General features: G+C 59.4%; 111 protein-coding genes and 6 pseudogenes (1 of these 117 only partly in view). 80 read left to right on the plus strand and 37 right to left on the minus strand.

Annotation, left to right across the window (positions count from 1 at the left end):
- The 6 genes from ABMC89_RS16150 to hutI all read right to left on the minus strand — a co-directional run.
- Positions 1-276: the 5' end (the start) of a GlxA family transcriptional regulator gene (locus tag ABMC89_RS16150; protein ID WP_181389498.1), read on the minus strand. The gene continues 762 nt to the left of window position 1, outside the view; only the first 276 of its 1,038 coding nucleotides appear in the window; it begins with the start codon at positions 274-276; its stop codon lies beyond the left edge, outside the window.
- An 81-nt stretch (positions 277-357) separates the two neighbouring features.
- On the minus strand, positions 358-1,398 hold the full coding sequence (locus tag ABMC89_RS16155) for an aromatic ring-hydroxylating dioxygenase subunit alpha (protein WP_108887216.1): 1,041 nt from the start codon (positions 1,396-1,398) through the stop codon (positions 358-360).
- Between the two features lie 3 nt (positions 1,399-1,401).
- Positions 1,402-3,072 (minus strand): urocanate hydratase, encoded by a 1,671-nt coding sequence (gene hutU, locus ABMC89_RS16160; RefSeq protein WP_108887217.1) that lies wholly within the window; start codon positions 3,070-3,072, stop codon positions 1,402-1,404.
- Positions 3,069-3,869, minus strand: a complete 801-nt coding sequence (gene hutG / locus ABMC89_RS16165) for an N-formylglutamate deformylase (protein ID WP_108887218.1) — start codon at positions 3,867-3,869, stop codon at positions 3,069-3,071. Before hutG ends, hutU begins: the two co-directional genes overlap by 4 nt.
- Positions 3,866-5,407, minus strand: coding sequence for a histidine ammonia-lyase (gene hutH / locus ABMC89_RS16170; protein WP_072704124.1), 1,542 nt, complete (start codon positions 5,405-5,407; stop codon positions 3,866-3,868). Before hutH ends, hutG begins: the two co-directional genes overlap by 4 nt.
- Positions 5,404-6,597 (minus strand): imidazolonepropionase, encoded by a 1,194-nt coding sequence (gene hutI / locus ABMC89_RS16175; protein ID WP_349569807.1) that lies wholly within the window; start codon positions 6,595-6,597, stop codon positions 5,404-5,406. The genes hutH and hutI overlap by 4 nt, the downstream gene beginning before the upstream one ends.
- Positions 6,598-6,672: 75 nt before the next feature.
- Here hutI and ABMC89_RS16180 point away from each other — a divergent pair, with 75 nt between their 5' ends.
- From ABMC89_RS16180 to ABMC89_RS16190, 3 genes are read left to right on the plus strand one after another with little or no spacing between them, the layout of a single operon-like run.
- Positions 6,673-8,043 carry a formimidoylglutamate deiminase gene (locus ABMC89_RS16180; RefSeq protein ID WP_093994248.1) on the plus strand — a complete coding sequence of 457 codons (1,371 nt, stop codon included), beginning with the start codon at positions 6,673-6,675 and terminating at the stop codon, positions 8,041-8,043.
- 29 nt (positions 8,044-8,072) lie between these two features.
- Positions 8,073-8,741, plus strand: a complete 669-nt coding sequence (gene hutC, locus ABMC89_RS16185; RefSeq protein WP_349569810.1) for a histidine utilization transcriptional repressor HutC — start codon at positions 8,073-8,075, stop codon at positions 8,739-8,741.
- Positions 8,742-8,782: 41 nt separating this feature from the next.
- Positions 8,783-11,788 (plus strand): aminotransferase class III-fold pyridoxal phosphate-dependent enzyme, encoded by a 3,006-nt coding sequence (locus ABMC89_RS16190; protein ID WP_349569812.1) that lies wholly within the window; start codon positions 8,783-8,785, stop codon positions 11,786-11,788.
- A 2-nt stretch (positions 11,789-11,790) separates the two neighbouring features.
- Here ABMC89_RS16190 and ABMC89_RS16195 read toward each other — a convergent pair whose 3' ends face one another.
- Entirely contained in the window at positions 11,791-12,663 is an 873-nt protein-coding gene (locus tag ABMC89_RS16195) for a LysR family transcriptional regulator (RefSeq protein ID WP_349569814.1), read from the minus strand.
- An 84-nt stretch (positions 12,664-12,747) separates the two neighbouring features.
- Between ABMC89_RS16195 and ABMC89_RS16200 the strand changes: the two genes are divergently transcribed.
- Both ABMC89_RS16200 and ABMC89_RS16205 read left to right on the plus strand, forming a co-directional pair.
- Positions 12,748-13,545, plus strand: coding sequence for a phytanoyl-CoA dioxygenase family protein (locus ABMC89_RS16200; RefSeq protein WP_349569816.1), 798 nt, complete (start codon positions 12,748-12,750; stop codon positions 13,543-13,545).
- A 24-nt stretch (positions 13,546-13,569) separates the two neighbouring features.
- On the plus strand, positions 13,570-14,805 hold the full coding sequence (locus ABMC89_RS16205) for an MFS transporter (RefSeq protein ID WP_093994246.1): 1,236 nt from the start codon (positions 13,570-13,572) through the stop codon (positions 14,803-14,805).
- On the opposite strand, the gene ABMC89_RS16210 is transcribed toward ABMC89_RS16205, so the two are convergent.
- From ABMC89_RS16210 to ABMC89_RS16225, 4 genes are all read right to left on the minus strand, one after another.
- Positions 14,802-15,845: a PLP-dependent cysteine synthase family protein gene (locus ABMC89_RS16210; protein WP_349569818.1), complete on the minus strand. Its 1,044-nt coding sequence runs from the start codon at positions 15,843-15,845 to the stop codon at positions 14,802-14,804. The genes ABMC89_RS16205 and ABMC89_RS16210 overlap by 4 nt on opposite strands.
- A gap of 211 nt (positions 15,846-16,056) precedes the next feature.
- A complete protein-coding gene (locus ABMC89_RS16215) occupies positions 16,057-16,590 on the minus strand; it encodes a TSUP family transporter (protein ID WP_349569820.1) in 534 nt (177 codons plus the stop codon).
- Between the two features lie 76 nt (positions 16,591-16,666).
- Positions 16,667-17,077 (minus strand): DUF6522 family protein, encoded by a 411-nt coding sequence (locus ABMC89_RS16220; RefSeq protein WP_349569822.1) that lies wholly within the window; start codon positions 17,075-17,077, stop codon positions 16,667-16,669.
- A gap of 9 nt (positions 17,078-17,086) precedes the next feature.
- The gene (locus ABMC89_RS16225; protein WP_108887225.1) at positions 17,087-17,500 is read right to left on the minus strand and encodes an RrF2 family transcriptional regulator; all 414 of its coding nucleotides are present in this window, start codon (positions 17,498-17,500) and stop codon (positions 17,087-17,089) included.
- Positions 17,501-17,639: 139 nt separating this feature from the next.
- On the opposite strand from ABMC89_RS16225, the gene ABMC89_RS16230 reads away from it, so the two are divergent.
- The 13 genes from ABMC89_RS16230 (at position 17,640) to ABMC89_RS16290 (ending at position 28,681) form a co-directional block, all read left to right on the plus strand.
- Positions 17,640-18,050, plus strand: coding sequence for a group III truncated hemoglobin (locus tag ABMC89_RS16230; RefSeq protein ID WP_108887226.1), 411 nt, complete (start codon positions 17,640-17,642; stop codon positions 18,048-18,050).
- A 15-nt stretch (positions 18,051-18,065) separates the two neighbouring features.
- Complete coding sequence (locus ABMC89_RS16235; RefSeq protein WP_093994242.1) at positions 18,066-18,539, plus strand: hemerythrin domain-containing protein; 474 nt, start codon at positions 18,066-18,068, stop codon at positions 18,537-18,539.
- Between the two features lie 94 nt (positions 18,540-18,633).
- Complete coding sequence (locus ABMC89_RS16240) at positions 18,634-19,248, plus strand: 5-formyltetrahydrofolate cyclo-ligase (RefSeq protein ID WP_349569824.1); 615 nt, start codon at positions 18,634-18,636, stop codon at positions 19,246-19,248.
- Positions 19,245-20,456, plus strand: coding sequence for an NnrS family protein (locus ABMC89_RS16245; RefSeq protein ID WP_349569826.1), 1,212 nt, complete (start codon positions 19,245-19,247; stop codon positions 20,454-20,456). Before ABMC89_RS16240 ends, ABMC89_RS16245 begins: the two co-directional genes overlap by 4 nt.
- Positions 20,457-20,460: 4 nt before the next feature.
- The gene (locus ABMC89_RS16250; protein ID WP_245820677.1) at positions 20,461-21,129 is read left to right on the plus strand and encodes an NnrU family protein; all 669 of its coding nucleotides are present in this window, start codon (positions 20,461-20,463) and stop codon (positions 21,127-21,129) included.
- Positions 21,130-21,201: 72 nt separating this feature from the next.
- A complete protein-coding gene (locus ABMC89_RS16255) occupies positions 21,202-21,645 on the plus strand; it encodes a CBS domain-containing protein (RefSeq protein ID WP_349569828.1) in 444 nt (147 codons plus the stop codon).
- A 145-nt stretch (positions 21,646-21,790) separates the two neighbouring features.
- A complete protein-coding gene (locus ABMC89_RS16260; protein WP_349569830.1) occupies positions 21,791-22,072 on the plus strand; it encodes a DUF6455 family protein in 282 nt (93 codons plus the stop codon).
- On the plus strand, positions 22,069-22,338 hold the full coding sequence (locus ABMC89_RS16265; protein WP_349569832.1) for a DUF6455 family protein: 270 nt from the start codon (positions 22,069-22,071) through the stop codon (positions 22,336-22,338). The genes ABMC89_RS16260 and ABMC89_RS16265 overlap by 4 nt, the downstream gene beginning before the upstream one ends.
- Before the next feature lie 228 nt (positions 22,339-22,566).
- A complete protein-coding gene (locus tag ABMC89_RS16270; RefSeq protein ID WP_349569834.1) occupies positions 22,567-24,201 on the plus strand; it encodes a TnsB C-terminal domain-containing protein in 1,635 nt (544 codons plus the stop codon).
- On the plus strand, positions 24,161-25,084 hold the full coding sequence (locus tag ABMC89_RS16275; protein ID WP_349569836.1) for a TniB family NTP-binding protein: 924 nt from the start codon (positions 24,161-24,163) through the stop codon (positions 25,082-25,084). Before ABMC89_RS16270 ends, ABMC89_RS16275 begins: the two co-directional genes overlap by 41 nt.
- Positions 25,081-25,872, plus strand: a complete 792-nt coding sequence (locus ABMC89_RS16280) for a TniQ family protein (RefSeq protein WP_349569838.1) — start codon at positions 25,081-25,083, stop codon at positions 25,870-25,872. Before ABMC89_RS16275 ends, ABMC89_RS16280 begins: the two co-directional genes overlap by 4 nt.
- Before the next feature lie 64 nt (positions 25,873-25,936).
- Positions 25,937-28,105 carry a heavy metal translocating P-type ATPase gene (locus ABMC89_RS16285; protein WP_349569840.1) on the plus strand — a complete coding sequence of 723 codons (2,169 nt, stop codon included), beginning with the start codon at positions 25,937-25,939 and terminating at the stop codon, positions 28,103-28,105.
- 63 nt (positions 28,106-28,168) lie between these two features.
- Positions 28,169-28,681 carry a L,D-transpeptidase family protein gene (locus ABMC89_RS16290; RefSeq protein ID WP_349569842.1) on the plus strand — a complete coding sequence of 171 codons (513 nt, stop codon included), beginning with the start codon at positions 28,169-28,171 and terminating at the stop codon, positions 28,679-28,681.
- On the opposite strand, the gene lnt is transcribed toward ABMC89_RS16290, so the two are convergent.
- From lnt to ABMC89_RS16340, 10 genes are read right to left on the minus strand one after another with little or no spacing between them, the layout of a single operon-like run.
- Positions 28,662-30,269, minus strand: a complete 1,608-nt coding sequence (gene lnt / locus ABMC89_RS16295; protein ID WP_349569844.1) for an apolipoprotein N-acyltransferase — start codon at positions 30,267-30,269, stop codon at positions 28,662-28,664. The two genes, ABMC89_RS16290 and lnt, sit on opposite strands and share 20 nt — an antisense overlap.
- A complete protein-coding gene (gene lspA / locus ABMC89_RS16300) occupies positions 30,236-30,694 on the minus strand; it encodes a signal peptidase II (protein ID WP_111734010.1) in 459 nt (152 codons plus the stop codon). The genes lnt and lspA overlap by 34 nt, the downstream gene beginning before the upstream one ends.
- Positions 30,695-30,722: 28 nt before the next feature.
- A complete protein-coding gene (locus ABMC89_RS16305) occupies positions 30,723-31,505 on the minus strand; it encodes a ZIP family metal transporter (protein ID WP_349569847.1) in 783 nt (260 codons plus the stop codon).
- Between the two features lie 12 nt (positions 31,506-31,517).
- A complete protein-coding gene (locus ABMC89_RS16310) occupies positions 31,518-31,973 on the minus strand; it encodes a DUF411 domain-containing protein (RefSeq protein WP_111734014.1) in 456 nt (151 codons plus the stop codon).
- A gap of 3 nt (positions 31,974-31,976) precedes the next feature.
- Complete coding sequence (locus ABMC89_RS16315) at positions 31,977-33,350, minus strand: peptidoglycan DD-metalloendopeptidase family protein (protein ID WP_349569849.1); 1,374 nt, start codon at positions 33,348-33,350, stop codon at positions 31,977-31,979.
- The gene (locus tag ABMC89_RS16320) at positions 33,347-33,973 is read right to left on the minus strand and encodes an SCO family protein (protein ID WP_111734018.1); all 627 of its coding nucleotides are present in this window, start codon (positions 33,971-33,973) and stop codon (positions 33,347-33,349) included. Before ABMC89_RS16320 ends, ABMC89_RS16315 begins: the two co-directional genes overlap by 4 nt.
- Positions 33,973-34,440 (minus strand): copper chaperone PCu(A)C, encoded by a 468-nt coding sequence (locus ABMC89_RS16325; RefSeq protein WP_349569851.1) that lies wholly within the window; start codon positions 34,438-34,440, stop codon positions 33,973-33,975. Before ABMC89_RS16325 ends, ABMC89_RS16320 begins: the two co-directional genes overlap by 1 nt.
- 23 nt (positions 34,441-34,463) lie before the next feature.
- A complete protein-coding gene (locus tag ABMC89_RS16330; RefSeq protein ID WP_349569853.1) occupies positions 34,464-35,123 on the minus strand; it encodes a DsbA family protein in 660 nt (219 codons plus the stop codon).
- The gene (locus ABMC89_RS16335; protein WP_349569855.1) at positions 35,120-35,542 is read right to left on the minus strand and encodes a disulfide bond formation protein B; all 423 of its coding nucleotides are present in this window, start codon (positions 35,540-35,542) and stop codon (positions 35,120-35,122) included. Before ABMC89_RS16335 ends, ABMC89_RS16330 begins: the two co-directional genes overlap by 4 nt.
- Positions 35,543-35,547: 5 nt before the next feature.
- Positions 35,548-36,114 (minus strand): SCO family protein, encoded by a 567-nt coding sequence (locus ABMC89_RS16340; protein ID WP_349569857.1) that lies wholly within the window; start codon positions 36,112-36,114, stop codon positions 35,548-35,550.
- A 207-nt stretch (positions 36,115-36,321) separates the two neighbouring features.
- Between ABMC89_RS16340 and ABMC89_RS16345 the strand changes: the two genes are divergently transcribed.
- The 15 genes from ABMC89_RS16345 to ABMC89_RS16415 all read left to right on the plus strand — a co-directional run bounded on the left by ABMC89_RS16345 (position 36,322) and on the right by ABMC89_RS16415 (position 46,351).
- Positions 36,322-36,750 carry a MerR family transcriptional regulator gene (locus ABMC89_RS16345; RefSeq protein WP_037954972.1) on the plus strand — a complete coding sequence of 143 codons (429 nt, stop codon included), beginning with the start codon at positions 36,322-36,324 and terminating at the stop codon, positions 36,748-36,750.
- Positions 36,751-36,853: 103 nt separating this feature from the next.
- Positions 36,854-37,432 (plus strand): cation efflux transmembrane domain-containing protein, encoded by a 579-nt coding sequence (locus tag ABMC89_RS16350; protein WP_037941752.1) that lies wholly within the window; start codon positions 36,854-36,856, stop codon positions 37,430-37,432.
- Positions 37,433-37,527: 95 nt separating this feature from the next.
- Complete coding sequence (locus ABMC89_RS16355; RefSeq protein ID WP_349569932.1) at positions 37,528-38,283, plus strand: transglutaminase-like domain-containing protein; 756 nt, start codon at positions 37,528-37,530, stop codon at positions 38,281-38,283.
- The gene (locus tag ABMC89_RS16360; protein ID WP_057796924.1) at positions 38,273-39,229 is read left to right on the plus strand and encodes a cation diffusion facilitator family transporter; all 957 of its coding nucleotides are present in this window, start codon (positions 38,273-38,275) and stop codon (positions 39,227-39,229) included. The genes ABMC89_RS16355 and ABMC89_RS16360 overlap by 11 nt, the downstream gene beginning before the upstream one ends.
- 740 nt (positions 39,230-39,969) lie before the next feature.
- A complete protein-coding gene (locus tag ABMC89_RS16365) occupies positions 39,970-41,316 on the plus strand; it encodes a multicopper oxidase family protein (RefSeq protein WP_349569859.1) in 1,347 nt (448 codons plus the stop codon).
- A 38-nt stretch (positions 41,317-41,354) separates the two neighbouring features.
- Entirely contained in the window at positions 41,355-41,810 is a 456-nt protein-coding gene (locus ABMC89_RS16370) for a DUF411 domain-containing protein (protein ID WP_040618661.1), read from the plus strand.
- A gap of 66 nt (positions 41,811-41,876) precedes the next feature.
- Positions 41,877-42,011 (plus strand): hypothetical protein, encoded by a 135-nt coding sequence (locus ABMC89_RS16375; protein ID WP_009503829.1) that lies wholly within the window; start codon positions 41,877-41,879, stop codon positions 42,009-42,011.
- Positions 42,012-42,213: 202 nt separating this feature from the next.
- Entirely contained in the window at positions 42,214-42,591 is a 378-nt protein-coding gene (locus tag ABMC89_RS16380; protein WP_237267629.1) for a c-type cytochrome, read from the plus strand.
- Positions 42,588-43,184: a DsbE family thiol:disulfide interchange protein gene (locus tag ABMC89_RS16385; protein ID WP_349569861.1), complete on the plus strand. Its 597-nt coding sequence runs from the start codon at positions 42,588-42,590 to the stop codon at positions 43,182-43,184. The genes ABMC89_RS16380 and ABMC89_RS16385 overlap by 4 nt, the downstream gene beginning before the upstream one ends.
- On the plus strand, positions 43,181-43,693 hold the full coding sequence (locus ABMC89_RS16390) for a TlpA family protein disulfide reductase (protein WP_349569863.1): 513 nt from the start codon (positions 43,181-43,183) through the stop codon (positions 43,691-43,693). Before ABMC89_RS16385 ends, ABMC89_RS16390 begins: the two co-directional genes overlap by 4 nt.
- Positions 43,694-43,775: 82 nt before the next feature.
- On the plus strand, positions 43,776-44,057 hold the full coding sequence (locus ABMC89_RS16395) for a hypothetical protein (protein ID WP_068286437.1): 282 nt from the start codon (positions 43,776-43,778) through the stop codon (positions 44,055-44,057).
- 40 nt (positions 44,058-44,097) lie between these two features.
- Entirely contained in the window at positions 44,098-44,370 is a 273-nt protein-coding gene (locus ABMC89_RS16400; RefSeq protein WP_071974092.1) for a hypothetical protein, read from the plus strand.
- Between the two features lie 60 nt (positions 44,371-44,430).
- Positions 44,431-45,126, plus strand: coding sequence for an SCO family protein (locus ABMC89_RS16405; protein WP_349569865.1), 696 nt, complete (start codon positions 44,431-44,433; stop codon positions 45,124-45,126).
- Positions 45,123-45,614, plus strand: a complete 492-nt coding sequence (locus ABMC89_RS16410) for a hypothetical protein (RefSeq protein ID WP_089963146.1) — start codon at positions 45,123-45,125, stop codon at positions 45,612-45,614. Before ABMC89_RS16405 ends, ABMC89_RS16410 begins: the two co-directional genes overlap by 4 nt.
- Positions 45,611-46,351: a cytochrome c biogenesis CcdA family protein gene (locus ABMC89_RS16415; protein ID WP_349569867.1), complete on the plus strand. Its 741-nt coding sequence runs from the start codon at positions 45,611-45,613 to the stop codon at positions 46,349-46,351. The genes ABMC89_RS16410 and ABMC89_RS16415 overlap by 4 nt, the downstream gene beginning before the upstream one ends.
- A gap of 103 nt (positions 46,352-46,454) precedes the next feature.
- Here ABMC89_RS16415 and ABMC89_RS16420 read toward each other — a convergent pair whose 3' ends face one another.
- From ABMC89_RS16420 to ABMC89_RS16435, 4 genes are all read right to left on the minus strand, one after another.
- A complete protein-coding gene (locus tag ABMC89_RS16420) occupies positions 46,455-47,219 on the minus strand; it encodes a MauE/DoxX family redox-associated membrane protein (protein ID WP_203212310.1) in 765 nt (254 codons plus the stop codon).
- Between the two features lie 22 nt (positions 47,220-47,241).
- The gene (locus ABMC89_RS16425) at positions 47,242-48,114 is read right to left on the minus strand and encodes a DUF305 domain-containing protein (RefSeq protein ID WP_111734048.1); all 873 of its coding nucleotides are present in this window, start codon (positions 48,112-48,114) and stop codon (positions 47,242-47,244) included.
- Between the two features lie 132 nt (positions 48,115-48,246).
- Positions 48,247-48,666 (minus strand): Cu(I)-responsive transcriptional regulator, encoded by a 420-nt coding sequence (gene cueR / locus ABMC89_RS16430; RefSeq protein ID WP_111734050.1) that lies wholly within the window; start codon positions 48,664-48,666, stop codon positions 48,247-48,249.
- Positions 48,667-48,684: 18 nt separating this feature from the next.
- Positions 48,685-51,192, minus strand: coding sequence for a heavy metal translocating P-type ATPase (locus tag ABMC89_RS16435; RefSeq protein WP_349569869.1), 2,508 nt, complete (start codon positions 51,190-51,192; stop codon positions 48,685-48,687).
- 140 nt (positions 51,193-51,332) lie between these two features.
- On the opposite strand from ABMC89_RS16435, the gene ABMC89_RS16440 reads away from it, so the two are divergent.
- From ABMC89_RS16440 to ABMC89_RS16480, 9 genes are all read left to right on the plus strand, one after another.
- Entirely contained in the window at positions 51,333-51,533 is a 201-nt protein-coding gene (locus tag ABMC89_RS16440; protein ID WP_009815466.1) for a heavy-metal-associated domain-containing protein, read from the plus strand.
- A gap of 198 nt (positions 51,534-51,731) precedes the next feature.
- A complete protein-coding gene (locus ABMC89_RS16445) occupies positions 51,732-52,154 on the plus strand; it encodes a hypothetical protein (protein WP_349569871.1) in 423 nt (140 codons plus the stop codon).
- A gap of 294 nt (positions 52,155-52,448) precedes the next feature.
- Entirely contained in the window at positions 52,449-53,912 is a 1,464-nt protein-coding gene (locus ABMC89_RS16450) for a TolC family protein (protein ID WP_349569873.1), read from the plus strand.
- An 11-nt stretch (positions 53,913-53,923) separates the two neighbouring features.
- A complete protein-coding gene (locus ABMC89_RS16455; protein ID WP_110476940.1) occupies positions 53,924-55,282 on the plus strand; it encodes a multicopper oxidase family protein in 1,359 nt (452 codons plus the stop codon).
- 46 nt (positions 55,283-55,328) lie between these two features.
- Positions 55,329-56,045 carry a copper-binding protein gene (locus ABMC89_RS16460; RefSeq protein ID WP_037941725.1) on the plus strand — a complete coding sequence of 239 codons (717 nt, stop codon included), beginning with the start codon at positions 55,329-55,331 and terminating at the stop codon, positions 56,043-56,045.
- Between the two features lie 86 nt (positions 56,046-56,131).
- Positions 56,132-56,662: a cupredoxin domain-containing protein gene (locus ABMC89_RS16465; protein WP_349569875.1), complete on the plus strand. Its 531-nt coding sequence runs from the start codon at positions 56,132-56,134 to the stop codon at positions 56,660-56,662.
- 8 nt (positions 56,663-56,670) lie between these two features.
- Complete coding sequence (locus ABMC89_RS16470) at positions 56,671-57,975, plus strand: ABC transporter transmembrane domain-containing protein (RefSeq protein ID WP_349569877.1); 1,305 nt, start codon at positions 56,671-56,673, stop codon at positions 57,973-57,975.
- Positions 57,972-58,430, plus strand: coding sequence for a c-type cytochrome (locus ABMC89_RS16475; RefSeq protein WP_349569879.1), 459 nt, complete (start codon positions 57,972-57,974; stop codon positions 58,428-58,430). The genes ABMC89_RS16470 and ABMC89_RS16475 overlap by 4 nt, the downstream gene beginning before the upstream one ends.
- Positions 58,431-58,458: 28 nt before the next feature.
- Positions 58,459-59,766: a sialidase family protein gene (locus tag ABMC89_RS16480; RefSeq protein WP_349569881.1), complete on the plus strand. Its 1,308-nt coding sequence runs from the start codon at positions 58,459-58,461 to the stop codon at positions 59,764-59,766.
- Between the two features lie 243 nt (positions 59,767-60,009).
- Here the strand turns inward: ABMC89_RS16480 and ABMC89_RS16485 are convergent.
- Positions 60,010-60,438: pseudogene (locus ABMC89_RS16485) on the minus strand (hypothetical protein); the annotation flags it as partial.
- A 142-nt stretch (positions 60,439-60,580) separates the two neighbouring features.
- Between ABMC89_RS16485 and ABMC89_RS19095 the strand changes: the two are divergent.
- Positions 60,581-61,354 (plus strand): annotated as a pseudogene (locus ABMC89_RS19095) (TnsB C-terminal domain-containing protein); the annotation flags it as partial.
- 82 nt (positions 61,355-61,436) lie between these two features.
- On the opposite strand, the gene ABMC89_RS16495 reads toward ABMC89_RS19095, so the two are convergent.
- The 3 genes from ABMC89_RS16495 to ABMC89_RS16505 form a co-directional block, all read right to left on the minus strand.
- Positions 61,437-62,795 (minus strand): ISKra4 family transposase, encoded by a 1,359-nt coding sequence (locus tag ABMC89_RS16495; RefSeq protein WP_349569883.1) that lies wholly within the window; start codon positions 62,793-62,795, stop codon positions 61,437-61,439.
- An 86-nt stretch (positions 62,796-62,881) separates the two neighbouring features.
- Positions 62,882-63,622 carry an alpha/beta hydrolase gene (locus tag ABMC89_RS16500; RefSeq protein ID WP_027260353.1) on the minus strand — a complete coding sequence of 247 codons (741 nt, stop codon included), beginning with the start codon at positions 63,620-63,622 and terminating at the stop codon, positions 62,882-62,884.
- Positions 63,623-63,708: 86 nt separating this feature from the next.
- Positions 63,709-64,620 (minus strand): LysR family transcriptional regulator, encoded by a 912-nt coding sequence (locus ABMC89_RS16505; RefSeq protein ID WP_349569885.1) that lies wholly within the window; start codon positions 64,618-64,620, stop codon positions 63,709-63,711.
- Positions 64,621-64,760: 140 nt separating this feature from the next.
- On the opposite strand from ABMC89_RS16505, the gene ABMC89_RS16510 reads away from it, so the two are divergent.
- The 5 genes from ABMC89_RS16510 to ABMC89_RS16530 all read left to right on the plus strand — a co-directional run bounded on the left by ABMC89_RS16510 (position 64,761) and on the right by ABMC89_RS16530 (position 70,006).
- Positions 64,761-65,273: a TRAP transporter small permease subunit gene (locus ABMC89_RS16510; RefSeq protein WP_074920686.1), complete on the plus strand. Its 513-nt coding sequence runs from the start codon at positions 64,761-64,763 to the stop codon at positions 65,271-65,273.
- Entirely contained in the window at positions 65,270-66,580 is a 1,311-nt protein-coding gene (locus tag ABMC89_RS16515; protein ID WP_027260355.1) for a TRAP transporter large permease, read from the plus strand. The genes ABMC89_RS16510 and ABMC89_RS16515 overlap by 4 nt, the downstream gene beginning before the upstream one ends.
- A 26-nt stretch (positions 66,581-66,606) precedes the next feature.
- Complete coding sequence (locus ABMC89_RS16520; protein ID WP_349569887.1) at positions 66,607-67,728, plus strand: C4-dicarboxylate TRAP transporter substrate-binding protein; 1,122 nt, start codon at positions 66,607-66,609, stop codon at positions 67,726-67,728.
- A gap of 60 nt (positions 67,729-67,788) precedes the next feature.
- Positions 67,789-69,492 carry an alpha/beta hydrolase family protein gene (locus ABMC89_RS16525; RefSeq protein WP_025054145.1) on the plus strand — a complete coding sequence of 568 codons (1,704 nt, stop codon included), beginning with the start codon at positions 67,789-67,791 and terminating at the stop codon, positions 69,490-69,492.
- A gap of 226 nt (positions 69,493-69,718) precedes the next feature.
- The gene (locus ABMC89_RS16530) at positions 69,719-70,006 is read left to right on the plus strand and encodes a hypothetical protein (protein ID WP_025054146.1); all 288 of its coding nucleotides are present in this window, start codon (positions 69,719-69,721) and stop codon (positions 70,004-70,006) included.
- 53 nt (positions 70,007-70,059) lie between these two features.
- On the opposite strand, the gene ABMC89_RS16535 is transcribed toward ABMC89_RS16530, so the two are convergent.
- On the minus strand, positions 70,060-71,241 hold the full coding sequence (locus tag ABMC89_RS16535) for an MFS transporter (RefSeq protein WP_349569890.1): 1,182 nt from the start codon (positions 71,239-71,241) through the stop codon (positions 70,060-70,062).
- 102 nt (positions 71,242-71,343) lie between these two features.
- Here ABMC89_RS16535 and ABMC89_RS16540 point away from each other — a divergent pair, with 102 nt between their 5' ends.
- From ABMC89_RS16540 to ABMC89_RS16585, 10 genes are all read left to right on the plus strand, one after another.
- Positions 71,344-71,673, plus strand: a complete 330-nt coding sequence (locus tag ABMC89_RS16540; RefSeq protein WP_349569892.1) for an ArsR/SmtB family transcription factor — start codon at positions 71,344-71,346, stop codon at positions 71,671-71,673.
- 186 nt (positions 71,674-71,859) lie between these two features.
- Positions 71,860-72,447 (plus strand): TetR/AcrR family transcriptional regulator, encoded by a 588-nt coding sequence (locus tag ABMC89_RS16545; RefSeq protein WP_025054149.1) that lies wholly within the window; start codon positions 71,860-71,862, stop codon positions 72,445-72,447.
- Between the two features lie 55 nt (positions 72,448-72,502).
- A complete protein-coding gene (locus ABMC89_RS16550) occupies positions 72,503-72,919 on the plus strand; it encodes an organic hydroperoxide resistance protein (protein ID WP_025054150.1) in 417 nt (138 codons plus the stop codon).
- 4 nt (positions 72,920-72,923) lie between these two features.
- Positions 72,924-74,081 carry an iron-containing alcohol dehydrogenase gene (locus ABMC89_RS16555; protein WP_025054151.1) on the plus strand — a complete coding sequence of 386 codons (1,158 nt, stop codon included), beginning with the start codon at positions 72,924-72,926 and terminating at the stop codon, positions 74,079-74,081.
- A 12-nt stretch (positions 74,082-74,093) separates the two neighbouring features.
- The gene (gene curA / locus ABMC89_RS16560; RefSeq protein WP_025054152.1) at positions 74,094-75,131 is read left to right on the plus strand and encodes an NADPH-dependent curcumin/dihydrocurcumin reductase; all 1,038 of its coding nucleotides are present in this window, start codon (positions 74,094-74,096) and stop codon (positions 75,129-75,131) included.
- A gap of 9 nt (positions 75,132-75,140) precedes the next feature.
- A complete protein-coding gene (locus tag ABMC89_RS16565; protein WP_027260360.1) occupies positions 75,141-75,818 on the plus strand; it encodes a type 1 glutamine amidotransferase domain-containing protein in 678 nt (225 codons plus the stop codon).
- A gap of 10 nt (positions 75,819-75,828) precedes the next feature.
- Complete coding sequence (locus tag ABMC89_RS16570) at positions 75,829-76,761, plus strand: glutathione S-transferase family protein (protein ID WP_349569894.1); 933 nt, start codon at positions 75,829-75,831, stop codon at positions 76,759-76,761.
- The gene (locus ABMC89_RS16575; protein ID WP_051372183.1) at positions 76,758-77,321 is read left to right on the plus strand and encodes a hypothetical protein; all 564 of its coding nucleotides are present in this window, start codon (positions 76,758-76,760) and stop codon (positions 77,319-77,321) included. Before ABMC89_RS16570 ends, ABMC89_RS16575 begins: the two co-directional genes overlap by 4 nt.
- Positions 77,322-77,337: 16 nt before the next feature.
- Entirely contained in the window at positions 77,338-78,324 is a 987-nt protein-coding gene (locus ABMC89_RS16580; RefSeq protein ID WP_349569896.1) for an aldo/keto reductase, read from the plus strand.
- A gap of 189 nt (positions 78,325-78,513) precedes the next feature.
- Complete coding sequence (locus ABMC89_RS16585) at positions 78,514-79,608, plus strand: alkene reductase (RefSeq protein ID WP_349569898.1); 1,095 nt, start codon at positions 78,514-78,516, stop codon at positions 79,606-79,608.
- 138 nt (positions 79,609-79,746) lie between these two features.
- On the opposite strand, the gene ABMC89_RS16590 is transcribed toward ABMC89_RS16585, so the two are convergent.
- Entirely contained in the window at positions 79,747-80,190 is a 444-nt protein-coding gene (locus tag ABMC89_RS16590) for a hypothetical protein (RefSeq protein ID WP_349569900.1), read from the minus strand.
- A gap of 143 nt (positions 80,191-80,333) precedes the next feature.
- Between ABMC89_RS16590 and ABMC89_RS16595 the strand changes: the two are divergent.
- From ABMC89_RS16595 to ABMC89_RS16605, 3 genes and pseudogenes are all read left to right on the plus strand, one after another.
- Positions 80,334-81,452 (plus strand): annotated as a pseudogene (locus ABMC89_RS16595) (IS3 family transposase); the annotation flags it as partial.
- A 288-nt stretch (positions 81,453-81,740) separates the two neighbouring features.
- Positions 81,741-82,220, plus strand: coding sequence for a thermonuclease family protein (locus ABMC89_RS16600; RefSeq protein ID WP_349569902.1), 480 nt, complete (start codon positions 81,741-81,743; stop codon positions 82,218-82,220).
- A 121-nt stretch (positions 82,221-82,341) separates the two neighbouring features.
- On the plus strand, positions 82,342-83,097 hold the full coding sequence (locus tag ABMC89_RS16605) for a hypothetical protein (RefSeq protein WP_349569904.1): 756 nt from the start codon (positions 82,342-82,344) through the stop codon (positions 83,095-83,097).
- Positions 83,098-83,200: 103 nt separating this feature from the next.
- Here ABMC89_RS16605 and ABMC89_RS16610 read toward each other — a convergent pair whose 3' ends face one another.
- From ABMC89_RS16610 to ABMC89_RS16620, 3 genes are all read right to left on the minus strand, one after another.
- A complete protein-coding gene (locus tag ABMC89_RS16610; protein ID WP_349569906.1) occupies positions 83,201-83,425 on the minus strand; it encodes a hypothetical protein in 225 nt (74 codons plus the stop codon).
- Positions 83,426-83,591: 166 nt separating this feature from the next.
- Positions 83,592-83,849 carry a helix-turn-helix domain-containing protein gene (locus tag ABMC89_RS16615; RefSeq protein ID WP_076535506.1) on the minus strand — a complete coding sequence of 86 codons (258 nt, stop codon included), beginning with the start codon at positions 83,847-83,849 and terminating at the stop codon, positions 83,592-83,594.
- A 124-nt stretch (positions 83,850-83,973) separates the two neighbouring features.
- Positions 83,974-84,225 (minus strand): hypothetical protein, encoded by a 252-nt coding sequence (locus ABMC89_RS16620; protein ID WP_133358606.1) that lies wholly within the window; start codon positions 84,223-84,225, stop codon positions 83,974-83,976.
- A gap of 210 nt (positions 84,226-84,435) precedes the next feature.
- On the opposite strand from ABMC89_RS16620, the gene ABMC89_RS16625 reads away from it, so the two are divergent.
- The 16 genes from ABMC89_RS16625 to ABMC89_RS16700 are packed head-to-tail and all read left to right on the plus strand — an operon-like array spanning position 84,436 to position 96,188.
- Positions 84,436-84,804 (plus strand): hypothetical protein, encoded by a 369-nt coding sequence (locus ABMC89_RS16625; protein ID WP_009503805.1) that lies wholly within the window; start codon positions 84,436-84,438, stop codon positions 84,802-84,804.
- Between the two features lie 43 nt (positions 84,805-84,847).
- On the plus strand, positions 84,848-85,468 hold the full coding sequence (locus ABMC89_RS16630) for a lytic transglycosylase domain-containing protein (RefSeq protein WP_349569908.1): 621 nt from the start codon (positions 84,848-84,850) through the stop codon (positions 85,466-85,468).
- A complete protein-coding gene (locus tag ABMC89_RS16635) occupies positions 85,465-85,758 on the plus strand; it encodes a TrbC/VirB2 family protein (protein ID WP_009808058.1) in 294 nt (97 codons plus the stop codon). Before ABMC89_RS16630 ends, ABMC89_RS16635 begins: the two co-directional genes overlap by 4 nt.
- Entirely contained in the window at positions 85,751-86,029 is a 279-nt protein-coding gene (locus tag ABMC89_RS16640; protein ID WP_009808059.1) for a VirB3 family type IV secretion system protein, read from the plus strand. Before ABMC89_RS16635 ends, ABMC89_RS16640 begins: the two co-directional genes overlap by 8 nt.
- Positions 86,019-88,394 carry a VirB4 family type IV secretion/conjugal transfer ATPase gene (locus tag ABMC89_RS16645; RefSeq protein WP_348484021.1) on the plus strand — a complete coding sequence of 792 codons (2,376 nt, stop codon included), beginning with the start codon at positions 86,019-86,021 and terminating at the stop codon, positions 88,392-88,394. Before ABMC89_RS16640 ends, ABMC89_RS16645 begins: the two co-directional genes overlap by 11 nt.
- Positions 88,391-88,558, plus strand: a complete 168-nt coding sequence (locus tag ABMC89_RS16650) for a hypothetical protein (protein WP_348484020.1) — start codon at positions 88,391-88,393, stop codon at positions 88,556-88,558. Before ABMC89_RS16645 ends, ABMC89_RS16650 begins: the two co-directional genes overlap by 4 nt.
- Positions 88,548-89,702, plus strand: coding sequence for a lytic transglycosylase domain-containing protein (locus tag ABMC89_RS16655; RefSeq protein ID WP_348484019.1), 1,155 nt, complete (start codon positions 88,548-88,550; stop codon positions 89,700-89,702). Before ABMC89_RS16650 ends, ABMC89_RS16655 begins: the two co-directional genes overlap by 11 nt.
- Positions 89,702-90,511 (plus strand): type IV secretion system protein, encoded by an 810-nt coding sequence (locus tag ABMC89_RS16660; protein ID WP_114293403.1) that lies wholly within the window; start codon positions 89,702-89,704, stop codon positions 90,509-90,511. Before ABMC89_RS16655 ends, ABMC89_RS16660 begins: the two co-directional genes overlap by 1 nt.
- Positions 90,512-90,527: 16 nt before the next feature.
- A complete protein-coding gene (locus tag ABMC89_RS16665) occupies positions 90,528-91,181 on the plus strand; it encodes a VirB8 family type IV secretion system protein (protein ID WP_076981280.1) in 654 nt (217 codons plus the stop codon).
- Positions 91,182-91,183: 2 nt separating this feature from the next.
- A complete protein-coding gene (locus ABMC89_RS16670; protein ID WP_349569912.1) occupies positions 91,184-91,879 on the plus strand; it encodes a TrbG/VirB9 family P-type conjugative transfer protein in 696 nt (231 codons plus the stop codon).
- Positions 91,876-93,255, plus strand: a complete 1,380-nt coding sequence (locus tag ABMC89_RS16675; protein WP_349569914.1) for a TraB/TrbI/VirB10 family type IV secretion system protein — start codon at positions 91,876-91,878, stop codon at positions 93,253-93,255. Before ABMC89_RS16670 ends, ABMC89_RS16675 begins: the two co-directional genes overlap by 4 nt.
- Before the next feature lie 4 nt (positions 93,256-93,259).
- Positions 93,260-94,246, plus strand: coding sequence for an ATPase, T2SS/T4P/T4SS family (locus ABMC89_RS16680; protein WP_090524994.1), 987 nt, complete (start codon positions 93,260-93,262; stop codon positions 94,244-94,246).
- Positions 94,243-94,437, plus strand: coding sequence for a DUF4177 domain-containing protein (locus ABMC89_RS16685; protein WP_012187154.1), 195 nt, complete (start codon positions 94,243-94,245; stop codon positions 94,435-94,437). Before ABMC89_RS16680 ends, ABMC89_RS16685 begins: the two co-directional genes overlap by 4 nt.
- Entirely contained in the window at positions 94,434-94,844 is a 411-nt protein-coding gene (locus tag ABMC89_RS16690; RefSeq protein WP_349569916.1) for a hypothetical protein, read from the plus strand. Before ABMC89_RS16685 ends, ABMC89_RS16690 begins: the two co-directional genes overlap by 4 nt.
- A 12-nt stretch (positions 94,845-94,856) precedes the next feature.
- The gene (locus tag ABMC89_RS16695) at positions 94,857-95,933 is read left to right on the plus strand and encodes a TrbL/VirB6 family protein (RefSeq protein ID WP_349569918.1); all 1,077 of its coding nucleotides are present in this window, start codon (positions 94,857-94,859) and stop codon (positions 95,931-95,933) included.
- Positions 95,934-95,972: 39 nt separating this feature from the next.
- The gene (locus tag ABMC89_RS16700) at positions 95,973-96,188 is read left to right on the plus strand and encodes a hypothetical protein (RefSeq protein WP_349569920.1); all 216 of its coding nucleotides are present in this window, start codon (positions 95,973-95,975) and stop codon (positions 96,186-96,188) included.
- Positions 96,189-96,511: 323 nt separating this feature from the next.
- On the opposite strand, the gene ABMC89_RS16705 is transcribed toward ABMC89_RS16700, so the two are convergent.
- Positions 96,512-97,483 (minus strand): MBL fold metallo-hydrolase, encoded by a 972-nt coding sequence (locus tag ABMC89_RS16705; protein WP_349569922.1) that lies wholly within the window; start codon positions 97,481-97,483, stop codon positions 96,512-96,514.
- A gap of 290 nt (positions 97,484-97,773) precedes the next feature.
- Between ABMC89_RS16705 and ABMC89_RS16710 the strand changes: the two are divergent.
- Positions 97,774-98,022: pseudogene (locus ABMC89_RS16710) on the plus strand (integrase); the annotation flags it as partial.
- An 18-nt stretch (positions 98,023-98,040) separates the two neighbouring features.
- Here ABMC89_RS16710 and ABMC89_RS16715 read toward each other — a convergent pair.
- Positions 98,041-99,182, minus strand: a protein-coding gene (locus ABMC89_RS16715; protein ID WP_439655672.1) for an IS3 family transposase whose coding sequence is annotated in 2 segments (ribosomal slippage) — positions 98,041-98,942 and positions 98,942-99,182 — 1,143 coding nt in all. Because the reading frame shifts where the segments join, the coding sequence is not laid out codon by codon here.
- A gap of 60 nt (positions 99,183-99,242) precedes the next feature.
- On the opposite strand from ABMC89_RS16715, the pseudogene ABMC89_RS16720 reads away from it, so the two are divergent.
- Positions 99,243-99,593: pseudogene (locus ABMC89_RS16720) on the plus strand (tyrosine-type recombinase/integrase); the annotation flags it as partial.
- A 173-nt stretch (positions 99,594-99,766) separates the two neighbouring features.
- Here the strand turns inward: ABMC89_RS16720 and ABMC89_RS16725 are convergent.
- Complete coding sequence (locus ABMC89_RS16725) at positions 99,767-101,623, minus strand: PAS domain-containing sensor histidine kinase (RefSeq protein ID WP_349569926.1); 1,857 nt, start codon at positions 101,621-101,623, stop codon at positions 99,767-99,769.
- Positions 101,624-102,388: 765 nt separating this feature from the next.
- On the opposite strand from ABMC89_RS16725, the pseudogene ABMC89_RS16730 reads away from it, so the two are divergent.
- Positions 102,389-102,700: pseudogene (locus ABMC89_RS16730) on the plus strand (hypothetical protein); the annotation flags it as partial.

Here is a 102,700-nt window from a genome sequence, read left to right on the forward strand (position 1 = left end):
ATCCAGGCTGCCATGGACGCTTACATCCATCCCGGAAGATGACGTGATGGCCTGACCATTCTCGGAAAAAACGGTCCATCGATAGAGTGGCTTTTGCGCAAGCTGATTGGCGATACGCAGTGGATCAAGGGCAGCACTGAAGGCCAGCAGCGTGAAACGCGGCAAGAGCAAGAACCCCAGATCCAAAGGTACTTTGAAGTCTTCCACAGGGAAGAAAAACGCACCTTCCGGGACTACTTCAGGTCCGAGGCCAAGATCAGGGTCATTTTGGTTCACCACAACGGCAATGCTAATGGCCCGAGCGGCCTTGTCCAAGCCGACATCGAGAATTTGGGGTGGACCCAGTGGCACATACCGCTATTCGGCCATTTGCCGGTCGACTTGTCGTTCTTCGTTGATCATGGCCTGCAACTGGCGGCGGAAGCGCAATTGCCCGCCGTCAATGGGCAGATCAATATGTGGCGAGGTCTTGTTGCTCATGCCCTTTTGCACTTCGTTCAGCACGTCCCTGTCCTCTTCGAAAGCGTGCTGAACGTCTTCGGACATCATCCTGGAAAGCTCGTCGTCATCGGGCCTGATGTTGCGCAATTGGAACCAGTAATAGCGCGTCCGCCCCTCATCTGTGGGGGTCATGAAATTGTAGCTGTCCATGATGAAGGTGTTTTCGTGCAACGAACCGTCCGGCCCTCCGGTGCCGGCGGGGGTGAACACCGCCTTGATGAGCGCATGGGACGGATAGCGCACTTCGTAATGCTGAAGGCGGTCGCAGTTGCCCTCGAACTCCACCACTTTTCTGTAAAATGGCGCGGGTTCGTGATCCATCATCCAGCGGTGCACGATCACGCCATTTTCGGTTTTGGTGATCCGCAGCGGCGTGTCCTTGGTGGCGTCCGCGGCAAAGCTGCTTTGGTGCACCCATGCCACGTGGGTCGGATCCAGCAGGTTGTCGCACATCAGCAGATAGTTGCAGTCCAGTTCCATCGCGGCACCGCGATTGATGCCCCAGGCCGGGTTGTCGTAATTCTCGATCTCGAAGATGTCGGCCGGATCGGCCAGCGCGGGGTTACCCATCCAGATCCAGACCAGCCCGTATTTTTCGTGCAACGGATAGGCGTGCACCTTGGCATTGGACGGGATTCCGCCGGATCCGGGCGCCCAGACGCATTGGCCGACGCAGTTGAATGTCAGGCCGTGGTAGCCGCATTCGACAGTATCGCCTTTGATGCGCCCTTTGGACAGGGGCAGCTTGCGGTGGGGGCAGGCGTCTTCGAGGGCGACAAGCGCGCCAACCTCGCTGCGGAACACGCAGATTTTCTCGCCAAGCACCATGATCTGTTGCAAGTCGCGGGTTATATCATGATCCCAGGCGGCGACGTACCAGGCGTTTTTCAGGAACATGTGTTATCTCCCCAGAATGCCGGGCAAGTTCAGCCCTTTTTCGCGCGCGCAGTCCAGCGCGATGTCATAGCCCGCGTCGGCGTGGCGCATGACGCCGGTGGCCGGATCATTCCACAGGACATTGGCGATCCGGCGATCCGCGTCTTCGGTGCCATCACAGCAGATCACCATGCCGGAGTGTTGCGAGAACCCCATGCCGACGCCGCCGCCGTGGTGCAGCGACACCCATGTCGCGCCGCCTGCGACGTTCAGCATCGCATTCAGGAGTGGCCAGTCTGAAACCGCGTCAGAGCCGTCTTTCATCGCCTCGGTTTCGCGGTTGGGCGAAGCCACCGACCCACTGTCCAGGTGATCGCGGCCAATGACCACAGGTGCCGACAACTCGCCATTGCGCACCATCTCGTTGAAAGCAAGGCCGAGCTTGTCGCGCAGGCCCAGACCGACCCAGCAGATGCGGGCGGGCAGGCCCTGAAACGCGATCCGCTCGCGCGCCATATCGAGCCAGTTGTGCAGATGCGGGTCGTCGATCAGTTCCTTGACCTTGGCATCGGTCTTGTAGATGTCCTCGGGATCACCCGACAGCGCGCACCAGCGGAACGGCCCGACGCCGCGGCAAAACAGCGGGCGGATATAGGCGGGCACGAAGCCGGGGAAGGCAAAGGCGTTCTCAAGCCCTTCCTCCTGCGCGACCTGACGGATGTTGTTGCCATAGTCCAGCGTCGGCACGCCTGCGTTCCAGAAATCGACCATCGCCGCGACCTGGATCTTCATCGAGGCGCGCGCGGCAGCCTCGACAGCCTTGGGATCGCTTTCCTGCTTTTCGCGCCACTCCGCAACGCTCCAGCCTTGGGGCAGGTAGCCGTGGACCGGATCGTGGGCCGAGGTCTGGTCGGTGACCATATCCGGCCTGACGCCGCGCTTGACCAGTTCGGGGAAAACATCGGCGGCGTTGCCGATCAGAGCCACGGACTTGGCTTCACCCGCCGCAGTCCAGCGCTCAATCATCGCAAGCGCTTCGTCCAGATCGTGCGTTTTCTCATCCACATAGCGCGTGCGAAGACGGAAATCGGCGCGGGTCTCGTCGCATTCGACAGCCAGACAGCATGCACCCGCCATCACCGCGGCCAGCGGCTGCGCGCCGCCCATGCCGCCAAGACCCCCAGTTAAGATCCACCGACCTTTCAGGTTGCCTTCATAATGCTGGCGGCCCGCTTCCATGAAGGTTTCATAGGTGCCCTGCACGATGCCCTGCGTGCCGATGTAGATCCACGACCCGGCGGTCATCTGGCCGTACATCGCCAGGCCCTTTTTATCCAACTCGTTGAAATGATCCCAGGTGGCCCAATGCGGCACTAGATTGGAGTTGGCGATCAACACGCGCGGCGCATCCTTGTGCGTGTTGAACACGCCTACGGGTTTGCCCGATTGCACCAGCAGCGTTTGTGTATCGTCCAGATCCTTGAGCGCCGCGACGATGGCGTCAAAGTCTTCCCAGGTGCGCGCGGCACGGCCGATGCCGCCGTAAACGACCAGCTCGTGCGGGTTTTCAGCTACATCGGGATGCAGGTTGTTCATCAGCATCCGCATGGGTGCCTCGGTGAGCCAGCTTTTGGCGGTGATCTCGGGGCCGGTCGGGGGGTATATGTCGCGCAGGTTGTGGCGGGGGTTGGTCATGATGTGCCTCCTAGGGTCGGGGCCAGATCGGCCAGAGTGGTCAGGATTTCGGCCAGATGCGGGCGCAGCTTTGCCGCTTTGGTTTCGTCATAGGCCCAGGGTGCGGCTTCGTCTTGCAGGTAGGTGGACTGTGCCAGTTCTATCTGGATTGCATGGACGCCCTGTGCGGGCTGGCCATAATGCCGCGTGGTCCAGCCGCCCTTGAACCGGCCATTGGACGTGCTGGAATAGTCAGCGGCCCTTTCGCAGATCTGACGTGCGGATTGCTCAACGGCTGGCGCACAGGTGCGCCCCTGGTTCGTGCCGATGTTGAAATCCGGCAAGGTGCCTTCAAACAGGAACGGAATGCGCGACCGGATCGAGTGGCAATCATACAGGATCGCGCAGCCGTGCAAGGCATGCACGCGCTTCAGCTCGGCTTCCAGCGCCGCGTGATAGGGCGCGTGAAAAGCCGCGCGGCGGGTGTCGATATCCGTCGCCGTGGGCGGTTCGGCCCAGATCGCCGCACCGTCGAAATCGGTGAGCGGGACCAGGCTTGTCGTGTTCTGGCCGGGATAAAGGCTTTCCCCCTGCGGATCACGATTGGCGTCGATCACGTAGCGATGGAAATTGGCGGTAACGGTCGTCGCGTCGGGCAGCAAGCCCGCATAGAGCCGGTCGATATGCCAATCTGTATCCGCCAGCTTGCGGCCATTTTCGTTCAACGTCGCCATGATGGCGTCAGGAACGAAGGTGCCTGTGTGCGGCAGGCCCAGAACGACAGGGCCGCTGCCCTGGGTAACGGAAACCGGATTCATGCCGCGTACCCTCTGACAAAGGCAGGCAGGTCCACAGACGCGGCCAACGCACCGTTTTCCACCAGAGCAGCGGCCGCCTCAAGTGAGGGCGCCATGTAGCGGTCTTCGGCAAGGCTGGGCACGGCCTCGCGCAAGGTTGCCATCGCCACCTGAAGCGGTGCGCTGGTTTGCAGGGGCGCGCGGAATTCGATGCCCTGCGCACCGCACATCGCCTCCACCCCGAGGATCACGTTCAGGTTCGCGTTCATCCGCAACAGGCGGCGCGCGGCATGGGCTGCCATGCTCACGTGATCTTCCTGGTTGGCAGAGGTGGGCGTACTGTCGGTGGTGCAGGGGTTCGCCAGATGCTTGTTTTCGCTCATCAATGCGGCAGTCGTCACCTCGGCGATCATCAGGCCGGAGTTGAGGCCGGGATCAGGCGTCAGGAAGGGCGGCAGATCAAAGCTGAGCGTTGGATCCACCATCAAAGCCACGCGCCGCTGTGCAATCGCGCCAATCTCGGAAATGGCGACAGCGATCTGATCAGCGGCAAAACCAACGGGCTCCGCGTGGAAATTCCCACCCGAGACGATCAGATCGTCCTCGACCAGAACCAACGGATTGTCGGTGACAGCGTTGGCCTCAACCTCAAGCGTGCGCGCCGCGAAATGCAGCAGGTCCATCGCGGCGCCCGTCACCTGTGGCTGGCAGCGGATGCAATAAGGGTCTTGCACGCGGGTGTCGCCGTCCTGGTGGCTTTCGCGGATTTCCGAGCCCTCCATCAGCGCGCGTTGGGCGCGGGCCACAGCGATCTGGCCGGCATGGCCGCGCAGGGTGTGGATGGCATCCTGCAAAGGCGCGGTGGAGCCCATGATCGCGTCGGTGGACAGCGCACAGGTCAGCACGCTGGTCGCGGCATTACGCCAGGCGCCCCACAGACCCACCAGCGCGCAAGCGGTCGAGAATTGCGTGCCGTTGATCAGGGCCAGCCCCTCTTTGGGACCCAGAACAATGGGCGTGATCCCCGCCTTGGCCAGCGCCTCACCGGCCGGCATGCGGGTGCCGTCATAGGTGGCTTCACCCTCTCCGATCATCGCTGCGGCCATATGGGCGAGCGGGGCCAGATCGCCGGACGCGCCAACCGACCCCTGGCTGGGAATCACCGGCGTGACGCCGCGCGCAAGCATGTCTTGAAGGATCTCGACTGTGGTCATGGCAACGCCAGAGGCACCGCGCCCCAGCGACAACAGCTTGAGCACCATCATCAGTCGCGTCGTGGGTTCGTCCAATGGCTCTCCCACACCGCAGCAGTGGGACAGGATCAGGTTGCGCTGCAGAGTGGCCACGTCTTTTGCCGCGATCTTGACGCTGGCCAGTTTGCCAAACCCAGTGTTGACGCCGTAAACCGCCGCGTCACCGTTGGCGGCCTTTGTCACCAGTTTCTGCGCAGCGGCGATGCCGGCATGGCAGGCAGGGTCTAGCGCGACAGCATGGCCTTTGGCCCAGATGTCCTGCAACTGGGCCAGGGTTGCGGCACCCGGCGTAAGCGTGATTGTCATAGCGATCCCCTGAAGATGCGTTGGTGAAGCGGGTTGAACCCAATGCGGTAGGCAAGTTCTGCCGGGTGGGTCACGTCCCAGACACACAGATCGGCCTGCGCCCCTGCGGTGATGCGCCCGCGATCGGCCATGCCCAAAGCCGCCGCCGCATGGGCGGTCATACCCAGCAAGGCCTCAAGCGGTGTCATGCGAAACAGCGTGCAGGCCATGTTCATCGCCAGCAGGGGCGAGGTCAGCGGGGATGAGCCGGGGTTGCAATCGGTGGCCAGCGCCATCGGCACGCCGTGATTGCGAAAGGACTGGATCGGCGGGCTTTGGGTTTCGCGCAGGGTGTAGAACGCGCCGGGCAGCACGACAGCCACCGTGCCAGACGCCGCCAGGGCTTGCGCATCCGCATCGGTGGCATATTCCACATGATCCGCGCTGAGCGCGCCGTATTCTGCGGCAAGCTGCGTGCCGCCGATGTTTGACAACTGCTCGGCATGCAGCTTGACCGGCAGCCCCAATTCCACGGCGACGTCAAAGACGCGGGCGATCTGGCCTGTGTCAAAGGCGATGCCCTCGCAAAACCCATCCACCGCATCGACCAGCCCTTCGGCATGGGCGGCGCGCAGGGTGGGAATGCAGATCTCGTCGATATAGGCGTCGGGCCTGCCCTTGTATTCGGGCGGCACAGCATGGGCACCAAGAAAGCTGGTGCGCACTTCGACAGGCCGCGCCTGCGCGATCTGACGGGCCACGCGCAGCATCTTCAACTCGGTGTCCTGATTCAGACCGTAGCCGGACTTCACCTCGATCAGGGTGATGCCTTCCGCGATCAGAGCGTCCACGAGGGTCAGCGCATCGGCCAAGAGCGCGTCCTCGGAGGCCGCGCGGGTTGCCGACACGGTGGATACGATCCCGCCGCCTGCGCGGGCCACCTCTTCATAACTGGCTCCGTTCAGGCGCAGCTCAAACTCCGCCGCCCGGTTGCCACCAAAGACAACATGCGTGTGACAGTCGATCAGCGCGGGCGTGACAAGCCGTCCGCCCAGATCATGCGTTTGCGCGTCGGCATAGGCTGCGGGACGCTCTGCCGCCCGACCGACCCAGGCAATGCGGGCATTCGCAAGGGCAATCGCGCCGTCTTCGATCAGACCGTAGGTCTGGTTGTCTTTCAGTGTCGCGATCGTGGCATTCGTCAGGAGCATGGCCGACTCACTTGCAAATTACGGTGCTTAATGTCTTTATGTGCGTACATAATAATCTGTCAAGCGGAGTGTGCCATGCAGATGATCTGGGCTGAAACGGCCTTGTTGCCGACCGGCTGGGCGAACAAAGTGCTTGTCGAGATTGACGGGCAGGGCCGGATCGGCGGCGTGCAACGCGGGGCCTCTGCGCCGGATCAGGCCACGCAGGTTCCGCTGCTGCTGCCCGCGCCGGTCAACGTGCACAGCCATGCGTTTCAACGCGCCATGGCGGGCCTGACAGAACGCCGTGGCCCTGATCCAAGCGACAGCTTCTGGACCTGGCGGCAGCTCATGTTCCGCTTTCTGGACCGTCTGACGCCCGAGCATATCGAGACGATCACCGCCTTTGTGCAGATGGAAATGCTTGAAGCGGGCTACGGCGCGTCGGTCGAATTCCACTATCTGCATCACCAGCCCGGTGGCGTTGCCTATGACGATATCGCGGAAACATCCGCCCGTGTCGTCGCGGCGTCGGATCGCACCGGCATGGGGCTGTGCCTGCTGCCTGTGCACTATCAGTTCGGCGGCTGTGATCAACGCGGGCTGAGCGCGGGGCAAATCCGGTTCGGCAATACGTTCGAACAGTTTCAAACGCTTCATGACGCGGCAGCGGCCCACATCAAACAAGCATCCGCCGACAGCGCCATCGGTGTCGCCCCGCATTCCCTGCGCGCGGTCGGGATCGAGGATCTCAAGGGCTACAACACCGCCTTTCCCGATGGACCCATTCACATGCACCTTGCCGAACAACGCGCAGAGGTTGCTGAAGTTGAGGCGCATTGGGGCGCGCGGCCGGTGGCCTGGGCGCTCGATAACATGCAGTTGGATGGGCGCTGGTGCCTGATCCATTGCACCCAAATGACACCGGACGAGACCATCGCGCTGGCCCGTTCCGGTGCCGTCGCCGGTCTGTGTCCGATCACTGAAAGCAGTCTGGGGGACGGGATCTTTGACGCGGTGCGCTGGCTGGACAATGGCGGGGCTTTTGCCATCGGGTCAGACAGCAACATCCGCATTTCGCTAAGCGAGGAATTGCGCACGCTGGATTACTCGCAACGCCTGCGCGACGGCACGCGCGCAGCACTGGCGACGCCGGACAAATCGACCGGTCGGCGAATGTTCGACGGGATGCTGCAAGGCGGCGCACAGGCCTCTGGCCGAAAGACCGGGCGCATCGAGGCGGGATGCTGGGCCGATATGCTGGCGCTGGATACACTCTCTGAACATATGTGGGGCAGGCAGCTCGACACCGCGCTGGACGCCTGGATTTTCGCAGGCGACGATCGCCTGGTGACGGATGTTTGGTCCGCTGGCCGCCATATGGTAAAGCACGGCCGGCATGTGCAGCGCACCAGTATTGTCGCTGCCTATAAACGCACGATTGACGCATTGAGAGACGCCTTGTGAACTCGCCCACGTTTCGGAACTGGCAAAGCGTGCAGGACGAAGTCCTGCGCCGCATTCATACCCGCGAATGGCCGCCCGGCGCCCTGATCCCCAACGAAGCCGATCTGGCGATCGAGTTTGGCTGCGCCCGGTCCACGGTGAACCGTGCCTTGCGATCCTTGGCTGAAAGCGGTTGGCTTGACCGCAAACGCAAGGCGGGTACTCGGGTTGCCGCGCAACCGGTTGCCAAGGCAACGCTTGATATCGCGGTGATCCGGCATGAGGTCGAGGAACACGGCGCGACCTACGGCTATCAATTGATTTCACGCAGCGTTGCCGTGCCGCCGGCCCCTGTCAGCGGGACGATGAAAACCAGAGCGCAAGACAAGCTGCTGAATCTGCGCGCGCTGCATCTGGCCGATGACGCGGCCTATGCTGTCGAAGACAGGTGGATCAATACAAGCGTGGTCCCCGACGCTGCGGCGGAACCGTTCGATGTGCTCAGCGCCAACGAATGGTTGATGCAACACGCGCCCTACACGCACGGGGATATCGCCTTTTCCGCCGTGCAGGCCGACCAGCAGGATTCGGAGGTGCTTGGGATCGCCCCCCACAGCGCCTTGTTTGCCATTGACCGGGTGACTTGGGACAATGCGGTATCCGTCACAAAGGTCAGGCTGCTTTTTGCGCCCGGCTACAAACTGCGCACGCAAATCTAGGTGGCCCGCGTTTCGGCTTTTCCAGAACCAAGGACATTTCCATGCGGCACATCCAGCATTGGCAGACGGCCCTGGCACAGCATTGGGGCATCACTGCGGAGCTGAGCCCGCTTGACGGTGAGTATGATCTGAATTTTCTGGCGAAAGCCGATGATGACAGCGGGTACATCCTCAAGGTCATGCGCACGGGATGCGAAGCGTGGCTGGTGGATATGCAGGTCAGCGCCTTCGAGCACATCACCGCGAAACGACCTGACCTGCCGTGTCCGGTGGTTGTACGGGCCGCCGGGGGCGCATCGGTTGTGACTTTGAAGGACGAGACATGCGCGGAACGCCTAGCCTGGGTTCTGCGCCAACTGCCAGGGCGCTGCTATGCCCATGTGGCGCCAAAAAGTCGGGCGCTGATCCACCAGATCGGGCAGGTGCTGGGCGGGACGGCCCTGGCGCTGGCAGATTTCGAGCATGCCGGTTTGGTGCGTGATTTCAAATGGGATCTGATGCGCGCCGGGTGGATCGCGGATCAAACGGGTTGCATCCCCGATCCGGCGCGGCGTCGGATCGTCGAGGGGATCCATGCCCGGTTCGCGGCGCTGAAGCCTGCGCTGGATGCCCTGCCGCATCAGGCGATCCACAACGACGCCAATGACTACAACATCCTGGTCGAGGGCACATGGAACGACGCGCGCCGCGTGTCCGGCCTGATTGATCTTGGCGATATGTGCGCCGCCCCGCGTGTGTGCGATTTGGCCATTGCTGCGGCCTACATCGTGCTGGATCATCCAAAGCCCGAAGCCGCGTTGGCGGCCTTTGTCGCGGGTTATCACGAGGCCAATCCGCTTGCGGCGCAAGAGGTGGACTTGATCTGGCCGCTGCTGCGGATGCGGCTGGCGGTCAGCGTTGTGAACTCCACCTTGATGGCCGCAGAGAACCCCGATGACCCCTATGTCACGATTTCGCAGGCGCCCGCGTGGCGGTTCCTGGAAGGCTGCGCGCTGCACGGCGGATTGCTCAGCGCAAGGCTGCGTGCTGCCTGCGGCCTGCCCGTGGTCGAAGGGGCGGACCGTGTGGCGACATGGCTTGACCGGGAACGCGGGCATTTCGCGCCCCTGATGGGGTGCGATCTGTCGCAGGCCCCATTGGGGTCCTTGTCCGTCGAGGAATCGGCCTGGCCGCAGAACCCGTTTCATATGCCCCTGGAAGAAGCCGCCCGCGTGGGCGAGGAATTCGAGGATCACGGGCGCATGTGGCTGGGCTACTATCACGAGCCACGCCTGATCTATGCCGAGCCTGCCTTTCGCAAGGGGCCATGGAAGGCCAGCGACCGCCGCACGGTGCATCTGGCCGTCGATGTGTTTGCACCCGCCGGGACGCCAATGTTCGCGCCTTTGCGGGGCGAAGTGTTCATCGCGGAGTATCGCGCGGGGCATCTGGATTACGGTGGGGTGATCATCCTGCGCCATGAAACGCCCGAGGGTGATCCGTTCTTCACGCTCTATGGGCACCTCGACCCAGAGTTTCTGGACCGCCTGCGCGTGGGTCAGGTGATCGAGAAAGGTGAGGAATTCTGCCGCCTTGGTGATCCAAGCATGAATGGCGGCTGGGCACCGCATGTGCATTTCCAGCTTGCGCTGACCACTGAAGGGATCGAGGCCGACTGGCCCGGTGTGGGCGATCCTGACGAGATGTATCTGTGGCGCGCGGTCTGTCCCAACCCGGCCGCCTTGCTGAACCTGCCCGACGACAAGCTTTGCTATGTCCCGACAGACAAGGCTGGGATCAGGCAGGGTCGTGAGGCGCATTTCGGCGGCAATCTCAGCCTGACCTATGATGACCCCGTGATGCTGGTGCGCGGCTGGCGGCACCATCTCTTTGACGAATGGGGCCGCCCCTATCTCGACGCCTACAATAATGTGCCGCATGTGGGCCACGCCCATCCGCGCATTCAGGCGGTGGCGGCGGATCAGCTCAGGCGGATCAATTCCAATACGCGTTATCTGCATCCCGCGCAGACCGCTTTTGCGGACAAGATCCTGTCCAAGATGCCCGGCCACTTGCAGGTCTGCTATTTCGTGAACTCGGGGTCTGAAGCGAACGAGTTGGCTCTGCGGCTAGCGCGGGCGCACACCGGTGCCAAAGGTATGGTCACGCCCGATCATGGCTATCACGGGAACACTACGGGTGCGGTCAATATTTCTGCTTACAAGTTCAACAAGCCAGGCGGTGTTGGCCAGGCCGATTGGGTGGAGCTGGTGGAAATCGCAGATGACTACCGCGGCTCGTTCCGCCGCAACGACCCTGAGCGCGCCCAGAAATTCGCAGACCTTGTCGATCCTGCGATCGCGTCCTTGCGGCAAAAAGGGCAGGGCGTCGCGGGGTTCATCGCCGAAACCTTCCCGTCGGTTGGCGGTCAGATCATTCCGCCCAAAGGCTATCTGTCGGCGGTCTATGCCAAGGTCCGCGCGGCGGGCGGCATCTGCATCGCGGACGAAGTGCAGACCGGGCTGGGGAGATTGGGTGAATACTATTTCGGCTTCGAACACCAAGAGGTGCTGCCGGACGTCGTCGTGCTGGGCAAACCAATTGGCAATGGGCATCCAATGGGAGTAGTCGTCACGACCAAGGCAATTGCGGAGAGCTTTGACAACGGGATCGAGTTTTTCTCGACCTTCGGAGGCTCAACCCTGTCCTGCCGGATCGGACGTGAGGTGCTGCAGATCGTGGACGATGAAGGCTTGCAGGAAAACGCCCGCGTGATCGGCGGCCAGTTGATGGCAGGTCTGAAAGCGCTGGAAGCGAAACATGATTGCGTGGGCGACGTGCGCGGCATGGGGCTGTTTCTGGGGGTGGAACTGATCCGGACCGATGGCTCTGAGGCCACAGAGATATGCGCCTACGTCAAGAACCGCATGCGCGATCACCGCATCCTCATCGGCAGTGAGGGGCCAAGGGACAATATCCTCAAGTTCCGCCCGCCGCTGACAATTGAGGCGGAGGATGCGGGGATGATCATCGCTGTTCTGGATCAGGTCCTTGGCGAATGTGCCTGACTTCACGGTGAAAGCACATCAAGTATGGCGCGGAAATCGGGGCTGTCTTCCCGCAGGCTTGACCAGATCAGGGAGATCTCTGTTTTCGCCTGTGGCGTGGCAATCGGCACGGTCACAAGGGGTTTGCCGTCATAGCTCAGATCACCGGGCGGGCGGGAATAGCTGATGCCGACACCCACACCATTGGCAGCCAGCGATCGCATCATCTCCAGCGATGCCACCTTTTGCTGGATCACCGGTGTCAGGTGCATCCGCGCGAACAGATCGCGCATGAATCCCTGCGACAGGTCCTCATTGAACAGGATCAGGGGTATGCCCTCGAGGTCGGACAGTTCCAGCTCATCCCGTCCGGTCAGGGGATGATCAATTTCGACAAAAGCCACAGGCGCAATATCGGTCAGCTTGCGGCGCATAAAATTCCCTTCGAACCCAACATCATAGGAAATCACGAAGTCCAACAGTCCTTCGGTCAAATCGCGCGCCAGATCCGCAAAACGCCCTTCGCGTCCCGAAAAGGACAATGCTGGAAAACGGTCCGCAAGTCGTTTGAGCGCGGGCGCCAGATACCACGGCGCGATGTCTGCAAAACAGCCAACGCCCCAAGTATGCGTAGCGTCGTGGCCCTGCTCAATCTCGGTTGCAAGCGTCAACAGGGACCGCGCCTGCGCAATGAGACGGTGCCCGAAAGGGGTGATCTCGATTGCTGACCCTTTTCCGCGCAGGAAGATCGCTCTCCCTAGGTGTTGTTCGACCCGAGTGATTGCGACCGAAAGCGATGGCTGCGACACATTCAGTTGCGCCGCTGCTTTGGTCAGACTGCCTTCGTCGGCAACGCCGACGATATATTCATACTGGCGCAGGGTAACGTTTAACATGACGCTATTATTAGTATGATAAAATATTATTAGAAGTTAAATCTTTTGTTGCGTATGCCTGCCCCGAATACGGAGGATCACAAGATGCACGCACTTCTTACCCAAGACCATGTCGATACCTTCCAGCGCGATGGCGTTGTGCTGATCAAGGGTCTGTTTGCCGATCATTTCGAGACGATCCGCGCCGGTATCGAACGCAACATGAAAGAACCCGGTCCCTATGCTGCCGAGAACCTCAAGGAAGGCGAGGGCGGCCGTTTCTTCGATGACTATTGCAACTGGACCCGCATTCCCGAATTTGAAGAGGTGATCCGCAACTCCGACGTAGGTGAAGTGGCCGCCGACCTGATGCAATCGAAGCGCGTTCAGGTGTTCCATGATCATGTGCTGGTCAAGGAGCCGGGCACGTCGAAGCCGACGCCCTGGCATCAGGACGGCCCATATTACTTCGTCGACGGAATGCAGAATGTCAGCTTCTGGTCGCCGATGGACACGGTCAGGGGCGCAAGCCTGCGCTGTGTCGCGGGCAGCCATGCCTGGGAAAAGCCCGTGTTGCCGACCCGTTGGCTCGCAGAGACCAGTTTTTACCCGAACGAGGATGACTACATGCCGGTGCCGGATCCCGATGCCGAAGGCATGGAAATCCGCGAATGGGAGATGGAGCCGGGTGATGCGGTGGCCTTCAACTATGGCACGCTGCATGGCGCGCGCGGCAACACCACAGAGTCCCGCCGCCGCGCATTTTCCTTGCGCCTCGTTGGGGATGATGCCCGCTATGTAGAGCGCCCCGGTCCGACCTCGCCGCCGTTTCTGGGCCATGGCATGACACCGGGGCAGATGCTGCGCGAAGATTGGTTTCCTGTGATCTACCAACGGACCTAACGACTTCTGAAAGGCCCCGTGCTCATGACACAGCCAGATCATAAATCGCCCGTGCTGGCGATTGTGACGATCCTGCTGTGTGCAGGCCTTTTGTTTGCGGGCAACGGGTTGTTCCAGACCCTGCTGCCCATTCGCGCGGGGCAGGAGGGCTATACCGCCGCGATGATCGGCGTAATGGGCACGGCCTATTTCGGCGGCTTTACCATCGGCTGTTTCGTTGGGCCAAGACTGATCAGCGCGGTTGGCCATGTGCGTGTATTCGCGGGGCTAACCGCGCTTTTGACAGCGACGTTTTTGGCCTTTCCGCTTTATGTTGACCCGTGGGTCTGGGGCGGCTTGCGCATCGTCAGCGGTATTTGCATCGCCGTGATCTATGTCGTCGTCGAGAGCTGGCTGAACGACGCGTCCTCAAACGCCAATCGCGGGCGGGTCTTGTCGGTTTACATTATCGTGACAAACATCGTCACGATGATTGGACAGTTGTTGGTGAACGCCTCTGATACAGCTGGTTCGACCCTGTTTCTGGTCGTTGCAATCCTGATTTGTCTTGCGATTGTGCCGATCAGCCTGACGCCCACGCCGGCTCCTACTCCAATTCCAGCGGCGCGGCTGGACCTTCGCAAGCTCTATGCGGTATCTCCGGTGGGTATTGTCGGCTGCTTCTCATCAGGCATGGCTGAAGGTGCGTTCTGGTCGCTGGGTCCGGTATTTGCGCAAGGGCGGGACATGATCACCAGCGACATCGCACTGCTGATGGCAGCTTTCGTGTTGGGCGGCACGCTGTCACAATGGCCACTTGGCTGGATTTCAGACAAGATTGATCGGCGAATTGTGATTGGGATAGTGTCTTGCGGCACCGTGCTTTCAGGATTGGCCATTGGCTTTGACGTGACCGCGCCCGGGGCACCGATACTGATGCTGGCAGTACTGCACGGCGCGCTCATGATCCCGATCTATGCCTTGTGCATATCCCATGCCAATGATGCCGTCCCCAACGCGCTGATGGTGGAGACCAGCGGCGGATTGATCCTCGCCTTTTCCGTTGGGGCCACAATTGGCCCTGTAGCGGCGTCCCTGTTCATGAGTGGCAATTCCGAAGGCGGGTTGTTTCTTTTTATCGGTCTGGTGTTGTTCCTGTTTGGCATCTTCGCGTTTTTCCGGCTCGCTGTGGACACGCGCCAGCGGATCAAGGACAAGGTACACTTCGCGGCAACACCGGCGGCATCACACACCGTATTCCCGCGAGAGGACCAGCTTTAGCTGTAGGTTTCTTCCAGAACAACGTCGAAATCCTGGTAGTCGCCAATGCAGTCACGCACCCACTCCGGGTTGTGATAGGTATCCAGATACCGATCTCCACTGTCACAGAGCAGGGTCACGATGGGGCCCTCTCGTTTTGCCTGTCGCATATCCTGCGCAATCTGCAACGCCCCCCAGAGGTTTGTCCCGGTCGACGGGCCGGTCTTGCGCCCGATCAGTTTTTCCAGCCACAGCATCGTCGCAATGCTGGCCGCATCGGGCACCCGGATCATCGCGTCAATGACGCCGGGCTGGAAGGAATGCTCAACCTTGGGCCGCCCGATCCCTTCGATACGACTGGATTTATCTGACCGCAGATTGCAATCACCGGTCATGTAACCATCATAGAAAACTGAGTTTTCAGGGTCCACGACTGTCAGCTGTGTATCATAGCCCTTGTAGCGGATATAGCGACCCAAGGTGGCCGAAGTGCCGCCTGTGCCCGCGCTCATCACCAGATGGGCCGGGACGGGGTGGGGTTCATACGCCATCTGCGTGAACACGCTTTCGGCGATGTTGTTGTTGCCGCGCCAATCGGTTGCCCGTTCGGCATAAGTGAACTGATCCATGAAGTAGCCGCCGATCTGCTCGGCCAAGGCGACGGAAGCGTCATGCATCTGCGGTGCGCTGTCCACGAAATGCGTCTGACCGCCATAGAACTCGATCAGACGGATCTTGCTGCGCGCGGTGCTTTTGGGCAGGACCGCAATGAAAGGAACCCCGATCATGCGGGCAAAGTAGGCCTCGGACACCGCTGTGCTGCCAGAGGACGCCTCAACCACGGTTGTGCCTTGCGTGATTTTGCCGTTGCACAGGGCGTACAAAAACAGCGATCGCGCCAGCCGGTGTTTCAGACTGCCGGTCGGATGGGTGCTTTCGTCCTTGAGGTAGATATCGACGCCTTCGAGCCGCGGGATCGGGAGTTTGAACAGATGCGTATCGGCCGAGTGGCGGGCATCCGCGTTGATCTTGTTGATTGCGTCCGTGATCCACTTGCTCATGTTATCATCCCGCGCTCTTCCTAGATTGATTTCAGCAAGAGCAATACGGCCCCGCCGGACGCAATGAAAAGCATCACAAAGCGCCCGATGTTGCGACTCATGTAGCCTCTATCCCGCTTTTCATTAGCATACCCCACGATCAAACCGGGCAGCATCAGCAGCGCAGGAAATGCCAGATGTAACGAAAAGACACCCGCGACACTCCGCGCGATCAGAGATGAGATTTAGGAAAACGTAAAGACCAACACCATTGTCGGCCGTGTCTTTTCAATTGGTTCGTTTTGATACAGGACGACCAGAGCCCCCCGGGAATGCCGGTGGCAGTCCCCATTACCCCAACGGCCACGCCACAGATTGCAAGATTGCCGGATGTCATCGCAAGTGCTTTTGCGAAGACAGTGATTGCAACAGCCACAAGGATCTTAAGGGCAAATACAATACCCAGAATGTCGCCCGGCAATAGCATGATGATTGCCGCACCAATCAATGTGCCCACAAAGATCGTCGGAAGCAGCAGTGTCACCTCTTTGCGCACCACGAAACTTCTGCCGTCGCCCAACATCAACAATGAAAGAAACAAGTTCACGAACAGCATCGGGCCTGGCACGCAATCAAAACTGATCAATGCAAGTAGCGGGGCGGCGATCATGCCAAACCCCATGCCGGTAGAGGTCTGGACAAGGGATGCAAAGACGACAAAACCGTTGGCGACCAAAAGAGATGGGAGCGACTGCGTCAGTTCCAATTCATCTCATCCCTTGTCGCGATTGCGCGGGCGGATTGACCGCTGGGAAGTGGGGCGGGTCACACCCGCTGCGCAATCAACTGAACGCCTTGGGCGGTTTTCTCAAGCGGTATCGAGCAATAGCCGAGCCCGAAAACTTTATCGGATGATCCTCACGGCGAAAGCCGGGCACGCCTGCCCCTCCGTCGCTTAGGCAGTGCGCCCGGGGGGTATCGAACAGCGTACGTTTCAGAACCTCACCCTGAGCGTCGACGGTTAAACGCAACGTCCGACCATTGTAAAAGAACGTGATACGCCAACGACCTGCGTCCTCCTCCACCCCGGTCTCACTACGGCTCGTGATCGTACCTTGTCGCATCAGGTCGGGCACGTCGGCGGGGGCCAAATCAAACGATGTGGCGATCAGTTCGGCCGGGACCAGAAAGCGGTTACCGTCAAAGGTAATCACGTCCGGCGTTGTGGTCGGCCTGGAACTTGATGTCGTCATTTGTCTGCCTCATATGCTCTGCGATTGGCGCAATGCGATGTCGGCGAGCGTGCTGCGGTCGAGCGATTCCAGAAAAGCGGTCTCGGCCACACGCAGCCGTGCTTTGAGACCGCAGGAGCCATCGAGCGTGCAGGCATTTCCGGTGGAGAAGCATTCGACCAAGGGCTGATCTTCCTCCAGCAGCTTGATCAACGCCCCGAGCGGGATATCACTTGCCGGTTTGGCAAGCCGTGCTCCGCCGCCTCCCCCACGCCGCGTTTCGACGACACCGGCTGCCGACAACCGCTGCATGATCTTGCTCAGGTGATTGCGGGACAGACCGAACTCATCGGCCATCTCAGCCGTGGAGTGGGCGCGGTCCGGCGCACCAGCCATGCGCATCAGCATGCGAAGGCCGTAATCCGTAAAAGATGTGAGACGCAAAGGGCTCTCCACTACATGAATAGGTATTTACAATACCCATTAGCAGGTCTACGTCTTGGTGCAACGGAAAAACCCTCAGGACGCCAGAATGGTCGGCATGCAATCAGAACAACCTCGCATTTCATCAGCACGACCCGAGATGACCCGCGCGATCATGGACAAGACCGGCCTCGATCAAGGGATGCTGACGGATTTGGTACATCGATTTTACGGCAAGGTTCGCGCAGACAGTGTTCTCGGACCGATCTTCGCAAGCCGCATCACCGACTGGGAGCCACATCTTGCGCGGATGATAGCCTTCTGGTCGTCCGTCGCGTTGATGACAGGGCAGTATCACGGTGCACCGGTGCCGGCGCATGCGCATCTGCCGGTAACACGGACGCATTTCGACCGTTGGCTGAGCCTGTTTCGCGAGACCGCCTATGAGACCTGCCCACCTGCCGGTGCCGCGCATGTGATGATCCGCGCCGAGCGGATTGCACACTCTTTGCACATGGCCGTGGAGGACACGGCTCGCGCCAACTCAAAAACCGTTCCAAACCTGCGCTGACGAAAGGATGCTGCAATGCCTGATGCAAGCCCGCCACAAGACCCTGCTGAGCTGACCCGGTACATCGAAACGCGCTATCATGAGCGGCACCGCGAACAGCTTCCCGTGCTTGCCCAGATGGCCGAACGGGTCGAAACGGTGCATTTCGGCGATGATGATGTGCCGGAGGGTTTGTCCGCCCTGCTGGAGCGGATGATCGGCGAGATGGAAGTGCATATGAAAAAAGAGGAACTGATCCTCTTCCCCGCCATCCGCAAGGGGGGGATGCCCGGCATCGAAAACCCGATTGCGGTCATGCGTGCTGATCACGACGATCACGCCACCGAAATTGCCGAGATTCGCCGTCTGACCGGCAATTTGACCTTGCCGGCGGGGGTCTGCGGCACCTGGACTGCGCTTTACACCGGGCTGGCGGGGTTCCTCGGCGACCTGGAGGAGCATATGCGCCTGGAAAACGATGTCTTGTTCCCACAGTTCGAGCCGGCTTGAGGGCGCTCGCGAAATGGGGATCACAGACACTGGAAGCCGTTTCGCCTCGCCGCCGTGCCTCGCGGGCGAGATCGCGCCAGACTATTTTGATCCGATGGCGGTGGATCCCGAACAGGCGCGGGACGTGGCGCGATGGCGAACGTCGGAACGTGCGCGACTGCGCGCCGAACGCCAAGCGCTCAGCGTCAGCGACCGTGCAGCCGTGGGAGCGGCGGTCTCCAGGCATCTGCGAGAGCTGCTGTTAACGCGCTTTGACGGCGCGCAGGGCAAGGTGATCTCGGCGTATTGGCCAATCAAGGGAGAGCCCGATCTGCGACCGCTGATGGCCGATCTGCACGCGGCACGTGTCACAATTGCTTTGCCATTGGTCGAACACAAAGCGGCGCCGCTTGTCTTTCGCCGCTGGACCCCCGACACAATCATGGTGCGGGGGGATTGGAACATTCCCGTCCCGCCGCCCGAGGCAGACGCACTGACACCCGACATAACGCTGGCACCATTGGTGGGCTGGGACAGCGCAGGCTTCCGACTTGGCTATGGGGGTGGCTATTTCGACAGAACGCTGGCCGCGCTGCGTCCGCGGCCTTTTACCATCGGTATCGGGTTTCACTCCGCCTGCCTGACAACGATTTTCCCACAGCCTCACGATATTCCCTTGGACGTCATCCTGACCCAAGAGGGCGCGCAAGTTTTGAGACAAACACCATGAGCAGCACAGCTGAGCAAATGCGCGCCTGGCGTGGCCCGGCACTGCTTACATTCGGCTTTCGCCCCTTTTTCCTCGGGGCTGGGGTCTGGGCCGTACTGATCATGGCGCTTTGGGTGCCAATGCTGTCTGGTGCTCTGACAGTGCCGACGGCCTTCGATCCGGTGTCATGGCATGCGCATGAATTCCTGTTCGGGTATCTCTCGGCCGTCGTTGCGGGGTTTCTGCTGACGGCGGTGCCGAACTGGACCGGTCGTCTGCCGATTGTTGGCTGGTCGTTGGGCGGGCTGGCTGCGCTTTGGGTGGCAGGGCGCGTTGCCGTAGGGCTGTCGCTGCTGCTGCCGCCTCTCGTGGTCGCCGTCGTCGACCTCGCGATGCCGGTCGCCCTTGGGTTTGTGATCGCGCGCGAGATTGTCGCGGGCAAGAATTGGAAGAACCTTATCGTTCTCGGCATGCTGGCCGCGTTCACGCTTGCCAATGCGCTGTTTCATTGGGAGGCCGCGACTGGCTCCTATGCCGCGCAAGGCTATGGCCTGCGCCTGGGGCTTGTCGCTGGCGTGATGATGATCGCCGTGATTGGCGGGCGGATTGTGCCGTCTTTCACGCGCAACTGGCTCGTCAAACGTGGTGACGGACAATTGCCGACACCGCCGATGCAGAAACTCGACAAGGGCGCCCTGCTGCTGCTTCTAGCGGCGCTTTTGATCTGGGTCGTCTTGCCGGTCCACTGGGTCGCGGGCTTCGCGCTTCTTCTGGCGGGGATTGCGCATGCCCTCCGTCTGGCGCGGTGGGCCGGGTATCGCACGGGACCCGAGCCGCTGGTTGCCGTTCTGCACGTCGCCTATGCCTTTGTGCCGCTGGGGGCACTCGCCATCGCCGCGGAAACTCTCCGGCCGGACCTCTTCGGGGCGGCAGCGGCACAGCATATTTGGATGGCCGGGGCGATCGGGCTGATGACGCTGGCCGTGATGACCCGTGCCACGCTGGGGCATACGGGCAAGCCGCTGACGGCCGGGATCGGAACGGTTGGTGTCTATCTTGCTTTGATTGTGGCGGTTCTGGCTCGGGTGGGTGCGGGGGTCTGGCCGTCCGAGGCGGACTGGCTGCACCTGATCGCGGGCCTTGGCTGGATCACGGGCTTCGGTGGGTTCGTCATGATTTATGGGCCTCTGCTGCTGCGATTACCGCCGGACAAGCGACCCGGAGACTAGGGAAGTGGGCTGGTTGGAATTTGCATTGGCTTGGGTGGGCTTCATGGTCACCCATTCGCTCCCCTTGCGCGCTCCCGTACGGCCGTGGTTGCAGGCCCGGTTGGGCCAACGCGGGTTCACGATTGCCTATTCTGTTTTGTCGCTGGCCGCGCTGGTGTGGCTGATCGGAGCCGCCGGGCGCGCGCCTGTCGTGCTGCTGTGGAACTGGACGCCGTGGCAGGCGCATGTTCCACTTGCTGCGATGCTGCTCGTCTGCGTGATCCTGGCGCTCGCCATCGGGCGGCCGAACCCGTTTTCCTTCGGCGGCGCGCATAACGACCGCTTTGATCCGACGCACGCTGGAATAGTTCGGATGACGCGGCACCCGATACTTCTGGCATTGTCGCTTTGGGCGTTGGCGCATATCGTGCCCAACGGCGATCTGGCGCATGTGCTCTTGTTCGGATTTTTCGCGATCTTCGCCGCGATCGGCGGGCGTCTTGTCGACCGGCGGCGGCAGCGTGACATGGGGGTGGCGTGGCACCGTCTGCATGCCGAGGTGACATCCAGCCTTGGGACTGCCAGACCGACCTCCTGGGGCGCGGCGATCGTCCGCGGGATCGCTGGCGTCGCGTTTTATGTCGGCTTGATCTGGGTGCATCCATGGTTGTTTGGTGTCAGCCCGCTGGGCTGAGAAAACCCATGATTGATTCCGATCAAGGCGCGCGCACCGAGATCGGCTACAGTATCTTGCAGCAGTTGATGCATGGAACCGCTTCCGATGAAAACGCTTCGGCAAATCCTGGACGAGAAGGGCACGGAGGTCTTCAGTGTGACGCCTGATGCCACCGTTCTTGATGCCATCCAGGCGATGGCCGATCATGACATCGGGGCGCTTGTTGTTCTGGATGGTGAGATGCTGGTCGGGATTATTACCGAGCAGCATTACGCACGAAGGGTTTTTCTGAAGGGCAAATCCTCTCCCAAAACCAAAGTCAGGGACATCATGACAACCCCGGTTGTCTGCGCCGATCCCGGCCAGTCAACCGATCAGGGTCTGGCTTTGATGACGGAAAAGAAGATACGTCATTTGCCGGTCATCCGTGAGAACCGGGTCATTGGCATTGTCTCGATCGGCGATCTGGTAAAAAGCAAGATCAGCGACCAGCGCTTCGTGATCGACCAACTGGAGCGATACATATCCGGGTAGCGAGCGCTTTTGTGGTGCCCGGATAACCGGTGACGCCGCGCGTCTCATTTTGAGCCGAATTGCGCCAGATCAAGGTATTCAGTGATTCTACGCATAAGGTGAGCATGTGCAACACAGGGGAGGTGTGTCTGCCATGACAACAAGCTTGTTCGAGACAACGATTGGTGCCTTCGAAGAACGCATGGCGCTCAGGCGGAAAATGCTCAACGTCACGGGTGTCACGCTCCCGAAACGGCGTATGCCGAAGGACGTGGAAGACAAAATTCGCGACACCATTATCAACTGCTACGAATGCAAGAGCGGCGACACCTGCGCAAGCTGGCTTGCGACAGCGGAGGATGGCGTGCCGCCGCCCGCGTTCTGTCCGAACCGGAACACGATCCTGCGTTTGAAGGCAGACGGCTACACAAAGGAACCGGGCGCATGACCATTCGTGAGGCACTTGGCAGCTTTTACGCGGTCCGCGAGGCGCGGTTGGGCCAGATGGGAGGTATGCTTGATATCACCGGCGCGATGACGGCCCTTGAACGCGGGCTGTGTGGGGACTCGGAGCTTCAGTCAGCCGTCATCAGATGTCTGAACTGTCGGAATGACGAGGCCTGCAAGGCTTGGTTGGCAAAGGCCGAGCACGGTGCTCCGCCACCGTCCTTCTGTCCGAACGCACAGCTGTTTGACGGGCTGAGACCGCGCTAAGTCACTTTACGCGCCGAGAACGTCCTCGATCCAGGTTTTGGCCGCCACGGCCCGCGGCAGGCCCAGCGTGCCGATCGCCAGTTGTCGCGTAGCCCCTAATTGTGAGATGAGAAATCCAACGAAATCAACGGCTGTCCTTTGCCCTTAAATATGAGATTTTGCCTTTAATTCCGATATTCTTGCCCTTAAACCTGAGACAGGGTTCACAGACATGTGCGGCAAATATCGATGGATGATGATGGCGAAGCCTCCGTTGCAGTTGGTGCTGAAGAGTCGCGCAGGGCCGCCGTGCTACGTCCGCTTGTTCAGGCATATCTCAATGGGGCTGGCAGTCTGGAGAGCGGCATCAATGACGCCGTTTGGGAGCTTGGTGTCAGCAGGGCGACGGTCTGGCGTTGGATAAAGCGGCTGGCGGAAGAGGGTGGGCGCACCAGCGCGCTGGCTCCGCGGAAACGGGGCCGTCCAGTCGGTACGGCCTTGATATCAAGCAAGGTCGAAGCGGTGATCGAAGAGCATCTTCGCCGTTATTTCTTGCGCCGGGAACGATCCAGCCTGTCGCGTGTTGTGACCGAAATCCGCAGCGCGTGCTGGCAGCAGGGCTTGCAACCGCCGACACGGCGGACGGTTCAGCGTCGTCTGGATGCGATGGATGCCCGCGAAGTTGCGAAGGCACGAGAGGGCGCAAAGGTTGCCCGCCAGAAATTTGCGCCAGTCACAGGTGAGAACAAGGCCAGTGTGCCACTGGAGATCGTCCAAATTGATCATACGCCGGCGGACATCATTCTTGTCGACAGCTTTGAACGCCAACCAATTGGGCGGCCTTGGGTCACGCTGGCGATCGACATCGCAACGCGGATGGTAACGGGATATTTCACCTCTCTCGAGGCACCTTCGCGTCTGTCAGTGGCGCTTTGCCTGACACAGGCGGTAGCCCCCAAGGCGGAACTTCTGGCGGAATTGGCGTGCAATATTCCTTGGCCCGCACAAGGCAAACCGCAGAGCATCCATGTCGACAATGGCCGCGATTTCCGGTCGCGGGCCTTTCGGTCGGCATGTGCGGAATGGGGGATCGATCTGATCTATCGGCCGCCGGGAAGTCCTCACTTCGGGGGTCACATCGAGCGGTTGATCGGGACAATGATGGGGGCCGTTCACCTGTTGCCGGGAACAACGCAATCCTCGATCGCGGCCAAGGGCGACTATGACGCCGAAGGCCAGGCCACGATGACCCTGAGCGAATTCGATCATTGGTTTGCTCTCGAAATCTGCCGTTACAACAACAGCATTCATTCAAGCCTTGGCTGTACGCCCGTTGCCAAATGGGAAGCGCTCTCAGAGCAAATGACGGGCGACATCCCCTTCGAGATGGAAGCCTTTCAGGTGAGTTTCCTGCCGAGCGAACTGCGCAATGTCAGGCGTGACGGCATCCATCTGTTCCAGATACGGTACTGGTCCGATGCCCTTGCAGGCCACATTGGACGCGGCGATGGAAAGGTGGTTGTTCGCTACGATCCTCGCGATATCTCAATGATCTGGGTTGAACTGGAAGATGGCCGATATGTTGAGGCGCGGTACAGAAACCTGGAAATTCCGCCCGTCTCGCTCTGGGAATATCGCGAAGCCATGAGGAAGGCTCGGGCCCTTGGCAAGTCCGGGTCCAACGAGCTGGTGCTGGCTGAGCTGATCCGAAAGCAACGCCAAATCGAGACTGAAAGCCGGGGCCTGACGAAGGCCGAACGCAGAACCCGTGAAAGAAAAGTGACATTGGAGGGCGCCAACTCAGCCGTCTCGTCAACCGAAGGGCTGCGCCCGATCGACACTGGTGATACATCGCGCCCATTGTTCAAGGTGGAGAGATGGTGAATTGAGGGCAAGGACAACTGAGGAAGACGGTCGGATCGCCCTCATTCAATCGGATATCTGGATCGGCTTTCCGCGGGCGGAACAGGTGTTGGACCGCTTGCAGGGTCTGATCGAAGCGCCACGGCAAACCCGTATGCCTGGGCTTCTTGTGCATGGTGCCTCCGGGATCGGCAAGACGATGATCGCCCGAAACCTGTCGCGCAAATACGCACCAGAATACGATCCGGCGTCAGGCATCACTCGCACACCGCTGCTGCTGTTGCAAGCGCCGCCCGCACCAGACGAACGGCGGTTCTACCTGCACATCTTGGCCGCCGTCGGCGCCCCGGCGACGGCACTGAGCGCCCGCGCTCAAAATGTGGCTTCCCTCGAAGTCCGCGTCATCGCGCTCCTGCGCGACCTTGGCCTTCGGATGATCATGATCGACGAGGTTCACAACCTCTTGGCCGGGACCCACCGCGAACAGCGCCGCTTTCTCAATGTTCTGCGGTATCTTAGCAATGAACTCGAGGTGTCGCTGGTCTGCCTCGGGGTCAGCGAGGCCGTTGATGCCATCCGTGGTGATATCCAGCTTGCCAGGCGGCTGGACGAACATCACCTGCCAAACTGGCGCGACGATGCCGAGTTCTCGGACATGATCCAGACACTCATCGCGGCAATGCCCCTCGAGAAGAAATCCAATCTGAAGGTCAAGTCACTCAAGCAGATACTTGCGCTGACCGGTGGGGTGACCTCGCGCATCTTCGCCCTGATCAAGGATCTTTCCATCGACGCCATTGTCACAGGTGATGAATGCATTACTGATGACGCGATCGCAAAATGGACGCCGGTTTGGTCGCGCCATGCGAACGCCTATCGGCGACTCGAGAAGTCCGGGGTGTGAAGCCGCACCCGCTGCCGAAAACTGTCGCGCCGCTGCCAGACGAGTTGTTGTCAGGTTGGTTATCTCGGCTGGCGGCGGCCAACTACTGCGATGACGCGGAACTGTTGGCTCATATCAAAATTGATACCGCGCATGGCACCGCCTTGGACTTCAGTGTCGACGCGGCCACGGCGGAGAGGATTGCCAACGCCGCACGAGTCGACCCAGATGTTGTGCGATCGTTGACCTTTCCGGCAATGACCCCACGAGAAGCCTCGCTGACGGCTCAGATGCCATTCCAGCATTGCGTGCAATGCTCCAGAGAGGGTCTTTCGCTCAGGCATTGGAGGCGGGCCTGGGCATTTGACTGCCAAGTTTGCGGGACGAGACTTGTGCAGACCCTTGGCAAACCCCGTGAGGAACAAATATCCGGAAAACTGATATTCCGAGCGCGCCGCGGGGCAGGGATGCTTGAGTGCGCCGCGCGATCGCGCCGCCCCAAGCAACTTCGGCGCGCAATGCGCGCAGTCACCTTTGCCATGTCACTCAAAACCTTCCGCGGGGATCCGTCGTTCGCTGTCCAGAACCCCAGATCGGAAGTTAGGCTGTTCTGCCTCGCCGCAATCGCCGCCGCTCGATCTCGGCCCTTGGCTAAGGCAGCCATCGTCAGCAAAAGCATCGACGACTATGCAAGGGTTGCTTTCTTGCGCGCCTTCGAGAAGGAGCCTCGATTGCTTGCCGCGGTTTATCACATCGCGCAAAGGCGCGCGAAAAGCGCCGGCCCCATGACAGCCGCATCTCACAATTAAGGGCAAAAATTGCCGCCAAACGCGCCCCGTCTCAGATTAAAGGGCAACGCGACACCTGAACAAGGTGGTCGGCCCGAAGATCGGCGGGGCCGAGCATCTCGCGTTCGACGTGATCAATGGGCGGATGACTATTCTCGACAGCGCCAAGAGTTTATCGGACGGCGAAATTGCAGAACTGGTCGCAAGCACCGGCATGACCGCCAAGCCCTGGGATGCCGAAAACGCGTCGGTCGACCAGGCGGCCCATCTTGCACGCCAGCGGCTGTTTACGGCGCTCAGTGGCGGCTTCTGGGCCGCGGGATTTCTGTGGCACATCATCGAGACCGGCATGGGGGCGGCACTCGGCCTCTTCGCAGGGCACGGCGAAGCGCCAATGCCACTGGTCGAGGCAGGGCTATTCGCGGTTGCGATCCTGTTCGGTGTCTGGCTCGTGGCACCCAAGGCATGGTCGTCCGCACGACGGCTGTCGCCCGACATGAACCTGCTGATGGTCGTCGCAGTCGCGGGTGCAATTGGCCTCGGCGAATTTTTCGAAGCGGCAACGGTCGCGTTCTTCTTCTCGCTCTCGCTTTATCTCGAAAGCTGGAGCGTCGGGCGTGCGAGGAATGCGGTTTCAGCTCTGCTCGACCTGGCGCCGCCGACGGCAAGAGTTCTTTATGATGACGGATCGGAAGCGGACGTTCCGGCTTCTGCGGTTGCTATCAACGCACGTTTCATCGTGCGCGGCGGAGACCGCATCCCATTGGATGGTGAGGTTGTCGACGGGGCAGGGGCCGTCGATCAGGCGCCAATCACCGGAGAGAGTGCGCTGGTCCCAAAGGAACGGGGCGACGAAGTCTATGCCGGTACGATCAACGGCGAAGGCACACTGACGGTGCGCGCCACGAAGGCCGCCTCGGACACCGTGTTGGCCAAGATCATCCGCATGGTCGGCGACGCCCATGCCCGCCGCGCGCCGGTGGAACAGTGGGTGGCGAAGTTCGCCCGCATCTACACGCCTATCGTCATGGCTCTCGCCGTTGCAATTGCCCTGCTGCCGCCGCTCATTTTCGGTGGGGCCTGGGATTATTGGTTCTACAATGCACTCGTGCTGCTGGTGATCGCCTGCCCGTGTGCTCTGGTCATCTCGACACCGGTCTCCATCGTCGCTGCACTCACCGCCTCAGCGCGGGCCGGGGTGCTGATCAAGGGAGGTGCATATGTTGAGGCACCGGGCAAGACCACTGCACTGGCCATGGACAAGACCGGCACGATCACCATGGGCGAGCCCGAGGTGGCGGCGGTGCATCCGCTGGGCAAAGCATCGGCGCAAGATCTGATGACCCTCGCCGCTGGGCTGGAGGCACGTTCCTCGCATCCCTTGGCGCGCGCCATTCTCGCGCGGGCAGAAGCCGACGGCATCAATGTGTCCGCCGCGGAAGATACCCGAACCGTTCCCGGTAGGGGACTTGAAGGACGCACAGACGGCCGGTCGATCTGGCTAGGGTCCGACCGGTTTGCCGAGGAGAAGGGTTTCGGCGACGCCATTCCGAAGGATTTGCGCGACCGCATCGAAGGGGCTGGCAGCACCCTTGTTGCCGTGGGCGACGACACCGGCGTGACCGGCATCCTGGAATTGCGCGACCGTATCCGCCCCGACGCCAAGGGCATCGTGGCACAGCTCCACGCGCAAGGCGTGAAGACCATCGTCATGTTGACGGGCGACAACGAGCGGACAGCGCGCGCCGTTGCAGCCGAGGTCGGCATCGACGAGGTCCGTGCCGAACTTCTGCCCGAAGACAAGGTGACTGCCATCGAAGAACTGGTCGAAACGCATGACATGGTGGCCATGATCGGCGACGGGGTGAACGACGCCCCCGCCATGGCGCGTGCGCATTACGCCATCGCGATGGGTGCTGTTGGTTCGGACGCGGCAATCGAGACGGCGGATATTGCCCTTATGACCGACGACCTCGGCAAGGTGCCTTGGCTGATCGGTCATTCGCGCCGGACAATGTCGATTATCCATCAGAACATCGGTATTTCCTTGGCGACCAAGGGCGTTTTCGTCGTCGCTACTGCGTTCGGAGTGGCATCGATGTGGGGCGCTATTGCAGCCGACGTAGGAGTGGCATTGCTGGTGGTGGCCAACGCCCTGCGCCTGCTTAACAGCCAAGTGGCCAAGGTGCCGCCGTCCGGCGGTGAACAGGTTGGTCCACAGATGGCAAAGGCCGCGCTGGCCCACGGACATTGATCACGCAGCATTTGCAAGGTAACGTAGTGTCCATATCAGACCTCACGAAAGAGGCATCGAGCAGTGAAAACCATCCGATTTCCCCGCCGCGCCGTCCTGTTGGGCGGGTTGGCAGCGTTCTTGTCCGGCTGTGCCAGCAAGTTCCGCAGCTATGGCGGACCCGAGGTGACCCGTGTTCGGCTCTACAAGGGGCAGCGCTCGCTTGTTCTGGACGGAGTTGATCGCGTATTGCAAACCTATCCGGTCGGACTGGGTTTCGCGCCCGAGGGTCACAAGCAATTCGAGGGAGACGGTCGGACCCCGGAGGGCACCTACATAGTAGATAAGCGCAACCCCGACAGCACCTACCATCTTTCGATTGGCATCTCTTATCCGAATGAGGCCGACATCGCTTTTGCCGAGGCGCAGGGCCGATCCCCCGGGGGCGACATCTTCATCCATGGTGGTCCACGACCCGGCATCGACCCAACGGACGTCCGCGACTGGACAGCTGGCTGCATCGCGGTCACAGATCGGCAGATCGAGGACATCTATGCAATGGTGAAGGACGGAACACCTATCCACATCTTTGCATGACGGTGTTTCTCATGCGGAGGTGGCGCGCCGTCGCATTGGTCGCCATTGCCCAGCTCCACGAAGCCAAGATGAGCGCCAGCAGCATCCAGTCCCCGAAGCTCGCGTAGAGTGTCGGCGGTCGCGCGGAGGGCAGGCTAGCGTCGATGATGCCCGTTTCGCTGGTATCGAGCCGCGCAACGATCTCTCCGCTCGTGTCGATGACCGCAGAGATGCCCGTATTCGCGGCTCGAATGACAGGAAGGCCTTCCTCTACGGCGCGCATACGTGCGGAAGCCAGATGCTGCTCAGGTCCGATGCTGGTGCCAAACCAGGCGTCGTTGGTTGCGTTGAAGATCCAGTCTGGCCTGAACAGGTCGTCGACCACATGGCTTGGGAAGATGATCTCATAGCAGATCGCCACGGCGACCAGCGGCACACCCGGAAGCGCAAGCGTTCGCGGGCCCGGTCCGGGCGTAAAATCGCCCAGACCCGCCGTGAGCCGCTCGATGGGCAACCAGCCACGGAATGGCACATATTCGCCGAAGGGTACGAGATGGTGTTTCGCGTATCCGGTCAGGATTCTGCCGGTCGCGCCAAAAGCCTGGACCGTGTTGAAATATCGGGTGCCATCCTCGCTCGGTACACGGTCCGGCACACCGGTGAGCAGCACCCTGCCCTCTGTGAGCGCAGCGGCAATGCGATCCCGTGCCTCCGTATCCTCATCGAGGAAACCCGAAAAGGCGGTTTCCGGCCAGAGAAGCACGTCGAAATCGCCGGGCAGGGTTGAAAGCTCAAGATAGCGCGCGAATGTCGCCTCGCGGTTCTCGGGCGCCCATTTCTCCTCTTGTGGAATGTTGCCCTGGACAATGCGCAGGTCGACAGTGGGTGGCTGTTGTGCATCCGACTGGAGGCGAAGCGTGCCGACAGCCCACATCGTCGCGATGCCGGCCAGCGCCACGAGCGAGATGCTCAATCGTTGCCGCCCGGACGCCATGACAACAGCGCCGGGGAGCAACGCGACGAACACGGTGAGAAAGCTTAGCCCATAGCTTCCGACCCAGGCGGCGGTCTGGCGAAGGGCGGCATAGTCCACAAGTGCGTAACCGGCCAGGTTCCAGGGAAACCCTGTCAGAACGTGACCACGCAACCACTCGGCCACGGTCCAAGAGGTCGCGAACAGGAGGCAGTTCAAGAGACTGCCCATGGCTCCGCGCCGCGCGATTTCGGCGAAGAGCACGGCGGCAATGGCCGGGAAAATCGCGAGACCTGCGGACAATCCCGCGACCGCCGGGATCGCCATCGTCCCAAACCGCTCGGCCTCGACGTAGAAACTTTCCGCGATCCACGAAATCCCGAAACCGAACTGGCCAAGACCAAACGCCCAGCCGACGAGGAAAGCGCGCCCGAAGGAGAGATCGCGAAGACCGACAAACAACGCGGAATAGGCAATGGGAACAAGCAAGAGAAGCGAGAAAGGCGGGAAAGTCAGAACGGTCAGCGCCCCGGCGACGAAACCAATCGTCATCCGCGAAAGAAAACGGTGGCGCAGAGCGATGCGGTTCAGAATTTCCGGCTTCACGACTTGATCGAACGCCGCGCGCTGATCCATGGCGCGGCGAGCAAGAGCCCCACGCCACTGACGACAAATACATCGGCCAAGTTGAAGGCAGGCCAATGTGTTGTGCCAATGTAGAAATCGAGAAAGTCTGTTACAGCCCGATACCGCACACGATCGATGACATTGCCCAGGGCTCCGCCAATGATCGCGCCATAGGCAAGTGTTTCGACCGCATTTTCGGCGCGAAACAGCATAACCCCTAGCCAAACACAGATGGCAAGAGCGAGAGCGATTAGGCTCCACCACGGAGCGCCGCCCAGCATCCCGAAAGTCACGCCGTCATTACGATAAAAGACGAGGTTGAATCCCGGAAACACGGAAATCCCGACGCTTAAAGTGACGGCATTCGCAACGACAATGGCTTTGGTGATCTGATCGATCGCGAACGTAGCAAGCGCTGCAAATACGCCGATCATCGGAGATACTTTGTATGATGACATTGCCTCATCCCAACCAGACATCGAGAAACAGCATCAGAACGAGCCCGACAGCGAGACCGAGCGTTGCCCTGTTCTGATGGCCGCTGCGATGGGTTTCGGGGATGATTTCGTGGCTGATGACGTAGAGCATCGCTCCCGCGGCAAAGGCCAGACCCCATGGAAGCAGCGGTTCCGACAGTGTGATGATCCCGGCCCCGAGCAGGCCGCCAATCGGCTCGACCATGCCCGTCAGCGCCGCGATGCCCCAGGCGCGCAGCTTCGGATATCCCTCGCCCAGCAGAGATACAGCGACGGCCAATCCTTCGGGCGCATTCTGAAGCCCGATGCCGATGGCGAGCGGCAGACCGCCCCCCATACCTCCGGATCCGAAGCCGACCCCGACCGCGAGGCCTTCGGGGAAGTTGTGGATCGTGATCGCGATGATGAACAGCCAGACCCGCCGCAAAGACGCCGCTTCGGGCCCTTCGCGTCCCGTCTTGAAGTGCTCGTGCGGCAGCTTTTCGTTCATCAGCGCGACAGCCCCCATGCCCAGAAGGATCGAGACGCATACGATGGCCGCAGGCATCGCGCCGTTTTCGAACATTGGCTCTGCCGCATCCAATGCCGGGATGATCAGCGAAAAGAACGAGGCTGACAGCATGACACCGGCAGCGAAGCCGAGCGACAGATCGCGCGTGGCCCGGGACGGGATGCGCCCGAACAGCACGGGAGCTGCCCCGACTGCCGTAAGGGATCCGGCGGCGAGACTTCCGAGAAAGCCGAGCATTATCGGAGACAGATTTTCCATGGGCGAGCCAGATTATCCTTCGGCGTAGCTCGAAAAGACTTCCGTCGACCCGTCCTTGCGGATGAGGAAGACATCATAGGCCTCGCGGTCGTCTTCTGGCCCCATGCCGGGCGAGCCATAGGGCATCCCCGGAACGGCGAGGCCGACGGCGTCCGGGCGCTCCTCGAGAATGCGGCGGATGTCAGCGGCCGGGACATGGCCTTCGATCACGTAGCCATCAATGAGCGCGGTGTGGCAGGAGACCATGCGCTGCGGCACGCCGTTGTCGAGCTTGAAGCGAACCAGCGACCCACCGAACATGTTCTCGCCCGTCGGCGCAAACCCGTTTTCTTCGAGATGGTTCATCCAAGACAGGCAACAGCCGCAACCGTTCGTCTTGCGGACCTCGATCGCCGTTGCCTCTGCGAGGACCTGGGCCGCCGGGAACAGGGCGAGGGTGATTGCCAGAGCTTGGGTCATGCGTTTCATGGGTCAGAGCCTTTCGGTTGTCGTTTCGGCAATCTCGCTGCCGAGGTTTTGATTCAGAAGCGCGCGCGCCTCGGCCAGACGCGAGAGCGCGGCGGTATCATCCGCTTCGCTCTCGGCTGCTTCGGCGAGCCGGTCGTCAGAGAGGGGGTCAGTCGGGCGCCCATCCACAAGGACTTCGTAGTGCAGGTTCGGACCTGTCGCCGTACCAGTCGCGCCGACGCGGCCGATCACATCTCCCGCCGCAACGCGTTGGCCTTGTGCCAGGTCTTCCGGCACGGCGCTCAGATGCGCATAGCGCGTCATGGTGTCGGAGCCGTGGGCGATTTCGACCACTCGACCATAGCCGCCCCGCCAGCCGATGAAACTGACCCGCCCCGGTGCCGTCGATTGAACCGGTGTCCCGCGTGCCGCTGCGAAATCGACGCCGGTGTGCATCCGGACGTTGCCAAAGACCGGATGCGTGCGGCGTCCGAACACCGAGCTGAGGCGCGCACCCTCGACCGGCTGTGCGAAGACGCGCAGCACCTCGCCATCGACGTAGATCGTCGCCTGACCGCTGCCGTCGTCCGGCCATACGATCTCGTAAAGCGAACCGCCGATCTCCAGTGCGGCGAAGGCGAGTTCGGGCTGTCCGATCCTGTCCTCGCCGACCCGCGCCTCACGCCAGAGAAGCCTTAGTGTCTCGCCACCGGCCAACTCGCGGCGAAAATCCACGGTCCCACCCAGCATCTGCGCAAGGTCCACGGAAAAACGGGCGGGTATGCCGGCTTCGTCGAGTGCCGCGAAGATCGAGCTGTCGATCACGGCTTTGCCGGCAAGGGTTACGATCTCCGGATCCGGAGCCACGACCTGCGTAGACAACTGCTCGCCGAAAACCACCTCGATCCGCACTCCGTCCTCGACGGCGAGTGAGACGGTGCGGGGGCTGCCGTCCACGGTCGAAGCGACAGTGACCGAGTGCCCCGGCCGCAGCCGTCGCAGATCGTATTCCGCGCCAAGCGCGAGGGCAACTTCGGCTCTGTCAGGTGCCGCAAGTCCAGCTTCGGACAGCAAGAAATCGAGCGTCTCGCCAGGTGCAATGTCGCGCGACCACGTCGACAGCGGTGGCTCGATCGCCCTTACCGGCCTGTCGGCAAACGCGACCTGCAGAAGGGGTAGGGGGCCGAGGTCGGGTGCATCCTCTGCCCATGCCGTCGCGGGCAGCGTCACGAGGATTTCAACGTTTCTAGGGGCTTCAGGACCTTGGGGCATCCAGCTACCTGCCTTGGCAAGTTCCGGCGGCACGGGTTCTTTCGGCATGAAATCAGAGATGGCGATAGCCGCTCCCAAAACCGTCCCCGCAATTGCGACACCCGCCGCCAAAGTTCTGAGCCTCATGTCGCCCCCTCCATTTCTTCTGCCAGCGCGCGGCGAATTTTCGGCACCGCGAATTCTCTGGGTTCGTGATAGTCGATCATGGTGACGAACCGCCCAGAGGCTGCGAACAGGAAGACGCTCGCGGTGTGGTTCATCGTGTAATCGCCGCTTTCCGTCGGCACCCGCACGTAGGTGGCGCGGAAGCCGTCCGCGACGCGCGCGATCTGCTCCTCCGGTCCCGTCCAGCCACGTATCCCAGGATGGAAGTAGCCGACATATTCGGCCATCGCCTCTACAGTGTCGCGCTCGGGATCGACCGTGATGAAAACCACGTTCATTTCTTCGGCCTCGTCTCCCAGATCGTCGAGCCATCCCGAAATGTCCGAGAGCGTGGTCGGGCAGACATCGGGACAGTAGGTGAAGCCGAAGAACGCCATCGTCGGGCGACCGATCAGGGTTTCTGGCCCGACCGCGTTGCCCTCATGATCCGTCAGACGGAAATCCATCTCGGTCAGGGCCACAGGCCGCTGCCCGACAGGCTCGGCTCCACCGGGTCCATCGACCTGCCACCAACCGACGAAGAGCATCAGGGCGACCGCCCCGACACCAGCCGCGCCGTACCCCAGGATCGCCCGTCGCCGCATCAGTCCTCTGGCCCCCGCGCGGCGATTCCGAGGATCGGCACCTCGACCGTCACTTCGCCTCCGTCTTCGAAAAGCAGGGTCAGCGGAAAGGTGTCCCCTTCCGTCATCGGTTCTTGTAGCCGCATCAGCATTGCGTGCAGGCCCCCCGGCTCGAGCGCGACGCTCTCGCCCGGGGCGATCGCGATCTCCCCCGCCGGGCTCATGGAACTCACACCTTCGGCATTTGTCTTCGTCTCGTGAATTTCGGGCATCATCGCGAGCGGTGTTGTAAGGCCGATCAGCGTCACTGGCTCGTCGCCAGTGTTGCGGATCGTCATGTAAGCGGCCCCGGGACGGTTCATCCCGATGGAGGCGCGGGACCACGCGTTCTCGACGACAACATCCTCGGGTCCGGCCAGCGCGGGCGCTGAGAACCCTCCAAGGGTCAAAAGCGCCGCCAGTGTGCTGGTCAAAATATACTTTTTCATCGTTCTGATCCTGCCCTTTCCATTCAGCTTTGCGCGGCAGCGACTTCGGCAGCCACCAGACGACGCAATTCTGCCTCTCCGAATGGATCGAGCGGCATGCCGTTCACGAAGAATGTGGGCGTCTGGCGAATTCCCACGGTCTCGACGTCAGCACGATCCTGGTTCAGGATCGCCACGACATCGGGTGCCAGCATTTGCGTGCGCGCGGCCTCGGCATCGAGTCCGGCCGTGGCGGCGATCTGAAGGATCAGGCCAGGCGCCGGGGCACCGTGCGACGCCCATCTCGGCTGTTCCCGCAGAACGGCCTCGAGCACCGGCACGTAAACGTCCTGCATGCGCGCCGCCTCGAGCACGCGGATCGCTTCCTCGGATGCCTCGCCGTGGAAGGGCGTGTAGCGGATCACGACGCGGACAGCATCCCCATGCTCAGCCATGATGTCCTTCACGATGGGATGAAAGGCGCGACAGGCCTCGCAGGCCGGATCGAAGAATTCGACGATCGTGACGGGCGCCTCCGCAGGCCCGAGGATGGGCGAGTAGGGGCGGATCATCGCGTCCGCAAGTTCCGGCACAACGGGCGCCGCTTCGGCCACCGGGCCGGGGCGGGTCGCAATCCAGGTGGCTCCACCGAAACCGGCGACGCCGAGGGCGAGAACGGACAGGATCAGGCCGCGTCGGTTCATGTTCGTGTGTCCTTCAGTGAAAGGGCCGACAGCGCCCCGATCAGCGCGAAGGCGGCGAGCGCCATCAGCGGGATAGGGATGCCGAAGACCAGTTGGTTGTCATCGGTGCAAGAGGGGCCAGTGGCCGTGCAGGGCTGGATGCGTTCGGGAACAAGACCGACGTACAGCCCCATGTGCCAGAGGGCGATTGCGCCGCCGCCAAGCGCCAATGCGATGCCGTAACGCCCCACGCGGCCGTCCCGACACCAAAGGCCCAGCCCGAGGATAATGGCCAAGGGGAACATGAAGGCGCGCTGGAACCAGCACAGCACACAGGGCGTCTGCCCCAGCACCTCGCCGATAAAAAGCACGGCAAGTGAGGCAACGAGCGCGATGATCCACGCCAGCCCGAGGGCTGTTTCTCCGGACATACGGTTCATGTCGGTCAGATCCTCTCTTCCAGATCGGCGAGGATCTCTTCGGCGGAGGTGCCGTAGGGCCAGGAGTCGGCAAAGCCTGCCTCGGGGTCGAAGAGGAACAGATGCGACGTGTGGCCCATGGTGTACCCATCCGGCGCTGCGGCCTCTTCGACGCGCTCAAAGAAGATTGGAAATGTCTCGGACGTGGCGGCGATCTGTTCCGGCGTGCCCGTCCGCCCGATGATGCCCGCATCGAACAGCGGGACGTATTCGGCGAGTGCTGGGGGCGTGTCTCGTTCAGGGTCGATTGTTATGAAAATCGGCTGGACCTTGGCGGCATCGTCGCCCAGACCGTCCATCACCGCCGCGACCTCAGATAGGGTCGTCGGGCAGACGTCGGGGCAGTTGGTAAACCCGAAAAAAACCAGCATCCAGCGCCCCGCAAAGTCCTCCTCGGTTTGAACCATACCCTGGTGGTCCGTCAGTTCGAACTCAGCGAAAAAAGGCGGCTCGGCGTCGGTTCGGGCGCTATCGGCACGATAATCGGACCATAGCAAAAGCCATACGAAGGCAAGCGCTGCCACGCCTGCCAAAACCCAAAGAAACTTCTGTGCCGATCTAAGGGACAATCCTGTTCGCCTGTTTTTGATTCTTATTGCATGTGCGGATACATCCTCTAGCCGCTAGAGGTTCAAGAACGAAATCATGGTATAGCTTGAACTCACGCGTCTGTGAATCCGACACTTGTTTATTCCGACGGCAAAACCTACACAAACTGTATCTTTTTCATGGAGGCGAAAATGCTCACGATCGGTACTCTGTCAAAGAAGACTGGCACAAAAGTGCAGACCATCCGGTACTACGAACAGATCGGACTCATGCCCGAACCTGGCAGGACCGAAGGCGGACAGAGGCGCTACGACAATGCACAGCTCGATCGACTGTCCTTCATCCGCCACTCGCGGCAACTCGGTTTCTCGCTCGATGCGATCCGCGAGCTGCTCGACCTCAGCGACCATCCCAACCGGCCCTGCCACGAGGCCGATGCCATCGCGCGTCGCCAGCTCAAACAGGTGGAGCAGCGCATGGCGCGCCTGAAGGCGCTGCGCACGGAACTGAAACGCATGGTTCACGAATGCAGCGGCGGGCGGACGGGAGATTGCAAGGTGCTTGAGGTGTTGCGGGACCATTCGGAATGCTTGACCGAGCACGAGGAAATCGGGGTCTGAAGGAATTCAGCCAACATTCCGGCTGGAACGCAGATCAGCCGCAGAAGTTAATGTGTTGCACAACACAAGCTGGAACCACAAAATGGCCGCTAGACAAGATTCAATGGAGAGACGGACGCTTTGGATCGTTCTGGCGCTCAATATCGGTTTGGCCGTGGCGTTTTTCGCAACAGGCGCCTTCGGCGATTCAAGTGCTCTGATCGCCAACGGGCTCGATAACCTCTCCGACAGCTTCGTCTACGCGATCAGCCTTTTCGCTTTGTCCCGATCCGACAAATGGAAACGCGGGGCGGCGAACGTTTCCGGTGGGCTGCTGATCCTGTTCGCTGCAGGCATCCTCTACGATGCGTGGCGCCGCTACATCGGCGGGTCAGATCCGCTCGGGACGATCATGATCGCCATGGCCCTGATTGCGGCGGCCATCAACGCAGTCTGCGTCTGGCTGCTCGCTAAGCTCAAAGATCCGGACGTCAACATCCGCGCGGCCAACACCTTCAGTTACAACGATTTCGCCGCGAACCTCGGAATCGTCGTGGCTGGCGGCCTCGTCGCCTGGCTGGGAACCAACTGGCCGGACCTCGTCGTCGGCGTGATTGTCGCCGGGATCGCGGCCTGGGGAGGTATCGACATTCTGCGCGACGCACACGGCGAACACCACAAAGCAGTTCATACGGGCAAATAGTTGCGGGAGATTCTTTCTGAAAGAAAGGATTGAAGCTACAGTGACTATAGCAATTAGTCTTGTTCCAAGACGATTCGAGGAGCGACCCGTTGCAGATGACCGACCCCCTACTTGTACCCACCAAACTACTGGATTTTGATGCCGCGCCTCTTGCGCATCTAATTGAGAACCGCAGCTGGCGCGGCTTATCCGAATACGATCGGATCGGAGCTGCCTATGATTTCGTTCGGAATGAAATCGCGTTCGGATACAATCGAGCTGACGACATCCCCGCATCCGAAGTGCTTTCCGACGGCTACGGGCAGTGCAATACCAAAGGCACGCTCTTGATGGCGCTGCTGCGTGGTGTTGGCATTCGTTGCCGGTTGCATGGCTTCACGATCCACAAAGGCTTGCAGCGCGGTGTTGTCCCTGAGCTTGTGTATCCGCTTGCTCCGCAGGAAATTCTCCACTCATGGGTCGAGATCGAATTTCAAGGTGCCTGGATCAACCTTGAAGGCTTCATCCTGGATGACGCTTTCCTCAAAGTCCTGCAAACGTCTTTCTCGGACACGGACAGTCTCTGCGGTTATGGCGCGGGCACGGATTGCCTTGGCGCGCCTCCCGTCGCCTGGAACGGAGAAGATACCTACATTCAGAAAACCGGCATCGTGCAGGATTTCGGCGTGTTTGATACGCCGGACGCCTTCTATTTGTCCCATGAGCAATACTTTGGATGGCTGCGTGGTGCCCTTTACCGTCATATCATACGCCACTGGATGAATGCGCGCGTTCGTGGTTTCCGCAGCGACCGCCTCAAGACTGACCGACGCGCGACACACGCGCATGAGGAGCCTGCCAATGCCACATGACCACGGGCACGCGCATATCGATCCGGATTCTGGCGATCGGCGGGTTGCCATCGCGATCTGGGCGAACGGGCTTCTTACCGTTGCGCAAATCGTCGGGGGCATATTGTCGGGCAGCCTGGCACTGATCGCCGATGCGCTGCACAACTTTTCCGATATGGCCTCGCTTGTCATTGCCTTCGCCGCACGCAAGATCGCGCGCCGCCCAGCCGATGAGCGCATGACCTTCGGCTATGGTCGGGTCGAAATCGTCGCAGCCCTGGTTAACTACACCACCCTGATTTTGATCGGCTTCTACCTGATCTACGAAGGTGGCATGCGCATGATTGATCCACCCGAAGTCATGGGTTGGACCGTCGTCATTCTCGGTGGAATTGCGCTTGTGGTCGACACGCTGACCGCAATGCTGACCTATTCGATGCAGAAGGGCAGCGTGAACATCCGCGCGCTTTTCCTGCATAACCTGTCGGACGCGCTTGCTTCGGTCGCGGTTATCGTCGCTGGGTCGCTGATCATCCTTTACGACATGCGTTGGGTCGATCCTGCCATCACCATCGGCATCGCGATCTACATCCTGTATCTGTCTTTCACTGAAATAGGCGGCCCAATCCGAACCCTGATGCTCGGGAGCCCGCCGGACATCGACAACGAGGCCGTCGTCGAAGCGATGCGGAAAGTCGAAGGCGTCGCCGACGTCCACCACGTCCATCTCTGGCAAATGCAAGAGCACGAGGCTGCGCTCGACTGCCATGTCGTCGTGGCAGCCGAGGGGTGGTCGAAGATTGAAGAGATCAAGAGCGCGATCAAGAAGCGGCTGAAGGGAGAATTCGGCATCAGCCATTCCAGCCTCGAATTCGAGCACGAGGATCGCGCTCATCAAAACGCCGATCTCTATGGTCACGGTAATTCGAGAGATGGGGAGGAAACTCATACTCACGAAAAAAGCTGACCGAGCATGAGGACATCATTACCTCATTTGCGACGGCAAGTTGACATCGACCAACGTCAAGTGGACTGATGAACCTTTGCATGAGCAACTGGCTGCGAAGGGCAGTAACGAAGGTCTGAGGCGGATACACTACAGGGGTATCACGTCCAAGTTACAGAATGTCACTTGACCTCCCCTTGCTGGAAGGTTGTAGCAGTAACTGTATGACCTGCGTTTTTCGCCTTGTTTTGATTCTCATGCTGACCTTCGGTGCAGTGACTGCGCCGGATATGTCGTCGGCCAGTATGTCAATCACGGCTATGGCGCAGATGGAACCCACCGAAAGCGCGGATGGCCGTTGCGGCGGGTGCGATCCCACCGGATTTGCTGAGGGCACTGCCTGTGAAGGTGGGTGTCCTGTTCCTTGCGGCTCCAGCGGTACTTCTGGCCTCCTTGCCAAGATGCCGTCAGCGCGGCTCACGAGGCCTTTTGGTACTGCCGTCCGGGGTGCCGAACCTCTGATCTCACTCGGCACGAATCCGTCGCTTGATCCATTCCCTCCCAAACTGCCTGTCTGAACCTGAAACCGGCCTCGCCTGCTGCGAGGCCTGATTGTTGCCTTGGCCGAAGCTGGCTGAGTGCGACCCTTTCAGATCAAGGCAGTTGCGATGATTCTCCACAGACCGATTTCACGAAGGCACGTGCTTCGCACAGGTGCCGCATTCACAGCCCTATCCGCTCTATCACCTGCACGAATGGCAATGGCCGATCCAACTGGTGACCCATTCGTCCTACGCGCGGCATCCGGACAGGCCGCCCTGCGCCCGTCACCATACGGCCCGACTAATGTCTGGAGCTATAACGGGTCCGTCCCCGGTCCTGAAATCAGGGTCCGGCAGGGCGACCGATTGCTGGTTTTGGCTCAGAATGGGTTAGATGAAGGGACCACAATCCACTGGCATGGCATCCGCACGCCCAATGCGATGGACGGAGTGCCGTTCCTCACGCAGGACCCGATCCCGGTTAATGGCGATTTCCTGTACGAATTCGATGCACTGGATGCGGGCACGTTCTGGTATCACCCGCACCAGCGCAGTTCGGAACAGGTCGGACGTGGACTCTACGGGCCGCTGATCGTCGAGGAGGTGGACCCGATCCGCGTGGATCGTGACCTGACCTGGATGCTGGACGACTGGCGCATGACGCGGGCGGGGCAGTTGTCGGATGACTTCGGCAACCGCCATGACGCGATGCACGGCGGTCGTATTGGCAATTCCGTGACCATCAACGGTGAGATCCCCGAACGGATCTCGGTGCAATCCGGTGAGCGCATCCGCTTGCGGCTAATCAACGCGGCGAACGCGCGGATATTCGGGCTGGATTTTGGAGATTTTGAACCAGTCGTGGTCGCGCTGGACGGTCAAACCGTGACGCCCCATGCCCCTGACGGCGGGGTCGTGGTGATCGGCCCGGCGATGCGTGTCGATCTGGTAATCGACATGACCGGCAAACCCGGAGAGGCCGTCACGGTCACCGATGTCTTCTACGAAGGCCTCGAATACCGTCTGGTCGATCTCGTCTACGGGCCTGACAGGCTGCGGGACAGTGTGCCGGATTGGTCGATGGACCTGCCGCCCAACCCGCTGGCCGAACCGGACATGGCGTCGGCCGCGCGGCACCAGATCGTCTTCAATGGCGGAATGATGGGGCAGATGATGATGGGTGGCGACATGGGGTCGATGATGGATCAGATGCGCGAGGGCAACATGTGGTTCATCAACGGCGAAGCCGCGACGGGGCATATGATGGATCCCTTGCTCGTCCTGCCGCAGGGCACGTCGCACGTGTTCGAGATGGATAATCGCACCGCTTGGCACCATCCGATCCATTTTCATGGGCATTCGTTCCGTGTGATCGCGCGCAACGGGCAACCGACACAATATCGGGAGTGGCAGGACACCGTCCTGATGGCACCCGAAGAACGGGTCGAGATCGCCTTCGTGGCGGACAACCCCGGCGACTGGATGTTCCACTGCCACATCCTGGAACACCAGGCGGCGGGCATGATGGGCGTCATCCGCGTCGATCCCGGCACGACCAAAACCTGAAATCTCACAAACCAATGACCACAAAAAGGAACGAACCGATGGAAAAGATACTTGGATTTGCCAGCCTCGGCACAGCTGGAGTCGCCGCCGTCCTTGCGATGAGCCTGCATGCAGCCCCAGCCTCAGCGCAGGAGGCCACGCTCTACAAGAACCCGCAATGCGGATGCTGCGAAAGCTACGCGGATTATCTGCGCGAGAACGGTTTCACGGTGGAGGTGAAGCCGACCCACGATCTGGCGCAGATCAGCCGCGATGCGGGCATCCCGGATGACTTCCAAGGCTGCCATACAGGCTTTTTGGACGATTACGTCATCAGCGGCCACGTGCCGATTGATGTCGTCAACAGGCTGCTGGAAGAGCGCCCGGAAATTGCCGGCGTGACTCTTCCCGGCATGCCATTGGGGTCGCCGGGTATGGGCGGCGCGAAACAGGAGCCCTTCAAGATTTACACCGTCGAGGAAGGTGTGAGCCCGACCGTATATTCGGTCGAATGATCAATCGCGCGGTCTGGTGCGAACCCGTGCCAGACCGGTTTCAAGGGAAAACAAAGGATGGAATGCATGATGATGGACGGTGGAATGATGGGCGGCGGCATGATGATTGCGATGGGCCTCGTCTGGTTGCTGATCGTGGGTGTGCTGGTGCTCGCGGCGATCGCCTTGGTCAAATACATCCGCTCGGACAGCGGAAAATAGAAATGTGCCAGAATGCGGATTGAGGGTGCCAGCAGCGGCGATAGCCTGTTGTCGATGGGGTTGGTCTGGGCGCTTTGCGTCCTGCTTGTCCTGTCGTCGCTCGCGGCACTAATCGTCCTCTGTAGGTGGCTCGTAACAAGAAGGCGGAAACTTAGTGAAAAACACGATTAGGCTCTCGGCTGTCCTGCTCGCCACGACGGTTTTGCCCGTAGCGGCGCAGAGCGACGTGCTCATGGGCGAGCGCCTTTATCAAGAGAATTGTGCCAGTTGCCATGGGGCAAACCTGGAGGGGCAATCAGATTGGCGCACACGATTGCCGAACGGCAGGTTGCCTGCCCCGCCGCACGACGCCTCCGGCCATACCTGGCATCACCCCGACCGCGTATTGCTCGACATCGTGAAACGCGGACCGGCGGCGATTGTCGGGAACGGGTACGAAAGCGACATGCCCGGATATGAGGATGTGCTGACAGACGATGAGATCACGGCGATCATTGACTACATCAAGAGCACATGGCCTAACCGGATCCGCGCGTCGCAGGAAAGCCGATCCCTTGCCGATGAGCAGGCGCAGCCATGACGGAAGAGGTCGAGGGAAATGCCGACCCTGTGTCGCGACGCAGTATCTCCGGGTTCGTGCTGGTTCCGCTGATAGCTTTTGCCCTCATGGTCCTGTTCGGTTGGGGGCTTTTCAGGGGTGGCGACGACTTGCCGTCGGCACTTCTCGGCAAACCCGTGCCCGACTTCGCGCTGCCCCCGGTGCTCGGCCGAGAAGAAGGTCTTTCGACGCAGGACCTGATCGGACACGTGTCACTGGTGAACGTCTTCGCCTCGTGGTGTGTGCCCTGCCGTGCCGAACACCCGTTGTTCATGGAGTTGAGTGCAACCGGTGAGGTGCCGCTCTACGGAATCAACTACAAGGACCCGCCCGATCAGGCGCGCGCCTGGCTCGACGAGTTGGGTGATCCCTACGCGCGCATCGGGGCCGACATCAACGGACGCGCCGGTATCGAATGGAGCGTCTATGGCGTGCCCGAAACCTACGTCATCGCGCCCGACGGCACCATCGCCTACCGCCATGTTGGTCCGATCACACGAGCAATCCTGCAGGAAACGCTGCTGCCGATCGTCCGTGACCACAAAACCCAATCCGCCAAGGAGAAAACGCCATGAAAAATCTGAAACCGCCGCTGATCGCCTGGGCACTGTCCGTCGGCGCGGCTTTCGCGACACCGCAAGGGTTTGCACTTCACGACACCCCGCAGCCTGTCGCCAATGTGCGCTACGAGAAAGATGACGGCAGCCGCGGAGACATGGAAGATTTTCGCGGCAAAGTGATCCTCGTGAATGTCTGGGCAACCTGGTGCGTCCCCTGCCGCGAAGAGATGCCGACGCTCGATGCGCTTCAGGCGGAACTTGGCGGCGACGACTTCGAAGTGGTTGCCCTTTCCATCGACCGGGCCGGATCACAAATCGTTCGGCGTTTCTACGACGAGATCGGTGTCACCAATCTCAATATGTATGTCGACCAGACCATGCTTTCGATAACCGCGCTGCGCACCGTTGGCCTGCCGACGACGATCCTGATCGACGCGCAGGGGCGGGAGCTCGGGCGACTGGTCGGCCCGGCCGAATGGGATGATCCCGAGATGGTGTCCTTTTTGCGAAGCTTTATTGAATGAATCCCAGCAAAAGTCCACTGCTCACCCTTGACCTTCCAGTTACTGGAATGACTAGCTTTTAATCATCGAAAGGACTTTCCGGATGACCGAAATATCACCTTCCAACATTGCGGGTGCCGCCAACATCGAAAGCGCAGGAAATTGGCCCCGGTGGTTGACGCGCAGACGATTGCTGTTCGTCGGTGCGGCAACCGTGATGGGGGGCGGCATGGCCCTGAACTGGGGATGGCTCACCGCGATCGGGCTCGCGCCTGTTCTGGTCTCGCTGGCCCCCTGTGCCGCGATGTGCGGCCTGGGTCTGTGCATGAAGGGCGGGTCTGGAAAGGGATGCTCCAACTCGCCGGACGGGGCGTCTCCCGACTGAGTTCTTTCGATAACCACACGATCAACCCAAGGAGAAAACCATGAGAAAAACACTTACAACTTTCGTCGTTGCGACGGCCCTTACCGCAAGTGCATTTGCCGTCAGCGCCCAGGAACAGACCACGCCGGAAACGGGCGAAATGATGCAGAATGAGGGGGCCATGCAAGGCGGCATGATGGACGGCGACATGATGGGCATGATGAAGATGATGGCCGAAATGAAACCCATGATGGAAGCCTGCACCGAGATGATGGCGTCCATGACCGAGAATATGGACGGCGGCATGATGCCGTCGGAAAAGTCTGACGGCTAGATTTGCCCAAATGCCTGTCGGTCAACGGATCGGCAGGCATTTATTGTAAGGATACAAGAATTGACAGCACTGACACGGCGCGCCGCTTTAGCGATACTCGCGGCCACGATTTCGTCTCCGGCCTTCGCCAATCATCCGGGGGAAAACCTGGATGCGCGCATGTTCGAGATGGAGCCCTACTTCCAGGCCATCGATGCAGCGCAGGCTCCGAGTTTCGAATTGCAGGATCCCGAGGGGAATCCTGTGCGCCTGTCGGATTTCAGCGACAAGGTGATCATCCTGCACTTCATCTACGCCAATTGCCCGGATATCTGCCCGCTCCACTCCGAAAAGATCGCGGCCATACAGACTTCGATCAACGACGGGCCGATGAAGGAGCTTGTGCAGTTCATCTCGATCACCACCGATCCGGTGAATGACACGCCGGACGTGCTGCGCGATTACGTGGATCGGCATGGACTCGATCCGAGCAACTGGGTCATTTTGACCAAGCAGCCTGATCAATCTGATGACGCAACGCGCCTTCTGGCGCGGGAATATGGGCTGGAGTTCACGATGACCGCCGACAGCGACATGATGATGCACGGAGCGGTCACCCATGTCGTGGATATCGGCGGGCGGTTCGCTGCAAAATTTCATGGCATGGAATTCAAGAACGTGAACCTCATCCTCTATGTCAGCGAGTTGATCAACAACGCACAGCATCGACGCCGGGAGCCCAGCTGGTGGGACCGGCTGACAGGTGTGTCTCAATGAGTGTCTTTGCGACTGGCGTCAGGCTGTCCTCGACAGACGGAATTTCCCTGACAGCTCTGCGTCGGTATTTTTCGGTGATCATCCCGGCCAATCTGATCTGGGAGTTCGCGCATATGCCGCTCTACACGATATGGAACGAGGGCACCTGGGGTGAGATTGTCTTCGCAGCCGTCCATTGCACGGGTGGTGATATCCTGATCGCCATGAGCGCGCTGATGCTTGCCCTCATGCTGTCGGGCCGGGGCTGGCCCCTAGTCGCCTCCACGCGGCGGTCTGTGACCGTCCTGACGGTGGTGTTTGGACTGGGATACACGCTGTTCAGCGAATGGCTCAACATCGTGATCCGCGCGGCCTGGGCCTATTCGGACCTGATGCCGATCATTCCGGTCCTCGATGCGGGCCTGTCACCTGTTTTGCAATGGATCGTGGTCCCGCTGGTCGCGTTCTGGTGGGCCGTGTGGTCCTTCAACACTAAGCGAGAAACATGATGGATATTTCCGGCATCGGCATTTTCGCGGCCTTCCTTGCGGGTGCCATTTCGTTCCTGTCGCCTTGTGTACTGCCACTGGTGCCCGGCTACGTTTCGTACATTGCGGGGCAGCCGGACCTGCGTACGACGCGGTCGGTTGGTCTGCGGGCACGTGCCGGGGCGCTCGGATTGAGTGCCTGCTTCGTGCTGGGCTTTTCGACGGTCTTCGTCGCCCTCGGGGCCGGGGCCAGCGCGCTCGGGTCGCTGCTGCTGACATGGCGCACTGAGCTGAATTATTTCGGTGGCGGGATCATCATTCTGTTCGGACTGTTCATGGTGGGTATCTTTCGTCTGGATGCGTTCTCGCGCGATACCCGTTTCAATCTCGACATTCCCGGCGGTCGCCCGTTTGGGGCCTACGTGCTGGGACTGGCCTTCGCCTTTGGCTGGACACCTTGCATCGGACCGATCCTCGGCGCGATCCTGACACTCAGTTCGACCTCCGGCGGCATGTCGGACGGCATCTGGCTGCTGTCGATCTATTCCGCTGGTCTGGGGGTGCCTTTCATGCTGGCTGCGCTGTTCACCGACGCCATCGCCGCGCGGGTAAGGCAGATCGGCAAGGCCGGTCGCTGGCTCTACAAGGGCGCGGGTGTTGCCATGATCATCATGGGAGTTGCCATCATGACCGGGCAACTGTCACGGTTTGCATATTGGCTGCTGGGGACGTTTCCCTTTCTCGCGACAATCGGCTGACGAACTTCGAACCAGCTCTTGGCGCGATGGCTGGTAAGTGGGGATCATCTCCACCAGTCAAAAAGGTCGTACACGCCGCGCCTCTGTAGAGGTCGCGGGGCCGTCAACCGATCAGGTAGACCCGGATCGGCATCCAGATACCCATGACCATCATCATCAGGTTCTCGGTGAGCGAGACGAACCCTAGTGGCACGTTGCTGTCTCCCCCGACGCAGGCGCATTTCAACTCGCGCCTTTCGATGTACACGGCCTTGAAGACCGAAACCGCGCCGACGGTGCCGATGAACAAGGCCACGGGTGCCGACAGCCAGGTGAGCGCCCCGGCGACCATGAGGATACCGGCGAAGGCCTCTCCGAAGGGATAGAGATAGCCGTAGCGCACCCAGCGGCGCGCCAGCAGGTCGTAATTCAGGAACATGGTCGAAAAGCTCTCGACATCCTGAAGCTTCTGCACTGCAAGCAAGCACATCGAGATCGAGACGAACCATTCCAGCGCGCGCAGGCTGAGGATGGTTCCAAAGCTGTACCATGACAGGCCGAGCGCCATCAGAAACGCGACGGCAAAGATCGCGATCACCGGCCGATAGGAGGTGTCCGAGCGCTCACTTTCCGGCGCGTCGAGGCCGAAATGGACCCGCAGATCGTCGTAGCCGCCAATCCGCTTGTCGCCGATCCAGGTCTGCGGCGTGGTCTCGACCCCGTGCTTTTCCATGAAGGCATCGGTTTCCTCACGTGTCGTCAGGTGATGATCCTCGACCTCGTACCCTTCCCGTTCGAGCAGGTCTTTGGACTTGAGACCATAAGGGCAAAGATGATCCTGCATGACCATCCGGTAGAGTTGGGCTGATTTCGATGCGTCTTTCGGCATGGTGTTTCCTCCAGTTTCTGGTTCAGGCACCGCAACCGTAATATCCGCGATACCCTGCACGCAGACCGGACCCAAGTTCGAGAACGAGATCGGCGTCCTGCATTTCGCCACTATTTGCGTCCAATGTGCCGGTTCCGCTCGGCGCGCTCAACGCCACTGTCATGCCTTCCGTGCCCCAAGTGCTTCCGGCGTCACCAGCCTCCAGCCGCACCAGATCGCCGCTGATCTTGGCGAGAGCTACACTCCCACCGTCGATGCGGCCCACCGCAAGCGCAGGCCTGCTTGTGGTGGTGTAGGTGAAAGTGCACGCCGCGCCGCCGGGAAACATCTGCGCAATGTCCTCCGTAGTAAGAAATTCGAGGTCGAGAATGGCGACTTCCGGGGTTGATAGCGCCTCGTCAAGGCTCATGATCTGCGTCGGTCCGCTTTCTGACTGTGCCGGACTGTCACCGTTGGCGTCGATATCGTTCACCAGATAACGCATCTCGGCGATTTCCTTGTCCTGCGCATAGATGATCTCATCCGCCAGCTTGCGCACGCGCGGGTCCGAGATGTCGGCGCGGCTGGAGGTCATGATCGCGATCGAGTGGTGCGGGATCATTGCCCGCATGTAGCTGGTGTCGCCCACCGTCACTTGGCTGCGGACCAGCCAAAGCGAGGCGGCAAAGACCACAGCGGCACCGATGAAGATGGCTGCGTTAGCCGTCTTGCTGGAATACATCGACAGCATGAAGCCCAGCATGATGATTGCCATGGTGGCACCCATCAGGAGAGCCATGTAGGCCCGCGTTTCCGACCAGAACACATGCGTCCAGAGGTAGGTATTGAGATACATCAGACCGAACATGACGACGGTAGATGTGGCGATCATCGCGAAAAAGCGGCCATATGACATGAAGTTGTCCTCTCTCGAAATCGTGAAGTCTAGAGGTGGAACAACTTTCCCGCGCTGGAATGTTCCGAAATAGCTGCAGCCAGTCGCACCTTATGGGTGGCGCGGCCCGCTGGGGGACAGATCGAAGCCCGCTTAATCCGCTGCCCTTGCGGTCCGGGTCTTACCCTCTTCCATCGCCAGATCTGCGAGAATCGGGCAATCAGGCCTGTGATCGCCAGCGCAGGCATCGACAAGGTGCGACAACGTCGCGCGCATCTCGGTCAGTTCTGCGATTTTCCGGTCGATCCGGTCGAGGTGTTCCTCGGCGATCTGCTTGACCTCCGCGCTGGCGCGGTCGGTATCGGCATAGAGTTTCAGCAGGCTCCGGCAGTCCTCGATGGTGAAGCCAAGCGCACGCGCTCGCCCAAGAAACGCCAGCTTGTGGACGTCGCTCTGCCGAAAGCTGCGATAACCGTTCGCGCTGCGCAGCGGCTCGACCAGCCCGATGTCCTCGTAGTAGCGGATGGTCTTCGCAGGAAGGCCGGACAGGTCGGCCACGTCTCCGATATTCATGATCGTTTTCTCCTTGTTTCATTCTGCCGGGAGGGGGGACATGCGGGGGGCAGTCGCGGCCTTCGCCGCGTCGTCCATCGCCGGGTGGACACGGCGCAGGCGCAGCGCGTTCGTCAGTACGAAGACCGAGCTGAGCGCCATTGCCCCAGCCGCCAGCACCGGCGACAGCAGCAGGCCCGACACCGGGTAGAGCAGCCCCGCCGCCACCGGAATGAGGGCTACGTTATAGCCGAAGGCCCAGAACAGGTTCTGGCGGATGTTGCGCATCGTACGCCGCGACACTTCCAGCGCGTTGACCACGCCGCGCAAATCGCCCGACATCAGCACCACGTCGGCCGATTCGATGGCGACGTCGGTGCCGGTGCCGATGGCGATGCCCACGTCCGCATGGGCAAGCGCGGGCGCATCGTTGATGCCGTCGCCGACAAAGGCGATTTGCTGGCCCGTGCCGCGCAGATCGTCCAATGCCGCGACCTTGCCATCCGGCAGCACACCCGCGATCACATGGTCGATGCCGGTCTCGCGCGCCATGGCTTCTGCCGTCTCGCGCTTGTCGCCGGTGATCATGGTGACTTTCAGGCCAAGATCGTGCAGCGCCCGGATGGCGGCCGCGCTGGATGGCTTCACCGGATCTGCCACGGCGATGACGGCGGCAACGCGTCCGTCGATGGCGGCGTAAAGCGCGGTGCGGCCCCGCTCGGCCAGGCGGCGCTCTTCGTCGACCAACGCGCCGATGTCCAGCCTTTCGCGAGCCATCAAACGGTCGGCGCCCACCAGTACGTCCCGGCCCGCGACTTCTGCCCGGACACCGTGGCCAGTGATGGACTTGAATTTCTGCGCGTCGTGCCGGGCAACGCCCTCGGCCTTCGCCGCCCGCAGGATGGCCTCGGCGAGGGGGTGTTCCGACCGCGCCTCGACCGCCGCGACCAGAGCCAGCACCTCGGCCCGTTCAAAGCCGTCGGCCAGCACCAGATCGGTCAGTTCGGGGCGTCCTTCGGTCACCGTGCCGGTCTTGTCCAGCGCGACCACATCGACGGTCGAAAGCTGTTGCAGGGCGTCGCCCTTGCGGAACAGCACACCCATTTCGGCGGCACGGCCGGTGCCGACCATGATCGACGTCGGCGTGGCCAGCCCCATCGCGCAGGGGCAGGCGATGATCAACACCGATACTCCGGCGACCAGCGCAAAGGACAAGGCGGGCGACGGTCCGACCAGCAGCCAGATCATCACCGTCAGCAGCGCCAGCGCCATGACAGCGGGCACAAACCACAGGGTGATCCGATCCACCAGACCCTGGATCGGCAACTTGGCACCCTGCGCCTCTTCGACCATACGGATGATTTGCGCCAGCGTCGTATCCGCTCCCACGCGTGTCGCACGGAACTGGAAGGCACCGGAACCGTTGACGGTCCCGCCGGTGACGGGATCGCCCAACGACTTGGCCACAGGCACCGGCTCGCCGGTGATCATGCTCTCATCGACGCGGGCGCTGCCTTCGGTCACTTCACCGTCCACGGCAATCCGCTCTCCGGGGCGCACGAGCAGGATGTCGCCCGCGGCGATGCGCTCGATGGCCACGTCCTCAGGCTCTCCGTCCACCAGCACGCGGGCGGTCTTGGCCTGAAGGCCCAGCAGCTTCTGGATCGCTGCGCCGGTGCGGCCCTTGGCGCGCGCCTCCAGCCACCGGCCCAGCAGGATTAGCACGACGATGACTGCCGCCGCCTCGAAATAGACGGCACGCGACCCTTCGGGCAGCAGCGCGGGCGCGAATAGCGCCACGAGAGAATAGAGATAGGCGGCAGAAGTGCCGACCGCGACAAGGCTGTTCATGTCCGGCGCACGCTTGAGCAGGGCTGGAAACCCGCGCGTGTAGAAGCTGCGCCCCGGCCAGAGCAGAACCACCGTGGTCAGGACGAACTGGATCAGCCAGCTTGCCCGATGGCCGATCGTGTCGCCGATCAGACCATGCATGCCGGGGATCAGGTGCGCGCCCATTTCCAGCAGAAACACAGGCAGGGCGAGGGCCGCCGCCAGCGCGGTCCTGCGAGCCAGCGTCCGCGCCTCTTCATCCTTGCGGGCACTCGTGTCTTCCGGCGCGCTGTCCGGCGGCAAGGTCGCGGGATAGCCTGCGTCACCCGCCGCCTTCAGCAGGTCCGCAACCGCAACCGAGCCTTCGAGATACGTTACCGTCGCAGTTTCCGATGCCAGATTGACGTTCACGTCCAGCACGCCCGGCACCGCCGCCAGCGCCTTGTCCACCCGCCCAACGCAGGACGCACAAGACATGGAGGCCACGTTCAGGCGAGTGCTCTGCTTACGGGCCGGATAGCCAATCTCTTCCAGCTTCTCGACGATGTCCGAGATGCGCTCCGGCCCGTCGATCTGCGCCTGGGCCGTCTCGCTGGCGAGGTTGACGCGAACGTCGCTGACACCCGGCAGGCCGGAAAGCCCACGCTCCACCCGCCCGACGCAAGAGGCGCAGGACATGTTTTGAAGGGAAATTCGGACGTTGTGCGGACCGGACATGGAAATCTCCTGATTCTGATCCTCCCTCACATAAGGGTTCCATTCACTGGAAGGTCAACAGGTGCATCGAGGAATTTTTTCGGGCATTGACCTTCCCATAGGGGAACGCCCTAGATAGCAGCAGCAAGAAGGAGATCGTGATGATCAGGTTCAGCGTGCCGGACATGAACTGCGGACATTGCACCGCGTCGATAGAGAAGGCCATTGTGACGATAGACCCACACGCGACTGTCACCTGTGACCTGACTGCGCGTTCCGTCGAGGTAGATAGCGCATTGGATGAAAGCGCTCTGAAGGCAGCGATTCACGATGCGGGCTACGGATCGCAAAGACTGAGTTAGTCCCGGCACTTCCAGTCATTACTGAAGTACTCACTACCATTTTCGCGTCTTCTGTCTGACTGGTGAACGTTGCTATGTATCTATTGCGCAACAGTTTTGAGCGCTCGCAGCGAGAATTCGCCTGCCTCGCTAGATTGTGCCAAACCTTCCCGCACTGTAAGCGTTGACTAATTTGTCAAAACGTCCAAGTTGCCGTTTATGAGAATGCGTGTCGCCACTTCGGTATGGGTGAAATTCCTCACTTGCTTCGCTTTTGCGTTGGCATTGGTTCTGTCTCCACCTTCTGCGGCACACGCGGCCTCGGGAATGCATGATGGTCAGCATTCTGGATCGATCAGCTCCCTTCTCAGCGAACCGACAGTTGGTCAGGGAACTGATATCCACGCCGACCACATGAAACACACGGCGACAGTTGACGTGGATGACATATCCTCCGACATGGGTGAAACAGAGCATCAATCAACTCAGTGTTGTAACGGAATATGCATTTCTGTCGTCATTCCAGACGCAGACTTGGTATTCCCGGATCCTATTGCTGCGAAAGAATATATGATCCTGAGCGGTCAGACGCATTCCGTCGAAACATCAGGGTTTCTGCGGCCCCCTCGATTCCTGATCTGAAACGGCGCCCAATCCGGGTGTGAGCCTTGCGCAGACTCTGCGTGAGACATCGTTCATCAATCAGGATACCTTCATGAAAATTCATCTACTTATGGGGGCTTCGGCCCTCGGGCTTGGCGCATGCGCCTATGAGCCTACCCCTTTGCCCTCCATTGCGACACAACAGGCTGTCGTCAACGCGACCGTTTCGTCTCCGATCAGCTATCAAGATCCATTGGCTGGCTACACCTATCGTGGTCCGACCGGCCCCCGTGATTGGCGGTCTGTCAATCAAGAGCAGACGGAGGGCAACTGATGCGGGTATCTAAGATTCCGCTGGTTCTTGGCTTTCCACTTTTCTTGGGTGCCTGCGCTACCGCAGTACCGGGAAGCTACACCGAACCGAAGGCCGGTTTTGCCAATGTGGCTAGCCAGATCACGCCAGCGATCGGCAAACGGACCGTGTTTGCGGAAACGCAGGCCGAAAACGAAGCTCTCAAGAAACAGGTGCACAGCATGGTGCATCAGAAGACGATCTCGGCCGATACGGCGGTTCAGGTTGCGCTGCTGAACAATAAGGGTCTGCAAGCGTCTTACGCCAATGTTGGCCTCTCGGCCGCTGAGGCCTGGCAGCAATCGACGCCGGAAAACCCGATCGTCTCAATTGGCGTCCTGGGAATCGGTGCGCCTGAGCTCGGTGCCTACAGGGCGATCGAAGGGCTGATCCGGTCGAACGTCCTCGATGCCACCACGCGCAAACAGCGCATGGCCATTGCTGATGCAAGCTTCCGGCAGGCTCAGCTCAATGCCGTGAACGACACACTTGCACTGGCCAATCAGACGCGAAAGGCATGGGTCGATGCAGTCGCCGCCTTCGAGGCAGTGAGCTATCTGCGGCGCGCGAAAGCGACCTCTGACGCCAGCTCGGAACTGGCTATGCGGTTGGGCGAGACCGGCGCACTCAACAAAGCTGGGCAGGCCCGCGAACAGGCATTCAATGCCGAACTGGCGGGGCAACTTGCACAGGCACGATTGAACGCCACTCGGTCCAAGGAGGCTTTGACCAGGTTGATGGGTCTCTGGGGCACCGAAGTCGATTACTATGTGCCAGATGCCCTTCCTGCACTGCCGCGTTCTGTCGGCCGTGTGACCGACATCGAGGCCAAGGCGCTCCGAAACCGGGTGGATCTGCGTGTTGCCAAACTTGGCCTGGAAGCGCAGGCCAAGGCGTTTGGGCTGACCGATCAGACCCGCATTGTCAGCGATCTTGAGTTCATTGCTGGGTTCGAGGCGGAGCGGGAGATTGAGGACGGAGAAACGGAAACCGTGACCACCCCTCAGGTGGAAGTGGAGTTCGCGATCCCGATCTACGACACCGGCAAGGCCCGGATGCGCAAGGCGGAATTGTCTTATCTTCAAGCGGCCAACGTGCTCGCTGAGAAGGCCGTGAACGTCCGGTCCGAAGCGCGCGGTGCTGAGACTTCCTATCATGCCGCCTATAAAATCGCGCGCCACTACCGCGACGTTCTGGTGCCGCTACGCACGACCGTCGAAGAAGAGGGTTTGCTGTCTTACAACGGCATGATCACCAACACTTTCGAGCTGCTGACTGATGTGCGCGAGAAACTTGGCGCATCCCTGGAAGCGGCAAACGCAAAACGCGAGTTCTACATGGCACAGGCCGATCTGACCGCTGCGATCTATGGCGGCGGCGAAGGCGGTGGTGGTGCTGGTGGAGAAGGCGCAACGCTTGCCGCCGGTGGCGGCGCAGGACACTGAAAGGAACTGACATGTTGAACAGACGTCAATTACTCGGAGCCGGCGCCGCAGGTGCAACGCTGGTCTCTTCAAAAGCCTGGGGTCAAACCCTGAACATGGGCCTGCCCGAAGCCGCGCAGATGGACAGTGCGGCAACGGCGATTACGGCGCGTCCATCGTCAGGGCCGGACTACACACCTGTGGTCACGCTGAACGGGTGGACCCTGCCGCACCGGATGAACAATGGGGTCAAGGAATTTCACCTCGTGGCCGAACCGGTAGAGCGCGAACTTGCAGACGGCATGATCGCGCATTTGTGGGGTTACAACGGCCAGTCCACCGGTCCAACGATCGAAGCAGTCGAAGGTGACCGGGTCCGCATCTACGTCACCAACAAGCTGCCGGAAGGCACCACGGTGCACTGGCACGGGCTCATCCTGCCCTCGGGCATGGATGGGGTCTCCGGGTTGAGTCATCCCAGCATCCCGCCAGGAAAAACGTTTGTCTACGAATTCGACTTGGTGAAGTCCGGCACGTTCATGTACCACCCCCATGGCGACGAAATGACCCAGATGGCGATGGGGATGATGGGCATGTTCGTGGTCCATCCCAAGGATCCCACCTTCATGCCGGTGGATCGCGATTTTCTGATCATGCTGAATGCCTTTGACATCGATCCCGGCACATACGTGCCGCGCATCATGACGATGACGGACTTCAACCTGTGGACGTGGAACAGTCGGATCTTCCCCGACATCGATCCGCTGGTCGTGAACAAGGGCGACAAGGTGCGAGTACGCGTCGGCAACCTCACGATGACAAACCACCCGATCCACATGCATGGCTATGACTTCAAGGTCACCTGCACGGATGGTGGCTGGGTGCCGCCAGAAGCGCAATGGCCGGAGGTCAGCATCGACATCCCCGTGGGCGCGATGCGCGCCTATGAGTTCGTCGCAGACCATCTGGGTGACTGGGCGATTCACTGCCACAAGTCGCACCACACCATGAATGCCATGGGTCACGATGTGCCGACGTTCATCGGGGTCAACAAGAAGCCGCTGACCCAGAAGATCCGTCAGTTCCAGCCGGAATACATGCCCATGGGCATGTCCGGCATGGGGGACATGGCGAAAATGGAAATGCCGCTGCCTGACAACACGATCCCGATGATGACGGGTTGGGGGCCCTACGGCCCCATCGAGATGGGCGGCATGTTTTCGGTCGTAAAGGTGCGGGACGGCATCGACGCGGACGATTACTCCGATCCCGGCTGGTACGAAAATCCTCCGGGCGAGATGGCCTACGAATGGACCGGCGAATTGCCCGAGTTTGCCTCGAACAACAGTCCCAAGACCATTCTCACACCAAAACCAAACTCGAAGGGCTGAACGGCCCTTCGTCAACTCCAACCAAACCAACTTACAGGACAATGAAATGAGAAATCTTCTTTTGACGACAAGCTTCGCGTTGGTGCTTTCGGCACCAGCATTTGCCGCAGGCACACATGATGGCGGGCACGGTGAGACCAAGCCGGCCGCAATGATGATCGGTATGCCGGGTGAAGCCGCCAATGTGGACCGCACAATTGATGTCACTCTGCTCGAAAACGACGAAGGCGAAATGCTGATCGAGAGCGAAGAGATGACCATCAAGGAGGGTGAAACCATCCGCTTCAACATCACAAACAAGGGTGAGCTGGAGCATGAATTCGTCCTTGATACAGTCGAGCGCAACGCCGAGCACAAGATCGAAATGGCCAAGATGGATATGGAACACGACGACCCGAACCGAATCCGTCTCGATGCGGGCGCTTCGGGTGAGGTCGTCTGGACGTTCGCGAATGCTGGTACGTTCGAAGCGGCGTGCCTGATTCCGGGTCACTACGAATCCGGAATGCACCGTGCGGTCTCAGTGGGGGACCAGATGGCTCAGGCTGACGTGGAATATACGAGCGGGACCATCAAGAAGATCGACGCCAAGGCCGGCAAGGTCACAATCATCCATGGCCCTCTGGTCAACCTCGATATGCCCGCGATGACGATGGTATTCCGCGCGGACGAAGCGATGATGGCCAAGATGGCGGAAGGTCAGGACATCGAGTTCGTCGCCGACCGGGTCAAGGGCAAGCTTACTGTCACGCAGATGAAGTGAAGATAGACATTGGGGCCGAGGCGAACACGCCCGGCCCCAACGCTTTGAGGCAATAAAATCAAGCGCTACGGAGGTAGCCGAGCATTATGAAATTCCTGATAGTCTGCACCACCGCCCTTATGCTCGTCTTTCCGGCTTTCTCAGTGAACGCTTCCAGTGGCAAAGGCCAGCAACCTCATGCGCGGGCCTTTGAATTGCCTGGCCATGATGCGATCGGGAAGCCCGGTGTCGGTTCCTCATTCGACCGGACGATCGAAATATCCATCAGGGAGACAGAAAGCGGATACATGCTTTTCGAGCCGGACGCGATCCAGATTGAAAAGGGATCGGTCGTTCGGTTTTTGATCGGCAATACGGGCGCTCTGGATCACGAGTTCTTTCTCGGCTCCTTTGACGAAATTGCGAAACATCAGCAGTGGATGCGCGAACACCCCGATATGCAACATGATCGCGCCAACTCGGTTTTGATCCCAAGTGGACAAAATGCCGAGCTGATCTGGGAGTTCTCCGATATGACAAACCTGGAGTTCGTGTGCTTGATACCCGGCCACCGGGAAGCGGGCATGTGGGGCGTCATCATCGTGCACGATCACCTTGCGCCGAAATCCAAGGGTTAGAGTTTTTGATGTCACTCCTGGACAGGTATCACGTGCTTGTACACAACGTATCTGCCGCGTTCGGGTACGACTACAGCGATGCGACGCCAGACTGGGTTCACCCGTTCATTCATCTGATACTGGTCTTGGCACCCGCGCTGCTGATCACTGTCGGCTCATATCTTGCTATTCGCGGCATTCTCAAGCTTTGGAAGCGCCGTCACACCCCTACGTTCCACCCCGAACCCATACGGGGGCTTGAAGGCAGTCTTTTCAGCACGGTCCTGCGCTATTCCAGAAGGCAGCAGGAATTGATGATTGTAGTCAGCCTCATCGCGATGCCTATTCTATATTTGACCCTCGAACTGCCAAAGCAGATCGTAAACAACGCTTTGGATTCTGATCGTTTCCCCGTTGGTGTTTTGGGGCGAGACGTCGATCAGGTCGTTTTCCTAATGCTTCTCTGTGGTCTCTACCTTTTGGCGATCATCCTGAATGGGCTAAACAAATATGGCCTTAACGTGTTCAAGGGATATGTAGCTGAGCGTTTTCTGCGGCGCTTCCGGCTGCTGGTCTATCGGCAATGGCGCAGCGATCTCGACTCCCGAAACCAGAGCGAAATCGTCCCTATTCTCGCACAGGAAGTTGAGCCCATAGGTGGCTTCGCGGCAGATGTCCTCACGCTGCCAATCCTACAAGGTGGTACATTGTTGACGATCCTGTTTTTCATGTTCGTTCAGGACCCTGTGTTGGGTGCCGCCGCACTGACGGTGCTGCCAATCCAGCTCGTGCTGCTGCCCAAGCTACAGCGGCGTGTCAACGCCCTTTCACGTACAAGAATCAAGGAAGTCCGACAGCTCGGCAGACAGCTTAGCGAACAGTTGCATGAACGGCAGGTCAATCCGACCGGACTGCTACCGGCCGGAGCGAGTTTTAGAGAGCTTGAGCACGTCCGCAGGAAGATTTTCCGCCTGAAGTTCTTCATCAAGGCCCTCAACAATTTTCTAACCGCGCTGACCCCATTCCTGTTCTACTCATTGGGAGGATATTTCGTCATCGAAGGGCGTATTACACTCGGTGCCCTGGTGGCCGTCCTAGCCGCACACAAAGACTTCTCGGCACCGCTGAAAGAACTCTTCAATTACTATCAGACGCTGGAAGACACGCGGATCCGGTACCACGAAATCACGACCTTTTTCAACAAATCGATCCAGCAATCCGCAATTGTTCAAGCAGACAACACCATGCCGCAGGAGGTCAGTCAATTCGAGCAAGCCCCAGTGAGATGCCCGGCTTCGTCTCTAAAAAGGCAGGGGGACATCGCAACATCATGAAAGAGTTTGATAGTATGAAATGGGCAGCGATATTTTTCGCTCTGGTCGCCGTCGCTGCAGCAGTATGGTTCATTGTGCAACCGAGCCACACTCGGACGGGCGTCCAGAGGGAGGAGGGCATCGCGCTTTCCGCGGGTGCTCTCGCTACTGTCAAGCTACCAAACAGTTTCACAGAGCAGGAGCAAATCGGCGCAAGCGCTTATGATGCGGTCTGTTCCGCTTGCCACGGTCGAAACGCGCAGGGTCAAGATGGCGTCGCTCCTCCGCTTGTTCACAAGATCTACGAACCCAGCCACCACGGCGACATGGCGTTTGTCCTCGCAGCGCAGAATGGAGTTCGGGCGCACCACTGGGAATTTGGCAACATGCCAGCGGTTGAAGGCGTGACGCGCTCAGACATCCTTGCTATCGTGGCGTACATTCGAGGTTTGCAGCGGGCCAACGGAATTGACTAAGCATTTTCGTCGGTCAAAAGAATGGGAGTTGGCGCACGGTCAATCAGCATTTGGTTTGCCACAGAAAAGCAATAACGGTGGGAAAATTCTGCTCATGAGTAAATGTTCTGCTGCATCGACTCTGATCCTTGGTGCATTGCTCGCTTCGTCCACCGCATCATACGCGGAGGAAACCGGATTATTCAGATTGACCGACCGCGGATCACCGGTTGGCATCAATGCGCGCGAACCATCACTCGCACCCTTGTCGGATGGCAGGGTTTTACTGAGCTGGACCGAAGAAAGCGGAACCGAAGCGGAAGTTCGCATGGCCATCCTTGATGGCAAAGAGTGGTCGGATGCTCGGACAATCCATAAATCGTCAGAGACTTACATCAACTGGGCCGACTTCCCTTCGGTAGTGGCTCTTGCTGAGGGTAGTCTGGCGGCGCAATGGCTAGAGTTGAATGGACCGGGCGATTACCAATACGACGTGAATATCGCCTTTTCCCTAGATGAAGGCAGAACCTGGACGGACCCGATTGTCCCTCACGATGACAGATCGCAACGCGAGCATGGTTTTGTTTCATTGATTCCCGACCAGTTTGGCGGATTGACGGCGCTGTGGCTGGATGGCCGGGGGTATGACAGTCAGACAGAAGGCGACAGCTTCGAAAATGCGATGCAGTTGCGCGCGCGGCAGATCAACTCTGACGGAACGATGCAGCCAGAAAGCCTGTTGGATGTGCGCACCTGTACCTGTTGCCAGACTTCTGCGGCGCGGACTGCATCAGGCGACATAGTGGCGGTCTATCGTGACAGAACCGCCGATGAAATCCGCGATATATCGGCTGTCCGGCAGGCCGATGGGGAGTGGACGGAGCCCGCCACGATCCATAACGACGGATGGGAGATCGCCGGATGCCCCGTTAATGGCCCGGCTATTGATGCGATGGACGATAAGGTTTCCGTCATCTGGTTCACAGCAGCCGAGAACGAGCCGAAGGTTCGTATCGCCTTTTCGGACGATAGCGGTGCGCAGTTCGACGAACCGCTCCGCATTGATCTCGGCGCGGCCGCAGGTCGGGTGGATGTCCTGCAAATGCCGGATGGAAGCGCATTGGCGCTCTGGATCGAATTTGTGGGAGGCGGTGAAGCGATCGTCATGTGCCACGTATCGCCAGATGCTGGATGTGCCGCGCCTCAGGCGCTACACATCAATCGAGGCGGCGGATCGGTCGGTTTTCCGAGGATGGCGCTTGGCGGAACCGGGGCGTTTGTGGCCTGGACGCAACCGACCAGCGGCGCGGACGGCAATACCACAATCCGCGTCGTTGAAGTCGCTGTGAGGCCATAGGTTTTGAGCTTCCTTTCGGTTTGACAGTTTCTTTGGTTCCTTTGCTCACAACCTACTTTGCAACCGAAAGTTCGACTGGGTGCGCCGTCGGTTTTCGTTTCGTGTAGAGGGTCGGAGACTCCCATATCACCTAGAGCGTCAACCTTCTTAGGCGGAGTGAACATACTAGTTTACATAAACTTCACTATCGGATCTTGGCATCTGTAGCGGGGCTTTCCCCGCTCTAAATCGTGACAAGTGAACCTACCTGGAAATTTCACCTGCCAACACCGCTCTTCCATGCACCGCCAAAGTTGCTGAAAACCTCTGGCATCCAAACCTGCGGATTACATCCAGTACGCGCGCTTCGTAGGCAGCGTGACCGATCAAACGACACAGGTCGGACGCGTGGAACTGGCGGTTCGCAGTCGGGGCGGCTTGCATCTGTCTCAGCAATTCGCGCTCTTTGGGGTCTGCTACCCGCTTCTGCGATGGTTTCACCTCGGGACGAGGCCGAGTCCCCGGCGAATTCCGCCATCGGCGCATGAAGCCAAGCAGGAAGCCGGCCGGCACCCTGCCGTTGCCTCGGGACCGATTGAAGGCGAGGAAGCGGTCCCAAATGACCTGGGTGTCGACGTTCCAGCAGGGCAACGTGGCCTTCGCTGCTTTGATGAGCTCTGCCCAACTGGTGTCGCGTAGCCCATAATTGTGAGATGAGAAATCCAACGAAATCAACGGCTGAGCTTTGCCCTTAAATTTGAAATTTTGCCTTTAATTCCGATATTTTTGTCCTTAAAGCCGAGACAGGGTTCACAGACATGCGCGGCAATTTTCGATGGATGATGATGGCGAAGACTCCGTTGCAGTTGGTGCTGAAGAGTCGCGCAGGGCCGCCGTGCTGCGTCCGCTTGTTCAGGCATATCTCAATGGGACCGGCAGTCTGGAAAGTGGCATCAATGACGCCGTTTGGGAGCTTGGTGTCAGCAGGGCGACGGTCTGGCGTTGGATAAAGCGGCTGGCTGAAGAGGGTGGGCGCACCAGCGCGCTGGCTCCGCGAAAACGGGGCCGTCCGACCGGTACGACCTTGATATCCGGCAAGGTTGAAGCGGTGCTCGAAGAGCATCTTCGCCGGTATTTCTTGCGCCGGGAGCGTTCGAGCCTCTCGCGCGTCGTGACTGCGATCCGCAGCGCGTGCTGGCAGCAGGGCTTGCAACCGCCGACACGGCGGACGGTTCAGCGTCGTCTGGATGCAATGGATGCCCGCGAAGTTGCAAAGGCACGAGAGGGGGCAAAGGCTGCCCGCCAGAAATTTGCGGCCGTCACAGGCGAGAACAAGGCCAGTCAAACACTGGAGGTCGTGCAAATCGACCATACACCTGCCGACATCATTCTTGTCGACAGTTTTGAGCGCCAACCAATTGGCCGGCCGTGGGTCACGCTGGCGATCGACATCGCAACGCGGATGGTAACTGGATACTACACCTCTCTGGAGGCCCCTTCGCGTCTGTCAGTGGCGCTTTGCCTGACACAAGCGGTTGCCCCCAAGGCGGAAATTCTGGCAGAATTGGAGTGCAATATTCCTTGGCCCGCACAGGGCAAACCGCACAGCATCCACGTCGACAATGGCCGCGATTTCCGGTCGCGGGCCTTTCGGTCGGCATGTGCGGAGGGGAGTGGGCAAAACTTGGGGGTTATGCGGCTGCTCTTTGGTACGCACCAGTTAGACGGCCGTCGAGAACGGCGGCACGCACAACGGCCACGCGGTGGGCTCCCTTGGGCGACCATCTCATTCGGCGACGTTTTCCCATGCGGGTGTTGCCGATGTCGTCTACGCAGCCCTCGGCCCGGGATGAAGAGATCGGAAGCCCCGCACGTTGCCGCCGACCATAGTCGGTCAGATTGTCCATGTTGTTCGCAAGGTAGGAATAGAGATCCCGGCACCGGGCTTGCACCCGCCGGACGGCTTCAGTTGCCACGCGGTCATCTGTACCCAGCCGGGCGCAATCGACCATCAACCATTGCAGACTGGTCGTGGCAGTCAGGACTTTTCCATGCCACAGGTACCATCGCAGCGCTTCGGCCGGACGTTTGAACAGCACTGGAATGCCGGAAAAGCCCCTGACCTGCAGCAGGCCCTTCACCGCGTTCTCGATGTGCTGAATACGCATCGAAATGTGCCACCAGTCGAGGATGTGGCGGACCTTTCCACCGACTGCGCCGCGCACGAGGTTTGGCAGGGCGGGTTCCCCGTCCGAGATCACCGTGACGGTTTTTCCGCGATCCCAACCGAGAGCCCTCAAGTCCTGGCGAAGCTGGCTGGCAGGTGACAGCACCGCCTGTTGAACAAGGCCAAAGCGGCGGCACTTGTCGTGGCTTTCGATCTTGCCCACCACAACATCGAGGTGTCGTTTCTGGTATTCCGGTCTGCATCGGATATGCGCACCGTCCAGGAAAACCGTCAGCGCAGGCGCCTCTTCGGCGGCTGAAGGAACCAGCGGCTCAGTCTGCTCGCTGTCGCAGATCTCCCGGGCAACTTTACCCAGTCGATTGCGCACCGATGTGTTCACCTGCTTCGCGCAAGGCAGAAAGGTTTCCAGGATACGCGCCGCTTCCCGGAAGGAATGACGCGCCCCAAGTTCGGCTTGAAGGCGTCGCAGTTCCGGGGTCGATCGATCCGGAAAAAAGTGCGCGAGAGGCGAAAGCGGTCCGCCCAACACAACATCGGATTTTGCATTGCAGGCACAGCGGCGAATGCGCGGCACCTTGACCTCGAACCTGCCGAAGAGCGTGTCGAGCACCCGAGACCGATAATCATGTATGGCCCGGACCCCGTCGCAGTCGGGACAGATCCTGCTTGCTTGAGAAATCTCCTCGATCTGGTCGAGCAGGATCGCTTTCTGCAACTGCCCGAGGATCGTCTTTGCATCTTCGAGCAACAACCCGAACCCCTCAGGCTGCGTGGGTCGAAACGTGCGGGACAAACGGCCAAGATGATGCCTCTTTGTGGTTCCGTTCTCAAGGGTCGTCTCGACAATAATCCGCACTTCCATGGTAGTTCCCTTCTCAATGAACCACCAACATACACAGACACCCCCAAGTTTTGCCCACTCCCGATTTAAGGGCAACGCGACAAGAGCTATTCTGCGGTCAGAAAATTTGTAAGTTCCTGTACAATCAAGTCTCGATCATTATCCAGAGTAGCCACGTGATAAGAATTTTCGAGCCAGCAAAAGGTGATGGAACGAGAGGCAACTGCGCCTTCGATCCGTTTGCCGTTCTTAGAACTGACGACATGATCCGTACGCGATTGTAGGATCAACAAAGGTTTGTCGAGCAGTGGCAACATTTGCCCTGTTGCAGTCACCAAAACATACCGTTCTTGGGCAACGGAATTTGGTATGCGATCATAGCAGATCTCTTTGTTGTCAAGGTTCTTAATGTCCGAACCGATGCCAGGATGATAATCCTCCGCGCAGCCTTCAAAAAACGCTTTCATTTGTTGCGGTGAATAGAGGCCCGTTGACCCGTTGATTGTGGCAACTCGATCAACTAGATCACCGCGCCGGATCGACAGGTTCAACGCAATCGTCCCGCCTAACGACAACCCTGCGATGCAAACGGTAGTACACCGTGCGCTTAGCGCCTCCAGCGCGTCCTCTGCAGAATTCAACCAATCGCGAAAACCAGTTTGGGCAAAATCCTCTGGCGTCGTCCCATGCCCGGCAAGCAAGGGGGCCATCACCGTGGCACCGGAAAGCGCGTGCAATCGGTGGCCCACATAGCGCACACTTTGCGGCGTGCTGGTAAAGCCATGCAGCAACAAGACACCGCAACGGGATCCTTCAAGAAGAAAAGGCGCGGTGCTGTCGTTTTCCATATGGCTTTCAATCCTGTCATTCGTCCGTTTCGTTCGAAATCAAGTTTTGCAGGCCGAAAAACAAATAGAGATATACGATCAGCCGATCACGGTTGGCGATCAGTCACACTTGCCTGCGATGCATATTGCGCGCGAAACATACGCAATAGGGACGTATCTGCCGCAGCGCTCCAGGCGATCGCAATCGAAAGCTCGGCATCAAGCTCCTCAAGCGGCATAATCCGCAGTGCACGAGGCATCGCCGACTCTGCTGTGATCGGATGGAAGGTATATCCACGCCCGTCCGCGACGCGTTGCAGGATCACGTGAATATCCCATGCCTCGTCCTCGACGATCGGCGTGAAGCCCGATTGTTCAAATGCGTCATCCAACAGCGCGCGATACGCCCGCCAATTCTCGCGGACACCCATGATAAACGGTGCAGCGCGCAGCGCGTCCAACGTCATGTCAGCAGCGTCATGCGGCGCGACCAAGCCGATGGGCGAGGTCCAGACAACACGCTGCGAAATGCCCGGATCACGCACCGTGTCATGCGCCATCAAAAAACCCAAATCAATCGCACCAGTTTTGATGTTGCGCATCATGGTGTCGGTCGACATGACGTGCATTTCCACTTGAACGCCTGGATAAAGTGCCTGAAACGCTTCGAGCCCATCTGACAACTGAGTGGACGTGGCCAAGGCCGAATAGCCGATAATGATATGGCCCCTATCGCCCACCCCATTTCGCCGCGACGCGCGAATGGTGCGTTCAAACTGGGCCACGGTCTGACGCGCATCGTCTAGAAACCGCTTCCCGTTTTCACTGATCTCAACGGTTTTGGTGCCTCGAACAAAGATCTCAAACCCCATGTCTTCTTCGGTATCGCGCACGGTTTTCGAAATAGCTGGCTGGGCGATGTTGAGCATTTCAGCTGCGGCACGAAAGCCCCCCGCATCCGCAACAGCGAGCGCATAGCGCAAATGCCGGATCCCAAGGCTTGATGGTTTGTTCTGCATGAAATGCCCTCTCTGGCTGAGACTGATAACGAAATGCGATCAACCGATCAAGCAATGGTATTTGCCTGTAGCTGCTGGACTAGAAAAGAAAGGAGCCGGAGGCATGCGCATGCAATTTGCGTGGCATGAAGGGGGGAAAGATGGAAACGGCATTTCGACGCTTGACGCAAACGCTGATGTACCTAGGCGGCGCGGGTCTGCTTTTTATGATGCTGCATGTGACGCTGGATGTCGTATTAAAGGTCGCGTTCAATGCCCCCATCCAGGGCACGGTCGAGATTTCATCCTATTACTACATGGTTGGTATCGTCATGCTTCCCATGGCGCTTGTCGAATTAGAGGATGACCAAATCAGCGTTGATTTGTTGTTCAACCTCTTCCCGGCACCGCTTCAGAAAGTTTGTCTGCTGCTTACGCTGATGGCGACAGCCGCCGTTCTGGCTGTGATTGCATGGCGCACAGGGCAGGACGCCATCCGCGCCTTTCGTGTGGGCGAAGTGGTGATGGGCAGTCGAGAGATCATCGTCTGGCCCGCCCGTTGTATGCTGCCCCTTGGTTTCACGCTGGCTGCGATAGCCGCTTTACTGCGCGTGATCATGGTAATTCAGGGAAAAACCGTGACGCGAAACACCACTGACGAGGCCGCGGGATGAGTGCACTTATGATTGGTTGGGCCGGTGTTGCCGCCCTGTTCGCGCTGCTTTCGATCCGCACGCCGATTGGTGTGGCACTGATGATTGTCTCAATTATTGGCATCACCGTAATGACAAATCTGACGGCGGCTTTTGGTATTATCAGCGCGTTGCCCTTCAGCTTTATCGGGGATTGGTCGCTGACGGCCATTCCGATGTTTCTCTTGATGGGCTTTATCGCAGCCAGTACCGGCCTGACGGCAGGTGCCTTTGATTTGTTGCGGATGCTGCTGGCGCGGGTACCAGGTGGCTTGGCCTCGGCCAGTGTCGGGGCATGCGGTCTTTTCGCTGCTGCCTCGGGCTCGAGCATTGCCACGACCGCTGCCATGTCGCGCATCGCTGTGCCCGAAATGCTGCGGGCAAACTATCACCCTTCATTGGCTACAGGAGTGGTGGCCGCATCCGGCACATTGGGCTCACTCATCCCGCCGTCCATCCTTATGGTGCTCTACGGGATTTTTACTGAGCAATCTATAGGCCAGCTTTTCATTGCAGGACTGATCCCAGGTGTTGTTTCCGCGCTTGTTTATATGGGTATGATCACGGTGCGCTGCACGCTGAAACCGTCGCTCGCACCGCCGGTTAAAAACCCCTTCGCATGGCCACAATTTTGGACGCTTTTGCTATCCGTCTGGCCATTCCCAGTGCTGATCTTTGGCGTATTGGGTGGCATATTTGGCGGCTTTTTTACTCCAACCGAAGCGGGCAGCGTCGGGGCGTTTTTGGCCCTTTCCATTGCTGCGTTCCGCCGCAGCCTGACGCGCCAAGCCCTGGGCACGGCCATCCGCCAAACAGTGATCGCCACGTCGTCGATCTTCTTTCTGTCGATCGGTGCCATCATGTTCACCCGTTTTATGGGCCTGTCGGGCGTGCCGCGGGCACTGGCTGACGGCATGCTGGCGGTGTCGGACAACCAAATCATCATCATCGTGATGATCGCGGTGCTGTTTGTCATCCTTGGCATGGTGATCGATTCAATCGGTCTGATGCTGCTAACCCTGCCCGTCCTGCTGCCGGTACTGGAAGCGGCGGATGTAAACCTGATTTGGTTCGGCATCATCACCATCAAACTGCTAGAGATCGGTCTGGTCACGCCACCCGTGGGTTTGAATCTTTATGTCCTGCACGGCGCGCTGGCCGGGCGGGTAAAGCTTAAGGACATCATGTCCGGCACAACATGGTTCATCGCCATGGATCTATTGACCCTAATTCTGCTGATCGCTTTTCCCGCGATCAGCCTGTTCCTGCCGTCATTCATGACCAACTGACAAAATTTCAACTGGAGGAGACGACCATGAAAATATTTAAAACTCTCAGCGCGACGTTGCTTGGGCTGGCCATTGCCGCGCCTGCGGCAGCCGAAGAGTATAACGCAAACCATTTCTTCGCCGAGCGGCATTCGATGGTGCGCGGCCCCTATGTGGACTTTGCCAAACGTGTGGCCGAACGCACTAATGGCGAGGTGACGTTCCGTGTGTTTTCCGCAGGCTCCTTGCTGCCGCCGGCTTCGTCCTTGCAGGGGGTGCGTGACGGTGTGGCACAGGTCAGCTATCATGCTGGCACCTACACCCCGGCCGAGCTGCCGATTGCCAATCTGATCGGTAACATGGCGTTCTACAACACCGATCCGATGGTCATGGCCTTTGCCTCGACCGAATTCGGACTGACATACCCCGCCGCCCTCGCAGAATGGGCTGACAATGGCGTTGTGTTTGGCGGTGGCTATTCGACATCGCAGTATTTCATGATGTGCAACACAGACGTCGAAACCCTAGCAGATGTTGAGGGCAAGCGGATGCGCATGGCCGGTGGCGCTTGGTCCCGCTTTGCCGAATTTGTCGGTGCCGTTCCGGTTTCGATCCCGTCAAGCGAAATGTACACCGGGCTTGACACAGGCTCGCTGGATTGCGCGGTTGCGGCTGCGGATGCCCTCGACAGCTTTAGCCTCAAGGATGTCGTCACCTCGATGAATACTCTCGCCATCGGCAACTACTACGCAGGGTTTGAATGGGGCTATAACGCAGGGTTTTGGCAGGGGCTGACCGCCGAACAGCGCCGCGTTCTGTTCGATGAAATGGCTTATGAGCTGGCGCAGCACCGCGTCGCCTTTGACGCCGATGTTGCCACAGCCGTCGCTTCGGCCAAGGACGCCGGCATGACTGTTCTGGACCCTGACGCGGCCTTGCAGCAAGCGTTGGCTGATTTCGTTGTCGCCGACGAAACCGCGCTGATCGAAAACGCAACATCGCGCGGTGTGGAAAACCCGGATCAAGTTCTGACAGCTTTCAAAGGGATCATCGACCGCTGGGAAGCGCTGCTGAAAGATGTTGACCGTACCGACACGGAGGCACTCGCTGCATTGGCGCGCAGCGAAATCTATGACCGGCTTGATGCTGATACCTACGGCGTCAACTGATCACTAATTCAGGGGGGCCATCGGCCCCCCTTTTTAATTAACGGAAGGGAGAGACAGAACATGAAAACGAACTGGCGAATATTCGCTTTGGGTCTGGTGTTGGTATTTGTCGGATCTATTGCGGCTCACTTGGTGCAAACAACAAACGGTGTCACCATTAAAGATGTCCGCTTTATCGGTGCCAATGGCAATCTGCAAAGCGGGCTACTTTACGTGCCTGAAGGCGTCACGGCCCAAACAAAAGCGCCGGCCATTCTGGCGGTTCATGGCTATATCAACACCCGCGAGGTTCAATCCGGCTTTGCCATTGAATATTCGCGGCGCGGCTATGTGGTTCTGTCTATTGACCAAACGGGTCATGGCTACTCCGAGGGGGCCGCTTTTTCAGCCGGTTTCGGCGGGCCCGCAGCGCTGCAATATCTGCGCGGTCTCGATATTGTTGATGTTGATAACATCGGCATGGAAGGCCACTCAATGGGCGGCTGGACAGTATTGGCAGCGGCAGCCACCTATCCCGATGATTACAAATCTATCGTACTGGAAGGGTCCAGCGTCGGCGCGCCATTTGCAGCTGAAGGTACCGCAGACTGGCCACGCAACGTGTCGGTCGTGTTTTCTGCATACGACGAATTTTCAAGCCTCATGTGGGGCGTGGATAAGGCCGATGATGTAGAGCAAAGCCCAAAATTGATGGCGTTTTTCAGTTCTGAAACGCCTGTAGAAGAAGGCAAAATTTATGGCGACATAGCAGCAGGCAACGCGCGCATCCTGTGGCAACCACCTGTCACACACCCCGGTGATCACCTATCGCGAGCGGCTATTGGCCATTCGGTGGATTGGTTTGCGCAAACGCTGGACGGCGCGCGCCCGCTGCCTGCCGACAACCAAATCTGGTTTTACAAGGAATTTGCCACATTAATCGGCTTGGTAGGCTTCGTAGTGCTGATCATGGGCACGTTGAACGGGCTACTGTCCCTGCCCTGGTTGCGCGATCTGCAAGCCACACCCGTGGCTGCGGCGCATACCACGCGCGGTCCAAAGTGGTGGGGAATATTTTTGTTTAGCGCGCTGTTCCCGGTGGCGAACTATTATCCGCTCTTCACCCTTGCTGAGTCGTTGTTTCCCGCCTCGGCATTGCTCCCTCAGACCATCACGTCACAGGTTGCGTTTTGGGCCGTCATCAACGGTGCCGTCGCAGGGCTTGTCGGGCTCGTGATCCGCACGCAGCCGGTCGTCTTCCCGATCAACATCGCCCGGTCACTGGTGTTGGCGGGGGCTGCGGTATTTGTGGCCTACCTTTCGGCTGTAATTGTCGATTTCTTCCTAAAGGTTGATTTTCGCTTCTGGTTCGTTGGTGTCAAATTGCTGACCGCTGAACGATTTGCGACTGCGCTGGTCTATCTCGTGCCCTTTACGATCTACTTCGTTCTGGCAATGCGCGCTTTGCATGGGGGGCTGTCTGTTGCGGGGCAAAGCCTGCGCGCAACCTACACCTTGAATGCGCTGGCGCTGATGGGTGGGTTTCTGGTGTTCTTGATCATGCAATACGCCGCGTTGTTTTCCAACGGCATACTGCTGACACCATCCGAGCCACTGAACACCATCGTCATGTTTCAGTTTGTGCCACTGCTGCTAACCGCGGCGATCATTAGCACGTTCCTCTACCAAAGAACCGCAAGCTATTTGCCCGGCGCCTTCGCAAACGCGCTGCTGGTCACATGGTTCGTGGTGGCGGGGCAAGCGACACAATACGCTGCTGGATAACGACTGGGGAGCCCGTCGCACAAGCTTTGCCGCGCGACGGGCTCAAATAATGTGCCTCAAGGCTATCGCCAGTATTTGTTCTCTGGCCAGTTCCGATGGCATGCCTCACTAGGTTCCTTGCACCAATCAGAGGCGCCTAGAAAAAGAGATTGAGATTCTTGGGAAAGACGCAGATCATTTTGACAATAATACGCAACTCTCTGCAACACCTGCAAGGAACTCGTTAATGGAATACTGGAATATTACTATCAAAGCGCCAACGGGAGAATTTGATGCGACACTGAAATTGGGGAATGACGGTGGTGTTCCGGTTGGAGAGATGGCTGGCAAAAATGGCAAAGGTCCAATGCAAGATTTGGAAATTAGCGCAGCAGCCATTGCGTGGTCCACAAAGATTGAGCTTCCGATGCCGATGAAGTTGAAGTTTTTGGGAGCGCGCGACGGCGACACCATGTCTGGGACGGTCAAATTCGGTCTATTTGCTTCCGGGACATTTAACGCGTCTAGAGCCTGAATCACCCGCTGCATTCGGTAATGCAGCCAATGTGTTGAGGCTAGATTGGGTCCTTAGTCGGTTCGACCAAATTTGCGCATCAGCCCTGCGAGAGAGGCCAGAGAGGCGATCAGACTGCCGTAACAGATCACAACGACTTTCAGCCCGAATACCGGCACCAAAAGTCCGGCAATTACCACTGGCAAGCCGAATGCCAAGTAACTGATACAGAATAGCGCAGCGAAAGTTTCTCCTCTGACATCCTCCGGTACCAGTGGAATAATCGAGCGGATGAAACCGTAAAAGCAGGTGCCGAAACCCGCCCCCACAACGGCGAGCGCAATAAGGTAGAGCACTAGATTTTCGTAATGAATGCCAAACAAAGTGGCAAAGGTTCCCATTGATAGCGCTGCGGCGCCAAACAACGTGACCTCACGAGCAGAGTAGTTGCGCGCAATGAAACAAGCCAGCACACCAACCCCGGCCAGCAATGCGACCACGAAGCCCTGGACAATCACATTTTGAATACCAAAAACCTGTGAGATGATGAGTGCGCCAAGCGACAGATACAGCCCCCCTGTGGCCCAGCCCGCGAATAGCGTCGGAGCGCCACGCCAGAACGTGCCCCTGACTTCGATCGGGAGGCCAACGCGAGGCTTCAGCGCCTGCAACAAGCCTTCATGCCGTGGCGATGTTTCGGGCAAGCCCCATGTGGCCAGCGCCAACACCAGGCTGGCCATTGCAATCCCAGTGAATATATCAAATTTTGGCTCGGTAAGGTGCTCCATCGCGAAGCCGGATACCAAGGCCCCCAGGGCCAGCCCGACGAGGGGGATGACTGAATTACAGATCGCCGCGATGCCCTTGAATTCAGGGGGTTCAAAATCCGTAATCGCAGCCGACAGCGTAGACAAAAGAAGGCCGCATGCTACGCCCTGTACTACACGAGCCAACAACAACGCAGGCACAGAACCTGACAGCTCGAATCCGGCGGCGGAAACAGCGAGTAGCACGAACCCTATCGACAGAATAGGGCGCCGCCCGACATGATCCGAGACTGATCCGGCCACTAACAGTGTCGCAAGAAGGGCAATTGCGTAAATTGCGAATATCTCCGACACGACCAAAGACGAAAAACCAAGTTGCTGCTGCAGTAGCGGATAAAAGGGGGACGGCGCGCTCACGCTCGCCATCATCAGAGCGCTTCCAGTAAGCACGATTGCGAAACCAGCGCGCTCTCTAGCCTTGGGTGACATCACAATCGTAGTCATTTTGGAATGCAGTCCTTCATAAGGGTTCGAAGTTTATCGAACCTTTCTCTAGTTTCTTCCTGCGGAAGGTTCAAGTATATTCGAACCATGAGTATCTTACCCGACACTGTCAGCCCCGATCTTGCGCACCCGCAGGAACAGGAGCTGCAACTGACGCAAGTCTTGTTCGCACTCAGCGATCCGGGCCGGTTGGACATCGTGCGTCAGCTCCGCGACGGCCCGGTCGAAATGGCAAACTGCAATTTAATGGATCCGGAAGTGGCGAAATCCACCAAGTCGCACCTGTTCAAAGTGTTGCGCGAAGCAGGTGTGATCCGGAATATCCCCAAGGGGCGGGGTCGCCTGCTTTCACTGCGAAGAGATGCGCTTGACCGTCGCTTTCCTGGTTTGCTGGACGCCGTGCTGAACGCAAACTAAGGGCGTGCCGCATCGATTTGCGTATGCATTGCTTGTTTTTCTGGGCTGGATGTCAAAGCTGCTAACTGGTGTGCATGCTGGCTAGCGCCTTTCCCGCTCCGTTTCACAGCGCCGCTCACAGCCCTGTGATTAGAAAAAGCTACGCCACCCATAGACGACCGGTCTAATGAGACTATATCTGGGATCATGGAACAGAAAAACGACACCCGCTCACAGATATTGACCACAGGACGCCGCCTGACAGCCAAGCAGGGCTACACAGGTGTCGGCCTGAGTGCGCTCTTGAAAGAGGCCGGCGTTCCGAAGGGGTCGTTCTATCACTATTTCGCCTCCAAGGAAGCTTATGGCTGTGCGCTGTTGAATGATTTTATGACGGAGTATGGCACACGCCTGAACGCGTCGCTTGCGCATCCGGACATGGATTCACGGTCTCGGTTTCTGACCTATTTCGAAGAGTGGCGGAAAAAACAGATCAGCCCCAACCTCGAAGACCGGTGCTTGGTCGTCAAACTGTCCGCAGAGGTTGCTGACCTCTCGGAGAACATGAGCAATATCTTGCAGAAAAGTGTGTCCGAAATCGTCGCGCGCCTGACGGAGACCCTTGAACAGGGAACGAACGATGGCACGATCGCCGCGCTTGAAGACCCCCGCTCCACGGCAGAAATGATCTACCACATGTGGCTTGGAGCTAGCCTCGTCGCGAGCCTCTCGCACAGTGAAGCTCCGCTCAATTCCGCTATGAATGCCACAAAGGTGCTCGTTCCAGGACCATAACCCTAAAAATTTTGACACATCGATAGACGACCAGTCTATTCGCGAAAGGAAGCTCATGAAAATCTTCTACACAACCACTGCAACGGCAACCGGAGGACGCTCGGGCACCGCCGCGCTCAACGACGGCAGCTTTTCAGTCCAGATGGTCCGCCCGGACAGCCGCGAGGCGGGGGTGAACCCCGAGCAGTTGTTCGCGCTTGGCTATGCGGCCTGTTTTGATAGCGCGATGGAAATGACCGCAAAACAACTCAAACTGGATGCCAAAGTGGCATCAACGTCGGTTGAGGTGGGCATCGGCCAACGCCCCGAGGGCGGATACGGACTTGATCTCGACATTACCGCACATCTGCCGGGCATGACCCGCGAGGATGCTGAAAGACTTGTCGAAGCGACGCACCAGGTCTGCCCATACTCCAACGCCACACGCGGAAACGTTGACGTGCGCCTGCACATTGAAACTGAAGGAAACTGAGCCCATGAACAATTTTGACTTTCGCAATCCGACACATATCCTGTTTGGAAAGGGTCGTATCGCGGACCTGAAGGATCAGGTTCCGGCTGACGCAAAGGTGCTGATCCTTTATGGTGGAGGCAGCGCGGAGAAAACAGGCGTCCTTGGTCAGGTGCGTGCGGCACTTGCGGGCCGGACCTTGGTCGAATTTGGCGGTATTGAGCCCAATCCGCGCTTTGCCACTGCGCTGAAGGCTGTCGACGTGATTGGCCAAGAAGGGATCACCTTCCTGTTGGCTGTCGGCGGTGGCTCCGTTATTGACGCCACCAAATTTATCGCGGCGGCGGCCAAATATGATGGCGACGCCTGGGACATCCTGACATCTCGCGGGTCGGTCATCACGCAAGCGCTGCCCTTTGGCACCGTGTTGACCTTGCCCGCCACCGGTTCGGAGATGAACTCTGGCGCTGTGATCACCAATCCCGAGAAGGGCGCTAAGCTTCCGTTTGGTAGCCCACATTGCTACCCGGTTTTCTCGGTGCTGGACCCCGAGGTCACTTACACGCTGCCGCCCCGTCAAATCGCGAACGGCGTGGCCGACGCGTTTGTTCACATCATCGAACAATATCTGACCTATCCATCCGCCGCGCGCGTTCAGGACGGTTTTGCCGAAACCCTGCTACGCACCCTGATCGAGCTTGGGCCCAAAGCCCTTGAGACGCCGGAGGACTATGACGTTCGCGCCAACCTGATGTGGACGGCAACACTGGCACTGAATGGCCTGATCGGCGCAGGTGTCCCGCAGGACTGGGCAAGCCATATGATCGGACATGAGATTACTGCGCTCAATGACACCGACCACGCCCGCACACTGGCTGTCGTGTTGCCGTCACTGATGAGCGACCAACGTGGCCCCAAACGCGAGAAACTGCTGCAATATGCTGCTAATGTTTGGGACATCCGTGAGGGATCTGATGATGCGCGGATTGATGCCGTGATCAAGGCAACACGCAGGTTCTTTGAACAGATGGGTATCAAAACCCGACTCGGCGATTACGCAATTGCTGCACCTGAAATTGATCTTATCGTCGCCGCCTTGAAGGATCACGGCATGACCGCCCTTGGCGAACAAAATGCCATCACCCCCGAAGATGCCCGCCGCATTCTTGAAACAGCCTTGTAGGAGATGATGACCATGGCACAGACTGAAACAGTAAACCGCCAGCTTGTGTTGGCGGAACGCCCCAAAGGCGAACCGACCAAGGACACGCTTCGCTTGGTCGAAGGGGACGTCCCCTCCCCCGGTGCTGGGCAGATGCTTCTGCGCACCGAATATCTGTCGCTGGACCCTTATATGCGGGGGCGCATGAGCGATGCGCCATCTTACGCCGCGCCGGTGGAAATTGATGGCGTGATGGAGGGCGGCACAGTGGCTCAGGTCGTCACCTCAAAGGTTGATGGCTTTGCGCCGGGCGACTGGGTGCTCAGCTTCAATGGCTGGCAGGATTATGCGCTGTCGGATGGCACGCGGACCACCAATCTGGGCACCTCGCCTGCACACCCGTCTTGGGCGCTCGGTATCATGGGTATGCCCGGATTTACCGCTTGGGCGGGTCTGACGCAAATTGGCGCGCCAAAGCCGGGCGAAACCATCGCCGTGGCGGCCGCAACCGGCCCGGTCGGGGCCACTGTGGGCCAGATCGGCAAGATCCTTGGCTGCCGCGTGGTCGGCATCGCGGGCGGGCCAGAAAAATGCGCCCATGCGGTCAATGAGTTGGGTTTTGACGCCTGTATCGATCACAAGGCAGATGACTTTGCCGAACAGCTTGCAAAGGCCTGTCCCGATGGCATTGATGTCTATTTCGAAAATGTCGGCGGCAAGGTCCTCGACGGGGTCATCCCGCTGTTGAATCCAAACTCACGGGTGCCGGTCTGCGGATTGATCTCTCAGTATAATGCGACTGACTTGCCCAAAGGACCGGACCGGATGAATTGGCTTATGGGTCAAATCCTGCGCAAGAAGATCAAGGTGCAGGGCTTCATCATCTTTGACGACTTCGGCCACCTCTACCCGGATTTTGCCAAAGACATGGGGGCGTGGATCGAAAGCGGCCAAATCAAGTACCGCGAAGAGATCATCGACGGTTTGGAAAATGCGCTCGAAGCCTTCATTGGCCTGCTGAATGGCGAAAACTTTGGCAAGCGCGTGATCCGCGTCGGCCAGAAAAAATAGGAAAATAACATGAAAATTCTGATGGTACTGACATCCCACGACACACTCGGGGACACAGGCAAGAAAACTGGCTTCTGGCTGGAGGAGTTTGCGGCCCCCTATTACGTCTTCAAGGACGCCGGAGCAGATATTATACTGGCCTCGCCCAAAGGGGGACAGCCGCCGATTGATCCGTCCAGCGACAACGCTGACGCACAGACCAACGACACCCGTCGGTTCAAAGACGATCCAGAGACGCAAAAGCATCTTGCGACGACGCTGAAGCTTTCGGATGTAACCGAAGACGGGTTCGACGCCATCTTCTATCCGGGCGGCCACGGCCCTTTGTGGGATCTGGCCGAAAGCGCGGACAGCAAACGCCTGATCGAGGCCTTCGCCGCCGCCGATTTGCCTGTCGGCGCAGTTTGCCACGCCCCAGCCGTGTTCCGCCACACCCAAGGTGCGGACGGCAAACCGCTGGTGTCTGGTCGCCGGGTGACGGGTTTTACCAACACCGAAGAAGAGGCCGTCGGCCTTACCGATGTTGTGCCGTTCTTGGTGGAAGACATGCTGAAGGCCAATGGTGGCCAGTATGAAAAAGGGGCGGATTGGGCCAGTTTCGTGCTGCGTGACGGAAAACTGGTCACCGGCCAGAACCCCGCCTCATCCGCCGCCGCCGCGCAAGATATCCTCGGGCTGCTGAAGTAGGAGAAAAACGATGGTCGACCTGATCCTGCACCACTATGAAGCCTCTCCCTATTCCGAAAAAATCAGAACTTTGATGGGCTTCAAGGGGCTGTCATGGTCATCGGTCATCGTGCCTCCTATTGCGCCAAAGGCTGATCTGCTGGCCTTGACGGGTGGCTACAGGCGGGCCCCAGTGCTTCAGATCGGGGCGGATATCTACTGTGATTCCGCCCTGATCGCCGCCGAGCTTGACCAGCGGTTTCCGGCGCGCGCCCTTGCCCCGAACACTGTGGGCACAGCAACCCCGTTGCTCGACGATTGGGCGGACCGCATTTTGTTCTGGCAAGTGGTTCGTTACAGCATGGGTCTGCGCGCTGATGCCGTTCCCCCAGCCCTGATCCATGACCGCGAGGCGTTTTGGGATCACAAGATTGATCTGGACGGCCTGAAAGCGGATGTCGGCTATCATCGCGGCCAAATTACAACAGGGCTTGGTTGGCTTGAGAACCTGCTGGGCGGTGCCGATTTCTTTGCCGGGGACACGCCCGCGCTGACTGATCTGGCACTCTATCATGTGGTTTGGTTTTTTGCCAAAGCTGACACAGCCGCCAGCGGCAGCGGTCTATCGCTGTTCCCGGCATTGTCGGCATGGATGGCGCGCATTGCGGAGTTCGGTCACGGCACACGAACCGAATTGGCGCCTGCTGAAGCGATCAACATCGCGCTTTCGGCGCCCCCCGCCCCCCTTCCAGAAACGGGATCTTCACATCCCGCGATAGGCGCGCCGGTACAGGTTCTGGTCGATGAATTTGGCACGGAAGTCATCGACGGTACGCTGGCCCATATCGACGACACCCGCATCATTCTGCATCGGGACACGCCACAGGTGGGAACGGTTGCCGTGCATTTCCCGCGACACGGCTATCCGCTTCGTACAACTCTAATCCAAGGGAAAGACACATGAAAATACTAAGTCTATGTAGTCGATTTAACGCCATACTGGTGACCGCTGCGGCCTTGCTTGCCGCATCATTCGTTGCTCTCCCAATCCAGGCCGAAATCTCAGCCCAAGCCAATAATGAGATTGAGGCCACCTCGGAGATGTTTGGCTGCATTTATGATTTCCCCAAAGTGCGCAACACCTTCCTGTTCCATTCCGACCCGGAAAAGCTCAAGGAAGCCATCCGTATTTTTACCGACCGCGTGCCTGATATCGAATACCCGGTCGGCACGGTGATGCAGCTTGTCCCGTTTGAAGCGATGATCAAACACTCGAGCGCAGACTACCCGGACAGCAATGGCTGGGAATTTCTTGCCCTCGACGTGACGGCGGAGAGCACGACGATTACCAGCCGGGGCGACCACGCGGTCAACTTTGAGGGGCGTGAGTGCCTGAGCTGTCACGCCGCTGGCTTTGAGTACGATTTTGTTTGCGAGAAAGAGCACGGCTGCGAGCCACTGTCTATCGACGACGAAGAGATTGCTGCTTTTCAGGCCGCTGATCCTCGTTGCACACAACCCTAATTCAAGGAGAAAACACATGAAAACGCGTAATCTGGGTGGCGGACTGGGATCCGTATCAGCCATTGGGCTTGGCTGCATGGGCATGTCCGAATTCTACGGCCCGACCAACCGCGATCAATCCTATGAAACGCTGGACCGTGCGCTTGAATTGGGTGTCACGTTCTACGATACCGCCGATACCTACGGCATCGGCGCGAATGAAACCTTGTTGTCGGATTTCGTCCGGCAAAACCGGGACAAAGTCACGCTGGCGACCAAGTTCGCAATCATCCGATCCGACGATCCGGACGTACGACACATCGACAGCAGCCCGGCCTACATGAAACAGGCGGTCGAGGCGTCGCTGAAACGTCTGGGGATTGATCAGATCGACCTCTATTACGCGCATCGCCTTGATGGGGTGACCCCGATCGAGGACACGGTCGGAGCGATGGCCGATCTTATCAAAGAAGGTAAGATCAGGGGGATCGGGTTAAGCGAAATCTCCGCACAAACTTTGCGTCGGGCAAATGCGGTGCACCCGGTTGCGGCGGTTCAGACAGAGTATTCGCTGTGGTCGAGAGACCCAGAGGCAGAGATGCTGGCCACGTGCGCCGAATTGGGTACGGCTTTTGTACCCTACAGCCCGCTTGGGCGCGGCTTTCTGACCGGCAAGGTCACCACACTAAGCGACCTGGCTGATGATGATTTCCGGCACACCCAGCCGCGCTTTACCGATGGAAATCTGGATCAGAATCTGAACTTTCTGGAGCAATACCGTGCCATCGCCGACAGCGCCGGATGCTCGCCTGCGCAACTGGCGCTCGCATGGGTCTTGGCCCAAGGCGATCATATTGTTCCGATCCCGGGCACCAAACGGCGCACCTATCTTGAAGACAATATTGGGGCCGCCGATGTCACACTAACCGAGGACATTCTCACCCGCCTCGACACCTTGTTCCCACGCGGCGCTGCCGCTGGCGACCGTTACACGGAACAAGGGATGCAGATGACCAATCTGTAGATCGGAAACCCTGCATTGCAAGCTCGATTGGCGGCGCAGCGCCTTTAACCTAAGCCCTGCGCCGCCGCCACAAATTCGCCCCCAAAACGACCGGATCAGGCGTTGGCCACATCCGACACGCCCAAAGCAACCGGCCCACCCCTTTGTCCCAAATTCACTCTCCTGCCAGCCAGGAGACGAGGAGTTACTATGTCAACCATCCCTGAAACCGATCTCTTTTCCCCCGTCGTTGTCGGACCTTATACGCTGTCAAACCGCGTCGTAATGGCCCCCCTAACCCGCGCGCGGTCCCCCGAAAACATCGCCACCCCAATGATGCAGGAATATTACGCCCAACGCGCATCGGCAGGCCTGATCATCAGTGAAGGCGTGAACATTTCGCCGCAGGCCACAGGGTACGCCTTTACTCCCGGGATCTGGACCGACGAGCAAATTGAAAGCTGGCGCCCCGTCACGGCCGGTGTGCATGACAAGGGTGGCCGCATCTTTGCTCAGCTGTGGCATGTAGGCAGGGTGTCCCACCCGGATGTGCAGGCCGGTGGGATATTGCCTGTCGCTCCCTCCGCTGTTCGCCCTGAAGTGGATGCGTTCACTCCGGATGGAAAGAAACCAGCACTCACACCGCGGGCGCTGGCTCTGGAGGAGTTACCGGGGATTGTCGCAGATTACGCACAAGCGACGCGCAACGCTCTTGCCGCAGGGTTTGATGGCGTCGAGATTCACGCCGCGAACGGATACTTACTCGATCAGTTCATGCGTGACGGGGCCAACCAGCGTACTGATGGCTATGGCGGATCGGTCGAGAACCGCATTCGGCTGACACTTGAGGTCACGAAAGCTGTCGCGGCCATCTGCGATGATGGCCGCACAGGTCTTCGGATATCCCCAATCAGCACTGCCAATGGCCTTACGGACAGCAATCCTGCACCCGTGTTCACCGCACTTGTCGATCAATTGAATGATATTGATCTGGCTTATCTCCACGTTGTGGAAGGTGTGACGGGCGGAGCACGAGCCGTCGAGGGTGGATTTGATCTGAATATCTTGCGGCAGCGTTTCAACGGGATCTACATCGCCAACAATGGCTATGACAGAGACCTTGCAATTGCGGCGCGCCGCAGTGACGCCGCCGATCTAATCGCCTTTGGTCGTCCCTATATTGCCAACCCGGACCTGGTGGCCCGGCTACAGCAGAACGCACCCCTCAACGCACTTGACGGCGCGACCGCATATGGCGGCGGGGCCGAGGGATACATCGATTACCCTGTTCTCCCACATGAGTGATCGCAGGAACTATAGCGCGACAATCTGGGTGAGACGCTGGCGACAAACAGGATGAGATTCTATGTCGCGGCATCGGAGACGATATCACCGTGATTGTCGCTGGCAAGAATTTCTTCTGCAGCTGTTTATCGCTCCGCGTCAATCAGCGGTGTATTTTTGATTGTCGCGTAAGCGGCAGGCCTTCCTCTCTTCCGTTTCGCCTCCATCGCCGTCCGCCGTCTGTAGCTTTCCACGTTCATCTCGAAGATGGTCGCACGGCGGATGTCCTGTTTTACTTAGTCCGGGAAGCGGTCGACCGAGGTCCTGCGACAATCCGCAGATCCGCTCGATCACCCGACGATGTTGAGGTAAGACGCGGCTCAACTCCCGGACCGCTCGGTCGTTTTCTCGCAGTATGATGGCGGCAGCCAACAAGGGACGGGTCGTGCCGATACCGACCGCAGCAAGCGCCAGGAGCCTTTCGCGCTTGTTCCCGGAGGTGAGCGACCAAAGACGCCCGATCTTCAGCACCGACATGACTTGCAGGGCCAGACTGATCCGGCGCAACCGCGCGAGATCGGCCGTGGCCGCAGCCGTCTTCAAAACTTCGGCGCCGCGTAGAGCGCGGGCATGAAGTCTGCCTGATACATCTTTGGCTGGATGTCTGACGTCAGCGCCAATGGGACAGTTTAGGCTGAATTGATAAGAGAGGGTTTCTGGCACATCGTAACCACCAAGGAGTGGAGATGAGACAGAAACCCGGAACCAAGCAGAGCCACGGCGAGAAGGTCGTCAAGGACATCCGCCGTGCGACCCGCAAACAGTATTCCGCCGAGGAGAAGATCAGGATCGTTCTGGACGGCCTGAAGGGCGAGGACAGCATTGCAGAGCTGTGCCGCCGTGAGGGCATAGCCCAGAGCCTGTATTACAGCTGGTCGAAGGAATTCCTTGAGGCTGGCAAAAAGCGCCTGGCGGGCGACACGGCGCGTGCAGCGACGTCGACTGAGGTCAAGGATCTGCGCCGTGAGGCCCGCGATCTGAAAGAGGTCGTGGCCGAGCAGGCCCTGGAACTGCGGCTGCTCAAAAAAAAGCATGATCGGGGATGGGGGCGACGACGAATGAGGTATCCCGCATCCGAAAAGCTGGAGATCATCTGTCTCGTCGAAGGGTCGCATCTGCCGACCAAGCGCACGCTGGACAAGCTCGGCATCCCCAGAACGACCTTCTATCGCTGGTATGACCGATATCTGTCAGGTGGGCCCGAGGCGCTTGAGGATCGCAGCCCCAAGCCGTCACGAGTCTGGAACCGCATTCCGGAACCGGTGCGCGAGAAGATCAAGGACTTGGCCCTGAAGGAAAGCGATCTGTCGCCGCGCGAATTGGCCGTGCAGTTCACCGACACGGAAAAGTATTTTGTGTCAGAGGCTTCTGTCTATCGCATTCTCAAGTCCTACGACCTGATCACCAGTCCGGCCTATGTGGTGGTGTCTGCGGCCGACGAGTTCCGGGACAAGACAACGCGGCCGAACCAGCTTTGGCAGACCGACTTCACCTACCTGAAGGTCATCGGCTGGGGCTGGTTCTATCTTTCGACCATCCTCGATGACTTCAGCCGCTACATCATCGCCTGGAAGCTCTGCACGACGATGAAGACAGGCGACGTGACCGACACGCTGGACCTGGCGTTGCAGGCTTCGGGTTGTGATCAGGCAACGGTCTTGCACAAGCCGCGCTTGCTCTCCGACAACGGCGCCAGTTACATCTCGGGTGAGCTGACCGATTGGCTGGAAGATCAGCAGATCGATCACGTCCGCGGCGCCCCGTATCACCCCCAGACCCAGGTGAAGATCGAACGGTGGCACCAGATGCGCCAGACCTTCTCTTAGATCAGGCCGCCAACTGGCCCAAAAACTCTGACGACGGACAGTTCCAAGAACAAAGCGGCCTGCCCATCACCGGCGCAGCCGATCGCACAACCCTCGAAGCACTGGGCGTCCAGCCCGGCGAATAGGAACCTTGGCCTACTCGGCCCCGGCTGCAAATCATCCGTGATGTGATGCGGTGGCCTACAGGCGACTTCACAGAGCTTGGGTCTTCCCTACGGAATCATCCGTTTGTGTCTCGTCACCTCTGCAAATAGATTGGTCCGCCCTATGCGCTTTATGCTCGCCCTCCTTCTGTTCTCGTTTGTTGCCGCCCCGCATGCCCATGCCGATCGCTTGACCGGCGTTGCCAGCGTGATCGACGGCGACACATTGGAAATTCGGGGGCAGCGCATCAGGTTGCATGGGATAGATGCCCCGGAAAGTCGGCAGCTTTGCGCGACGCCTGAGGGTCAGCGCTGGCGGTGTGGACAACAAGCGGCACTGTCTCTCGCCAACAGGATCGGCCGCCAGCAGCTGAGCTGCACCGTGCGCGATATCGACCGCTATGGCCGCTTCATTGCGGTCTGTCATCAAGACGGTACCGATCTGAACGCCTGGCTTGTGCGTGAAGGGTGGGCCGTGGCTTATCGCCGATACAGCCGCGACTACATCCGCGATGAGACCGAAGCCAGATCCGCACGGCGCAATATCTGGTCCGGACGCTTTGACATGCCGTGGGACTGGCGCCGCGCGCAACGTGGCGGATGATAAAGTGCGACGCTGTCAGCTCGCGATCTTGCTGACCGCCGCAACCGCAATACGCACCATCAATGTTGCAATAGTATATTTTCGTATGTATGCTGGGTGAAGATCGTCAAGGGTTCTTGCCATGCGTTTCGAATTCAAAAACCTCCCTCTGGTGGCCTTTTTAGCTCTCGCCTTGACCGGCCCAACAGTTCCGACGCAAGCACGCGCCCAAACCTATCAGATCGATTGTGCCATCCTGCTTTGTTTGTCCGGTGGATGGCCAGCTTCCGTGCCCTGCGCCCGCGCACGGGCCGAGTTCATCCGGCGCATAACTCCATGGCCGGTGGAGCCGCCGCTTCAGATTTGGCGCTGCCCGATGGGTGCATCTTACGATGGACCTGCTAGATCGCGGCCCACGGACCGGATCTTCGATGCCCTATATGGTGGTTCAGGAACCCCTCCAAACTCCCCAGCCCCGCTCTTCGAGCAGGCAGCCAGGGCAGGCGGGATGCTTGGGCCTAAAGGCTCCAACGCGGCTTGGGACAACCTCGTAAGGGCTGATTACGCTCTCCAGCTCGTGGAAGACCGAGCCGACATCGATATCAGCGGGCCGGAATTCAATTTCGTGCGCTCCATTCGCGTCTTTGACGTTCGTTATGCCCGCCAGCACGAATCTGGGCGAGATGGCGACTGCAACCGCAGCGCCGTCGTTTTCCTCGGCACCTATGGGATCCAGGGCGATTTTTCGTGGAGGTCGTCGTCACCCGCAGCGCTTCCTGCGGCGCATGCCGGTCTTGAGAGATGGGGCGAGCACTGCCCAAGCATTTTTCACAGATCCGTCTTTGTGGAGTGGCATGACTACAGCGGGAATTACGGTTTCGAGCAGGTCAATTACTGACTGCTGAGCTGCTACGACCTCGCGCAGAGCCTTGTACGAAATTAAACCTGGAATGCAGGAAAAACCACACAATTCAGGGCCATAAAGGCCATAATCTTCCAAGTCAGTCGTAGCGACAATTCAGCTGCATGAGAGACGCGAAGTCGATTTCAGCTTTATCGGCATCGCTAAGATCCGGGTAAATCCTTGAGACGCGCTGTGGGCCATGCATGTCCCACCGGATTGCCAGAGCACCTGTGTTCCAGCGATATACCCAGCCGACAATGGTTTCTTCATCGGCCGCAATCAAATTGGCGATCGCGACGCCTTCGACCTCATTTTCGTTCACTGTTTACTGACTTCCTGCAATTTGGCGTTGCGGATAGCAGCTCAGATACAAATAGTTTGCTGCAACCGTATGCCGGGCCTCGTTAAAATCGGTTACTGTTCGTCCTCGCGGTAGGGAATTCACACCGGGAGAAGTCACCTCCCGTGTTCTCGATTGATGAAATCGCTTAAATCCTGTGGTCGGGCTCCGTGGCGGCTTCGACGATCGCCAAGACATCGAACGGGTCAAAGCCGATGGCGCGCGCCAGAACGACCAGTTCGACGACGTCGATCCGGCGTTCGCCGCTCTCAATGCGCGCCACGAGAGATTGATGGCACTTGAGCCTGTCCGCCAAGTCGTCCTGGCCCAAGCCTGCGCTTTTGCGCGCGTCGACCAACGCCTGGCAGAGTGCCACCTGCCCTTTGCTTCTGATTGTTTTTGCCACGCGTCACAAACCTTTTGTGACGTCGCTAGCGGATGAAATCTGTTATCTAAAAAGTAGATATTTGAAGGTGTTATCGGCGTCTGGTTTCCACGGGCTGCTAGTCTGATGTTCCCGAGGCTGCCCATCAATCCCCTACCAATTGCAGAAATCGGCCATAGTCCTCGCTGACTTCCCGCGCTTCTTCGAACGCGCGGGCACGTTCACTGTCGAGGCAACGGAAATAGCTCTGGATATCCTGGATGTAATTTTCGAAGTCGCTGCGAATGATAGCCGCATAGTCCCGCGCGGCCTGCGAATCGCTTGGCAGGAAGGGACGAGGTGGAGCGAAGCAAGATTCCGCCAAAACCGGCCCGGGAACGCAGATCAGAAGGGCCAGAGCTTGCAAAGGGAGCAGGCATATCAACCTCGGGTTTCTCAAACCTGTTATCTCCTTGATCGCGGACACTAGCCGTGACTAGTGTCCGCGTGACCAAACTACAGCTAATCCGCAATATTACACCTTGCGGTTGAAAGTATACTATCGTAACTCTGGGCTTCAAGTGGAAATGCCTAGAGTCGCGCCATTGAAGAAAGCGTGAGCCGGGCCATGAACTGGGACATCGAAGCACCAAATGTGGTTACGGAAGCTAGGTTCCGCGAGCTCGTGGAAAGCGGCTATAGCGCAGAAATCCTGTGCCAGGAGTCGGCACACAAGAAGGGCCCCAGCTATTACGGGGTCTGGATCATGCGCGTTGTCTCTGATGACGGGGTGGAAAAGCTACTCGTCACCGCCCGCACGCGGACGACCTACAACGATATCAAGATCCGCGAATTCAAGACGATCTCCGGCGTGGTGTCTTTCTTCATTGGCCTTGGCTTTGCGCATGTCGACCTGCCGCTCGAGGCGGGTACAAGCCGTACGCATAAACTCGCCCCGCCAGACAAAGCCCCATCAGACAAGGGCGCTGGCAACTAACCTTGTCTGTCTCTGGCTGGTCGCCGTGCCAGCCTCAGCGCAAATGGTCCTGGTCATGGAGAGCGACGGCTCTCTGACCCCATCCCGGTCTCAGAGCGGTTTTGCCCGGAACTATAATGACGGCATCGGTCAGGGATCGGCGTCCGATGGTTTGGCCATTCTTGGTGAGACTGAAGCAGCGCCCAAACCTGACGCGCTGAGGTTTGCAGCGTTCGCCCAGCCAGCACCCTTGCCCCGCGCAGACGTTCTCTCGGGCATCGAGGCAACGGCCCTGCGCTATGCCAGCCATCCCGGCCTACGGCGCGCAGAGCTATCCGTCACGGATTGGATGAGCCTTTACCGCGCCAATATCGAGGTGGAGAGCGCCTATCGGCAGGACGCGATCTCGAGCGCCGGTGCCATTGGCCTTGGTCAATTGATGCCAGCGACGGCGCGTGATCTGGGCGTCGACCCGCGTGATCCGCTGCAGAACCTTGACGGCTCCGCCCGCTACCTCGCGATGATGCTGGAGACGTTCGGCGATCCGCATCTAGCGCTGGCGGCCTACAACGCGGGGCCGGACGCCGTGCGCCAACACGGTGGCATTCCCCCTTACCGAGAAACCCAGAACCACGTGGCCCGCGTCATGGCCGTCGTGGCCCGATTGGAAGGATCAAATTCATGAAACAGATTTCACACCTCTTTGTCGCCTCGCTGGCGCTATTCCTGCTGATTGCCGAACCCGCCCTCGCCCAGAGCATTGATCTCTCCCCGATCCAGAGCCTGTTGCAGGGCATCGTCGATGCGCTGACCGGCCCACTTGGCGTTGTCATCGCGACGCTTGCCGTTCTCGGGGTCTTTCTCAGCTGGTTCTTCAACATCATCGATCTGCGCCAGGCGCTTTGGGTGCTTGTCGGCATCGCCGGTGTTGCGGCAGCCCCCACGATTGTTGCTGCGGTCTTTGCCGGTGGCTGAACGCTCGCCCCTCTTTCTTGGGCTCGTGCGCCCGCCGAAGCTTCTGGGCCTGCCCATCATGTACGCGATGGTCTGGCTCTTTGGCTCGGTGCTCCTGTTCGTCTGGGTCCAGCATATCGCGGTGCTGGCTGTCGCGGCCCTGCTCTATCCGGTGCTTTGGAAGGCCGCCGATTGGGACCCGCGCTTCATCGACGTGATGATGACGGCGCTGCAGGAGACACCGCCCACGCGCAACCGGTCCATCCACGGCGGGGACAGCTATGCCCCGTGATGACGCCCGTGATGCAGCGCTCGATCCCCGCACGATGACGCCAGAGTGGTATGCGCGCGAGACCCGCCTTGCGCATATGCTGCCCTATGTGAGCCTCGTCGACGACCAGACCGTGCGCACCCGGGTCAACGAGCTCTTCCGCTGCATCCGGCTCGAGGGGATCAACAGCTACACGACCGACGATGCCTATCTCGACAAGGTGACGGCACTTTTTGCCCGCATCGTCGCGCAGCTCGGGCCGGAATTCAGCTATTACGTCCACAAGGTCTCCAAGGCCATCAGACCGGATCTGGACCCAATTCGTGGGGACAGCTTTGCAGGCGAGGTCGACCGGCGCTGGCGCGCGAAACTCGAGACCAGCGGGCTCCGCGACAAAACACTGACGCTCACCGTCATTCACCGCCCGCCCCCGAAAAGCCTCCTGCCGTTCCTCAGCCGCAGCGCACCGGACCGCCTGAGAGAGGAAACCCGCAAACGCCTGCAGCGACTGGGCGAGGCCGTGAACGTCTTTCTGTCTGGCCTCGCCGAGCTGAAGCCGCGCTTGCTGTCGGCCGCATCGGGGGAATTGGTGGGGTTTCTGGGCGCGCTGAACACAGGCACCGAGCTGCCGCTCTACCCGGCAAACACCTACGGCTTTTTGTCCTTCAACGTCGCCAATACCCGCGTGACGTTTCACGGAGACCATTTCGAGCTCTCCGAAGGCGTCGTGGGGCATCGCTCCGGCAAGAGTTTCACCATCGGGGAATACTCGGAAGGCACCTCCTGCACCATGTTCGACATGCTGAACCTGCCGGTCGACATGATCGTCACCCATTCCTTCACGCCGATCAATTCGAACCTCATGGCGGGCCGTATCAAGCGGCAAAAGCGCCAGATGCAGGCCAGCCAGGACGCGGCCCTCTCGCTCCTGGAAGCCCTCGACATCGCCGCCGATGATCTCGAGGCCAAGCGCCAGAGCTTCGGCGAGCATCATATGGTCGTGACGCTCTTTTGCGACACGCTCGAAGAGCTGCAGACGCTCAGCGCCGAAATCGTGAACGCCGCCGCGACCGAGGGCGTGAAAATGATTGGCGAGCGGGTCGCGGCCAAGGCGCATTACCTCAGCCAGCACCCCGGCAACCAGCCCAAGCGAGTCCGCGCCAGTGCCGTCACCAATCGCAACTTTGCAGATTTCGCGGCCTTCCACCGAACGCAGCTCGGCAAACCCGCAGCACTTACCCCCTGGGGCCGGGTCATCACCTATCTGCCCACGCCGGAGCAGAGCGCCTACCGGTTTTCCTATCACGAGCAGGGATCGCCCGACAAAGAACCGACCAGCGGCCATACCCTGATCATGGGACGACCCGGGTCGGGCAAATCGGTGCTGTCCGCCTTCCTGATGACCCAAGCCCGTCGAGCAGGGGCGCGGATCTTCGTCTTCGATTACCGTCTTGGTATGGAGATGGCGGTCCGCGCCAATGGCGGGCGCTACGCGTCCCTGAACGCCGGCCAGCCCACGGGTCTCAATCCGCTCTGGACCGAGACCGATGCGCGCGGCACCGCCTGGCTCTCGGACTGGCTCACAACGCTGCTCTACCGCGCCGACAAACCCCTGACCCCGGCGCAGACCAACCGCATCCAGGAGGTCGTGCGCCAGAACGCGCAGGCCACCAACCCCGCCTTGCGGAACTGGCGGGATTTCGCATCGCTGTTCGTCTCCACCGATGATGGCGGCGATCTGCACCAGCGCCTGCTCGAATGGACCGAGGACGGCCGCTATGGCTGGATCTTCGGGCAGAGCCTCGAGGACACCTTCTCGCTCAAGGGCGATGTGGTGGGCTTCGATCTGACCGGCATTCTCGACAGCGAGGCCGACAAGGAACGGATGGCCGTCCTCTCCTATCTCTTCCGGCGGGTCGAGCGGGAGATCGAGGACCGCCGCCCCACCATCATCGTGATCGACGAAGCCTGGAAGGCGCTCGACAACGCGTATTTCGCCGAGCGGCTGTCGAACTGGCTGGTGACAGCGCGCAAGCAGAACACCGTCGCGGTGATGATGACGCAATACGCAAGCCAGCTTGAGCGCACCCGGACCGGCAAGACCATCGTCGAGGCCGTGCCGACGCAGATCCTACTGCCCAATATCCGCGCCAGTGCCTCGGACTACGCCATGCTGAACCTCACGGAGAAGGAACTCGACGTCCTTCTCAACACTGGCAGCAACAGCCGCTTGGCGCTGATCCGTGACGATCAGGGCTCGATCGTGGTCGATGCCGATCTGAGCGCCCTTGGTCCCACACTCACCATCCTTGGCGGCATGGAGAAAGGCGAGGCGCTCGTCGGCGCCGATTACCGCGACCGCCCAGATTTTTGGAGGCTTTCATGATCCGTATTCTTGTCGCTTTGGCTGCGCTCGGCGCGCTGGCCTCCTGCACCCAGTATCGGGAGCCGCAGGCCAATTGCTTTTCCTTTCTCGCCTCGACGGCAGCGACAGCCCAGGATTGCCACTTCGCACCGCTCGGCGCGCCGGAGGGCGACGTTGAAGTCTAGCCTGCCTCATATCCTCGCGTTTTGCCTGCTGCCCGGTCTCGCCTTGTCTCAAGGCGTGCCGACCAATGACAGTGGGCTGACCGCGCGTGACATCGTCGAGACAGGCGATCGCGAGGCAGACTTGGCTGTTCAGGCCGACAAGCTTGCAGTGCGCGAACTCATCGCCGAGATCGAACGGGAGCAGCTGGAAACCCTCCGACGCATCCTCGATGCCCAGACCAGCTTCGGCGGTCAGGGACTGCCCGCCATGGTCTCGGGGCTAGAAAACGGCAGCGGCGATCCCGACCGCGCCGTGGAAGCCGTTTATGGCACGGGCGAGATCGATCCCAATCGTGGCGGTGCGCAGATGTTCGGGGATGCGTCTGAGACCATCGAGCAACTCATCATCCGCGTGGCTCAGGAGACCAGCGGCTTTGCGGGTGTTGGCCGCGCAGGGCTCTCGCCCGTCCAGTGGCGCGCGTTGCTGCAAGCGCTGATCTGGCAGGAAAGCCGGTTTACGATTGGGGCACGGTCTCCCGTCGGCGCCTATGGTCTCACCCAGATCATGCCTGGGACGGCCAGCGATCTGGGCATCAACCCGGAATACTATGACAGCCCCTACCTTCAGGTGCATGGCGGCGCGCGCTATCTCGCGACCCAGCTCAACACATTCGATGGCAACATCATCAACGCCCTCGCGGCCTATAACGCCGGACCCGGCCGGGTTTTCGAGTATGGCGGCGTGCCACCCTTCCGCGAGACCCAGCACTACGTGTCGGTCATCCCTGAACGCTACAATCTCTATCTAAGCCGTATCGGCGGGATCGATGCGCTTGGCACGATCGATCCGGCGCTTCTCGCCAATGCCAACCTCTCGCTCACGGGTCATGGGGCGGCCTTTTATGGCAGCAACTCACCAGCCGCGATCCGCCAAGCCGCCCTGCGCATTTCCGACATCGTCGAACGGATTTCCGAGACTGAAGACGTGCAGGAAAGCATCGCACTCAACACCTATGCCCGTGCCGAACTCGTGCGCCTCGTCGCTGCACGCATCCGGCTTCAGGCGGCACGCACCCGCGTGCTCTCCGCCGAAGAGCTGGCCCAGGCCAGCGCCCGCATGGCCGAAGGCGCGTTCATGGATTTTACGATCAGGGAGATTGAATGATGAGACGGAAGTTTCTGAGAGCGGCCTTGGCCACAACGCTTGGAATTGGCCTGCATCTGGGAGCCCTCTCCCCTGCCGCAGCGCAGGGCGTGCCCGTCGTCGATACCCAGAACATCGCGCAAAACATCCAGCAGCTCCGGCAGATGATCGAGGACGAGATTCTGCAAAACGAGCAGCTGACGCAGCTCCGCGAACAGCTCGGCCTTCTCACGGACCAACTCGCGGAGCTGCAAAGAACCTACGAGGCCCTCACCCGCCTCGCCGAGCTTCCAGAAATCATCCGGACGGAAATGGAAGACGAGTTGAACGGTCTGCTCGACCAAGAGTTCGGGGACATCTTCGCCACGATTGAGGCGATCAAGACTGGGGATTTCTCGGGCCTCTCGGGCTCCGGCGCAGGCGAGATCGAAACCCAGATGGATCGGGTGCTGGCCGATCTCGGATTTGACGATGACACCCTCTCGGAAATGGCCACGAGCGGCAATCCCGGGGCCAACCGCGTGGCAACACAAGCCACGACCGGCGCGCTCGTCTCGGCCGCTGCCCAGAACAGCTATGAGGACGCCGGGCAATCGCTCGAGCGGGTCGACCGCCTTGTCGGACTCATCGACGACATGGACGAACTAAAGGAAAGCATCGATCTCAACACGCGCGTGACCGCGGAGCTCGCCATTGCGCTGGTCGCTATATGGCAGCTCGAAGCCATCCAGACCGTGGGCGATGGCACGGGAGGCGTGATCGATGCCGCCACCATCGCCGAAGAACAGCGCTTCATGGATTTCACGCTGCCCGAGCTGCGGGCCGAGTGAGTGCGGGGTGTGACGCGTGGCGAGTGAACAAGAGATCATCGAGGAAGAGCTGGTCTATGGTGCCCTGCGCCGTGAACGGCTTTGGCAGCGTCTTGGCCTGATAGGCCTTGTCTTCGGCATCATCGGCTGTCTGAGCGCGGCAGCTGTCTCGATCCTGGATGTCGACCCGCCCCCCGTCGTTGTCCCCTATGATCCCGCCACCGGCTTTGCACTCCCCGAAGCCTCGGTGGGCGCCTCCTCGGTGACCGCCAACCAGGCGATCATCGAGGCGGAGGTGTTCCGCTATGTGACCGACCGGGAGGTCTATAACCAGCTCGACAACGATCTGCGCATCCGCAGCGTCCTGCGCCGCTCGGACGGAGCTGCCGAGAGCGGGCTGCGCCAGATCTGGAACAGCGCCAACGAGAATTACCCGCCGACGGTCTATGGCCCCAATGCCCGGCTCGACGTGGAAATCCTCAGCATCAACCGGATCGGAACCAACCGCGCGACGGTCCGCCTGCGCAAGCGTCTGACCTCCATCAACGGCACCCAAACCGGGCTCTTCACCGCGACCCTTCTCTTCGAGTTCCGCCCCGAGACCCGCCGCTCCATCGACGAGGTCTGGACCAATCCATTCGGCTTCACGGTCCTCGAATATTCCATCCGCTCCGACAGATTGGAGAATTGAATTTGTTCCCTGTTCGACTTTTCATATTGCTGGTTGCCCTGTTGCCCGGCCTTGCCTCCGCCGAAGCCATCCCGCGCGGTGGTCCTAATGACAACCGCGTGCGCTTGGCCACTTACCAGGAAGGCCAGGTCTACCGCCTCAACGTCTCGCTCACCCATGTGACCACCATCGAGTTCGGTGATGGCGAAAGCATCCGCTCGATCATCGCGGGCGACACGGAAGGGTTTGAGATCGACGGCGTCCCGGGTGGTCAAGCCTTCGCGATCAAGCCCGTCGCGCGCGGCGTCCATACCAACGTGACCGTCTACACGAACAGGCGCAGCTACTATTTCAACGTCGAGGAGGTCCGCAGCCCGACCTTCTACGTGGTGCAGTTCCGCTTTCCGGACGACAATGCACGGCCCACACGTACCATCGCGGCCCAAGCGCCGAACTATAATTACGGTGCCAGCGCGCGGACCGAGTTCACCCCCACCCGTGTCTGGGATGACGGGACGTTTACGTATTTCGCGTTTCCGCGGAACGCACCTGTGCCAGCGATCTTCCGCTACGCGGGCGGCCGCGAGCGCACGGTCAACACGCAAACCCCTGAAGACGGCGTGATCCGCGTCAGCGGCGTAAACCGCCAATGGGTCCTGCGACTTGGCGAAGAGGTGGTCTGCATCGAGGCGATCCCGCCCGCGGAGGCCGCCTCATGAGCGATACTGAGAACACCGAGCTGGAAAAACGCCTCGCCGCCCTTGAGAAAGGCAGTGCCCGCGCGCCCATAGCGGCGCAGCGCCGGTCGCCCTTTCTCGCGCTGATCGTGGTCCTCGTCATCGGCGCGGGTGGTGCCCTGCTCTATCTCCTCTCACAGCCCGACGAAGAGGAAGCCTTGCCGACGGCCACCCCGGACGTCTTCCAAAACGAGGGGGACGGCTTTGGCGCTATCGAGACCTTGCCCCCGCCCGAGCCCGAGGTTGTGTTTGTCGAACCAGACCCCGACGAGCCCAATGCCGAGCTGCTGGCGCAGATCAGCGCCTTACAGGCCCAGATCGAGGAATTGCGCAACGCCCCCGAAGCGATCGTCGAGGACAACACCGCCGCGGCCGAGGCGATCGACGCGCTGACCGCCCAGATCGCGGCGCTGCAAGCCGCCTCGGAAGCCGCACAGGAGCGGTTCCAGGCCGAACTAACGGCCCGGGATCGTACCCTCGAGCAATTGCGCATGGATCTGGAACTGGCCCAACTCGAGGCCAGCCGACCCCTACCCGCGCCACCGGGCCCCACGGAAGATGAGCTGCGCGCACGCGAGCAAGAGCGACTGCGCCGCGAGGAAGAAGCCCGGCGCATGGCCGAGCTGGAGCGCCGCGCCGCGGAGGAACGCGCCTTCCAGGAGCGGCGCATCGCCTCTCCCACCATCGCTTTTGGTGGTGCCTCCGGAGCGAATGAAACGGCTCTGACCGAACGCACTTTTGGCGAGGTGACGGATTTCGTGCTGAACGGTGCGTTGCCCTCCACCGTGACGCAGGCCGAGGTGATCGCCAATCCCTCCAACACGATTCTACAGGGCACCATGATCCAGGCCGTCATGGAAACCGCCCTTGACAGCTCCCTGCCCGGCCAGACCCGTGCCGTGGTGTCCGAGGATGTCTACAGCGTCGATGGCGCGCGCCTCTTGATCCCCCGCGGATCCCGCCTCATCGGGCGCTACCGCGCCGGCGTCGATATCGCGCAGCGCCGCGTCACGATTGCCTGGGACCGGATCATCCTGCCCGACAACCAGACCGTCCAGATCAGTTCATTCGGGGGTGATGAACTGGGCCGTTCTGGCGTCACGGGTTTCGTGGACACACGCTTCGCCGAGCGTTTCGGGTCGGCCGCCTTGATCTCGCTGATTTCCGCGGCACCAAGTGCCGCCGCCTCCGAGGTCCAGGATGAGACTGCCGCCGACGTTCTCGAAGACGTTGGCGATGATCTGGCAGATGCCACGGACAGCGTCATAGGCGATTACCTCTCCATCGGCCCCGTCATCTATGTCGACCAGGGCGCGCGCGTCACTGTCATGGTCGACCGCGATCTGGAGATATTCTGAGCCCATGTCGCTGAGCTATCTTGAAACCTCGCTCGACCGGATCGACGCCGCCGCCCGCGACGATGTCATCGAGATTTGCATCAATCCAGACGGGACCTGCTGGGGCGAATTCCAGGGTGATCACTTCATGCGCGCGCTGGACCAGAGGCTGACGGGCGTTCAGGTCAGGGACCTCGGCAACCAGATCGCCTCCTCGGCCAATACCACGATGAGCAAGGACCGCCCCATCGTCTCGGTCTCGATCACCTATAAGGGGCGCCCGATCCGCGCACAGGTCATCACCCCGCCCGCCGTGCTCTCGGCCATGTCGATCAGCCTGCGGTTCTTCTCAAGCCTGCCACTCGAGGGCATTGCGCTCGATTTCCTCTACGGAAAGGAGCGAAAGCTCGAAGACCTGCGCGTGGAAAAGAAGCGCGCCTTGCGCGCCGTCGTGGCCGCGGGCGTGATCGATGATGCGCTGGCATTTTGCGTCGAGAACAAGCTCAACATGATCGTCTCGGGCGGCACCTCCACCGGCAAGACCGTGGCCGCGCGCAAGATCCTCGCCCATGTGCCGGCCGAGGAACGCATCGTTACCATCGAGGAAGCGGCCGAGCTTCTGCCGACCCAGCCCAATGCCGTGACCCTCATCGCCAATCGCGACGCAGAATTCCAGACCGCCGATGTGCTTCTCACCGCCACGCTGCGCATGCGCCCCGACCGGATCATCCTGGGCGAGGTGCGTGGCAAGGAGGCCATGACCTTTCTGGAAGCCATCAACACCGGCCATGGCGGCTCCATGACCACGTTGCATGCCGAAACCCCGCAACTGGCCGTGCAGCGGCTTGCGATCGCAGCACTCAAAACCGAAATCCCGATGACCTATGCCGACATGATCCAGTACATCGAGAACTCCATCGACGTGATCATCCAGGCCGGCCGCCATGACGGCAAACGCGGCATCACAGAATTCTACCTCCCCGGCGCAACTGAGATTGGAACTTCTCCATGAAGACGTTTGAATACAATATCCTGTCCTTTCCCATGACCCGCAAGACCAGCCTCTCCGACATGCAGGCCAGCCTGAACGAGAAGGGCGCAGACGGGTGGGAGGTGGTGTCGATCAGCACTTCGGAATTCGCCAATATCGGGCACACCGTTTTCCTGAAGCGTGAGACCACACCAGCCGGAGCCACGGCATGAGGCAGGCGCAGCACCTCGCCTTGGCCGCGCTGGCCCTAAGCCTGACGCCTACCTTCGCCGTTGCCGAGCGCAACCTGGTGCCGACCCTCGAGCGCAGTTTCAACGTCTGTCCAGACCGGCCCGCTGAACCCGTGTGGATGCAGGAGATCCCCCTGCGCCAAGCCTATCAGCGCGTGTTGGTTCAAGACATCTACCGCGCCCAGAACCTCGAGCGGATTGTCGAGACCGTCAGCTGCGCCTGCGAGACCCGGTTCCCGTCCTGGGACGCTGCCGAGGCTGTGTTTCGGGAAAAATACGCGAGCAACGAACGGTGGGAAATGCTCGAAGCCTCGGATGGCTACAACCGCCGCGCCAACGCCGCACGAAGTGCCGCCAAGGCCATCTGCGACGCCGCAGGCAATTGGTAAGGCAGCCCCGCGATGAGTGTCGTCACCTACTTCGTTGAAACCTCCCAGGCCTATCTCGACACCGCTGCCGAAACCCAGTTTGGTGCGGTTGCGGAAACAGTCGGCACGCTCCTGGTTTTGGGGACAACGCTGGTGGTGATCCTCGTCGGCATCAACATGATCTATCAATATCGGGCCATGGATGGGCACACAGCCTTCTGGCTCGCGGTCAAGATCGGGCTCATCGGGATATTCGCGACCAATTGGATGCAGTTCAACGCGTTCTCATCTGCCATTCTCTATGGGATCGACAGTATCGCGGGCGCGCTGGTGGCCTCGGTCGGCGGCGGCAGTCCGGGGCCCTCTGGAACTTTCGCTGAAGAATTCGACCGCCTGATCGCGGAACTGGGCGACTATCTGAACGCTGCCGGGTCCGAGCTGAACTGGATGGCCGGCGCCATGCTCGACATCGTCGGTGTTCTTCTGCTCTCGATCCTCGGCGGACTGGCCGCCTTCATCCTCGTGGCCTCCCGACTGATGATCGCGCTTCTGATCGGGATCGCCCCGGTGATGATTTTCCTGACCCTCTTCGAAGTGACCAAGGACTATTTCGCGCGCTGGCTGTCGGCGCTGATTTCCTTTGCGCTCTACCCCATTGTCGTCGCAGGCGTGTTTGCAACGATCACAGGCGTTTCCTCCGCGCTCATCGGTGAACTAGGCGATCCCGAAGGGGCCTCAAACATCGGCTCACTGATCCCCTTCTTCATGATGGTCCTCATGGCCAAGGGCTTCATTATCGCAACACCCTTCATTGTCCGCGCGATCTCCGGCAACATCATGATGCCCGCCCTCTCCGGTGGCCTCGGCGGCGGCTACAGCTTTGCCCGCGCCGCCATGGGAAGCCAGCAGGCCTACAATCGCTACCTCATCGGCGGGGCCAGTGGCGCAGAATACGCAGCTCTCAGGGCGCGGCAGTTCTTTGGCGTACAGCAAATGCCAGTGCGGCAAGGCATGGGACAGACGGGTTCCGGAGGCGGCACAGGATCCGCAGACTCGGGATCAAAAATGCTGGCGCAGCTGGCGAGACTGGGACGGCTTGGGCGACGGTGACGGCCCAGACCTGCCATTGGGGGGACTAATGACGCCGCAGTGCAGCTTTCGCATTCCTGCCATTCGTGCATCTTGCAGCATTTTCGATGGTCCGATGGCGGCTTTGCGGACAAAGCTGCGGTTCGCGTCACCAATTCGATTGTCCGCTTCGGCAATGACAATGCCAATGATTTCCTCGCCAATATGCAACCGGCTCAAAAAGAAAAGATCAAGGCGATGACAAGATCCCAGGCACGGCCCTCTACACCTCATTAAGATCCGATGGGATGACGAAAATCCAGGCTGGATCAAAGAAGGGCGGCGCAATGTGGTGCCTTGTTTTCGTGAACTTGAAAAATCTGACATCTCTGACAGGGCATTTTCTCGTGCCCGAACCCTTCGGGACCAATCGCGCGGGTTGTCAGCATGATGTCGCCCTAGTAGCGCTGTCGGACAACTTGGAATTGGTCCGACAGCGCCATTCAGCAGGCGTAGCGTGTCCGGTTCGTGACCTTCGTCTAGGTGCTTTAGTAGCTACCTAAGTGTAACAACCAGTCCGAAAATCCGCGACCAGCTCTCAGCTTGGCGGGACGACTGCTTTATATGTGCTGCCACTCTTCTGGAACCCAAGCGTAGGCCCCGTCTTTTTCTTCGACATGACCGATACCAGGGAACGGCAAATGGGTGCCCGCAACGGCGATCTTGTCGGCAACCACCATATCCAAGACACGGCGGCGCGTCTCGGCGGCCTGAACGCCATCTGCGTCAAAGGCGATACCTGCATCAGGGTGGCTGAATTGCAGCGACGCCACAGCGGTGCTGTCTCCCCATATGATCAACTGATCAGAGCCATCCGACAAACGGACCCCACTGTGTCCCGGCGTATGCCCCGGCATTGCCATAGTGATAAGGCCGCCACCAAGATCGGTATTGTCGCCAAACATTTCAGTCCGCTGAGTGTAGGCCTCGCTGACAGCACGTGCCAGGGCAAAGAAACCTTGCGAAGACTCCGGCGCACCCGATGCGATCGTCTCATCCGTCCAGAAGGCATGATCGACTTCGCTGACATGCAACGATGCATTCGGGAAGACCGGGCCATTATCTCCGATCAGTCCCCCGATGTGATCCGGGTGCATGTGAGTCAACACAATGCGCGTCACGTCTTCAGGCGCAACGCCAAGCAACTCCAGCGATGTGCGCAACCTGCCTGCTGTTGGTCCAAAGGCACCGCCCGCACCAGCATCAACCAAGCTAACCTGGTCTCCTTGGCGAATGACGTGAGTACTGATTGCGAGCGGAATCGGATTCGCGGGGTCAAGATAGGCCGCCTGCATTCCTTCCGCGATTTCCTCGTCCCCGAGGTTCGTCACAAGATTCTGATCGAGCTTGAAATACCCGTCCAGCAATGTCGTCACGCGCAGATTGCCGACCATACGATCATAGAAGGTTGGGAGTGGTGCTGTTGCGTGAGCTGCGGCCAGCAGGGGCAGTGGGCGTCCGGCGGCAAGAAGGGCGGCCCCACCCGCGGCGCCCAGTATCAATCCACGGCGCGAAAGATCGAAAGAAGTCATGAGTTATTCCTTGTTTCATATGCAGAACTTCAATTCTGCGTATCGTATGCTTTCAATCAAATAGGTCTAAATTTCAGATGACCACCCACCGAGAGCATAGACAGACCAACGGCCCTCGGACGAACAGCGGACATCTTACGGATTTGCGGCAAACCACAACTCGGGCTCGAAGCCGACCCCGGATGCAGCGCAGCATCATGTAATATGATGTATTGTCAACGTCGGGTTGTCGATGAAGGAGGGTGTGCTGGATCGGAGGATCTATCATGTAAACACCAAACTTACCCGCCATTCGTGCACTGCATCCAGCCTGGAACAAAGGCCGGATCGTTGGCCAGAAGAGGCCACTCAAGCCCAAACACGTCTGGGCAATCAGGGTGCGGCTGGACCTTGTTGAAAACCATCGTGATCTCGTCCTCTTCAATCTTGCCATCGACAGCAAGCTGCGGGGCTGCGGTCTGGTGAAGATGAAGGTGGTCGATGTAATGGCGTCAGGCCAAATTAAGGAACGCGCTTCGGTTCTGCAGAGCAAGACCCAGTGAATAGCCCCGCGTTTCTTAGACGCCTTCGTGTCTCAGTTTCTGCTGCCGCTCGAAGTCGACCGGCGACAGCATTCCGTTCCGGGCGTGTTTGCGCTTCGAGTTGTAGAACATCTCGATGTAGTCGAACACATCCTGTCTGGCCTCTTCGCGTGTTCGGTAGGTCCGTCGCCTGATCCGCTCTCGCTTCAGCAGGTTGAAGAAGCTCTCCGCAACCGCGTTGTCATGGCAGTTTCCGCGGCGGCTCATAGAATGCTCCAGATAGTGTGCCTGACGGAACGCGGCCCAGTCCATGCTGGTGAATTGGCTGCCCTGTTCCGAATGGATCAGAACCTTCCCCTTGGGCTTTCTCCGCCATGTCGCCATCAGCAGCGCTTGCAGGACAACGTCTGTCGTTTGGCGGCTCTGCATCGCCCAGCCTACGACACGGCGCGAGAACAGATCGATGACCACGGCAAGATAGGCGAAGCCTTCCTGCGTGCGGATGTAGGTGATGTCGGTCACCCAAGCCTTATCCTGTGTCGCCACGTCGAACTGCCGGTCGAGCGTGTTGTCGACGACCACCGAAGGCTTCCCGCCATATTTTCCCGGTCGGCGTTTGTAGCCGATCTGCGCCTTGATGCCGGCGAGCTTCGTTAGGCGGGCAACACGGTTCAAGCAGACGCTTTCGCCCTGCTCGAGAAGGTCGTCATGCAGCTTGCGGTGGCCGTAGACCTTGCCGCTTTCCATCCACGCCTCCTTCAGCATCTCGGTCTGCCGCTTGTCTTCTTGAGTTCGCTTACTCAGCGGTGCCTTCAGCCACGCGTAGAACCCGCTCGGCTGTATGCGCAGGCAACGGCACATGGCCCTGACAGAGAACTGTCCGCGATGCTCGGCCACGAACGCGTATCTCACTTTGCATCCCTGGCGAAATACGCGGTCGCCTTTTTTAGGATATCCCGCTCCTCCGTCACTCTCAGGAGTTCACGCTTGAGCCGACGGATCTCCGTGTCCTTCTCCGCCTCTCCCAATGACGCCTTTGCGAACTTCTTCTTCCAGGAGTAGAGCGAGTATTGGCTAACGCCCAGACGCTCAGCCACCTCCCTGACCGGGTAGCCCCTCTCCGTGATTTGCGCGACCGCGTCTCTCTTGAAATCGTCGCTGAACTTGGTGCTGCTCATCATGGCCTCCTTGCCTCAAAGTTAGCAAAGAAGGCGTCCACGATACACGGGGCTATTCACCGCTTCGAAATCTCAGAAGGCACGCGGGCATCGCTCGAAAAGTAGATGCGGGAGCCGCTCATGGTCGGCTCCGAGTACCTTTGGCCCGGGCGTTTTCACGAACGGCTTCACATATCGCCTCGCCAGTACGCGGGTGTTGTTCGTGAGTGGGTGAAATCCATTGGTCTGGAGGCCAGCGCCTATGGCACGCACTCGATGAGACGAACGAAGGTGACCCAAATCTACAAGAAGACGGGCAACCTTCGGGCAGTCCAGCTGTTGTTGGGCCATACCAAGATGGACAGCACCGTCAGATACCTTGGCGTCGAGCTTGATGATGCGCTGGCTATCGCCGAATCCATAGAAATCTAAAGGCTTTGGGCCGTCTTCAAGGACGGCCCAAAGCGGTCTTTAGTCCGCGTCGCAGCGAAGTTCTGCAGGTCGCCTTAGATGAGTGCCAATCCGCATCGAAATTACCTTCAGATAGATACACCCGGCAGAATCGTAGCTGCTCAGTTCGCAGACTTGAATTTTGTCTCGTTTGCTTACCTCTCACCAAACGAAATTATCGGAAACCTAACCCAGAATGTCGTCTGAACATCAAGCTCTGAAGCGTAACCAATTTCACCCCCCATCATCTCAACAAGTTGTTTGCAAATAGCCAGTCCAAGACCAGTGCCATCTCGGTCACGCGTCAAATGCTCTGCCTGCTGAGAAAAAGGTTCGAAAAGGCGCTTGCCAAACTTAGGGGAAATGCCGCGGCCACTATTTGTCACGGAAAAAACGAAAGCTCCATCATCGATGCTAGCTTTGATTTCGACCTTTGTTCCACGAGTAGCAAATTTTGAGGCGTTCGAAAGCAGGTTGGTTATTACCTGTTGTACACGCTGTGCATCTGCATGAATCAAGACGGGGAAATTTGGCGCATCGACTATTAACGAAACATCGAACTGTTCCGCAAAGGTCTCACTATCGAAAACAGTCTGGCGGACGATCTCCACGGCATCAACATCTGTGAGCTCGACCGAAAAGTGCCCTGAAGTCAGCTTCTGGAAGTCGAGCAAATCATTCACAACATGTGTCAGCCGTTGGCTATTCCGGTTGGCCACGTTCAACAATTTTGCAATCTGCTCGGAGCCATTTTTATTGATCAATTCTGAAAGAAGGCGCAAAGCTCCATGGACCGATGCTAACGGCGTTCGCAACTCGTGACTGACGGTGGCAACAAAGTCGTTTTTCAAGGCCTCGAGCCGCTTGGCCTCCGTAATGTCCACCATCTGGACAATTAACCGACTTTCCGAGCGGGTCTTTCGGCGGTAGATTGATACGCGGATGGATATGTCTATGTTTTCGCCGTTCGGCCGAGTGTATTTTTCCTCGATCTTTGAAATGCTGACACTTGAAGCCAGAAGACGTTCGAACTCGCCCCTGAGATTGCCAAGTGTCTCTTCCCCGGAAAGCTGCCAAGCATTTTTTTGTTCAAGTTGCCCTGGGGTATACCCGAAAATCTCGTCACAGGCGTCATTATGAAGCATGAAAGATCCGTCAATTGACAACACCGCCATCGCAACCGGTGCGTTTTCCACCAACATTTCCAGGCCTGCTCTCCGCGATTCCGCAATTTCCAGAGCGGTTTCGAGAGGAGTGATGTCGATCATCGTGCCGAGAACGCGGACGGGATTGCCCTGTTCATCTTGTTCAGTCACCCTGAGTATGGAGCGCATCCAGCGCCAATCGTCATCACCGACCCGCATCCGGAACTTCGCTTCCGAGCGTTCGACTCGTCCGGCAATGCATTCTGCATCGAGCGCTTCGACCTTTTCTCGATCGTCCGGGTGAATACGCTCCCGCCACTCGCGATCAGAATCTTTGTCGTCTGTATCGATGATTCCGAGAAGCTGATACCAAACATCGGACGCGCGACCCGAACCTGTTCGTAAGTCGGATTCGAAAACACCAATTTGGCTTCCCTCAAGCGCTAAATTCCAGCGTTCTGACTGATCCCTCAGCGCATACCAAGCCTTAATTTGGCTCGTGACGTCATGAACGGTTACTATCGTGAATTGCTGACCTCCCGCGTCTTCGAAACCGCTCAAGCTTACTTCTCCATAACGCAGTTCTTCGCTTGAAGGCAGTAAGATGATATTCTGAAATTCACCGATTTCGACACCGGAATAACTGAGTTTTCCGTCTGAAAAGGAGAAGTTAGGTAAGTGATCTGAGATACAGCCTCCAATCGATTTTACTGATCCTTGCGACAGCAGTTTTTCAGCACCTCGATTACAGAAAGCGACCCAACCATTCGAATCGATGACCCAAACGCCAAAAGGGCAATTTTCTACCATTGCTTGGAACATCGTCCCAGCTTCGAATTGCTCTGCCCAAAGTGTGTGATCGTTCATCAAGGAAAGTTGCACCTCACATCTCTTAGTAAGCAACCAAACCTAAGACGTGCGCGCGTTAACCTACTACAGCCGCAGCGTCTCAATTCAATTGATACTAAGTGATACATGCGACGGCGGAGTCGCACTATACTTTTGACTCATTAGCTTAAAGGCCACTTATCGGTGAGGATATTGAGCACCACTCGAGCGCTCTCGCTCACACCATGTAACGGGGATAGGGACGAACGGCGCCAACCTACTGGGTGTTGAAGTGCAAATCCACAATGAATAAAATCCAGGCCGCACTGGCTGGCAACGACCGTGAGGATCATGTTCTTACCCTTACACAGTCTCTGGAACTTTACGACTTTTTAAAAAGCGCGGATCAAGGCATGCGATCAAAGACAGGAGCCGGCGGTTGGAGCGCTGACTGTCCGGGCCTCACTTGTTAAAAGCGGACTCTTTATCAAAATGGAAGAAGAGACGGGTTTCAGGTCAATCTAATTTTCTCCTGAAAATAGGAAAAATCCTATTCCAAAAGTCTGACCAGTTCATTGGGGCACTCCAAGTTCAGCATCATGAAGCGCGCCACAATTCCGTACATATCCTGACAAGAAACCGACTGTTTCCAATCTATTTAAAGACAAATTGTGTCACCGGTGATAAGATCCAAACAGCATGGCAGGCATTAAGGTAACATCACGGCTTGCTTGTCACCTGAGTATTAAAATCTTGCGCACAAATCCTTCTGCGCGCGCTTAAGTTTTAACAAGGAGATATCTCATGGAGAATGAGACCAAGGTTTTCAACTATGTCGTCGAAGGATTGTCCTACACGGTAACGGTTTACGAGCAAGACGGTGCATTCTTCGCCGACATTCTCGTGAACGAAGGGCAAATGGACGTCAACGCCGTCTACTATGCCGATGACGACATGACCGGCACCAGTGAATCGCTTTCGGGCCCGCTTAACATGAACGGGGGCGGCACCACCTTTGAGGGCGAAAAAATCCAGTGGGACACGGCAGACCAGATCAGCGAACCGGGTCTGGGGCCCGAAGGCGAAGACAAGGAAAGCTTCCTGACCGAGGGCGAC

The sequence above is a fragment of the Sulfitobacter sp. HNIBRBA3233 genome (assembly GCF_040149665.1).
Classification (GTDB): domain Bacteria; phylum Pseudomonadota; class Alphaproteobacteria; order Rhodobacterales; family Rhodobacteraceae; genus Sulfitobacter; species Sulfitobacter marinivivus.

What these genes read in the sequence shown, in the direction of transcription:
- ABMC89_RS16155 (WP_108887216.1), bottom strand. Translation starts at nt 1,398, where the DNA reads ATGTTCCTGAAAAACGCCTGGTACGTCGCCGCCTGGGATCATGATATA.
- hutU (WP_108887217.1), bottom strand. Translation starts at nt 3,072, where the DNA reads ATGACCAACCCCCGCCACAACCTGCGCGACATATACCCCCCGACCGGC.
- hutG (WP_108887218.1), bottom strand. Translation starts at nt 3,869, where the DNA reads ATGAATCCGGTTTCCGTTACCCAGGGCAGCGGCCCTGTCGTTCTGGGC.
- hutH (WP_072704124.1), bottom strand. Translation starts at nt 5,407, where the DNA reads ATGACAATCACGCTTACGCCGGGTGCCGCAACCCTGGCCCAGTTGCAG.
- hutI (WP_349569807.1), bottom strand. Translation starts at nt 6,597, where the DNA reads ATGCTCCTGACGAATGCCACGATCGCGACACTGAAAGACAACCAGACC.
- ABMC89_RS16180 (WP_093994248.1), top strand. Translation starts at nt 6,673, where the DNA reads ATGCAGATGATCTGGGCTGAAACGGCCTTGTTGCCGACCGGCTGGGCG.
- ABMC89_RS16190 (WP_349569812.1), top strand. Translation starts at nt 8,783, where the DNA reads ATGCGGCACATCCAGCATTGGCAGACGGCCCTGGCACAGCATTGGGGC.
- ABMC89_RS16195 (WP_349569814.1), bottom strand. Translation starts at nt 12,663, where the DNA reads ATGTTAAACGTTACCCTGCGCCAGTATGAATATATCGTCGGCGTTGCC.
- ABMC89_RS16200 (WP_349569816.1), top strand. Translation starts at nt 12,748, where the DNA reads ATGCACGCACTTCTTACCCAAGACCATGTCGATACCTTCCAGCGCGAT.
- ABMC89_RS16205 (WP_093994246.1), top strand. Translation starts at nt 13,570, where the DNA reads ATGACACAGCCAGATCATAAATCGCCCGTGCTGGCGATTGTGACGATC.
- ABMC89_RS16210 (WP_349569818.1), bottom strand. Translation starts at nt 15,845, where the DNA reads ATGAGCAAGTGGATCACGGACGCAATCAACAAGATCAACGCGGATGCC.
- ABMC89_RS16220 (WP_349569822.1), bottom strand. Translation starts at nt 17,077, where the DNA reads ATGACGACATCAAGTTCCAGGCCGACCACAACGCCGGACGTGATTACC.
- ABMC89_RS16230 (WP_108887226.1), top strand. Translation starts at nt 17,640, where the DNA reads ATGACCCGCGCGATCATGGACAAGACCGGCCTCGATCAAGGGATGCTG.
- ABMC89_RS16235 (WP_093994242.1), top strand. Translation starts at nt 18,066, where the DNA reads ATGCCTGATGCAAGCCCGCCACAAGACCCTGCTGAGCTGACCCGGTAC.
- ABMC89_RS16240 (WP_349569824.1), top strand. Translation starts at nt 18,634, where the DNA reads ATGGCGGTGGATCCCGAACAGGCGCGGGACGTGGCGCGATGGCGAACG.
- ABMC89_RS16245 (WP_349569826.1), top strand. Translation starts at nt 19,245, where the DNA reads ATGAGCAGCACAGCTGAGCAAATGCGCGCCTGGCGTGGCCCGGCACTG.
- ABMC89_RS16255 (WP_349569828.1), top strand. Translation starts at nt 21,202, where the DNA reads ATGGAACCGCTTCCGATGAAAACGCTTCGGCAAATCCTGGACGAGAAG.
- ABMC89_RS16265 (WP_349569832.1), top strand. Translation starts at nt 22,069, where the DNA reads ATGACCATTCGTGAGGCACTTGGCAGCTTTTACGCGGTCCGCGAGGCG.
- ABMC89_RS16270 (WP_349569834.1), top strand. Translation starts at nt 22,567, where the DNA reads ATGGATGATGATGGCGAAGCCTCCGTTGCAGTTGGTGCTGAAGAGTCG.
- lnt (WP_349569844.1), bottom strand. Translation starts at nt 30,269, where the DNA reads ATGGATCAGCGCGCGGCGTTCGATCAAGTCGTGAAGCCGGAAATTCTG.
- lspA (WP_111734010.1), bottom strand. Translation starts at nt 30,694, where the DNA reads ATGATCGGCGTATTTGCAGCGCTTGCTACGTTCGCGATCGATCAGATC.
- ABMC89_RS16305 (WP_349569847.1), bottom strand. Translation starts at nt 31,505, where the DNA reads ATGGAAAATCTGTCTCCGATAATGCTCGGCTTTCTCGGAAGTCTCGCC.
- ABMC89_RS16310 (WP_111734014.1), bottom strand. Translation starts at nt 31,973, where the DNA reads ATGAAACGCATGACCCAAGCTCTGGCAATCACCCTCGCCCTGTTCCCG.
- ABMC89_RS16315 (WP_349569849.1), bottom strand. Translation starts at nt 33,350, where the DNA reads ATGAGGCTCAGAACTTTGGCGGCGGGTGTCGCAATTGCGGGGACGGTT.
- ABMC89_RS16320 (WP_111734018.1), bottom strand. Translation starts at nt 33,973, where the DNA reads ATGCGGCGACGGGCGATCCTGGGGTACGGCGCGGCTGGTGTCGGGGCG.
- ABMC89_RS16325 (WP_349569851.1), bottom strand. Translation starts at nt 34,440, where the DNA reads ATGAAAAAGTATATTTTGACCAGCACACTGGCGGCGCTTTTGACCCTT.
- ABMC89_RS16330 (WP_349569853.1), bottom strand. Translation starts at nt 35,123, where the DNA reads ATGAACCGACGCGGCCTGATCCTGTCCGTTCTCGCCCTCGGCGTCGCC.
- ABMC89_RS16335 (WP_349569855.1), bottom strand. Translation starts at nt 35,542, where the DNA reads ATGAACCGTATGTCCGGAGAAACAGCCCTCGGGCTGGCGTGGATCATC.
- ABMC89_RS16345 (WP_037954972.1), top strand. Translation starts at nt 36,322, where the DNA reads ATGCTCACGATCGGTACTCTGTCAAAGAAGACTGGCACAAAAGTGCAG.
- ABMC89_RS16350 (WP_037941752.1), top strand. Translation starts at nt 36,854, where the DNA reads ATGGAGAGACGGACGCTTTGGATCGTTCTGGCGCTCAATATCGGTTTG.
- ABMC89_RS16355 (WP_349569932.1), top strand. Translation starts at nt 37,528, where the DNA reads ATGACCGACCCCCTACTTGTACCCACCAAACTACTGGATTTTGATGCC.
- ABMC89_RS16360 (WP_057796924.1), top strand. Translation starts at nt 38,273, where the DNA reads ATGCCACATGACCACGGGCACGCGCATATCGATCCGGATTCTGGCGAT.
- ABMC89_RS16365 (WP_349569859.1), top strand. Translation starts at nt 39,970, where the DNA reads ATGGCCGATCCAACTGGTGACCCATTCGTCCTACGCGCGGCATCCGGA.
- ABMC89_RS16370 (WP_040618661.1), top strand. Translation starts at nt 41,355, where the DNA reads ATGGAAAAGATACTTGGATTTGCCAGCCTCGGCACAGCTGGAGTCGCC.
- ABMC89_RS16375 (WP_009503829.1), top strand. Translation starts at nt 41,877, where the DNA reads ATGATGATGGACGGTGGAATGATGGGCGGCGGCATGATGATTGCGATG.
- ABMC89_RS16385 (WP_349569861.1), top strand. Translation starts at nt 42,588, where the DNA reads ATGACGGAAGAGGTCGAGGGAAATGCCGACCCTGTGTCGCGACGCAGT.
- ABMC89_RS16390 (WP_349569863.1), top strand. Translation starts at nt 43,181, where the DNA reads ATGAAAAATCTGAAACCGCCGCTGATCGCCTGGGCACTGTCCGTCGGC.
- ABMC89_RS16395 (WP_068286437.1), top strand. Translation starts at nt 43,776, where the DNA reads ATGACCGAAATATCACCTTCCAACATTGCGGGTGCCGCCAACATCGAA.
- ABMC89_RS16400 (WP_071974092.1), top strand. Translation starts at nt 44,098, where the DNA reads ATGAGAAAAACACTTACAACTTTCGTCGTTGCGACGGCCCTTACCGCA.
- ABMC89_RS16410 (WP_089963146.1), top strand. Translation starts at nt 45,123, where the DNA reads ATGAGTGTCTTTGCGACTGGCGTCAGGCTGTCCTCGACAGACGGAATT.
- ABMC89_RS16415 (WP_349569867.1), top strand. Translation starts at nt 45,611, where the DNA reads ATGATGGATATTTCCGGCATCGGCATTTTCGCGGCCTTCCTTGCGGGT.
- ABMC89_RS16420 (WP_203212310.1), bottom strand. Translation starts at nt 47,219, where the DNA reads ATGCCGAAAGACGCATCGAAATCAGCCCAACTCTACCGGATGGTCATG.
- ABMC89_RS16425 (WP_111734048.1), bottom strand. Translation starts at nt 48,114, where the DNA reads ATGTCATATGGCCGCTTTTTCGCGATGATCGCCACATCTACCGTCGTC.
- cueR (WP_111734050.1), bottom strand. Translation starts at nt 48,666, where the DNA reads ATGAATATCGGAGACGTGGCCGACCTGTCCGGCCTTCCTGCGAAGACC.
- ABMC89_RS16435 (WP_349569869.1), bottom strand. Translation starts at nt 51,192, where the DNA reads ATGTCCGGTCCGCACAACGTCCGAATTTCCCTTCAAAACATGTCCTGC.
- ABMC89_RS16440 (WP_009815466.1), top strand. Translation starts at nt 51,333, where the DNA reads ATGATCAGGTTCAGCGTGCCGGACATGAACTGCGGACATTGCACCGCG.
- ABMC89_RS16445 (WP_349569871.1), top strand. Translation starts at nt 51,732, where the DNA reads ATGAGAATGCGTGTCGCCACTTCGGTATGGGTGAAATTCCTCACTTGC.
- ABMC89_RS16450 (WP_349569873.1), top strand. Translation starts at nt 52,449, where the DNA reads ATGCGGGTATCTAAGATTCCGCTGGTTCTTGGCTTTCCACTTTTCTTG.
- ABMC89_RS16455 (WP_110476940.1), top strand. Translation starts at nt 53,924, where the DNA reads ATGTTGAACAGACGTCAATTACTCGGAGCCGGCGCCGCAGGTGCAACG.
- ABMC89_RS16460 (WP_037941725.1), top strand. Translation starts at nt 55,329, where the DNA reads ATGAGAAATCTTCTTTTGACGACAAGCTTCGCGTTGGTGCTTTCGGCA.
- ABMC89_RS16465 (WP_349569875.1), top strand. Translation starts at nt 56,132, where the DNA reads ATGAAATTCCTGATAGTCTGCACCACCGCCCTTATGCTCGTCTTTCCG.
- ABMC89_RS16470 (WP_349569877.1), top strand. Translation starts at nt 56,671, where the DNA reads ATGTCACTCCTGGACAGGTATCACGTGCTTGTACACAACGTATCTGCC.
- ABMC89_RS16475 (WP_349569879.1), top strand. Translation starts at nt 57,972, where the DNA reads ATGAAAGAGTTTGATAGTATGAAATGGGCAGCGATATTTTTCGCTCTG.
- ABMC89_RS16495 (WP_349569883.1), bottom strand. Translation starts at nt 62,795, where the DNA reads ATGGAAGTGCGGATTATTGTCGAGACGACCCTTGAGAACGGAACCACA.
- ABMC89_RS16500 (WP_027260353.1), bottom strand. Translation starts at nt 63,622, where the DNA reads ATGGAAAACGACAGCACCGCGCCTTTTCTTCTTGAAGGATCCCGTTGC.
- ABMC89_RS16505 (WP_349569885.1), bottom strand. Translation starts at nt 64,620, where the DNA reads ATGCAGAACAAACCATCAAGCCTTGGGATCCGGCATTTGCGCTATGCG.
- ABMC89_RS16510 (WP_074920686.1), top strand. Translation starts at nt 64,761, where the DNA reads ATGGAAACGGCATTTCGACGCTTGACGCAAACGCTGATGTACCTAGGC.
- ABMC89_RS16515 (WP_027260355.1), top strand. Translation starts at nt 65,270, where the DNA reads ATGAGTGCACTTATGATTGGTTGGGCCGGTGTTGCCGCCCTGTTCGCG.
- ABMC89_RS16520 (WP_349569887.1), top strand. Translation starts at nt 66,607, where the DNA reads ATGAAAATATTTAAAACTCTCAGCGCGACGTTGCTTGGGCTGGCCATT.
- ABMC89_RS16525 (WP_025054145.1), top strand. Translation starts at nt 67,789, where the DNA reads ATGAAAACGAACTGGCGAATATTCGCTTTGGGTCTGGTGTTGGTATTT.
- ABMC89_RS16530 (WP_025054146.1), top strand. Translation starts at nt 69,719, where the DNA reads ATGGAATACTGGAATATTACTATCAAAGCGCCAACGGGAGAATTTGAT.
- ABMC89_RS16535 (WP_349569890.1), bottom strand. Translation starts at nt 71,241, where the DNA reads ATGTCACCCAAGGCTAGAGAGCGCGCTGGTTTCGCAATCGTGCTTACT.
- ABMC89_RS16540 (WP_349569892.1), top strand. Translation starts at nt 71,344, where the DNA reads ATGAGTATCTTACCCGACACTGTCAGCCCCGATCTTGCGCACCCGCAG.
- ABMC89_RS16545 (WP_025054149.1), top strand. Translation starts at nt 71,860, where the DNA reads ATGGAACAGAAAAACGACACCCGCTCACAGATATTGACCACAGGACGC.
- ABMC89_RS16550 (WP_025054150.1), top strand. Translation starts at nt 72,503, where the DNA reads ATGAAAATCTTCTACACAACCACTGCAACGGCAACCGGAGGACGCTCG.
- ABMC89_RS16555 (WP_025054151.1), top strand. Translation starts at nt 72,924, where the DNA reads ATGAACAATTTTGACTTTCGCAATCCGACACATATCCTGTTTGGAAAG.
- curA (WP_025054152.1), top strand. Translation starts at nt 74,094, where the DNA reads ATGGCACAGACTGAAACAGTAAACCGCCAGCTTGTGTTGGCGGAACGC.
- ABMC89_RS16565 (WP_027260360.1), top strand. Translation starts at nt 75,141, where the DNA reads ATGAAAATTCTGATGGTACTGACATCCCACGACACACTCGGGGACACA.
- ABMC89_RS16570 (WP_349569894.1), top strand. Translation starts at nt 75,829, where the DNA reads ATGGTCGACCTGATCCTGCACCACTATGAAGCCTCTCCCTATTCCGAA.
- ABMC89_RS16575 (WP_051372183.1), top strand. Translation starts at nt 76,758, where the DNA reads ATGAAAATACTAAGTCTATGTAGTCGATTTAACGCCATACTGGTGACC.
- ABMC89_RS16580 (WP_349569896.1), top strand. Translation starts at nt 77,338, where the DNA reads ATGAAAACGCGTAATCTGGGTGGCGGACTGGGATCCGTATCAGCCATT.
- ABMC89_RS16585 (WP_349569898.1), top strand. Translation starts at nt 78,514, where the DNA reads ATGTCAACCATCCCTGAAACCGATCTCTTTTCCCCCGTCGTTGTCGGA.
- ABMC89_RS16600 (WP_349569902.1), top strand. Translation starts at nt 81,741, where the DNA reads ATGCGCTTTATGCTCGCCCTCCTTCTGTTCTCGTTTGTTGCCGCCCCG.
- ABMC89_RS16605 (WP_349569904.1), top strand. Translation starts at nt 82,342, where the DNA reads ATGCGTTTCGAATTCAAAAACCTCCCTCTGGTGGCCTTTTTAGCTCTC.
- ABMC89_RS16625 (WP_009503805.1), top strand. Translation starts at nt 84,436, where the DNA reads ATGAACTGGGACATCGAAGCACCAAATGTGGTTACGGAAGCTAGGTTC.
- ABMC89_RS16630 (WP_349569908.1), top strand. Translation starts at nt 84,848, where the DNA reads ATGGTCCTGGTCATGGAGAGCGACGGCTCTCTGACCCCATCCCGGTCT.
- ABMC89_RS16635 (WP_009808058.1), top strand. Translation starts at nt 85,465, where the DNA reads ATGAAACAGATTTCACACCTCTTTGTCGCCTCGCTGGCGCTATTCCTG.
- ABMC89_RS16645 (WP_348484021.1), top strand. Translation starts at nt 86,019, where the DNA reads ATGCCCCGTGATGACGCCCGTGATGCAGCGCTCGATCCCCGCACGATG.
- ABMC89_RS16650 (WP_348484020.1), top strand. Translation starts at nt 88,391, where the DNA reads ATGATCCGTATTCTTGTCGCTTTGGCTGCGCTCGGCGCGCTGGCCTCC.
- ABMC89_RS16660 (WP_114293403.1), top strand. Translation starts at nt 89,702, where the DNA reads ATGAGACGGAAGTTTCTGAGAGCGGCCTTGGCCACAACGCTTGGAATT.
- ABMC89_RS16675 (WP_349569914.1), top strand. Translation starts at nt 91,876, where the DNA reads ATGAGCGATACTGAGAACACCGAGCTGGAAAAACGCCTCGCCGCCCTT.
- ABMC89_RS16680 (WP_090524994.1), top strand. Translation starts at nt 93,260, where the DNA reads ATGTCGCTGAGCTATCTTGAAACCTCGCTCGACCGGATCGACGCCGCC.
- ABMC89_RS16685 (WP_012187154.1), top strand. Translation starts at nt 94,243, where the DNA reads ATGAAGACGTTTGAATACAATATCCTGTCCTTTCCCATGACCCGCAAG.
- ABMC89_RS16690 (WP_349569916.1), top strand. Translation starts at nt 94,434, where the DNA reads ATGAGGCAGGCGCAGCACCTCGCCTTGGCCGCGCTGGCCCTAAGCCTG.
- ABMC89_RS16695 (WP_349569918.1), top strand. Translation starts at nt 94,857, where the DNA reads ATGAGTGTCGTCACCTACTTCGTTGAAACCTCCCAGGCCTATCTCGAC.
- ABMC89_RS16705 (WP_349569922.1), bottom strand. Translation starts at nt 97,483, where the DNA reads ATGACTTCTTTCGATCTTTCGCGCCGTGGATTGATACTGGGCGCCGCG.
- ABMC89_RS16725 (WP_349569926.1), bottom strand. Translation starts at nt 101,623, where the DNA reads ATGAACGATCACACACTTTGGGCAGAGCAATTCGAAGCTGGGACGATG.